The 115,343-nt window shown below is 43.2% G+C and carries 115 protein-coding genes, 4 tRNA genes and 1 pseudogene (1 of these 120 running past the window's edge); 69 read left to right on the top strand and 51 right to left on the bottom strand.

Going from position 1 to position 115,343, the window contains the following annotated elements; translation table 11 throughout:
- The 8 genes from nifA to modC form a co-directional block, all read left to right on the top strand.
- Positions 1-1,429 carry the 3' portion of a nif-specific transcriptional activator NifA gene (gene nifA, locus FFR00_RS09870; RefSeq protein WP_137673231.1) on the top strand. The gene continues 119 nt to the left of window position 1, outside the view, so only the last 1,429 of its 1,548 coding nucleotides appear in the window; its start codon lies off the left edge, out of view; it ends in the stop codon at positions 1,427-1,429.
- A 147-nt stretch (positions 1,430-1,576) separates the two neighbouring features.
- Complete coding sequence (nifB, locus tag FFR00_RS09865; protein WP_137673230.1) at positions 1,577-2,884, top strand: nitrogenase cofactor biosynthesis protein NifB; 1,308 nt, start codon at positions 1,577-1,579, stop codon at positions 2,882-2,884.
- Positions 2,884-3,150: a ferredoxin gene (locus FFR00_RS09860; RefSeq protein ID WP_137673229.1), complete on the top strand. Its 267-nt coding sequence runs from the start codon at positions 2,884-2,886 to the stop codon at positions 3,148-3,150. The genes nifB and FFR00_RS09860 overlap by 1 nt, the downstream gene beginning before the upstream one ends.
- A gap of 8 nt (positions 3,151-3,158) precedes the next feature.
- Positions 3,159-3,782, top strand: coding sequence for a nitrogen fixation protein NifQ (locus FFR00_RS09855; protein WP_137673228.1), 624 nt, complete (start codon positions 3,159-3,161; stop codon positions 3,780-3,782).
- A 482-nt stretch (positions 3,783-4,264) separates the two neighbouring features.
- Positions 4,265-5,098 carry a TOBE domain-containing protein gene (locus FFR00_RS09850; protein ID WP_137673227.1) on the top strand — a complete coding sequence of 278 codons (834 nt, stop codon included), beginning with the start codon at positions 4,265-4,267 and terminating at the stop codon, positions 5,096-5,098.
- Positions 5,099-5,116: 18 nt separating this feature from the next.
- Complete coding sequence (modA, locus tag FFR00_RS09845) at positions 5,117-5,884, top strand: molybdate ABC transporter substrate-binding protein (RefSeq protein WP_137673226.1); 768 nt, start codon at positions 5,117-5,119, stop codon at positions 5,882-5,884.
- A gap of 27 nt (positions 5,885-5,911) precedes the next feature.
- Positions 5,912-6,592, top strand: coding sequence for a molybdate ABC transporter permease subunit (gene modB / locus FFR00_RS09840; RefSeq protein WP_137673225.1), 681 nt, complete (start codon positions 5,912-5,914; stop codon positions 6,590-6,592).
- Positions 6,583-7,296, top strand: coding sequence for a molybdenum ABC transporter ATP-binding protein (gene modC / locus FFR00_RS09835; protein ID WP_137673224.1), 714 nt, complete (start codon positions 6,583-6,585; stop codon positions 7,294-7,296). Before modB ends, modC begins: the two co-directional genes overlap by 10 nt.
- Positions 7,297-7,338: 42 nt before the next feature.
- Here the strand turns inward: modC and FFR00_RS09830 are convergent, their stop codons facing one another.
- From FFR00_RS09830 to FFR00_RS09805, 6 genes are all read right to left on the bottom strand, one after another.
- Positions 7,339-10,443 carry an efflux RND transporter permease subunit gene (locus FFR00_RS09830; RefSeq protein WP_137673223.1) on the bottom strand — a complete coding sequence of 1,035 codons (3,105 nt, stop codon included), beginning with the start codon at positions 10,441-10,443 and terminating at the stop codon, positions 7,339-7,341.
- Positions 10,443-11,555 carry an efflux RND transporter periplasmic adaptor subunit gene (locus tag FFR00_RS09825; RefSeq protein WP_137673222.1) on the bottom strand — a complete coding sequence of 371 codons (1,113 nt, stop codon included), beginning with the start codon at positions 11,553-11,555 and terminating at the stop codon, positions 10,443-10,445. The genes FFR00_RS09830 and FFR00_RS09825 overlap by 1 nt, the downstream gene beginning before the upstream one ends.
- A gap of 383 nt (positions 11,556-11,938) precedes the next feature.
- Complete coding sequence (locus tag FFR00_RS09820; protein WP_137673221.1) at positions 11,939-13,390, bottom strand: catalase; 1,452 nt, start codon at positions 13,388-13,390, stop codon at positions 11,939-11,941.
- A 338-nt stretch (positions 13,391-13,728) separates the two neighbouring features.
- Positions 13,729-13,805 (bottom strand) — tRNA-Val (locus tag FFR00_RS09815).
- 232 nt (positions 13,806-14,037) lie between these two features.
- Positions 14,038-15,036, bottom strand: coding sequence for a DUF3080 family protein (locus FFR00_RS09810; RefSeq protein ID WP_137673220.1), 999 nt, complete (start codon positions 15,034-15,036; stop codon positions 14,038-14,040).
- Positions 15,033-16,430 carry an MATE family efflux transporter gene (locus tag FFR00_RS09805; protein ID WP_137673219.1) on the bottom strand — a complete coding sequence of 466 codons (1,398 nt, stop codon included), beginning with the start codon at positions 16,428-16,430 and terminating at the stop codon, positions 15,033-15,035. The genes FFR00_RS09810 and FFR00_RS09805 overlap by 4 nt, the downstream gene beginning before the upstream one ends.
- Here FFR00_RS09805 and FFR00_RS09800 point away from each other — a divergent pair.
- Positions 16,429-17,049 (top strand): riboflavin synthase subunit alpha, encoded by a 621-nt coding sequence (locus FFR00_RS09800; protein ID WP_137673218.1) that lies wholly within the window; start codon positions 16,429-16,431, stop codon positions 17,047-17,049. The two genes, FFR00_RS09805 and FFR00_RS09800, sit on opposite strands and share 2 nt — an antisense overlap.
- Here the strand turns inward: FFR00_RS09800 and FFR00_RS09795 are convergent.
- On the bottom strand, positions 17,046-17,249 hold the full coding sequence (locus FFR00_RS09795) for a CPXCG motif-containing cysteine-rich protein (RefSeq protein WP_137673217.1): 204 nt from the start codon (positions 17,247-17,249) through the stop codon (positions 17,046-17,048). The two genes, FFR00_RS09800 and FFR00_RS09795, sit on opposite strands and share 4 nt — an antisense overlap.
- Before the next feature lie 206 nt (positions 17,250-17,455).
- On the opposite strand from FFR00_RS09795, the gene thrS reads away from it, so the two are divergent.
- The 7 genes from thrS (at position 17,456) to ihfA (ending at position 24,452) form a co-directional block, all read left to right on the top strand.
- Entirely contained in the window at positions 17,456-19,381 is a 1,926-nt protein-coding gene (gene thrS / locus FFR00_RS09790; protein ID WP_137673216.1) for a threonine--tRNA ligase, read from the top strand.
- A 3-nt stretch (positions 19,382-19,384) separates the two neighbouring features.
- A complete protein-coding gene (gene infC, locus FFR00_RS09785; protein ID WP_137673215.1) occupies positions 19,385-19,927 on the top strand; it encodes a translation initiation factor IF-3 in 543 nt (180 codons plus the stop codon).
- A 100-nt stretch (positions 19,928-20,027) separates the two neighbouring features.
- Positions 20,028-20,225 carry a 50S ribosomal protein L35 gene (rpmI, locus tag FFR00_RS09780; RefSeq protein WP_137673214.1) on the top strand — a complete coding sequence of 66 codons (198 nt, stop codon included), beginning with the start codon at positions 20,028-20,030 and terminating at the stop codon, positions 20,223-20,225.
- Between the two features lie 18 nt (positions 20,226-20,243).
- Complete coding sequence (gene rplT, locus FFR00_RS09775) at positions 20,244-20,597, top strand: 50S ribosomal protein L20 (protein WP_137673213.1); 354 nt, start codon at positions 20,244-20,246, stop codon at positions 20,595-20,597.
- Positions 20,598-20,775: 178 nt separating this feature from the next.
- Positions 20,776-21,756, top strand: a complete 981-nt coding sequence (pheS, locus tag FFR00_RS09770) for a phenylalanine--tRNA ligase subunit alpha (protein WP_137673212.1) — start codon at positions 20,776-20,778, stop codon at positions 21,754-21,756.
- Between the two features lie 12 nt (positions 21,757-21,768).
- Entirely contained in the window at positions 21,769-24,156 is a 2,388-nt protein-coding gene (gene pheT / locus FFR00_RS09765; protein ID WP_137673211.1) for a phenylalanine--tRNA ligase subunit beta, read from the top strand.
- 2 nt (positions 24,157-24,158) lie between these two features.
- Positions 24,159-24,452 carry an integration host factor subunit alpha gene (ihfA, locus tag FFR00_RS09760; protein WP_016401503.1) on the top strand — a complete coding sequence of 98 codons (294 nt, stop codon included), beginning with the start codon at positions 24,159-24,161 and terminating at the stop codon, positions 24,450-24,452.
- Positions 24,453-24,510: 58 nt separating this feature from the next.
- Here ihfA and FFR00_RS09755 read toward each other — a convergent pair whose 3' ends face one another.
- The 4 genes from FFR00_RS09755 to FFR00_RS09740 form a co-directional block, all read right to left on the bottom strand.
- Positions 24,511-25,269 (bottom strand): amino acid ABC transporter ATP-binding protein, encoded by a 759-nt coding sequence (locus FFR00_RS09755; RefSeq protein ID WP_137673210.1) that lies wholly within the window; start codon positions 25,267-25,269, stop codon positions 24,511-24,513.
- A 14-nt stretch (positions 25,270-25,283) separates the two neighbouring features.
- Positions 25,284-26,375 (bottom strand): amino acid ABC transporter permease, encoded by a 1,092-nt coding sequence (locus FFR00_RS09750; protein ID WP_137673209.1) that lies wholly within the window; start codon positions 26,373-26,375, stop codon positions 25,284-25,286.
- A gap of 1 nt (position 26,376) precedes the next feature.
- Positions 26,377-27,573, bottom strand: a complete 1,197-nt coding sequence (locus tag FFR00_RS09745; protein WP_137673208.1) for an amino acid ABC transporter permease — start codon at positions 27,571-27,573, stop codon at positions 26,377-26,379.
- Between the two features lie 72 nt (positions 27,574-27,645).
- Positions 27,646-28,671 (bottom strand): amino acid ABC transporter substrate-binding protein, encoded by a 1,026-nt coding sequence (locus FFR00_RS09740; RefSeq protein ID WP_137673207.1) that lies wholly within the window; start codon positions 28,669-28,671, stop codon positions 27,646-27,648.
- A 511-nt stretch (positions 28,672-29,182) separates the two neighbouring features.
- Here FFR00_RS09740 and cobB point away from each other — a divergent pair.
- On the top strand, positions 29,183-29,908 hold the full coding sequence (cobB, locus tag FFR00_RS09735; RefSeq protein ID WP_306766884.1) for a Sir2 family NAD+-dependent deacetylase: 726 nt from the start codon (positions 29,183-29,185) through the stop codon (positions 29,906-29,908).
- Complete coding sequence (locus FFR00_RS09730; protein WP_201798725.1) at positions 29,905-30,666, top strand: glucosaminidase domain-containing protein; 762 nt, start codon at positions 29,905-29,907, stop codon at positions 30,664-30,666. Before cobB ends, FFR00_RS09730 begins: the two co-directional genes overlap by 4 nt.
- Positions 30,667-30,669: 3 nt before the next feature.
- On the opposite strand, the gene ttcA is transcribed toward FFR00_RS09730, so the two are convergent.
- From ttcA to ccoN, 11 genes are all read right to left on the bottom strand, one after another.
- The gene (gene ttcA / locus FFR00_RS09725) at positions 30,670-31,566 is read right to left on the bottom strand and encodes a tRNA 2-thiocytidine(32) synthetase TtcA (RefSeq protein WP_137673204.1); all 897 of its coding nucleotides are present in this window, start codon (positions 31,564-31,566) and stop codon (positions 30,670-30,672) included.
- A gap of 80 nt (positions 31,567-31,646) precedes the next feature.
- A complete protein-coding gene (gene uspE, locus FFR00_RS09720) occupies positions 31,647-32,579 on the bottom strand; it encodes a universal stress protein UspE (protein WP_137673203.1) in 933 nt (310 codons plus the stop codon).
- A 135-nt stretch (positions 32,580-32,714) separates the two neighbouring features.
- Positions 32,715-33,461, bottom strand: coding sequence for an FNR family transcription factor (locus FFR00_RS09715; protein ID WP_137673202.1), 747 nt, complete (start codon positions 33,459-33,461; stop codon positions 32,715-32,717).
- A gap of 68 nt (positions 33,462-33,529) precedes the next feature.
- Positions 33,530-34,195, bottom strand: a complete 666-nt coding sequence (locus FFR00_RS09710; RefSeq protein WP_137673201.1) for a sulfite exporter TauE/SafE family protein — start codon at positions 34,193-34,195, stop codon at positions 33,530-33,532.
- Complete coding sequence (ccoS, locus tag FFR00_RS09705; protein WP_137673200.1) at positions 34,179-34,358, bottom strand: cbb3-type cytochrome oxidase assembly protein CcoS; 180 nt, start codon at positions 34,356-34,358, stop codon at positions 34,179-34,181. Before ccoS ends, FFR00_RS09710 begins: the two co-directional genes overlap by 17 nt.
- Positions 34,355-36,742, bottom strand: a complete 2,388-nt coding sequence (locus tag FFR00_RS09700; protein ID WP_137673199.1) for a heavy metal translocating P-type ATPase — start codon at positions 36,740-36,742, stop codon at positions 34,355-34,357. Before FFR00_RS09700 ends, ccoS begins: the two co-directional genes overlap by 4 nt.
- A complete protein-coding gene (locus FFR00_RS09695; protein ID WP_137673198.1) occupies positions 36,732-37,214 on the bottom strand; it encodes a FixH family protein in 483 nt (160 codons plus the stop codon). The genes FFR00_RS09700 and FFR00_RS09695 overlap by 11 nt, the downstream gene beginning before the upstream one ends.
- 82 nt (positions 37,215-37,296) lie before the next feature.
- The gene (ccoP, locus tag FFR00_RS09690; protein WP_137673197.1) at positions 37,297-38,265 is read right to left on the bottom strand and encodes a cytochrome-c oxidase, cbb3-type subunit III; all 969 of its coding nucleotides are present in this window, start codon (positions 38,263-38,265) and stop codon (positions 37,297-37,299) included.
- Entirely contained in the window at positions 38,262-38,444 is a 183-nt protein-coding gene (locus FFR00_RS09685; RefSeq protein WP_137673196.1) for a cbb3-type cytochrome c oxidase subunit 3, read from the bottom strand. Before FFR00_RS09685 ends, ccoP begins: the two co-directional genes overlap by 4 nt.
- A gap of 10 nt (positions 38,445-38,454) precedes the next feature.
- Positions 38,455-39,057 (bottom strand): cytochrome-c oxidase, cbb3-type subunit II, encoded by a 603-nt coding sequence (gene ccoO, locus FFR00_RS09680; RefSeq protein WP_137673195.1) that lies wholly within the window; start codon positions 39,055-39,057, stop codon positions 38,455-38,457.
- A 1-nt stretch (position 39,058) separates the two neighbouring features.
- Positions 39,059-40,492 (bottom strand): cytochrome-c oxidase, cbb3-type subunit I, encoded by a 1,434-nt coding sequence (gene ccoN / locus FFR00_RS09675; RefSeq protein WP_137673194.1) that lies wholly within the window; start codon positions 40,490-40,492, stop codon positions 39,059-39,061.
- A 494-nt stretch (positions 40,493-40,986) separates the two neighbouring features.
- Here ccoN and FFR00_RS09670 point away from each other — a divergent pair, with 494 nt between their 5' ends.
- Genes FFR00_RS09670 through FFR00_RS09655 form a run of 4 tightly spaced genes read left to right on the top strand, consistent with a single transcriptional unit; the run spans position 40,987 to position 45,898 of the window.
- Positions 40,987-42,018 carry an HD-GYP domain-containing protein gene (locus tag FFR00_RS09670; RefSeq protein ID WP_137673193.1) on the top strand — a complete coding sequence of 344 codons (1,032 nt, stop codon included), beginning with the start codon at positions 40,987-40,989 and terminating at the stop codon, positions 42,016-42,018.
- A gap of 47 nt (positions 42,019-42,065) precedes the next feature.
- The gene (locus FFR00_RS09665; RefSeq protein WP_137673192.1) at positions 42,066-43,655 is read left to right on the top strand and encodes a response regulator; all 1,590 of its coding nucleotides are present in this window, start codon (positions 42,066-42,068) and stop codon (positions 43,653-43,655) included.
- A 27-nt stretch (positions 43,656-43,682) separates the two neighbouring features.
- Positions 43,683-44,234 carry a YSC84-related protein gene (locus FFR00_RS09660; protein ID WP_137673191.1) on the top strand — a complete coding sequence of 184 codons (552 nt, stop codon included), beginning with the start codon at positions 43,683-43,685 and terminating at the stop codon, positions 44,232-44,234.
- A gap of 59 nt (positions 44,235-44,293) precedes the next feature.
- Complete coding sequence (locus FFR00_RS09655) at positions 44,294-45,898, top strand: VCBS repeat-containing protein (RefSeq protein WP_137673190.1); 1,605 nt, start codon at positions 44,294-44,296, stop codon at positions 45,896-45,898.
- A 44-nt stretch (positions 45,899-45,942) separates the two neighbouring features.
- Here FFR00_RS09655 and FFR00_RS09650 read toward each other — a convergent pair whose 3' ends face one another.
- Positions 45,943-46,299 carry a YibL family ribosome-associated protein gene (locus tag FFR00_RS09650; protein ID WP_137673189.1) on the bottom strand — a complete coding sequence of 119 codons (357 nt, stop codon included), beginning with the start codon at positions 46,297-46,299 and terminating at the stop codon, positions 45,943-45,945.
- Between the two features lie 212 nt (positions 46,300-46,511).
- Here FFR00_RS09650 and FFR00_RS09645 point away from each other — a divergent pair.
- Positions 46,512-47,800: pseudogene (locus tag FFR00_RS09645) on the top strand (tyrosine-type recombinase/integrase).
- A 189-nt stretch (positions 47,801-47,989) separates the two neighbouring features.
- Here the strand turns inward: FFR00_RS09645 and FFR00_RS21645 are convergent.
- Positions 47,990-48,133: a hypothetical protein gene (locus tag FFR00_RS21645; protein WP_154675875.1), complete on the bottom strand. Its 144-nt coding sequence runs from the start codon at positions 48,131-48,133 to the stop codon at positions 47,990-47,992.
- Between the two features lie 155 nt (positions 48,134-48,288).
- The gene (locus tag FFR00_RS09640) at positions 48,289-48,546 is read right to left on the bottom strand and encodes a helix-turn-helix domain-containing protein (RefSeq protein ID WP_137673188.1); all 258 of its coding nucleotides are present in this window, start codon (positions 48,544-48,546) and stop codon (positions 48,289-48,291) included.
- Between the two features lie 197 nt (positions 48,547-48,743).
- On the opposite strand from FFR00_RS09640, the gene FFR00_RS09635 reads away from it, so the two are divergent.
- The 22 genes from FFR00_RS09635 to FFR00_RS09545 all read left to right on the top strand — a co-directional run bounded on the left by FFR00_RS09635 (position 48,744) and on the right by FFR00_RS09545 (position 59,514).
- Complete coding sequence (locus tag FFR00_RS09635; protein ID WP_137673187.1) at positions 48,744-48,977, top strand: hypothetical protein; 234 nt, start codon at positions 48,744-48,746, stop codon at positions 48,975-48,977.
- Entirely contained in the window at positions 48,977-49,168 is a 192-nt protein-coding gene (locus FFR00_RS09630; protein ID WP_137673186.1) for a hypothetical protein, read from the top strand. Before FFR00_RS09635 ends, FFR00_RS09630 begins: the two co-directional genes overlap by 1 nt.
- 66 nt (positions 49,169-49,234) lie before the next feature.
- Positions 49,235-49,564 (top strand): hypothetical protein, encoded by a 330-nt coding sequence (locus tag FFR00_RS09625; RefSeq protein ID WP_137673185.1) that lies wholly within the window; start codon positions 49,235-49,237, stop codon positions 49,562-49,564.
- A complete protein-coding gene (locus tag FFR00_RS09620) occupies positions 49,515-51,278 on the top strand; it encodes a hypothetical protein (protein ID WP_137673184.1) in 1,764 nt (587 codons plus the stop codon). Before FFR00_RS09625 ends, FFR00_RS09620 begins: the two co-directional genes overlap by 50 nt.
- Positions 51,275-51,565: a hypothetical protein gene (locus FFR00_RS09615; RefSeq protein WP_137673183.1), complete on the top strand. Its 291-nt coding sequence runs from the start codon at positions 51,275-51,277 to the stop codon at positions 51,563-51,565. The genes FFR00_RS09620 and FFR00_RS09615 overlap by 4 nt, the downstream gene beginning before the upstream one ends.
- An 8-nt stretch (positions 51,566-51,573) precedes the next feature.
- The gene (locus FFR00_RS09610; RefSeq protein ID WP_137673182.1) at positions 51,574-51,864 is read left to right on the top strand and encodes a hypothetical protein; all 291 of its coding nucleotides are present in this window, start codon (positions 51,574-51,576) and stop codon (positions 51,862-51,864) included.
- The gene (locus tag FFR00_RS09605; protein ID WP_137673181.1) at positions 51,861-52,379 is read left to right on the top strand and encodes a hypothetical protein; all 519 of its coding nucleotides are present in this window, start codon (positions 51,861-51,863) and stop codon (positions 52,377-52,379) included. The genes FFR00_RS09610 and FFR00_RS09605 overlap by 4 nt, the downstream gene beginning before the upstream one ends.
- A complete protein-coding gene (locus FFR00_RS09600; RefSeq protein ID WP_137673180.1) occupies positions 52,369-53,082 on the top strand; it encodes a hypothetical protein in 714 nt (237 codons plus the stop codon). The genes FFR00_RS09605 and FFR00_RS09600 overlap by 11 nt, the downstream gene beginning before the upstream one ends.
- Positions 53,083-53,432: 350 nt before the next feature.
- Complete coding sequence (locus FFR00_RS09595; protein ID WP_137673179.1) at positions 53,433-54,284, top strand: major capsid protein P2; 852 nt, start codon at positions 53,433-53,435, stop codon at positions 54,282-54,284.
- A gap of 16 nt (positions 54,285-54,300) precedes the next feature.
- Entirely contained in the window at positions 54,301-54,573 is a 273-nt protein-coding gene (locus tag FFR00_RS09590; protein ID WP_137673178.1) for a hypothetical protein, read from the top strand.
- Positions 54,574-54,753, top strand: a complete 180-nt coding sequence (locus FFR00_RS09585; RefSeq protein ID WP_137673177.1) for a hypothetical protein — start codon at positions 54,574-54,576, stop codon at positions 54,751-54,753.
- The gene (locus FFR00_RS09580; protein WP_137673176.1) at positions 54,738-54,947 is read left to right on the top strand and encodes a hypothetical protein; all 210 of its coding nucleotides are present in this window, start codon (positions 54,738-54,740) and stop codon (positions 54,945-54,947) included. Before FFR00_RS09585 ends, FFR00_RS09580 begins: the two co-directional genes overlap by 16 nt.
- Positions 54,948-54,949: 2 nt before the next feature.
- Entirely contained in the window at positions 54,950-55,147 is a 198-nt protein-coding gene (locus tag FFR00_RS09575; protein ID WP_137673175.1) for a hypothetical protein, read from the top strand.
- Complete coding sequence (locus FFR00_RS09570) at positions 55,129-55,506, top strand: hypothetical protein (protein ID WP_137673174.1); 378 nt, start codon at positions 55,129-55,131, stop codon at positions 55,504-55,506. Before FFR00_RS09575 ends, FFR00_RS09570 begins: the two co-directional genes overlap by 19 nt.
- Before the next feature lies 1 nt (position 55,507).
- The gene (locus FFR00_RS09565; RefSeq protein ID WP_137673173.1) at positions 55,508-56,257 is read left to right on the top strand and encodes a hypothetical protein; all 750 of its coding nucleotides are present in this window, start codon (positions 55,508-55,510) and stop codon (positions 56,255-56,257) included.
- Positions 56,254-57,177, top strand: a complete 924-nt coding sequence (locus tag FFR00_RS09560) for a hypothetical protein (protein WP_137673172.1) — start codon at positions 56,254-56,256, stop codon at positions 57,175-57,177. The genes FFR00_RS09565 and FFR00_RS09560 overlap by 4 nt, the downstream gene beginning before the upstream one ends.
- 2 nt (positions 57,178-57,179) lie before the next feature.
- Positions 57,180-58,322: a hypothetical protein gene (locus tag FFR00_RS09555; RefSeq protein WP_137673171.1), complete on the top strand. Its 1,143-nt coding sequence runs from the start codon at positions 57,180-57,182 to the stop codon at positions 58,320-58,322.
- Between the two features lie 35 nt (positions 58,323-58,357).
- Entirely contained in the window at positions 58,358-58,771 is a 414-nt protein-coding gene (locus FFR00_RS09550; RefSeq protein ID WP_137673170.1) for a hypothetical protein, read from the top strand.
- A 74-nt stretch (positions 58,772-58,845) separates the two neighbouring features.
- Positions 58,846-59,016 (top strand): hypothetical protein, encoded by a 171-nt coding sequence (locus FFR00_RS21640; RefSeq protein ID WP_154675874.1) that lies wholly within the window; start codon positions 58,846-58,848, stop codon positions 59,014-59,016.
- Between the two features lie 7 nt (positions 59,017-59,023).
- On the top strand, positions 59,024-59,164 hold the full coding sequence (locus FFR00_RS21635; protein WP_154675873.1) for a hypothetical protein: 141 nt from the start codon (positions 59,024-59,026) through the stop codon (positions 59,162-59,164).
- A 3-nt stretch (positions 59,165-59,167) separates the two neighbouring features.
- Entirely contained in the window at positions 59,168-59,317 is a 150-nt protein-coding gene (locus FFR00_RS21630; protein ID WP_154675872.1) for a hypothetical protein, read from the top strand.
- A gap of 5 nt (positions 59,318-59,322) precedes the next feature.
- Positions 59,323-59,514, top strand: a complete 192-nt coding sequence (locus FFR00_RS09545; RefSeq protein WP_137673169.1) for a hypothetical protein — start codon at positions 59,323-59,325, stop codon at positions 59,512-59,514.
- A gap of 28 nt (positions 59,515-59,542) precedes the next feature.
- Here FFR00_RS09545 and FFR00_RS09540 read toward each other — a convergent pair whose 3' ends face one another.
- The 5 genes from FFR00_RS09540 to FFR00_RS09520 all read right to left on the bottom strand — a co-directional run bounded on the left by FFR00_RS09540 (position 59,543) and on the right by FFR00_RS09520 (position 62,143).
- A complete protein-coding gene (locus FFR00_RS09540; RefSeq protein ID WP_137673168.1) occupies positions 59,543-59,884 on the bottom strand; it encodes a hypothetical protein in 342 nt (113 codons plus the stop codon).
- A gap of 12 nt (positions 59,885-59,896) precedes the next feature.
- The gene (locus FFR00_RS09535; RefSeq protein ID WP_137673167.1) at positions 59,897-60,184 is read right to left on the bottom strand and encodes a DUF3467 domain-containing protein; all 288 of its coding nucleotides are present in this window, start codon (positions 60,182-60,184) and stop codon (positions 59,897-59,899) included.
- Between the two features lie 171 nt (positions 60,185-60,355).
- Positions 60,356-60,838: a hypothetical protein gene (locus tag FFR00_RS09530; RefSeq protein ID WP_137673166.1), complete on the bottom strand. Its 483-nt coding sequence runs from the start codon at positions 60,836-60,838 to the stop codon at positions 60,356-60,358.
- A gap of 269 nt (positions 60,839-61,107) precedes the next feature.
- Complete coding sequence (locus FFR00_RS09525) at positions 61,108-61,584, bottom strand: GNAT family N-acetyltransferase (protein WP_137673165.1); 477 nt, start codon at positions 61,582-61,584, stop codon at positions 61,108-61,110.
- A 115-nt stretch (positions 61,585-61,699) separates the two neighbouring features.
- A complete protein-coding gene (locus FFR00_RS09520; protein WP_137673164.1) occupies positions 61,700-62,143 on the bottom strand; it encodes a MarR family winged helix-turn-helix transcriptional regulator in 444 nt (147 codons plus the stop codon).
- 256 nt (positions 62,144-62,399) lie between these two features.
- Between FFR00_RS09520 and FFR00_RS09515 the strand changes: the two genes are divergently transcribed.
- Together FFR00_RS09515 and FFR00_RS09510 are read left to right on the top strand one after the other, a co-directional pair.
- Positions 62,400-63,554, top strand: coding sequence for an efflux RND transporter periplasmic adaptor subunit (locus tag FFR00_RS09515; RefSeq protein ID WP_137673163.1), 1,155 nt, complete (start codon positions 62,400-62,402; stop codon positions 63,552-63,554).
- Positions 63,555-63,557: 3 nt separating this feature from the next.
- Positions 63,558-66,695, top strand: coding sequence for an efflux RND transporter permease subunit (locus FFR00_RS09510; RefSeq protein WP_137673162.1), 3,138 nt, complete (start codon positions 63,558-63,560; stop codon positions 66,693-66,695).
- A 77-nt stretch (positions 66,696-66,772) separates the two neighbouring features.
- On the opposite strand, the gene FFR00_RS09505 is transcribed toward FFR00_RS09510, so the two are convergent.
- The 6 genes from FFR00_RS09505 to FFR00_RS09480 form a co-directional block, all read right to left on the bottom strand.
- On the bottom strand, positions 66,773-67,570 hold the full coding sequence (locus FFR00_RS09505) for a PEP-CTERM sorting domain-containing protein (protein WP_137673161.1): 798 nt from the start codon (positions 67,568-67,570) through the stop codon (positions 66,773-66,775).
- 431 nt (positions 67,571-68,001) lie between these two features.
- Complete coding sequence (locus FFR00_RS09500) at positions 68,002-68,769, bottom strand: DUF2971 domain-containing protein (protein WP_161985138.1); 768 nt, start codon at positions 68,767-68,769, stop codon at positions 68,002-68,004.
- Between the two features lie 348 nt (positions 68,770-69,117).
- A complete protein-coding gene (locus tag FFR00_RS09495; RefSeq protein ID WP_137673159.1) occupies positions 69,118-70,293 on the bottom strand; it encodes an alpha-D-ribose 1-methylphosphonate 5-triphosphate diphosphatase in 1,176 nt (391 codons plus the stop codon).
- A 66-nt stretch (positions 70,294-70,359) separates the two neighbouring features.
- Positions 70,360-71,208: a phosphonate ABC transporter, permease protein PhnE gene (gene phnE, locus FFR00_RS09490; RefSeq protein ID WP_137673158.1), complete on the bottom strand. Its 849-nt coding sequence runs from the start codon at positions 71,206-71,208 to the stop codon at positions 70,360-70,362.
- Entirely contained in the window at positions 71,201-72,001 is an 801-nt protein-coding gene (locus FFR00_RS09485) for a phosphonate ABC transporter ATP-binding protein (protein WP_235836200.1), read from the bottom strand. Before FFR00_RS09485 ends, phnE begins: the two co-directional genes overlap by 8 nt.
- A 5-nt stretch (positions 72,002-72,006) precedes the next feature.
- Complete coding sequence (locus tag FFR00_RS09480; protein WP_137673157.1) at positions 72,007-72,894, bottom strand: PhnD/SsuA/transferrin family substrate-binding protein; 888 nt, start codon at positions 72,892-72,894, stop codon at positions 72,007-72,009.
- Positions 72,895-73,393: 499 nt separating this feature from the next.
- Here FFR00_RS09480 and FFR00_RS09475 point away from each other — a divergent pair, with 499 nt between their 5' ends.
- Positions 73,394-74,227, top strand: a complete 834-nt coding sequence (locus tag FFR00_RS09475) for a hypothetical protein (protein ID WP_137673156.1) — start codon at positions 73,394-73,396, stop codon at positions 74,225-74,227.
- A 67-nt stretch (positions 74,228-74,294) separates the two neighbouring features.
- Here FFR00_RS09475 and FFR00_RS09470 read toward each other — a convergent pair whose 3' ends face one another.
- Together FFR00_RS09470 and FFR00_RS09465 are read right to left on the bottom strand one after the other, a co-directional pair.
- Positions 74,295-76,991, bottom strand: coding sequence for a hypothetical protein (locus FFR00_RS09470; protein WP_137673155.1), 2,697 nt, complete (start codon positions 76,989-76,991; stop codon positions 74,295-74,297).
- Between the two features lie 203 nt (positions 76,992-77,194).
- Entirely contained in the window at positions 77,195-78,226 is a 1,032-nt protein-coding gene (locus FFR00_RS09465) for an AraC family transcriptional regulator (protein ID WP_137673154.1), read from the bottom strand.
- Positions 78,227-78,411: 185 nt separating this feature from the next.
- On the opposite strand from FFR00_RS09465, the gene FFR00_RS09460 reads away from it, so the two are divergent.
- Positions 78,412-78,747, top strand: a complete 336-nt coding sequence (locus FFR00_RS09460; RefSeq protein ID WP_137673153.1) for a DUF805 domain-containing protein — start codon at positions 78,412-78,414, stop codon at positions 78,745-78,747.
- The gene (locus tag FFR00_RS09455) at positions 78,747-79,229 is read left to right on the top strand and encodes a hypothetical protein (protein ID WP_201798724.1); all 483 of its coding nucleotides are present in this window, start codon (positions 78,747-78,749) and stop codon (positions 79,227-79,229) included. Before FFR00_RS09460 ends, FFR00_RS09455 begins: the two co-directional genes overlap by 1 nt.
- Before the next feature lie 323 nt (positions 79,230-79,552).
- On the opposite strand, the gene FFR00_RS09450 is transcribed toward FFR00_RS09455, so the two are convergent.
- A complete protein-coding gene (locus tag FFR00_RS09450) occupies positions 79,553-81,199 on the bottom strand; it encodes a methyl-accepting chemotaxis protein (protein WP_137673152.1) in 1,647 nt (548 codons plus the stop codon).
- Positions 81,200-81,448: 249 nt separating this feature from the next.
- On the opposite strand from FFR00_RS09450, the gene FFR00_RS09445 reads away from it, so the two are divergent.
- A complete protein-coding gene (locus FFR00_RS09445) occupies positions 81,449-81,784 on the top strand; it encodes a PBPRA1643 family SWIM/SEC-C metal-binding motif protein (RefSeq protein ID WP_201798728.1) in 336 nt (111 codons plus the stop codon).
- 31 nt (positions 81,785-81,815) lie between these two features.
- Here FFR00_RS09445 and FFR00_RS09440 read toward each other — a convergent pair whose 3' ends face one another.
- Both FFR00_RS09440 and FFR00_RS09435 read right to left on the bottom strand, forming a co-directional pair.
- On the bottom strand, positions 81,816-82,346 hold the full coding sequence (locus FFR00_RS09440) for a YaeQ family protein (protein WP_137673303.1): 531 nt from the start codon (positions 82,344-82,346) through the stop codon (positions 81,816-81,818).
- Positions 82,347-82,463: 117 nt separating this feature from the next.
- Complete coding sequence (locus FFR00_RS09435) at positions 82,464-84,002, bottom strand: DUF3369 domain-containing protein (RefSeq protein WP_137673150.1); 1,539 nt, start codon at positions 84,000-84,002, stop codon at positions 82,464-82,466.
- A 242-nt stretch (positions 84,003-84,244) separates the two neighbouring features.
- Here FFR00_RS09435 and FFR00_RS09430 point away from each other — a divergent pair, with 242 nt between their 5' ends.
- Positions 84,245-85,399, top strand: coding sequence for a GGDEF domain-containing protein (locus FFR00_RS09430; RefSeq protein WP_161985137.1), 1,155 nt, complete (start codon positions 84,245-84,247; stop codon positions 85,397-85,399).
- A 38-nt stretch (positions 85,400-85,437) separates the two neighbouring features.
- On the opposite strand, the gene FFR00_RS09425 is transcribed toward FFR00_RS09430, so the two are convergent.
- Positions 85,438-86,628 carry an amino acid aminotransferase gene (locus tag FFR00_RS09425; RefSeq protein ID WP_137673148.1) on the bottom strand — a complete coding sequence of 397 codons (1,191 nt, stop codon included), beginning with the start codon at positions 86,626-86,628 and terminating at the stop codon, positions 85,438-85,440.
- A gap of 215 nt (positions 86,629-86,843) precedes the next feature.
- On the opposite strand from FFR00_RS09425, the gene FFR00_RS09420 reads away from it, so the two are divergent.
- Together FFR00_RS09420 and tpiA are read left to right on the top strand one after the other, a co-directional pair.
- The gene (locus FFR00_RS09420) at positions 86,844-87,620 is read left to right on the top strand and encodes a YdcF family protein (protein ID WP_137673147.1); all 777 of its coding nucleotides are present in this window, start codon (positions 86,844-86,846) and stop codon (positions 87,618-87,620) included.
- 115 nt (positions 87,621-87,735) lie between these two features.
- Positions 87,736-88,488, top strand: coding sequence for a triose-phosphate isomerase (gene tpiA / locus FFR00_RS09415; RefSeq protein WP_137673146.1), 753 nt, complete (start codon positions 87,736-87,738; stop codon positions 88,486-88,488).
- A gap of 59 nt (positions 88,489-88,547) precedes the next feature.
- Here tpiA and uvrB read toward each other — a convergent pair whose 3' ends face one another.
- Positions 88,548-90,539, bottom strand: coding sequence for an excinuclease ABC subunit UvrB (gene uvrB, locus FFR00_RS09410; protein WP_137673145.1), 1,992 nt, complete (start codon positions 90,537-90,539; stop codon positions 88,548-88,550).
- A 657-nt stretch (positions 90,540-91,196) separates the two neighbouring features.
- Between uvrB and FFR00_RS09405 the strand changes: the two genes are divergently transcribed.
- A tRNA-Asn gene (locus tag FFR00_RS09405) sits at positions 91,197-91,272 on the top strand.
- 145 nt (positions 91,273-91,417) lie between these two features.
- Entirely contained in the window at positions 91,418-93,262 is a 1,845-nt protein-coding gene (locus FFR00_RS09400) for an EAL domain-containing protein (RefSeq protein ID WP_137673144.1), read from the top strand.
- Here the strand turns inward: FFR00_RS09400 and nrdG are convergent, their stop codons facing one another.
- Both nrdG and nrdD read right to left on the bottom strand, forming a co-directional pair.
- A complete protein-coding gene (gene nrdG, locus FFR00_RS09395; RefSeq protein ID WP_137673143.1) occupies positions 93,263-93,733 on the bottom strand; it encodes an anaerobic ribonucleoside-triphosphate reductase-activating protein in 471 nt (156 codons plus the stop codon).
- Positions 93,734-95,854 (bottom strand): anaerobic ribonucleoside-triphosphate reductase, encoded by a 2,121-nt coding sequence (gene nrdD / locus FFR00_RS09390; RefSeq protein ID WP_137673142.1) that lies wholly within the window; start codon positions 95,852-95,854, stop codon positions 93,734-93,736.
- 346 nt (positions 95,855-96,200) lie between these two features.
- Between nrdD and rsxA the strand changes: the two genes are divergently transcribed.
- Genes rsxA through nth form a run of 7 tightly spaced genes read left to right on the top strand, consistent with a single transcriptional unit; the run spans position 96,201 to position 102,708 of the window.
- Entirely contained in the window at positions 96,201-96,779 is a 579-nt protein-coding gene (gene rsxA, locus FFR00_RS09385; RefSeq protein ID WP_137673141.1) for an electron transport complex subunit RsxA, read from the top strand.
- Between the two features lie 9 nt (positions 96,780-96,788).
- Positions 96,789-97,349, top strand: coding sequence for an electron transport complex subunit RsxB (gene rsxB / locus FFR00_RS09380; protein WP_137673140.1), 561 nt, complete (start codon positions 96,789-96,791; stop codon positions 97,347-97,349).
- Positions 97,350-99,701 carry an electron transport complex subunit RsxC gene (gene rsxC, locus FFR00_RS09375; RefSeq protein WP_137673139.1) on the top strand — a complete coding sequence of 784 codons (2,352 nt, stop codon included), beginning with the start codon at positions 97,350-97,352 and terminating at the stop codon, positions 99,699-99,701.
- A complete protein-coding gene (gene rsxD, locus FFR00_RS09370; RefSeq protein ID WP_137673138.1) occupies positions 99,688-100,758 on the top strand; it encodes an electron transport complex subunit RsxD in 1,071 nt (356 codons plus the stop codon). Before rsxC ends, rsxD begins: the two co-directional genes overlap by 14 nt.
- Positions 100,748-101,380: an electron transport complex subunit RsxG gene (gene rsxG / locus FFR00_RS09365; protein ID WP_137673137.1), complete on the top strand. Its 633-nt coding sequence runs from the start codon at positions 100,748-100,750 to the stop codon at positions 101,378-101,380. Before rsxD ends, rsxG begins: the two co-directional genes overlap by 11 nt.
- 12 nt (positions 101,381-101,392) lie before the next feature.
- Positions 101,393-102,076, top strand: a complete 684-nt coding sequence (locus FFR00_RS09360; protein WP_137673136.1) for an electron transport complex subunit E — start codon at positions 101,393-101,395, stop codon at positions 102,074-102,076.
- Positions 102,073-102,708, top strand: a complete 636-nt coding sequence (gene nth, locus FFR00_RS09355; RefSeq protein WP_137673135.1) for an endonuclease III — start codon at positions 102,073-102,075, stop codon at positions 102,706-102,708. The genes FFR00_RS09360 and nth overlap by 4 nt, the downstream gene beginning before the upstream one ends.
- Before the next feature lie 35 nt (positions 102,709-102,743).
- Here the strand turns inward: nth and FFR00_RS09350 are convergent, their stop codons facing one another.
- Positions 102,744-103,613 (bottom strand): OmpA family protein, encoded by an 870-nt coding sequence (locus FFR00_RS09350; protein WP_137673134.1) that lies wholly within the window; start codon positions 103,611-103,613, stop codon positions 102,744-102,746.
- A 120-nt stretch (positions 103,614-103,733) separates the two neighbouring features.
- Here FFR00_RS09350 and rnt point away from each other — a divergent pair, with 120 nt between their 5' ends.
- The 4 genes from rnt to fabA all read left to right on the top strand — a co-directional run bounded on the left by rnt (position 103,734) and on the right by fabA (position 108,416).
- Positions 103,734-104,387 carry a ribonuclease T gene (rnt, locus tag FFR00_RS09345; RefSeq protein ID WP_137673133.1) on the top strand — a complete coding sequence of 218 codons (654 nt, stop codon included), beginning with the start codon at positions 103,734-103,736 and terminating at the stop codon, positions 104,385-104,387.
- A 13-nt stretch (positions 104,388-104,400) separates the two neighbouring features.
- A complete protein-coding gene (locus FFR00_RS09340) occupies positions 104,401-105,732 on the top strand; it encodes a Na+/H+ antiporter family protein (protein WP_137673132.1) in 1,332 nt (443 codons plus the stop codon).
- 71 nt (positions 105,733-105,803) lie between these two features.
- A complete protein-coding gene (locus tag FFR00_RS09335) occupies positions 105,804-107,801 on the top strand; it encodes an AAA family ATPase (RefSeq protein WP_137673131.1) in 1,998 nt (665 codons plus the stop codon).
- Between the two features lie 78 nt (positions 107,802-107,879).
- Complete coding sequence (gene fabA / locus FFR00_RS09330) at positions 107,880-108,416, top strand: bifunctional 3-hydroxydecanoyl-ACP dehydratase/trans-2-decenoyl-ACP isomerase (protein WP_137673130.1); 537 nt, start codon at positions 107,880-107,882, stop codon at positions 108,414-108,416.
- A 45-nt stretch (positions 108,417-108,461) separates the two neighbouring features.
- Here the strand turns inward: fabA and rmf are convergent, their stop codons facing one another.
- From rmf to rlmKL, 5 genes are all read right to left on the bottom strand, one after another.
- Positions 108,462-108,638: a ribosome modulation factor gene (gene rmf / locus FFR00_RS09325; protein ID WP_137673129.1), complete on the bottom strand. Its 177-nt coding sequence runs from the start codon at positions 108,636-108,638 to the stop codon at positions 108,462-108,464.
- A 146-nt stretch (positions 108,639-108,784) separates the two neighbouring features.
- Positions 108,785-110,584, bottom strand: a complete 1,800-nt coding sequence (locus tag FFR00_RS09320; protein ID WP_161985136.1) for a DUF3466 family protein — start codon at positions 110,582-110,584, stop codon at positions 108,785-108,787.
- Between the two features lie 23 nt (positions 110,585-110,607).
- Positions 110,608-112,503 carry an ABC transporter ATP-binding protein gene (locus FFR00_RS09315; RefSeq protein ID WP_137673127.1) on the bottom strand — a complete coding sequence of 632 codons (1,896 nt, stop codon included), beginning with the start codon at positions 112,501-112,503 and terminating at the stop codon, positions 110,608-110,610.
- The gene (locus FFR00_RS09310; protein WP_137673126.1) at positions 112,497-112,736 is read right to left on the bottom strand and encodes a glutaredoxin family protein; all 240 of its coding nucleotides are present in this window, start codon (positions 112,734-112,736) and stop codon (positions 112,497-112,499) included. The genes FFR00_RS09315 and FFR00_RS09310 overlap by 7 nt, the downstream gene beginning before the upstream one ends.
- A gap of 4 nt (positions 112,737-112,740) precedes the next feature.
- Complete coding sequence (gene rlmKL, locus FFR00_RS09305) at positions 112,741-114,837, bottom strand: bifunctional 23S rRNA (guanine(2069)-N(7))-methyltransferase RlmK/23S rRNA (guanine(2445)-N(2))-methyltransferase RlmL (RefSeq protein ID WP_137673125.1); 2,097 nt, start codon at positions 114,835-114,837, stop codon at positions 112,741-112,743.
- Between the two features lie 161 nt (positions 114,838-114,998).
- Here rlmKL and FFR00_RS09300 point away from each other — a divergent pair.
- Positions 114,999-115,075 (top strand) — tRNA-Met (locus FFR00_RS09300).
- Positions 115,076-115,161: 86 nt separating this feature from the next.
- Positions 115,162-115,238: transfer RNA gene (locus tag FFR00_RS09295), tRNA-Met, on the top strand.
- The last annotated feature ends 105 nt before the right edge of the window (positions 115,239-115,343 follow it).

The following is a 115,343-nucleotide window of genomic DNA, read 5'->3' as shown; positions in this document are numbered from 1 at the left end:
GCAAGTACTGCACGACAAAGCCATGTTACAGCATGCCATGTTAGCGTTGATTGCTGAAAACGAACAAATGCTCAACATAGACTCTGTACATACGCCAAACCACGCTGGCGATAATGTGGCCAAGAATGTTCGGTATCGCCCTGGCGAAGGCATCGTGGGAACGGTACTAACTCAAAAACAACCTATTGTATTAAGCAAAGTGTCGAACGATTTACGCTTTGCCGACAAACTGGATCTTTACGCGCTAGATTTACCTTTTATAGCGGTGCCGATTAAAAAAGCTAATGAGGTACTGGGTGTATTAGCGGCGCAACCGCAAATAGACGATCCGCAAAAGCTCTCTTCGTTTACCCGTTTTCTTGAAATGACCGCGAACTTAATTGCTAAAAGTGTGTTGCTGGCGAAAGACGTGGCAGTACAAACCAATCAGCTAGAAGCTGAACGGGATAGGTTACGCAGAAAAGTCCGTAGCAACTACAGCATGGACAATATTGTTGGCCACTCACGGGTGATGCGACGTGTATTTGAGCAGATCCGCTTGGTATCTAAATGGGACAGCACAGTATTAATCCGCGGTGAATCGGGCACTGGTAAAGAACTAATTGCTAACGCCATTCATTACAATTCCCCACGTGCAACAGGGCCATTTATAAAACTCAACTGCGCGGCGCTGCCCGACAATTTATTAGAGTCTGAGTTATTTGGTCACGAAAAAGGTGCGTTTACAGGGGCGGTAAAACAACGTAAAGGCCGTTTTGAAATGGCCGATAATGGCACTTTATTTTTAGATGAGATTGGAGAAATCTCAGCTGCCTTTCAAGCCAAATTGCTTCGAGTATTACAAGAAGGGGAATTTGAGCGAGTGGGTAGCACTCAAACCATTAACGTGAATGTACGGATATTGGCGGCAACTAACCGTAACTTGGAAGAAGAAGTGAGGCAGGAACGCTTTCGCGAAGACTTGTATTATCGCCTGAACGTGATGCCTATGTTCCCGCCACCGCTACGTGACCGTATCGAAGACTTACCCGATTTAGCGGAGTTTTTGATAGAAAAATTGGCTAAACAACAGCGGCGTGAGTTGTCGTTAACCGACAGCGCTATAAGAATGATGATGGCCTACGACTGGCCGGGCAATGTGCGACAACTGGAAAACTTGTTAGAACGGGCATCGGTAATGAGTGAGAGTGGGGTGATAGACCAAGACCTTATTGTACTTGATGGCTTAGATGGGCCTAAATTTAGCCCGCGAACCCCAGTAGATAAGCCCGCTATAGATAACTCTGAGATGGATGAACGGGAAAGGGTTATTGCAGCATTAGAACAAGCCGGTTGGGTGCAAGCAAAAGCCGCACGTTTACTCAATATGACCCCGAGGCAAATTGCTTATCGGATTCAAGTGATGAACATTAACGTTCGCCAAATGTAAGTTGATTGGCTGTCGTATTTACTACAAATACGACAGCCAATGCCTTTTACTAAAGTTTTATTACTCATAACTATTTGTATTTTATGCGTTTAATTATTGGAATAAGCTTTGCAAAGTAAACAATAAAGTATCTAACAAGGAAGCTTTATGACTTTACAACACTTAAGGCAGAGCCAAACCAAACAGCCTGTAAGCGCTGAAGCCCAAGCCGCTTTAGTAGCAAAGCATCCTTGCTTTTCTAAAGAGGGTCACCGTTATGCAAGAATGCACTTACCGGTAGCGCCAGCCTGTAATATTCAGTGTAATTACTGCAACAGAAAGTTTGATTGCAGCAACGAAACCCGTCCTGGCGTAGTGTCTAAGTTATTATCTCCCGCTATGGCGGCACGACGTTTTGAAAAAGTAAAACAACATGTTCCAGAGACTCAAGTTGTTGGAATAGCCGGGCCGGGAGACCCTTTGGCCAACCCAAAAGCAACCCTCGCCAGCTTGAAGGCTATCTCCAAAATAGACGAAGACGTCCATTTGTGCGTATCAACAAACGGTTTAGCGTTGGTTGATCAGCTTGATGCATTGCTTGCCGCTGGCGTAAAACATCTCACTATTACCATTAATTGTATCGACGCTGATATAGGGCAAAAAATCTATCCTTGGGTGTACTTTAATCAACAACGCTTACGCGGGCGCAAAGCTGCTCAAACCCTGATAGATAGGCAGTTGTTGGGTTTAGAGGCGGCGATAAAAGCGGGTATGTTGGTTAAAGTAAATACCGTGTTGATCCCAGGGATCAATGATTTCCATATTGATTCTTTAGCTAAAGAGTTAGGTCGATTTGGCGCGTTTATCCATAACATTATGCCGCTTATTTCCGACCCCGCCCACGGTACTTACTTTGGTTTAATGGGGCAGCGTGAACCGAGCAAACGGGAATTAGATTTAGCCCGCCAAAGTGCCGGTCAAAGTATGGCGCAAATGACTCACTGCCAACAATGCAGAGCCGATGCAGTAGGCAAACTGGGTCAAGACATCGACCTTGCCGCAATTGAACAAGATAACGCTGTAGCCGATTCAACACTTCGAGTAGCAGTGGCGACCAGTAGTAACCAACTAATTGACCAGCATTTTGGTCACGCAACTCAGTTTTTAAGCTACTTGGTAAGCGCAGAGAGTATTGAACAACAACGAAGCATTGATTGGCAGCAATACTGTTCCGGCAGTGATCAGTGTGCTGACGACAAGCAACAAGACTTAAACCAGCTTAGCCAATTTAATACCGTATTGTGCAGCCGAATTGGCCACACACCTTTGCAAGAGCTGTCTGACTTGGGCGTAGAGGTGAATACCAAATATGCCTTGCGAGAGATTAAAGAGGCTTTGTTAGAGATACAACAATCGCTTATTAATCAAGTAAAGCCTGCCAAGCGAACTGTATGTAACGCCGGGGAGTGTAGCTAATGTCAGTATCTATTACTAAAGACTGTATAGCATGTTTTGCGTGTAAAGAAGTGTGCCCTCAAAAGGCCATCTCAAGTGGCCAATCGGCCTTTTCTGTGATTGCCCATCGCTGTAACGAATGCAGCGATAATCCTAATGGACCGCAGTGTGCGCATATATGCCCAGTTGAAACGGCGATTGTCGACAACAAAGGCCAGGCGCTTAACCCTCTCGGTTCACTAACGGGTTTGCCCCAAGATCTTAACGTGATCGCCTTATCAAACTAGGAGCGCTTATGGAACAACAAGTGTTTGATTCAACAGATGGTTTAATAGGTAACGACTGGATGCAAGCCTTAACTAAAGTCTGTTATCCAATGTCTTTGCATAACCGCAATTGGTTTAAACAAATTATTAGCGCACAACTGAGTGGTGAAGCAGCCTTGCCCTACGGAGTAGGCTTAGACAACTCGTGCTATTTAGATTTAAAACGCGCCATCAATAATAGCGAGATCGAAAATCTAGAATTGCTATGGAAGCAACCGTTCAAGGAGAGCTTGCGAAAACGCGCTAACGTACTGAGTGAGGTATGTAGCCTGCGCGCCCAGGAACGCAATGAATTAATAGCAGTGTTGGTGGAGCACGCTAATCACAAAGCACCTTACGCCTTGCAAATGGCTATTATTGTGGCTACGGCGTGTTTGTCTCAATCTCACCTTTGGCGAAGTTTAGGCCTAAAGCATAGAGACGAACTAGGCGCTTTGTTGAAGTACAATTTTCCTGAGTTACACGCAATGAACACCAACAACATGCGGTGGAAACGCTTCTTTTATCGCTATTTGTGTCAGCAGGGCGGTGATTTTGTTTGTAGAGCGCCAAGCTGTGCGCAATGCCCCACCTATAGCGAATGCTTTGTGTAATTAAACGCCTCTATGCTGCCTATGAGGTTTGATATGTAGCATAGAGCGTTTGGATACTAAATAGTTTGCTCGCTAACTCTAAGTGTCTATCGCTCGGTTAATCTTTCAATCTTTTCTTACATTAAAGAGGGATTCTGGTCCTCCAACTACCCACATCTAACACCTTTTATGTTTAGCCTGTCATTACTGGTTAGCTAAACTCTGTACTTCCAATAAACAGTTCAAATTCAATCTAGTACAAAGATAAATACCCTTACCGGCAAACAGGATATTTAGTTCGTTGTATAGCTAACAATACAGCGCTTTTTGTTGTTTACACGACATAAGAACGCAAGATAGATAGTTCCTCATACCCCGTGTCTAAGGGCTTTCAGGCCGATTCTGGCTTTGGCGCTGGATTTGCAATCAACCTTATACAAGCTCCCTAAACTATTGCTTAAGGCATTTAGCCAAGCAGTAGTTAGCGTTATATAGGTAAGACTATGACGGTGAATCAATTAAAAAGCGCGGTGCCCTTAATGGGCAAAATAAAACTATGTAGTGAGTTAGGTCCCTTCCTCAGCGACAAACGAATAAAACTACTAGAAGCGGTGGTGGAACATGGCTCATTAAGCGCTGCGGCTAAATCTATTCCTATGTCTTACAAAGCGGCATGGGACGCCTTAGATGCCATAAATAATCTGTCTGAAAAGCCGCTGGTCGTTAAGCAAAGTGGTGGCAAACATGGCGGAGGCACCCAATTAACCGACTATGGATTAAGCCTACTTAGTTTATACAAAGCCCTAGAACTCGAATATCAACAGGCGTTTGAGCAGTTAAAACCTACCTTGCAACAACCTAGTGCCGAACAACTCAATGTGGCTGATTTTCGCTTATTAATGCGTCGAATGAGTTTACGTAGTAGCGCACGAAATCAATTACTTGGTCAGGTAGTGATGATAGATAAAAAAGCGGTGAACAGCTTTGTGAAGGTAGCAATTAGCCAGCACCTTACGGTAAATGCAGTGCTAAGTAACGAGTCTGTAGAACTTTTGAATTTGAGTTTTGGTAGTCAAGTCTTGTGCCTCATAAAAGCGTCACAAGTCAGTTTGCATCGAGGCGCCGAGGTCGCAAAAAATAACGTTAACCAGTTCGTTGGACGCGTTAGCAGAATTAACGAGGGAGAAGATAAGCTAGATATTACTGTGCAATTAGCAGAACAAAAATCTTTGTCGGCGATTGTATCTAGCGCGTCTGCCTCACAGCTAAACATCAACGAAGCCAGTCAGGTAGCGTTATCGTTTAATGCTTCGTCGGTAATTATTTGTAGTTATTAATCTAAAAGGACGTTCGTAATGAAAAAATCTATAACTAATTATTTCCCCCAAGCGGCGCTTGCGGTGATGTTTTTATTTAGTTCTGAGTTTGTTGAAGCCGCAGAAGTAAAAGTAGCGGTAGCAGCAAATTTTTATAAACCAGTGCTAGCCATTGCCGATCAATACCAACAAGAAACGGGGCATCAGGTTAGCGTATCAGCAGGCTCTACGGGCAAGCTATACGCCCAAATAAAAAATGGCGCGCCATTTGAAGTATTTTTAGCCGCAGACCAAAAACGCCCGAGTTTATTAGTTGAGCAAGGTTTGGCAAAAGCCAGCAGCCAATTTACTTACGCTAAAGGCACGTTAGTACTGTGGTCAAGTAAACCTGAGCTAGTGGATGCGAAGGGCGAAATATTAAACAGTGAAATAAAACACCTTGCTATTTGTAACCCTAAAACTGCGCCCTACGGAGCGGCGGCGGTAAGCGCTTTGCAGCATTTAGGTATCTACCAGCAGTTGCAAAGCAAATTTGTTGAAGGGCAATCGGTTGGGCAGACCTACCAGCAGATCAGTTCCGGCGCGGTGGATTTAGGCTTTGTCGCATTATCTCAGGTGCTTGTAGATAGTAAGTTAAGTCGCGGATCAATGTGGCTGGTACCAAGCAAGTTGTATGCTCCGATAAAACAAGACGCAGTATTACTTAATAAGGGCGATAGCAACCCGGCCGCTCAAGAGTTTATTGATTACTTACGTGAGAATCAAATCACCGCTTTAATTAAAGGTTTTGGTTACGAAGTCGAGTAACAAGCCGCTGAGGCAAAGGAGCTTTATATGCCTGATTTAGTCGTCGTTTATCTTACTCTTAAACTCGCGAGTGTGGTTACGCTAATTTTGTTAATCGTGGCTACTCCACTAGCGTGGTGGATGTCGCAAACTCAGTCTCCATATAAGTCGATAGTAGGCGCTATGTTTGCTTTGCCTTTAGTGCTTCCTCCAACGGTATTAGGTTTTTACTTATTGTTATTGCTTGGGCCAAATGGCGCATTGGGCGTATTGTCTGAGTTTGTTGGCATAGGAGCGTTGCCTTTTACTTTCACTGGAATAGTGATTGCCTGTGTGGTGCATACTTTGCCATTTGTGGTTCAACCTATGCAAAATGCTTTTGAAGCAATAGGGAAACGACCATTGGAAGTCGCAAAAACGCTTCGAGCCAGCCCAAGCCGGGTATTTTGGAAGGTGGCATTTCCATTAGCTCGACCAGGTTTTTTTGCCGCTGCTATTCTCGGTTTCTGCCATACCATCGGTGAATTTGGTGTGGTGTTGATGATTGGCGGAAATATCGCCGGCGAAACCCGTGTTATGTCGATTGATATTTATAACCACGTAGAAGCGCTTGAATACAGCCAAGCTCATTGGTTAGCGGGTGGCATGTTGGTGTTTTCTTTTGTTGCCTTACTGCTGATATATAGCCTAAATGATTTCGTCAAAAGGAGGCTTACTCAATGTGCTTAGAGTTATCTTTAGATTCGCAGCGAGGTGATTTTAGTTTAAACATAGATATTACCTTACCGCCTTCCGGGGTGTCGGTACTGTTTGGGCCCTCAGGTTCAGGAAAAACCTCTTGTTTAAGAGCAATGGCGGGCTTAGACCGTTTCGCAGGTGGTTATTTTTCGCTTAACGGAGAGGTGTGGCAAGATGATAAAAACAACATTTGGCTTGATTGTTATCAACGTGAAATTGGCTATGTGTTTCAAGAAGCGAGCTTGTTTCCTCATTTAAATGTAGAGAAAAACCTGCTATTTGGTTATCGCTTAGTGCAGCCGGATAAACGCCAAGTAAGCATTAGTGATACCTGTGAGTTACTTAGTATTTCTCACTTACTTAAACGCCGAGTTACTTCTTTATCTGGTGGAGAGAGGCAACGTGTTGCCATTGCAAGAGCGCTATTAAGCTCACCAAAATTGTTACTCATGGACGAGCCCTTATCAGCGCTAGACGCAAAACTTAAGCAAGAGATCATTCCTTATCTAGAGCAATTACATCGGCAATTATCGATACCAGTTGTTTACGTTAGTCATGACATAGAGGAAGTGAAACAACTGGCCGATTACATGATTTTGTTAGAAAAAGGCCAAGTGGTGAGTCAAGCTTATGTGAGCAATTTTCAGCTAAACATAGAACCTGCGGTTACTCAGCATTATCTAAAAGCCGTATAAAAAAGGCCAATGCCATCTGGCATTGGCCTAATTGCCTATTCACTATGGTTGGCTAGTCTGATAGTTTGCTATTTCTTGTTCTAATAGCTGAGTAACATGCCCTGGCGAATGGGTTGAGCGAGCCAGCAGTTGATACATCGCGGGTATAACCAACAAGCTAACTACCGAAGCGAAGGCCATACCAAATAACACCACTGTGCCTACTGAAATTCGACTTTCGGCCCCAGCACCAGTAGAGATAATTAGCGGTACCGCGCCAGCTACGGTAGTAAACGCAGTCATCATAATAGGGCGTAAGCGTCGCGATGCTGCTTCTACAATCGCTTGGTTAAACTCGATGCCGCGGTCGCGAAGTTGGTTGGCATACTCAACAATTAAAATGCCGTTTTTGGTCACCATGCCTATTAGCATAATCATCGCGATTTGACTGTAAATGTTCAGGCTTTCGCTCATGAAGTACATGCCTGCTAAGCCACCAAATACGCCCATGGGTACCGTTAGCATTACCACCATAGGGTTGATAAAGCTTTCAAATTGGGCGGCTAATACCAAATAGGCAACCAACAGCGCTAATGCAAATATGATTAGGGTACTGCTTTGGTTTTCTTTGTAGTCTTTTGATTCGCCGCTAAAATCGATAGAAATGTCGCTAGGCAGTTCATCTATTGCAAGTTGTTCTAAATAATCTAAGGCCTCACCTAGGGTATAACCTTGATTAACCGTACCTGAAATAGTCACCGCGCGTTGTTTGTTTAAACGACTAAGTCTACTGGCTGAAGCCACTTCTTCTAGTTGCGTTACGCTGTCTAAGGTAATTAAGCTGCCGTTAGCTGCACGTAAGTAAATTTTGCTGAGATCTGTCGCGCTGTTAAAGCCTTCTTCGCCGCCACGTAAGTAAACGTCGTATTCTTCGCCACGATCTACAAAGGTCGTTTCACTGCGACCGCCCAGCATTATTTCTAAGGTGTCTGATATTTCGCTTACACTTACGCCCAGTTCAGCGGCACGTTGGCGATCAATCTTCACAATAAGTTCTGGTGTTTTTTCTGAATAGTTAATGTCTATTGTGCTAATTATTGGATGAGACTCGGCGTGTTCTAAAATCACCTGTCCCCAATGATTTAATTCTTCAAAGCTAGAACCGGCCAATACAAACTGTATCGGATCGTCAGATTTACCTCTAAACCCTGGCTGCATAGGCCGTATCGAGATATCAGCAATGTTGGATAAGGTTTTACGCATTAGATTCACCACGTCACCTGCGTTTTGCTCTCGCTCAGCCCAGTCTTCTAACTGCACAATAATAAAAGCCGTGTTATCTCCCGCCCGTCCACCAAAAGCGGGGGTTTGCATATTAAAGGATTTAATCAAGCCTTGGCCGACCAAAGGCATGATTTGCTGCTCGACTTGGTCAATGTTTTTGGTCATGCGGTCGTAGCTGGTGCCTTCAGCACCTTTTACCATAATAAACACCACGCCTCGGTCTTCTACCGGTGCAAGTTGCGACGGAATTCCTTGCATAAAAGCGATACTACCTAGCACACACAACACAATGGCAGTGGGGCCAGCAGTGCGAGTGGCTATGATTTTTCGTAATAACCTTTGATAAGCTGGGATCAGTTTTGCAAAGGCTCTATCCATATAGGCACTGATGCGGCTTGGTTTAGCATTTAAGCTTAATAGTTTGCTACTGAGCACGGGCGTGAGAGTTAATGCGATTAGCGAAGAAAAAATAACCGCTACCGATAACAGCACCGAAAATTCGGTGAACATTTTACCTACCATTCCATCCATATAAGCGATAGGTAGAAAAACCATCACCAAAACAAGGGTTGTAGCAATTACGGCAAAACCTACCTCGCGTGTTCCTCGATAAGCTGCCAACAAGGGTGGGGTACCTTGCTCTATGTGGTGGTAGATGTTTTCCACCACCACAATGGCGTCATCCACTACCAAGCCAATCGCTAAAATGAGTGCCATTAAGGTAATGAGATTAATGGAAAAGCCAAAACTTTGTGCGGCAATAAACGCAGCAATTAACGACACCGGTACAGTAATTGCCGGGATAATGGTGATTTTTGCTTGGCCTAGGAATATATAAAGAACCAGCACCACAAGCGCACCTGTGATCATGAGGGTTTGGTAAACTTCGTCTATCGCCTGGTCAATAAACACCGTTGAATCGTAGTCTACCTTAAGCTCTGTTCCGTCTGGCACAAAGCGTTGTAGTCGTTCTACTTCTTCAGTGACTTTAGTGGCCACTTCTAAAGGGTTGGCATCTAATTGAGTAACGATGCCCAGGCTTAGGTTTAATATACCGTCACTTTTAAAGGTGGAGTTCTCATTCTCTGCACCGATAAAGACACTGGCTACGTCTTTCAGATAAACGTGTGTTCCGTCTTCGCTGGTGCGGATCCGTAAGTAATCAAAGTCCTCTGGTTCAGCGTATAAGCGTTCTGTTCGCACCGACATTACCGTGGTGTCGTTACGAATTTCGCCGCCGGGTAGCTCTAAGTTCTCACGATTAAGCGCCGCGACAATGTCACTTGGTGTGACTTGTCGACCAGCCATAAGGGTAGGGTCGAGTTTTACGTACATTACCTTATAAAGTGCGCCGGTTAAATCCACCGAACTCACACCGCTAATTAAGTTAAAGCGGTCAATCAATACCCGTTCTGCATAATCGGTTAGCTCGGTACGATCCATTATGCTGGAGTTTAAATTGATATATATCGAGGCTTCGCCCGAGCCGTTATCCTTAGATACTACAGGGTCGGTAATGTCGTCTGGCAAACTACGTTTGGCTCGTTCCACTGCGTCACGAACATCGCTCACGCCTTCGGTTAATGGCCAACCAAGCAAAAACGTTACGGTGACTCGCGACATTCCGTTTCGAGATACAGAGTCAATTTGGTCAATACCACTTATGCCAGACAGCTGGTCTTCAATAACCGAGGTAATTTGGCTATCGATAATGGTGGCAGATACGCCTTCATAGCCAGTAGAAATGGTAACAACCGGGTTTTCTACATCTGGCATTTCCCGAACTGCCAATTGGCTAAACGATACTAGACCGAATACACACAGTAAAAGGCTAAGTACAATTGCTACTACTGGGCGCTTAACCGAAACATCAGATAACCACATTAAATCGCTTCCTGTTCATCATGAGTTATCGATTCGCTAGACGGTTTAGCATTCTCATTCTTGGCGATTTGCTGCTCTACGTTTCTTACCTTTGCTCCATCTCTTATATTAACCAAGCCTTGTATAACAATGTTGTCGTGCAAGCTGACACCTTCGTCGATGAGTACAAAATTGTTAATACGTGCACCGAGTTGAACTTCAGTACGATGTGCAATGTGTTGCTCATCTACCACATAAACGTAGCGCTTAGTGCCTGAATACTCGATAGCTTGCACCGGGACCATCGCTTGGGTAGCAGGTGGTAAGGTAAGCGTTGCTCGCATCATCATGCCGGGCTTTAATTGGTCACTGGTGTTGTCAAATGCGACTCGAACCTTAAGATTCAGCGTATCGCTGTCTACCCTTGGGTCGATAACATCGATGCTGCCAGTAAAATTTTGCTGAGACCATGCAGGTGTAGAGGCTTGAATACTCATGCCCTTTTCTAATAGAGACAAGTACTGGTCTGGTACGTTTAAATCTAGCTGCAGGTCTTGTAGGTTATCTAAGTTTAATAGGCTTTGATTCGCACTCACTAAAGCGCCTTTGCTTATATCTACTAAGCCGATCACACCAGAGAAGGGAGCGGTTAAGTTGTGATCATCTAAGTCTGACTGTGCTGATGTTAACCGTGCTTTGGCGATGATCACGCTAGCGAGTTGGGCGTCAAAGCTAGTTTGCGAAACGGCTTTACGTTTTAGCAGTTGCTCAAATTCGTGTAGCTTACGCTGTTCATCGGCTAAGTAGGCTTTAGCTTCATCTAATAGTGCTTTAGCTTTAATACTATTTAGCTCTATGAGTACCTCGCCTTGTTTAACCCGTTGATTTGAACTTACGTTAATTTTTTCGATTTTGCCGGTTACCTCGGCAGCTATCGATACTGATTGTCGTGCACTTAAGGTTCCAATCAAGCTGAGTTCTTGAGACAAACTATGCTGTTGTACGTCTTCTGTTGTGACTAGCGTAGGTGCGGCTCGACGAGGTGCATTATTCGAATTAGATTGCTGGTTGATAAAAATTAACGCCAGCATGCTAACGATTAGAACTGGCGGTACCACAAAACGTAAATACATGAGAATCCATACAGCATAGAAAGGAACCCCATTTTACCGTTTTGTTGTTTCAGCTGGCGTAAAGCGAATGTAAAGAAATGCAAAGCTTTACCTTTACACTATTCCGCAGTTGTCTCTTAAACCTTGCATTTATGCTAAAGACATTGCCTGAATGGATGAGAAAGGCAACTAGTAGATTAATTTTTTAGATACAGTAAGCCAGCGTAGTAAACCAGAACAGGCAAAGGCGGGGTCAACAGCACTAAATGAGGATGTTGGAAGATGCAAATCAAGCCTATGACTAAAATGTTCTAACCATTGCTTGCGGTAAGCATTTAAACACTAAAAAGAATTAAGGCTAGGGTACTCATAGTAACCCCTCGGTTACTATGAGATTTTTAGGCTTATTGTTGGTATTCGCTCTCTGCTATCTCTAATAGTTCAGCAATTCCCTTGGCATACGCTGGGTCGGCTAAGTAACAGTGTTTTAAATGGCGCAATTGGATTTCTTTAGGCACGCCACCTAAGTTTCTTGCGGTGTTATCAAACAAAATAGCTTGTTTGTCAGCCGACATTAAGCGGAACAAATCCCCCGGCTGGCTAAAGTAGTCATCATCTTCTCGATGGTCCCAGTGTGCTGCTGCACCACCTAGGCGTAGCGGCGGCTCTGAAAAATCAGGCTGCTCTGCCCATTCGCCCTGATCATTGGGTTCATAACCCAGCGTACCGCCGTGATTGCCATCAACGCGCATGGCACCATCTCGATGGTAACTATGTACCGGACAACGAGGCGCGTTTACCGGAATGCTGTGATGATTAACCCCTAAACGGTAGCGCTGTGCATCACCGTAGGAAAACAATCGACCTTGTAACATCTTATCCGGAGAAAAGCTGATGCCAGGTACTACGCTTGCTGGATTAAATGCCGATTGTTCTACTTCTGCAAAGAAGTTCTCAGGGTTTCGGTTAAGCTCTAATTCGCCAACTTCAATCAGCGGATAGTCTTTGTGTGGCCAAATTTTTGTTAAGTCGAACGGATTGTAAGGTACCTTAGCCGCGTCATCTTCTGGCATCACTTGAATTTTTAAGGTCCACTTTGGAAAGGCTTTGTTATCGATACTTTCAAGTAAGTCTCTATGGTGACTTTCTCTATCTTTTCCTATTAAGGTTTCCGCTTCGGCGTCTGATAAGTTTTCAATGCCTTGTTGTGATTTAAAGTGGAACTTAACCCAGAAACGCTCATTGTTACTGTTGATTAAACTAAAGGTATGACTACCGAAACCATGCATGTGGCGGTAGGTAGCGGGGATGCCGCGATCACTCATTACGATGGTTATTTGGTGAAGCGCTTCAGGTAACGAGGTCCAAAAATCCCAGTTGTTTTTAGCACTACGCATATTGGTTCTTGGGTCGCGCTTAACTGCATGATTTAGATCTGGAAATTTTAGTGGGTCACGTAGAAAAAATACTGGCGTATTGTTACCCACTAAATCCCAGTTGCCTTCTTCGGTATAAAACTTAATGGCAAAGCCGCGAATATCTCGTTCGGCGTCGGCTGCACCGCGTTCACCCGCTACGGTTGTAAAGCGTGTAAACAGCTCAGTTTTTTTACCTACTTCGGAGAACAACTTAGCTTTTGTGTACTGAGTAATATCATGAGTCACTGTAAACGTGCCGTAAGCACCAGAACCCTTAGCGTGCATGCGTCGCTCTGGTATAACTTCACGATCAAAATGCGCCAGTTTTTCTAAAAACCAAACATCTTGAAGCAGTTGTGGCCCTCTCTTTCCAGCAGTTTCTACGTTCTGGTTATGAGCAACCGGACAGCCGGCGGCTGTAGTTAACTTTTTACTCATGTTGATACCTTCTATGGTGACAATGTAGTCCAGAAAAATTGAATCTAATTAAGTCCTAAAAGAGTATGGACTGTAGTTCTTTTTTAAGCGACTCAGGCAGGGCTCTACAATGTCATTTACATAGATTTACATATATTTGTGTGACAAATATATGTTCTTATATAACGTGTTTTACGGAGCGGGTTTTATTGATTTAAATCAAAGACGTTCAAGGTAAAAAAGTTTAAGAGATAAGTGAAGTGCCGCTGGATAGGGGCATTAACAATAGATCAAAGCGCAAACGAATAATCTGCTGGCTTAGGGAAGTTAAAGAGTAAGAAAATTGATGCTTGGAGAAGTGGTATTCGCGAGTGGATTTGAACCACCGACCCCTACCATGTCAAGGTAGTGCTCTAACCAACTGAGCTACGCGAATATCTTAGGTGTTGGCTGTAATTGAGAGTGATTTGAAAGCCGCTCTGCTTTACAGCGAGTGCAATACTAGGGGAGAGCGTATCGTCAGTCAATAGTTGTAGATTTCGTTTGCTCAATAAGTGGCCTTTACAGCGCACAATTTAACTAAATGAGGCGTAAAAGGCTGAATAAGCATAAGCAAATGGAACCCTTATCGCTTTAAAGCCTCGGCTTAGGCTTATGTGTAAGACTTGTTAAGCCTTACACATATCTAAAATCAATTGCCATTGTTTAACGTGCTGTCGATTACTCTCTTGAAAATCTAAATGGATTTTTTTTGTAGTCATTAACAAAAACGAACTTTTCTGTGAGTGGTAAAGGGCCGTTAAGGGCGGCAGTAATAGTCGAACGCTTTGATCAAGTTCAGCAAGGTAGCGTTGTACTTTTTCCATATAGACTTTGTGCAGAATATTTTTGAGAACGATGCCGTTTTTGCGGTCACTTTTACAGTTGAACTCGCGCTTTTCTAATGCTGTAGAAACCTCGTTGAGCCACAAGCTAGAACGTTGCATTTCTTGTAACAAGGCAAAAATACTAGGTCCCTTAGCAAACGACTCACTCAGTGCCAACAGTCCTTCATGGTCGAGGTTCTGATCTTTTATGAGTTGTTGATGTAACTTGTTTAAGTAACTCAAATTGTTGGCTAGGGATTGATAAGCAGAGTAGGGATGTTGGCGTAGCGCGTGATCGTTCTGCCACAAGTAACGTAAGCTTTGCTCGTTAACTAAATAGTTGCCCCAATATAGATCCAGCGATTGTATTTTTTTATTGAGAATGACTGTTAGCGTCTCTTCAAGCTTTGGTTCTAGTTGCTTGTCTTGAATACATGCTGCTAAGCCTTGAATGATTTTAGTGTGCCAAACTAGCTGGTAATCCGCCGCAGCATGTTTTCCTAAACTGGAGTTCCCATCAAAAATAACCTGGTCTAAGCCACATTGTTTTAAGCCGACACTGTCTAACAGAGAAAGTTGTAACGTTGGCTCTGGTTGTTGGTAATCACGCCAACTAAATGGAGTTAATGATCTGGTTGTTTGGGGGGCAGTAATATTGATGTTCAAGACGCGATTTAAACGAGCGCTATAATCCCCAAAGAGCTGATCACTACGTGGGGCTAACCAATTAAGCAGGGAATAAGCGCTGACAACTAGAGTGACACTAGCTGCCAGAAGGTAAAAGACACTAGCCTTAGTCATGATTCCTTATTGATTAAGTGCAGCTTGTGCGGATTGTTAGTGGCCCACACTAGCCTTGAGAACAAGCCAATCGCGCAGGCGGTTAACGCGAGTACTATTGCTATCCAAAAACCTATCACACCCATTGGCTCGCTTGTAAGGTAGTCGGTAAAAGTAAGTATAGAACCTACACCTAAGCCTATTGGCCAAAAGCTAATCAGCGTAACTATTAAGATGAAACGGGTATCTTGGTAACCCCGCAGCGCGCCAGCACAGCATACCTGTAATGAATCGGACAACTGATAAGTTGCCGCTAGCAAAAATAAAGGAGCAGCAATAGCAGCAACAGCGGTGTTATTGGTATACCAACTAATAATGTCATGACGAAATAACACCGTAGCTGTGGCAATAAACAACGTAGCGATAATAGACAAAATAACTCCGCTGTAGGCACTGATTTGTGCTTTATCTAACGACTTTTCGCCCATGTAATTACCCACTCGTATAGTTAAGGCAATGCCAATGCTTAAGGGCAACATAAACACCATAGAGGTAAAGTTTAGGGCGATTTGGTGTGCTGCAACAATGTCGGCACCAAGCGGAGATAGCAACAGAGCAATCATCGAAAACAAGGTCACCTCAAAGAATATAGCGCCACCAATTGGTAAGCCAAGTTTGAATATTCGCGAGATAATTGCCCAATCAATACCAGAACCCTGCTCAAACAATTTTAACGGCAGCAAAGTTGTACTTCGCTTGGCGTAAATAAGCATAGCAATGGCCATAAACCAATTCACCATTGCGGTTGCAACACCACAGCCAGCGCCACCTAGTTTTGGCATGCCAAGCAAACCATTAATAAACACATAATTAATGGGAATATTTAAGGCCAAGCCAGCAATACCGATGAGCATAATGGCTTTAATATTTGAACACGCCTCGTTGACACCGCGTAATACCTGATACAAGGCAAAAGCTGGCAAGCCAAAGCTAACAAAAAACAAATATTGTTTGGTTAAACCCACCAATTGCGGTTCTACATCCATCACATTGAAAACGTTTGGTGCAAACCACAAGATCACCCAAGCAGTAGCGGCGAGTATTAAAGAAATAAATAAGGCTTGGCGAAAAATGTTTCCGCCTTTAAACGCTTGTTTAGCGCCTATTTGATAAGCCACCAATGGTGTAACCGCCATCAATATGCCTTGTAATAACAAAATGATGGGGTTAAAAAAACTGGCAGCAACTGCAACAGCGGCTAAATCAGTAGGGCTTACCGAGCCAGCCATAATTGTGTCAACAAAACTCATTCCAGTTATGGTAAGTTGAGCCACGACAATAGGCCCTGCCAAACGTAAAATGGCAAAACACTCTTTTGAAAAACGTTGTTTAAAACCCAGGAAAAAATACTTCATGTTCACCGGAATAGTTCAAAGTAAAAGAAAAGTTGTCAAAGTCGAACGAGCGCCAGGCTTAATGAAGCTCTGGGTCGATTTAGTGGATATCGAAGGCTTAAACATAGGCGCTAGTGTTGCGATAAACGGGACCTGTTTAACCGCAGTCAGCATTAGCGAACAAGGCGTTCAATTCGACTTGATACAAGAAACGCTAAGTCTAACAAACTTAGACCTTATTAAAGAAGGGGATTTAGTAAATATTGAACGTGCTGCCAAGGTAGGTGACGAAATCGGTGGCCACCTAGTGTCGGGGCATATTCATACCACCGCCACCATATTAGACATGCAGTACTCAGAGAATAACTTAGCAATTCATCTTTCGTTAGCTAACGAATGGAAAGACTACGTGATTTATAAAGGGTTTATCTGCATAGATGGTGCAAGTTTAACGGTAGGCAAGTTAAGCGACCAAGGATTTTGGTTGCACATTATTCCAGAAACGCTGCGAGTCACTACTTTGGGTGATAAAGCGGTTAAAGATTTAGTGAACATAGAAATAGACAGTTCAACGCAAACTGCCATAGATACCATTAAACAACTCGCAAAAGCTGGAGATTTAAAACGCTGGCTTAGCTAAAAGAATTGCTCGTCATCTGCATCTACGTAAGCCAATAGCTTGTCGTTGCTCTCGTCTATATGTAGGCGACAATGAATGGGGTTACAACAAACACGGCAATCTTCGTAGAAGTCTTGGTCTCCATTACTCGCATCCATAATTAGCGGGGTATGGTGGCCACAGGTAGGGCAAGAAATCATTTTTTCGACATAGTTTTTCATAACAACTACTCCAATATGTCCACCGTTTAATTATGGTTCAAATTCCTTGGTTCGACGAGTCTTCTAATCAATAAAGCATAAGCTATTGAAGTTATTTGTTCAGACCTTTAATATTGCCGCTCTTTTAAGTGCCTTAGGTACTCAATTTTATCGACTAAATCATGTGATGTTGCGTAGGCATCACCACTGTATGTGCAAGGATAAATATGCCAGTTATTACTCTTCCTGACGGTAGCCAACGTCAATTCGAAAACCCAGTATCAACCATGGATATCGCCGCTGACATCGGCCCAGGTTTAGCTAAAGCCTGCATAGCCGGCCGTGTAAACGGCGAGCGAGTTGATGCATGTGAACTCATTACTGATGACGCTCAAGTAGCGATTATCACAGCAAAAGATGAAGATGGTTTAGAAATCATTCGTCACTCTTGTGCGCATTTATTAGGCCACGCTATTAAGCAAATGTGGCCTGAAACTAAAATGGCAATTGGCCCTACCATTGATAACGGCTTTTATTACGACATCGATTTAGAGCATTCACTAACTCAAGAAGACATCGACAATCTTGAGAAGAAAATGAAAGCACTGGCTAAGACCAATTACGATGTGATTAAAAAAACGGTGCCTTTAGCTGAAGCTAAAACGGTTTTTGAACAACGTGAAGAACCTTACAAGCTAGAAATTATTGAAGGCATTGACGCAAGTGCAACGCCAGGCTTGTACCACCACGAAGAATACATTGATATGTGTCGTGGTCCGCACGTACCTAACATGAAATTCTGTCACCACTTTAAGTTAATGAAAGTGGCTGGTGCATACTGGCGTGGTGATAGCAAAAACAAAATGCTACAACGTGTATACGGCACTGCGTGGGCAGACAAAAAGCAACTTGCGGCTTATTTAAAACGTTTAGAAGAAGCAGCAAAGCGTGATCACCGTAAAATTGGTAAACAATTAGATCTTTACCACATGCAAGAAGAAGCACCGGGAATGGTGTTCTGGCATGATTCTGGTTGGACTATTTTCCGCCAACTAGAAACCTACGTGCGCGAACAACTTACTAAGTACGAATACCAAGAAGTAAAAGCGCCGCAGATTATGGATCGCAGCTTATGGGAGAAATCTGGCCACTGGGACAAATATGCCGACGGCATGTTTACCACTCAATCAGAAAGCCGTGAGTATGCAGTTAAACCGATGAACTGTCCGGGTCACATCCAAATCTTTAATCAAGGTTTGAAATCGTACCGCGACTTACCGTTACGTATGGCCGAGTTTGGCTCTTGTCACCGTAACGAACCATCAGGCTCTTTACACGGTTTGATGCGAGTACGTGGCTTTACCCAAGATGATGCGCATATCTTCTGTACTGAAAATCAAATCCAAGACGAAGTCGCGTCGTGTATCGACATGGTATACGAAACATATAAGACTTTTGGTTTTGAAGAAATCGAAGTAAAACTGTCTACTCGCCCAGAACAGCGAGTAGGGGATGATGAAACGTGGGATAAATCTGAAAAAGCCTTAGCCGATGCGCTAACGTCTAAAGGTATTGAGTTTTCTTACTTACCTGGCGAAGGGGCTTTCTACGGACCTAAAATTGAATTCACTTTGCACGACTGCTTAGATAGAGCATGGCAATGTGGAACGGTTCAATTAGATTTCTCTATGCCTGGTCGTTTATCTGCCTCTTTCGTTGGCGAAGATAACGAACGCCACGTTCCGGTAATGATTCACCGCGCAATTTTGGGTTCATTAGAGCGATTCATCGGTATTTTGACTGAAGAATACTCAGGCTTTTTCCCAACTTGGTTAGCACCTCGCCAAGTGGTTGTGATGAATATTACCGATAAACAGGCCGATTTTGTCCATCAAGTAGTAAAAAAATTAAATAAACAGGGCATTAGAGCCATTGCGGACTTGAGAAATGAGAAGATAGGCTTTAAAATCCGCGAACATACTCTAAAGCGTATTCCTTACTTACTGGTTGTCGGCGATAAAGAAGTCGAAAGTAATGAGGTTGCGGTTAGAACTCGTAAGGGTGATGATCTAGGTAAATTTGCTGTTGATAAGTTTGTAGAGCAAATTAAACAAGAAATCGCCAATCGTGACAATAATTGTATTGAGGTATAAATTATAAAAACCGGAAGACGTGGTCAGCAACAAGCTGCAAGAGCACATAAGATAAATGAAGAAATTCAAGCTCAAGAATTACGCCTTACAGGCATAGACGGCGAAGCCCTAGGCATTGTTAGCTTGAATGAAGCGCTAGATATAGCCGGCGAGTCTGGTGTAGATCTAGTAGAAATTAGTCCTAATGCTGAACCACCTGTTTGTCGGGTCATGGACTACGGTAAGTTCATTTACGAAAAGAGTAAATCTGTAAAAGAACAGAAGAAGAAGCAAAAACAGATTCAGGTTAAGGAAATAAAATTCCGACCTGGAACTGACGAAGGCGACTATCAGGTAAAACTACGCAACCTGGTTCGTTTTCTAGAAGAGGGTAATAAAGCTAAAGTAACGCTACGTTTCCGTGGTCGTGAAATGGCACACCAAAGCTTAGGCTTTGATCTACTAAACCGCATTAAAGGCGATTTAGAAGAACTAGCAGTTGTGGAAGCTTTTCCAAAAATGGAAGGTCGCCAAGCTGTGATGGTGTTAGGCCCTAAAAAGAAGTAACTAAGGCATCCAAGTAACAAACAGCTTACTTTAACCAGTAAGCTGTTTTTGTTCGCCTTTAGTTATATGTTGTTAATCTCGCAATGCGGAGTGCATGTAAATGCCAAAAATGAAATCGAACAAAGGCGCTGCTAAGCGCTTTAGAAAAACTGCTTCTGGTGGTTTTAAATACAAACAAGCTGGTCTTCGTCACATCCTGACTAAGCGCCGTACTAAGGTAAAACGTCACCTTCGTCCGAAGGGTATGATTGCTGCGTCTGATATCGCATCAATTGTTCGCATGTTGCCGTACGCATAAGTTTAGAGGAAATTAAGAATGGCCAGAGTTAAACGCGGTGTACAAGCACGTGCACGTCATAAGAAAGTCTTAAAACAAGCCAAAGGTTACTACGGAGCACGTTCACGTGTTTATCGCGTAGCCTTCCAAGCGGTAATCAAAGCGGGTCAATACGCTTACCGTGACCGTCGTCAGCGTAAGCGTCAATTCCGTCAGTTATGGATTGCACGTATTAATGCTGCTTCACGTCAAAATGGTTTGTCTTACAGCCGTTTGATTGACGGACTTAAAAAAGCATCTATCGAAATCGATCGTAAGATCCTAGCTGATATTGCTGTTTTTGATAAAGCAGCATTTACAGTATTGGTAGAAAAAGCAAAAGCTGCTTTATAAGTTTTATCAAGTTTGTAAAAGGGGAGCTTAGGCTCCCTTTTTTTATTGCAAAAAAATACCCATACTACCTACCTTTTCCCGGAACAAGTCTAGCTATAAGCCGTTCATTAAAGTACTATTTCCGGTCTTATTTAAAACGAAAATCAGCCTTCCCCCATTGGCGGAATATGAGGAAATCATGCTAGATCTTGATGCGCTAATCAATCAGGCTAAGACTCACATTGAAGCGGCTTCGGCGATTAACGAACTCGATGCCGTTCGCGTGGAATACTTAGGTAAAAAAGGACTAATGACTAAACAGCTGCAAGGACTTGGCAAATTAACGCCAGAAGAACGTCCTCAAGCTGGTCAGCTTATTAATCAGGCCAAACAAGTTATCCAAGAAGCGTTAAATGCAAAACGTGAATTGCTAGTACAGCAAGAACTTAATGCAAAGCTATCGGCCGAAACCGTTGATATTACTTTGCCCGGTCGCAGTGACGAACTAGGTGGTCTACACCCAGTGACTCGCACTATTGAACGCATTCAAACGTTCTTCGGAGAGTTAGGCTTTCAAGTTAAATCTGGGCCAGAAATCGAAGATGGCTTTCATAACTTTGATGCATTAAATATTCCTGAGCATCATCCTGCACGCGCCGACCACGATACGTTCTATTTTAATCCTGATTTAGTATTGCGTACCCAAACTTCGGGTGTGCAAATTCGTACCATGGAAACTGAAAAGCCACCGATTAGAATTATTTCTCCTGGCCGCGTTTACCGAAACGATTACGATCAAACTCACACTCCAATGTTCCACCAGGTGGAAGGTTTGATGGTTGATAAAAACGTAAATTTCACAGAATTAAAGGGCGTGTTGTATGACTTCCTGCAAAACTTCTTTGAAGATGACTTACAAGTACGTTTTCGACCGTCTTATTTCCCGTTTACAGAAACCTCTGCAGAGGTGGATGTTCTAGGTAAAAACGGTTGGTTAGAAGTGCTTGGTTGCGGCATGGTACACCCAAATGTATTACGTGCAGTAAACATTGACCCTGAAGAATACACCGGCTTTGCTTTTGGTATGGGTGTAGAGCGTTTAACTATGTTACGTTACGGCGTTAACGATTTACGTTCATTCTTCGAAAACGACTTACGTTTCTTAAAACAATTTAATTAAGGGTTAGTTAACATGAAATTTAGTGAATCATGGCTAAGAGAATGGGTTAACCCTAGCATTTCACGCGATGAGTTGTCTGAGCAAATCACCATGGCTGGCCTAGAAGTTGACGGCATTGAAGCGGTAGCGTCTAGTTTTAACGGCGTTGTTATTGGTGAAGTGGTTGAGTGTGGTCAACATCCTGATGCTGACAAATTACGCGTAACCAAAATCAATGTTGGTGGCGACGAGCTATTAGACATTGTTTGTGGTGCCCCAAATTGCCGCCAAGGCTTAAAAGTAGCGGTAGCTCAAGTTGGCGCAGTATTACCCGGCGATTTCAAAATAAAAAAAGCGAAACTGCGAGGTCAACCTTCTCACGGTATGCTTTGTGCCTACAGTGAACTAGGCATCAGTGATGAGTCCGACGGTATTATGGAGCTTCCAAGTGACGCGCCAATTGGTACTGATTTGCGTGATTACCTACAGTTAGGTGACGTAACTATTGAAGTTGATTTAACACCCAACCGTGCCGATTGTTTAAGCCTTCGTGGTTTGGCTCGCGAAGTAGGTGTGCTAAATCAAATGGACGTTGCAGAGCCACAATGGCAAAACACTGTAGTAAGTATTGAAGATACGTTTACGGTGAACGTTGAAGCGACAGAGCAATGTCCACGTTACTTGGGACGCGTGATAAAAGGTGTCGATGTAAAAGCAACAACACCTCTTTGGATGCAAGAACGTTTGCGCCGCAGTGGGATTCGATCTATCGATCCAGTAGTAGATGTGACTAACTATGTACTGGTAGAGCAAGGTCAACCAATGCATGCTTTTGATCTTGCAAAGCTAAACGGTTCAGTTGATGTGCGTTTAGCAAATAACGGCGAAAAGCTGGTATTACTAGATGGTAACGAAGTTGAGTTAAAAGATAATACTCTTACTATTTGTGACCAGAGCGGTCCAATTGCAATGGCAGGTATCTTTGGTGGTGAGAAAACCGGTGTTACTGAAAGTAGCAGCGACATCTTTTTGGAGTGTGCGTTCTTTAGCAAACTAGCTATTACTGGTCGTGCCCGACAATATGGTTTACACACTGACTCATCTCACCGTTACGAACGTGGGGTCGATTTCCAATTGCAAACTCAAGCAATGGAACGCGCTACACAGTTATTGGTCGAGATTTGTGGTGGCGAGGTAGGCCCAATTGTTGAGTCTGGTGATGAAGCTAAGCTCCCACAAGCGGCAACCATTACTTTGCGCCATGCGCGTTTAGAAAAAGTGATTGGTTACTCGTTTGCCAAAGATCAAGTTAGCGAAATCCTTACTCGTTTAGGTATGACTGTTACCGAAACGGAACAAGGCTGGCAGGCAACTGCACCGAGTTACCGTTTTGATATGGCGATTGAAGAAGACCTAATTGAAGAGGTTGCGCGAATTTTCGGATATAACAACATTCCAAATGTTTCGCCTGTGGCATCTTTAAAAATGGGTCAACACAAAGAAGTTGAGTTACCAGCAAGCAAGTTGCGCCAGTTGTTGTGTGGTCGTGGTTATCAAGAAGCGGTTACTTACAGTTTTGTTGACCCTAAACGCCAGCAACTATTGCACCCACAACAAGATGCTATGATTTTACCGCACCCAATTTCTGTGGAAATGTCGGCAATGCGTTTAAGTTTGTGGACTGGCTTGTTAGATACCGTGTCTTACAACCAAAAACGCCAACAAGCTCGGGTTCGTGTATTTGAGTCGGGTTTACGGTTTTTTCCTGATACAAACGCTGAAAACAATGTAAGCCAAACAGCAATGTTGGCTGGCGTGATTAGTGGCACAGCGAATCAAGAAGCTTGGAATAGCACAGAGCGAGAATTAGATTTCTTTGATATCAAAGGTGATGTTGAAGCGTTAATTCAACAAACCACTGATGCTGATTCATTTAGCTTTGAAGCTGCAAATATTCCTGCATTACATCCTGGCCAATCTGCAAGCATATTGCGTCATGGTATACATGTTGGGTATGTAGGTGCATTGCATCCACAACATCTAAAAGCCTTTGGCTTAAGTGGTAAAGTATTTGTATTTGAGCTAGAACTTGCAGCGGTTACCCAACGTAACTTACCAGATGCTAAGCCTGTTTCTAAGTTCCCAGCTAACCGACGCGACCTTGCTTTATTAGTATCAGAACAAGTTAATGCAGGAGATTTATTAAATTGCATTAAGAAAGTTGGCGGAAATCAATTAGTTGGCGTAAACTTATTCGATGTATACAAAGGGAAAGGCATTGCAGACGATATGCAAAGTATTGCGATTAGCTTAACGCTGCAAGAACAAAGCCGAACCCTTGAAGAAAAAGAGATTGCCGCTACAGTTGATACCATTGTAGAGGCGTTACGTTCAGAGTTTGACGCATCCTTGAGGGACTAGTTATGGCATTAACTAAAGCTGACCTGGCAGAAAATTTATTTGAAAACTTAGGCTTTAGCAAAAGAGAGTCTAAAGAAGTTGTAGAAGCGTTTTTTGAAGAAATACGGGTGGCTTTGGAAAGTGGGGAGCAAGTCAAAATTTCAGGTTTTGGAAACTTTGATCTAAGGGAGAAAAATCAACGCCCTGGTCGTAACCCGAAAACTGGTGAAGATATCCCCATCTCTGCGCGTCGAGTAGTCACCTTTCGTCCTGGGCAAAAGCTCAAGAGTAGGGTAGAGAACGCCGAACCAAAATAATGTTCAGTTAATAAAAAAGGAAGCCAATTGGCTTCCTTTCTTTTTATCTGTTTACTAACTAGTGATTTAAGATCTGGCTTAAGAATAGTTTAGTACGATCAGATTTTGGGTTCTCAAAGAACTGAACCGGTTCGTTCTCTTCAATAATTTCCCCTCTGTCCATAAAGATAACCCGATCTGCAACCTGCTTAGCAAAGCCCATTTCGTGGGTTACACAAAGCATGGTCATCCCTTCATTCGCTAACTCCACCATTACATCTAACACTTCTCTTACCATTTCAGGATCAAGAGCAGAAGTTGGCTCATCAAACAACATGATAGATGGGTTCATACATAAACTGCGAGCAATCGCTACACGCTGCTGTTGACCACCAGAGAGTTGACCTGGGTACTTGTCAGCTTGTTCTGGAATTTTAACTCGCTCTAAGTATTTCATCGCAGTTGCTTCGGCCTCTGCTTTGGGGATTTTTTTAACCCAAATTGGCGCTAAACAACAGTTTTGCAATACCGTGAGATGTGGAAATAAGTTGAAGTGTTGAAAACACATACCTACGTCACTTCGCACTAATTCAATACTTTTTAAATCACTTTGTAATTCAGTACCGTTTACAATTATGTCGCCTTTTTGATGTTCTTCTAGGCGGTTAATACAACGAATCATTGTTGACTTGCCGGAGCCCGATGGGCCACAGATAACAATTTTTTCGCCTTTGGCTACCGTTAAGTCTAAGTCTTTAAGTACGTGGAACTCGCCGTACCATTTGTTCATTCCCTTAAGTTGAATTACCACCTCAGGGCTTGCTTGATTAGAAGTCATTTAAAATTTCCTTATTAATGTCCTGTGTGTAGTTTCTTCTCGAGATGGATCGAATAGCGAGACATGCTGAAACAGAACACCCAAAAAACAAAAGCGATAAATACATACATTTCGGTAGAAAAACCAAGCCAAGCCGGGTCAGCTAGAGCTGATTGACCGATAGCCAATAAATCGAATAACCCAATTACCAGTACCAAACTAGTATCCTTAAACAAGGCTATAAAGGTATTAACGATTGACGGAATAGTAATTTTTAACGCTTGTGGCAGAATAATTAAACCCATAGATTGCCAGTAACTCAAGCTAAGCGCTTCACCTGCCTCGTACTGACCTTTAGGAATTGCTTGTAAACCACCACGAATTACCTCTGCCATATAAGCTGACTGGAACATAATAATGCCAATCATCGCTCGAGCTAGTTTGTTGAAATCAACTTCTGCGCCAACAAACAGCGGTAACATAACCGATGCCATAAACAATACGGTAATAAGAGGCACAGCCCGCCAAAACTCAATGTAGATAGTACAAAAGCTTCGTACTATTGGCATATGAGAGCGTCGACCTAAAGCCAATAAAATACCGATTGGAAGAGCTGCAACAATACCCACGATAGCCAATACTAGCGTTAGCATTAAGCCACCCCATTGATGGGTTTCTACTTTAGGTAAACCGAAGGAGTCACCTAACAATAAGAAGAACACAATAATTGGGTATATAAACAAGCTGAATAATGCAATTTTAGGTTTGTGAGGTGTTTTCTCGTAAACCAAGGCTGCAATAAGAATCAAGAAGGTAACAAATACCAAATCAACTCTCCAGCGCTCAGCAGAAGGGTAGAATCCGTAGATTAACTGAGAAAATCGGTCTGCGACAAATACCCAACATGCGCCGTCACTGGTACAAGCTTCTCGACTATCCCCAATCCAATCGGCTTGCAAAAACGCCCACTGAATAGCCGAGGCTAAAGGTGGAATAATTAAGTACAAGATGAAAAGGGTAAATAGGCTATTAAGCCAAGAAGAAAACAGATTTTTCTTTAACCAGCCCACAAAGCCAACACTGAGGTTTGGTGGCGCTAGATCAGGTTTGAATTGATGTACTGACATATTAACGCTCCACCAAAGCCATTTTCTTGTTGTAGATATTCATCAAGATTGAAGTAGCAATACTAATGGTGAGATAAACCGCCATGGTTAGCGCAATAACTTCAATCGCTTGACCTGTTTGATTTAAGGTTGTTCCCATAAATACTGATACTAAATCCGGATAACCAATTGCTGTAGCTAACGATGAGTTTTTGGTTAAGTTTAGATATTGGCTGGTGAGCGGAGGAATAATCACCCGCATTGCCTGAGGAATAATCACCAGCTTTAAGGCTTGAGTTCTGGTTAAGCCTAAAGACTCAGCCGCCTCACTCTGACCTTTACTTACGGCCAAAATACCAGATCGAACAATCTCTGCTATAAAAGCTGCGGTGTAAAAAGTAAGAGCGACTAATAAAGCGGCTAACTCTGGAATAATTACCATACCACCACGGAAGTTAAAGCCCTTTAATGCTGGGTACTCTAAGCCAATTGGCGAGCCCATTAAAAAGAATACAACCGTAGGCACCAAGATAATCATTGCTGCAGAAACAGAAAAAATAGGGAAGGGTTGACCAGTAAGCATTTGACGCTTTTTAGCCCACTTGGCTAAAACAAAAGAGCCAATAATTGCCAAAATAAAACTAATGACAACGATATTAGCGCCCGACTCCATAATGGGCCCTGGCATGTAAAGGCCACGCACGTTCAAAAACACCGCTTCACCAATGCTAAGACTTTGCTTAGGACTAGGCAGTGCTCTAAGTACCGCAAAGTACCAAAAGAATATTTGTAAAAGTAAAGGAATGTTACGCAGAGTTTCAATGTAAACGGTGGCAACTTTAGAAACCAACCAGTTTTGCGACAGGCGTGCTATGCCCATAATGAAACCAAGAATAGTGGCAAATATAATACCCAGTACAGATATTAGAATTGTGTTTAACAAGCCAACTAAAAAAGTGCGCCCAAACGTGTGGCTTTCGTCATATTCGACCAATGACTGAATAATACCGAAACCTGCAGTTTGGTTCATAAAACCAAAACCGGTCGTAATACCACGTTGTTCTAAGTTAAAAAGAGCGTTACTGATGATGTAGAAAAAGAAACCAATAACACCAATAACAACGAGAATTTGGAAAACTAGCGCTCTTACGTTGGGATCAAACCAGATCTTACGAAGACTATTTGCTGAGTTATCCTTTGAGGAAGGATGGGCAGCCATATAATGTAACCTAGTAGTGTAGGATTAAAACGGAAGAGAGCAGGGCAAGCCCTGCTCTTTTAAGAGTAGAAATTAACGAATAGGTGGAGCGTATTGGAAACCACCGTCTTTCCATAGTGCGTTAACACCACGAGCGATACCAAGCGGAGAGCTAGTACCTACGTTTTTCTCGAAAGACTCGCCGTAGCTACCAACTTGCTTAACAATGTTGTAGCCCCATTTGTCGTCTAAGCCTAAACCTTTACCTTTAGGGCCTTCTAAACCTAAGATACGGCGTACGTTAGGGTTAGTCGATTTAAGCATGTCGTCTGCGTTTGCAGAGCTTAAGCCATATTCTTCTGCATTGATCATGGCGAATAAAGACCATTTAACAATGTTTAGCCATTGATCATCGCCTTGACGAACAACTGGACCTAAAGGCTCTTTAGAAATAATCTCAGGCAATACCATTGCGCTGTCTGGCTTAGCTAGTTTGATACGCAGTGCATAAAGTTGCGATTGGTCTGAGGTTAAAACATCACAACGGCCAGCTTCGAAACCTTTTACTGTTTGGTCTGAGGTATCAAATACTACAGGCGTGTATTTCATACCATGCTCACGGAAGTAATCCGCTAAGTTTAGTTCGGTAGTAGTACCAGATTGGATACATACTGCAGCGCCATCTAATTCTTTAGCTGAAGACACACCGAGCTCTTTGCTAACCATAAAGCCTTGGCCGTCATAATAGTTAACACCAGCAAAATTCAAACCTAGTGAACTGTCGCGGGTTAGCGTCCAAGTAGTGTTACGAGAAAGAATGTCGATTTCACCAGACTGCAGTGCAGTGAAACGCTCTTTTGCAGTAAGGGGAGTATATTTAACTTTAGAAGCATCGCCTAGAACGGCGGCGGCTACTGCGCGACAAACGTCTACATCTAGACCTTGCCAATTTCCGTCAGCATCTGGGTTTGAGAAACCAGGCAAGCCGGTACTAACGCCACATTGTAAGAAACCTTTACTTTTTACGTTGTCTAACGTGCCATCAGCAGCGCTAGCATTTGCTGCGAAAGCTAAGGCTACAGCAGCTACCGCAGCTTTAATATGCGTGTTTTTTAACATGTTTTCTTCCCTGTACAGTTTGTCTTTATATTGTGGGTTGAACGGCTCTATATTCAATCAAGAGCCAAAACCAGAGCCAATAACAACATAAACATTCAAATATTGGGTGTCAACATTATTGTAACACCGCAATCACAACAGAATGCCGAATAACTGACCACCGGCGCAAAACTATTCAATATAATTGAATATAGTATCAAGCAGCAGTATCCGTAGGCTTTTTATCGTTTTCTTGCGCTAGATCAAGATTAGCACAGCTACAGATAATTCCCTGATTTAGTTAGCTTAAAAGTAGCAAAAGCGAGATATGTCGCAAAAGTTTAATTTAGATTAACTATGCGGTCAGACAAACTAGATATTTGTGGCTCTGTCGAGAATCATTCTAGATAAAATGTTAACAGTTAGTAACTTTTAAGCCATGTTTGTCACATTACAACTTAAGTAGAATGGGGACTTATGCTGACTTAATATATATTTATAGAGCTTTCTATTCGATTTTGAACAAAAGAAGATGAATATGAAAAAAAATGTGATTGTTTTGACCGGAGCAGGGGTTTCTGCTGAATCAGGAATTCAAACTTTCCGTGATTCAGATGGTTTGTGGGAAAAGCATCGCGTAGAAGATGTCGCAACACCAGAGGCTTATCAACGAGCTCCAGATTTTGTCGATCAATTTTATAATCTGCGTCGCCAACAGCTTCAAAGTAGTAAGGTACAGCCCAATGCAGCCCACTTCGCGCTTGCCGAGCTAGAGCAACAAGATGATATAGAGCTACTAGTTATCACCCAAAACATTGATGACTTGCACGAACGTGCCGGCAGCAAGAATGTTTTGCATATGCATGGTGAGCTATTAAAGGCACGCTGCCCAATGTCTAATCAAACCACCAATTGGAAAGGCGACTTAGGTGCTGAGGTATTGTGTACATGTTGTCAGTTTCCTACTCGACTAAGACCGCACGTTGTGTGGTTTGGCGAAATGCCTATTGGCCTAGACAAGATTTACCATCGACTTAATCACTGTGATATATTTATTGCCATTGGTACCTCGGGACATGTGTTTCCGGCGGGCGGTTTCGTTCATGAAGCTGCAAGCCATGATGCCAGAACCATTGAACTCAATCTTGAGCCCTCTGAAATGCAAAGCGAATTTGCAGAACGTCATTACGGCCCAGCGAGTGAGTTAGTTCCTAACTTCTTGCAAGAATTAACCATAGAAATAAGAGCAACTACTTGAATAAATTTTTACTTATAGGCTTGTTATCAAGCCTAATCATCGCTTGCGATCACACACCAAAACAGACTTCACCCATCATTAGTTACGCACCGCTACCTGCTTTTGAAGAATTTACCGATGTTAATCAAAAAAAGCAGCAATTTACTCAATATATTTTGCCACTAATAAAAGCAAGTAATCAGCAAATACTTAAGCAACGTAATCAACTGGTTTCCTTCAATAGCAAGATAGCGAATAGCAAATTAAGTAAAAAACAACACAAGATTTTAGTTGGGTTAGCTGAAGATTATCGGGTTGATACCACCCTTGGTGATAAGCAAATCATTACTGAGCTACTAGCCAAAATAGACGTTGTGCCTCCTGCCTTAGTGCTAGCCCAAGCTGCTAACGAGTCTGCATGGGGAACGTCAAGGTTTGCCAAAGAAGGAAATAACTTGTTTGGTCAATGGTGTTACCAGAAAGGTTGTGGCTTAGTACCATTAAGCCGTGTTGACGGTGCTAACCATGAAGTACGTAAATTTGATAGTGTGTATCAGTCGGTAAATGCCTATATGAACAACCTTAACAGTCATCCAGCCTACCAAGCGTTACGAGAACATCGCCAAATCGCTAGAACACGCGGCGAGATAGACGCAATCGAGCTAGCAAGTTTTCTTACTAGCTATTCTGAACGGGGTGAAGCCTATGTGCACGAGCTCCAACAGATGATGAGAAGCAATAAATCTTTGTGGCCTTCTCACTTATCAGTGAGTTCTTAAGAACTAAAGCTCTACTATTTGAACTACCCCAGTCGTCTCTTTCATTGTCTGCTGGGGTTCTAACTGAGGTGCATCGAAACCAATATCACCGCCGTCAATTATGCCGCTATCTCGGTTAATAGATTTAAAGTCAAACTGTTGGTGATCGAGTAAATGAGATGGCACGACGTTTTGCACCGATCTAAACATTGATTCTACTCTTCCTGGAAAACGCTTTTCCCAGTCATTCAACATTTGTTTAATTGCCTGACGCTGCAGGTTTTCTTGAGAGCCGCAAAGGTTACACGGAATAATAGGGAATTCTTTTACCTCAGCGTATTTTTCCATATCGGCCTCTTTACAGTAGGCCATTGGACGAATCACGACATGTTTCCCATCGTCACTGACTAACTTAGGTGGCATGGTTTTTAGTTTACCGCCATGAAACATGTTTAAGAATAGGGTTTCTAATATATCGTCTCTATGGTGGCCTAGTGCAATTTTGGTGGCGCCTAGTTCGGTAGCGGTACGGTACAAAATACCGCGGCGTAAACGAGAACATAAAGAACAGGTCGTTTTACCTTCAGGGATTTTGTCTTTTACAATTGAGTAGGTATCTTCTTGCACAATTTGGTATTCAATACCTAAGTTATCTAGGTATTCAGGCAAAATATGCTCTGGGAAGCCAGGTTGTTTTTGGTCAAGGTTAACGGCAATAACGTTAAAGCTTATTGGTGCGTGGGCTTTTAGATGCAGCAAAATGTCTAACATTGCGTAACTGTCTTTACCGCCAGACAAACACACCATTACTTTATCGCCTTCTTCAATCATATTGTAGTCAGCTATCGCTTGGCCTACATGTCGACGAATTCGCTTATGAAGTTTGTTTTGGTTGTATTGTTGTTTAGCTGTAACTGACATTTTGAGTTCCCAATAAAAAAGCGGGGCTATTATATAACCCCGCCTTGCTTAAGCAATCTTTTCCCTTAGCTTAAACGGATCTATTTTTGGAAAGGACTAACAAAGTTTTGTGGTTTCAATGCCAGTAAATCGCAGTCTAATTGATCAATAACGTGCTCAGCGGTATTACCTATTAATGCTGCGCTAAAACCGCTTCGACCAGACGTACCCAAAATAACTATATCTGCACCAATCTCATTGGCCACTTCGGGAATTACATCATCGGGTAAGCCTTCTTCGAGGTGGCTAGTGACTTCTTGCCCAAACTGTTCAGCCACAAATTTATTCAGGGCTTCTTTATGGTATTCCATAACATTTTTGTTGTACTTGAGAGGGTCGAAATCAGGCAGCTCTATGGCAATATTTACCGGGGCTGCGGGATAGGCTGTAACAATATGGGGAGTGGCAGATAGTAACCGGCATAAATCCTTAGCTTCTTGAGCAATTCGCACATTGAGTTTGTGGTGCTCTTCGTCCTCTGCTCCTGCGTGAATCGCTGCAACAATCTTACCTGCTGTTGGCCAATCATGGTCTTTAACCATTAGCACTGGTGTTGGACACTTACGTAAAATGTGCCAATCGTTGGGGGTAAAGATTATTGATTGCAGTGTAGGGTGAGGGTGGGTGGCTTTAACCACAAGGTCGTGACCAAAATCGAGAACTTCTTCTATAACACTTTCATAGAGTCGGTTATTCCACACTACCTTGATTTCTATCTCTAGGCCTGCGGTATCTGTTGCCGCGATAACTTCGTTCAACCAGACTTTACGTTCGTCTATTACGCCAGAGCGCATGGCTTCTCGCTCTTCGCCAGATAACATTGACGTCATCTCGTAAGAGAAGTCATAAATGGTGAGTAGAGCTTTGATTTTTGCTTGGTCTTCTTTCTGTGCTAAAAACACAGCCCGAGACAAAGCCGCCTGAGTGTCGTGCAGGGGGTCAATGACCACTAAAATATTACGATACTTAATCATAAAGCAGCTCCTAGAATGTTCTGGAATAGCTACTTAACTTTAGCTCAATTTGGAAGGAATAAATCTGACTTAGTTAACACTGACCCAAGTTTTTTATCATAGCTTGATGTAAATCAGGTCAGTGTTATTAATCACTTAGGTAGCTTTGGCACCAGCTAATTGACGAAGGGATTCGCGGTCGGTAATTGAAATATATTTACCTTTAACCGCAATCATATCGGCTTTTTGGAAACGGCCTAACAAACGTGAAATAGTTTCTACTGTTAAACCTAAGTAATTACCGATATCACCACGAGTCATGGTAAGGCGAAACTCTCTCGGAGAGAAACCACGCTCAGAGAAGCGCTGCGATAAACCATAGATAAATGCGGCTAAACGCTCTTCAGCATTTTTCTTACTGAGTAACAAAATCATCTCTTGGTCAGCGACAATCTCGTTGCTCATTAAACGCATCATTTGGCGACGAAGTTTAGGCATACTTGCCGACAAGTCATCCATGGTATCAAAAGGGATTTCACATACCATCGACGTTTCAAGGGCTTGTGCAAAACTAGGGTGTACTTGGTTATTGATAGCATCGAAGCCAACTAAATCGCCAGCTAAATGAAAACCAGTGATTTGCTCATCACCTTGTTCGGTAATGGTGTACGACTTAATGGTGCCTGAACGTATCGCGTATAAGCTTTTAAGTTTATCGCCAGCAGCAAAAATTTCTTCGCCTTTTTGAATAGGCTTTTTACGCTCAATAATACTGTCTAAACGATCTAGCTCAGTTTCATTTAAAGAAAATGGAATACACAATTGTGCAATGCTGCAATCTTGACAATGGATTTCACATCCACCAGTTTGGATTCTTTGACTAGCTTTTGGGTTAATGCTCATACTCAAACTATGCTATAGGAGTTCGAGGCAATTCTACTCTTTATAGAGGTATTTTTCTAGCGCTATTGCTACAACAATGTAACAACCTGATAGATCCCTAGAGCAAAAACACTAAGTCCAGAAACAATCTGTAGCTTACGGTTGTTTAACAAGTGGCTAAGTTTTTGACCAAGCATCACCGAGAGCAACATAACGCTAAAAGTACCCAGCCCAAAGCTAAACATCACCGCGGCACCGCTTTGCCAGCTAGCTTGGCTAGCACTTAAGGTTAAAGTGGAGTACACCAACCCGCAGGGTAACCACCCCCATAACAAACCTAAAGGAACGCAAGCCAAGGGATGGTTTAAACTGAGAAATTTACTCGCGGTGGGTTGGATTTCGTTCCATAACACTTTACCAGCAGCCTCTAATGGGGTGAGTACAGACCACCACCGGGTGAGGTGAATACCTAACAAAATTAACATTAACGCAGCAAGCCACTGGAGGCTAACTAGCAAGTGTAGTGATTTGTGTATTTGCCCAATAGCCTGGATTGAACCAGACACTATCGCACCCGCAATTGCGTAACTCACTATTCGTCCAAGGTTGAAGCCAACGCTGACCAAAAACTTTGAGGACGAATTTTCAACTCTGCTACCAAGAACACAGGCAATACCACCACACATAGCAATGCAATGCGTGGCACCTAATAAACCGGTGATAAAAGCGGCCGCGTAATCAGTTTGGAGTATCATCTTTAACCGATTTAGTGTCTTGGCCTTTTTCGTCAAACAAAATGTTTACGCCTTGGCGATCTAGGTCTTCAAACTGTTCACTTTTGACCGCCCAGAAAAAAATACCAATTCCAATACACACAAAAACAAGGGCAATAGGAATTAACACAAAAATTATGCTCATCGCTTATTCAACCTTAGTGAGTTAGTTAACACCGCTAGCGAAGACAAAGACATGCCGATTGCTGCCATATAAGGTGTCACGATACCCGACACCGCTAAGGGCAATATCAGGGCATTATAACCTAAAGCCCATGCCAAGTTTTGAGCGATAATTTTTTGGGTTTTTTTAGCCAAATCTATAGCACTTAACAAAGTTCTTAGCTTACTGCCGAGAAGGACTGCATCGGCACTAGATTTAGCAATGTCGGTACCTAAACCCATAGCGATAGATAAAGGTGCAGACGCGAGCACAGGCCCGTCATTTACGCCGTCGCCAAGCATTAGCAAATGTGGCGTGCTGGTGACTTTATGTTTTACCACATCGAGTTTTTGCTGAGGTAACGCGCCCCTAGAGACATCGGTGATACTCAGTTGATTGGCAACAAATTCCACTTGTGCAGACTCATCACCAGTAAGCATCGACAAACTAATGTCTCTTTGTTTTAAGCCTTTAGCGAATTCTATCGCATCACTTTTAATTAAGTCTGACAGATAAATTCTGGCCACTAACTGTGTGTTTACCAGTAACACTAACTCAAGCATTCCTATGCGGGGTTGAGCAATTTGTTGGCAAAACTTAGCCTTTCCTAAAGTGAGCGAATGATTGTCTACCAAACCACTTAAGCCTAAACCGGTATGGTGCTCAATATTTGTTGCTTGTAACTTCTGAAAAGATTTAAACGCCAATGCGATAGGGTGAGAACTTTGACGCTCTAAGGCACCAACATATTCAAGAACTGTCTCCTTAGCGTAGCCCTTGTAACACTCTAGCCCTTGGATCTGCAATCGACCTTCGGTGAGCGTGCCGGTTTTGTCTGACACAACGGCTTGTAACTTAGCCAAGCTTTCTAGTACGTGGCCGCGTTTTACTAACAGGCCATTTTTAGACAAATTATGAGTAGCAGCTGTTAGTGCTGCTGGCGTAGCTAACGATAGTGCGCAAGGGCAAGTAGCAACCAACACCGCTAAGGTGATCCAAAAAGCGTCTTCCGGTGAATGAAAATGCCAATACGTGTAGGTGAGGGCGGCAATAACCAATAGGCCAAACACAAAATAGCGAGCCACACCGTCTGCTATAGTGGCTATCTTCGGCTTTTCACTCTGCGCTTGTTCTTGTAAGCGCATAATGTTGGCGATAAAGGTGTTTTGCGAAACGGCCTCAACGGCTATATGTACAGTCTGCTCGTGGTTAATGGTGCCAGCAAACACGCGTTCGCCTATCGACTTAACAATGGGTAAGCTTTCTCCCGTTAAAGAGGATTCATCAAATTCACTTTCACCAAAGCTAATCTGGCCATCAGCGGGCACGGTTTCCCCAGGTAAAATAACGATAAGGTCACCGAATTTAAGCTGGCTGGCCGCTACGCGCTGCTGTTTGCCGTCTTTATTTAGTTTTAAAGCTAGTTTGGGAATAAGCTTAAGCATGTTTGAACTGGTTTCACTGGCTTTTCGCCTAGCCCGTAACTCCAGCAATCGTCCTAGTAACAATAAGAAGGTAAACATTGAAACCGATTCGAAATAGACTTCACCCGTGCCTTTTACGGTTGCATACAACGACGCGCTATATGCCCCTAGTAGTGCAATAGATACGGGGACATCCATGTTTAGGGTTTTAGCTTTTATACTTCTATACGCACCAAAATAGAAAGGCTGCGCTGAAAAAAGTAGAACGGGCGTGGCCATAATTAGGCTCACCCAGCGAAAGTAATCTCGATAAATCACTTCCATTTCGTCAAACAGGTCACCATAGAGAGCAATCGCAAACATCATCACTTGCATGGTAGCTAAGCCAGCGACACCAAGCTTTAACAAGTGGCTTCGATACAGCTTACGATCTAACTCTTCTTGTTTGTCTGTTTGAAAAGGCGTGGCGTTGTAACCTAGGGTTTGAACGGTTTGCAGGAGCTGACTAAGTTTTACCTGTTTATCGTCCCACAACAAAGTGGCACGTTGAGTGGTAGAATTAACGTGAATTTTCTGAACACCTTTAACATGCGAAAGCTGCTTTTCAATCAGCCATGCACATGCAGCACAAGCAATGCCTTCTATAGACAGCAGTACTTCTTTATAGGCGTCTGACTGAGCGACAAAGTCTAATTGAACACTCTCATCGTCGTATTCCAACATTTTAGTTAATGCGTCAGGGACCAAACCTTGAGCGCTGGGAGCTGCGGCGGTGCGATGCTTGTAATAGTCTTCTAAGCCACTGTCTATAATGGTTTGGGCTACAGCGGCACAACCTTGGCAACACATGGGTTCCATTTTACCAAGGATAGGAACAGATAAGCTCTGACCTGCCGGAACAACTTCATTGCAATGAAAGCAAAGGTATTTGTTACTTCCCATCAATCTCTTCTATGTTGTACAGCGGCAGTTGTAGCTCTTCTTGTAAACGCCAACTGTCATCCATTGGACTGATGCGGATAAACCAGCGACCATTTTCATTTAAATCTTCGCCAAACCTATATCGACCGGTGGCATCAGCGGTAACTACGTAACTGCGGTCGTTTCTCGCTAAGGTTTTATGGGCCAGTTCAACTTTAAGAGGTTGGTTTTTCAGTTCGTCAGGTAACGTCATATCTAACAATAAGCCGCTGTCTGTAGGTGACAACGCAGCTTTAACACCTAACTGTTCTGCTTGCTGTATTAGTGACAAATCGGCATTAATCGCCTTGCCTTTCTTGTAATAAGACTCTACGACCATGTCATTGTCGGTGGTAGCGGCTATGTAAAATGTGGTTAAGCTAGCAACGACTGCAGCCATAGGTAACGCGATTAAAAACCACGGCCAAAATTGTTTGTACCAAGCTTGTTGCATGAGCTCTTACTTCCAAAAAGAGGGGGCTTAAATATAACAAAAAAAAGCGACGCATAGGCGTCGCTTTTTATAAATTTTTAGTCTATTCGCTCTTAGAAAGCTGATACACATAGGCGGAAATAAGCTGAATCTTATCTTCTCCTAGAATATCCTTCCAAGCAGGCATTACGCCATTACGACCGTAACGAAGGGTATCTTCTACCGCTCTACGCGAACCACCGTATAACCAAATGCCATTGGTTAAGTTGGGTGCACCTACTGCTTCGCTACCGGTACCGTCTGCGCCATGACAGGCTGCACATACAGCAAACTGACTTTTACCTGCAGCTGCATCAATGTCGTTAACCTTACGGCCTGAAAGACTCAGTACGTAAGCAGTAACTTCTTTGATTCCGTCGTCACCAAGTACCGCTTCCCATGCTGGCATTTGGCCTTGGCGACCATGCATTAAGCTTGCTTTAATCGCTTCGCCGCTGCCGCCGTATAACCAATCTCCGTCGGTTAGGTTAGGGAAGCCCTTACCACCACGAGCGGCTGAACCATGACATTGAGAACAGTTTTGTAGAAACAAACGTTGGCCGATTTTAATTGCATCAGGATCAACTGAGAGTTCTTCAACGCTGCGGTATTCTCCAGATTCGTTGTATGCAACTTTACGAAATACTTCTCCAAAACGTTGGTCGGCTTTTTCTACTTCACCTTGATATTGGTTAGCAACGGTACCGTCGTAAGCTGCCACACGCTCCTGGCCTTCTGCGATAGTCTTAATGCCCATCTCTGAGCTCTTCCAACCAAGGAAACCTTGCCAGTTGCCTAAACCTGGGTATGCGGCTAAGTAAATCAACGAGAAGATAATGGTGATAATGAACATATAAGACCACCACTTAGGAAGAGGGTTATTTAACTCCTCAATCCCGTCAAACTCGTGGCCCATCGATTCACCTTCTTTAACACCGGTGGTGTTTTTGTTACAAGCTCTCAGCAATAAGTAACAGCCTAAGATGCTTCCTAACGTTATTACGGTAACCCACACGCTCCAAAATGTGCTCATTTTTTCTGTGCTCCTTCAAATTCCTTTGTAGAGCTAGCTTTAGGCTCATCGGCAAAAACCAAATTCGCAGCTTCGCTAAAATCCTTTTTGCGTTTCTTGCTGTAGGCCCAGGCAAATATGCCAATAAAAATCGCCATTAAGAATGCAGTGTAGAGGCCGCTAAATGTACCAAAGTCCATAACTAACTCCTTATTTCAATGCTGTACCTAACACTTGTAAGTAGGCGATGAGTGCTTCCATTTCTGTTTTTCCTTCAACCGCTGCTGCTGCGCCTTCAACGTCAGCATCGGTATAAGGAACACCAAAGTGGTTTTTAAACAACGCCAATTTCTTACCAGTTAACGAGCCGTCTACCAAATTTTCCTCTAACCAAGGGAAACCAGGCATATTAGACTCAGGTACCACATCACGTGGATTAATCAGGTGAACACGATGCCACTCATCTGAATAACGTTGGCCTACACGAGCTAGATCAGGTCCAGTACGTTTAGAACCCCACAAGAAAGGATGTTCCCAAACGCTTTCACCGGCTACAGAGTAATGCCCGTAGCGCTCAGTTTCTGCGCGGAATGGACGAATCATTTGGCTATGACAGTTACTACAACCTTCGCGGATATAGATGTCTCGGCCTTCCATTTCTAATGCAGTGTAAGGAACTAAGCCGTCAACAGGTTCTGTTGTTTCAGGCTGGAAGATTAGCGGGGTGATTTGTGCTAAACCACCGAAGCTAATCGCGATAACAATTAAGATGGCAAGTAGGCCAACATTCTTTTCGATTAACTCGTGCTTCATGTTATGCCTCCTGAGCCTGTTCAATTGGTTCTAATGAGCCTTTCTCAGCAGTAATTGTTTTAAAGGCGTTATAGGCCATTACAAACATACCGGTTAAGAAGAACAAACCACCAACAAAACGAACGAAGTAGAATGGGTAAGAAGCCTGTAGTGACTCAACAAACGAGTAGGTTAAGGTACCGTCTTCGTTTACTGCGCGCCACATCAAACCTTGCATCACACCAGAAATCCACATTGCAACGATATATAGCACAACGCCAATAGTTGCTAACCAGAAGTGGGTGTTAATAAGCTTGGTGCTGTACATACGGCCTTGACCGAATAAAACAGGAATTAAGTGGTAAATACTACCAATAGACACCATTGCTACCCAACCAAGAGCACCAGAGTGAACGTGACCAACAGTCCAATCAGTGTAGTGTGATAAAGCATTTACGGTTTTAATTGCCATCATCGGGCCTTCAAAGGTAGACATACCGTAGAAAGACAATGAAACAATTAGGAATCGTAGAATAGGGTCATAGCGTAATTTATGCCACGCACCAGACAGGGTCATAATACCGTTAATCATGCCACCCCAAGAAGGTGCGAATAAAATTAACGACATCACCATACCTAGAGACTGCGCCCAATCAGGTAACGCGGTGTAGTGTAAATGGTGAGGACCAGCCCAAATGTAAATAGATACAAGGGCCCAAAAGTGAACAATCGACAAACGGTAACTATAAACCGGACGACCTGCTTGCTTAGGAACGAAGTAGTACATCATCCCCAAGAAACCAGCGGTTAATAAGAATCCTACCGCGTTATGCCCATACCACCACTGCACCATAGCGTCTACAGCGCCAGCATAAATCGAGTACGATTTAGTCATGGTAAGTGGAATAGCAGCATTGTTTACAATGTGTAAAACAGCAACGGTGATGATAAAAGCACCAAAGAACCAGTTCGCCACGTAAATATGAGACGTTTTTCGCTTCACAATGGTACCGAAAAAGGCAATACCATAGGCAACCCAAACAACCGCAATGGCAATGCCAATAGGCCACTCAAGTTCAGCGTATTCTTTTGAGGTGGTAAAACCCATAGGCAAAGTAATTGCCGCAGATACAATAATTAAGTTCCAGCCCCAAAACACAAAGGAAGCGAGGGGGCCGCCAAATAGTCTTGTTTGACAGGTACGTTGCACCACGTAAAAAGAACATGCCATTAATGCACTGGTACCAAATGCAAAAATAACGGCGTTAGTGTGAAGGGGACGTAACCGGCTATAGGTTAGCCAAGGAGTATCGAAGTTAAGTGCAGGCCAGATCAATTGCGCAGCAATTAATACCCCAACACCCATGCCAACAATACCCCAAACAATGGTCATTACAGTGAACTGGCGTACAACCGTATAGTTGTAATCAGTTTCTGTGCTAGCTGCTTGGTTCATAAATACATGCTTCCGTTGCTATTATTATTTGTTTAAGCGAGTTAAATGCAGGTGCATCAACAACATGAAACGAATTGTTAGTCTACGTTACGTTTAGCGCTGTGTGGGCGAGTATAGCTGTAGGCTAACGGCGCGATCATACTTGATCGATTAGGCAAATAACAGATTGAAAAACTAGTTATTTGCATATCTCCGCTATATTTTTAACAATTTGTTTCCAAACGGCAAACCGCATTGATCAAGATCAATTATGGGGCATTAATTTACATTCGTATAACTTATTTTGCGACCTCGATATTACGCATTTATCTAGCCAAAGCCTTAAGTCCGCTGCACTAAAGGTATTCTTTCAATATTTTCATTATATCCTCAGTAAATGTTGAGGTTCTGTAAATCACTTGATTTGCAATTTAGTGTTATTAAAGTGTTGATTTTATGTCTATAGTTACTTTTATCTAAGAGGAAAATTGGCAGATTCGTAAACAAGGATTTTTATGGAAAACAGAGCCACCGTTCTCATCGTTGACGATACCCCTGAGAACATTGACGTATTAGCTGGCATTCTGCGTGAAGACTATAAGATACAAGTCGCTCGAAATGGCGACATGGCACTAAAAATTGTATCTAAAGCTAACAAGCCTGATTTAATCTTGCTCGACATCATGATGCCAGGCATAGACGGTTTTGAAGTATGTCGCCGCTTAAAAGACGATTTAACAACTCGCCATATTCCGGTGGTATTTGTTACCGCTAAAATTAGCCCCGCAGATGAACTCCATGGCTTAGAGTTAGGTGCTGTAGATTACATCACTAAACCTGTTAGTCCTCCGGTTGTTAAAGTAAGGGTAAAAACTCACTTAGCCTTATTTAACCAAAATAGAGAGCTAGACCGAAAAGTAAAAGAACAAACCGATGTAATTAACACCACCCGATTGCAAATCATTCAGCGTTTAGGGCGAGCAGCTGAATATAAAGACAATGAAACCGGCCTACATGTGATTCGAATGAGTCATTACTCCAAAATTTTAGGTATTGCGGCTGGCATGAGCGAACCTGATGCAGAAGTACTAATGAACGCAGCGCCCATGCACGACATTGGTAAAATTGGTATTCCCGATAGCGTATTACAAAAACCCGGAAAATTAGATGCCGACGAATGGGATATCATGCAAAGTCACGCGGTTATTGGCGGTGAAATTCTTGGTGAAGGAGACAGCTCAGAGTTACTCGATTTAGCCAAAACAGTGGCGTTAACCCATCATGAAAAATGGGATGGTAGCGGGTATCCAAATGGTTTGGCTGGAGAAGACATTCCTATTGTAGGCCGAATTGTAGCTATCGCAGACGTGTTTGACGCACTGACTTCTCAGCGACCTTACAAACAAGCCTGGCCAGTAGAAAAAGCAGTTGACCTATTAAAAAGCGAAGCTGGTACACATTTTGACCCAACACTCGTTCCTTTATTTATTGCAGCCTTACCAGAGATTCTGGAAATAAAAGCTAAGTTTGAAGAAAACCAAGATTAAGTTGTGGGATTGGCGCTAAAAAAAGTAAAGGCAAGGAATGCATTCGAATGAATCTTAGTAAGCTTACCGTTCTTATTGTCGACGACATGGCGCCAATGAGAAAAATTACCCAAGAACAATTAAGACGCTTTGGTGTTGGTAACATTGTTCAAGCCGAAAATGGTGCGCAGGCACTTAGCGTACTAAAAAAACGCCATGTAGACATTATATTGTCTGATTGGAATATGCCGGTGATGAGCGGCATAGAGTTTTTGAAAGAGGTACGAAACTCAGAAACCTGGCGCCACATTCCTTTTATTATGATTACTGCAGAAGCAGAGCGTGACAGAGTTTCTGAGGCAATATCTGGCGGCGTTACCGATCTCATTATCAAGCCATTTACTACCTCTACTTTGCAGGGCAGAGTGAAACAAGCAGCACAGGGTGATGTAAGAAACCGGGCTCAATATTTCTCTACAGAAGAAATAGAAGAAATAATCAGTGACGAACTTGAGGATAAAGACGCTTATCAAGCTCCACCAGTAAAATCGCAACAACACTCGATTTTAGTGGTAGACGACACGCCAGAAAACTTAACCTTGCTTGGCGGACTATTACGTAGCGATTACCGTGTATTGCTTACCAAAGAAGGGCAAAAAGCACTCGACATATGCCATTCAGACACGCCTCCAGATTTAGTGCTTTTAGACGTAATGATGCCAGGAATGGATGGTTATGAAGTATTGCAAAAACTGCGAGAACACCCTAGTTCTCAGCACATTCCGGTCATATTTGTTACTGCGTTAACCGAAGTACGCGATCAAACCAAGGGTTTATCTATCGGTGCGGTAGATTACATCACTAAACCCATACAGCCTGATTTACTTAAACTTAGGGTTAGAAATTTATTGCGCTATGTTGATTTACACAAACATTTGCAATCCGATTTAGACAACCTACTAGAGAAAGAGATCTTAAAAAACAGCGTCGACCAGTTGCTAAGGCATGACTTAAAAGGCCCAATAGCAGGGATTGTGGCCTTAGCAGAGCAGATAAAAGAAGACAGAACCCTTTCTAGCTCTGCATCAGAGCACGCAAGTGTGATAGATGAGTTGTCGATGCAGTTACTTAACATGATTAACTTATCTACAGAGCTATACAAAATAGAGCAAGGGCGTTTCAAATTACAAGCTAAGGCTTTTTCAATTCATCTTATGCTCAAAAAAATGCTCTCTGTTGTAAAGAATACCTTCAACACTAAACAACTCACCATGTACTTAGAACCTGAAGAAGAAGATCCAGGTAATGAAGCATTGGTTTATGGCGATGAATCTTTAAGCTACTCGTTATTTTTTAACTTGCTAAAAAACGCCTGTGAAGCCGCACCAGATAGAACCCGAGTATCAGTTCGTATTAGCACTTCAGCAGATAAAATCGCAGTGACTACCGAAAATATCGGTGCCGTCCCACAGAGTATACGAGAGAATTTTTGGGAAAAGTATGTCACGTCTGGTAAGCAATCAGGCACCGGGCTCGGCACTTACTCAGTGAGTTTATTAACGCACGCCCAAAATGGTGAAGTAAATATGAAAGTCAGTGACGCAGAAAATACGACTACTATTACTGTATCACTGCCACTGGCCGAAACTAAAAACTAACCCTATTTACCGTTAAAGGATAACCGAATGAAAAATTTAGTTAGTTACCTATGCGCTTCTCTATTACTTGTGAGTAACTTTGTGTTAGCCGACGTTGCCGAAGACCGCGCTGAGTACGATAAATCAGCCAACGAAACCATCGCAAAATTTAAACAAGAAAAGCCCGACATCTCCTCAAAAATGTCTGCCGGGGTGGGTTATGCGGTATTTAGTAACGTTGGAGTAAATCTGTTTGTTATTTCAGCCGGCGGCGGCACTGGTATAGCTGTAGACAATGCATCAGGCAAAAAGACTTACATGAAAATGGGTGAAGCGGGGGTAGGGTTTGGCTTGGGAGTGAAAGACTTCCGCGCATTGATGATCTTTAAAACCAGAGAGTCATTCGACAAATTCGTAGAAAGTGGCTGGTTGTTCGGTGCTCAAGCAGATGCAGCAGCAACAGCGGGCGATAAAGGCGGCTCTGCAGAAGTAGAAGGAGCCATTGGTGACGTGCAAATTTATCAACTAACAGAAGCAGGCTTATCACTAGAAGCAACCATTAAGGGAACCAAGTTCTGGCAAGATGGTGATCTTAACTAGTTAGTTTTCACTTTATTAAAGCCAGCTAAAAGCTGGCTTTTTGTTTGTAAGGGCTCTTTATGCTACCGCTTAAATCACTTTCAAAAAGAAGTTTTACCTCAGCACTTTTATTTGCTTGCTGGCTCCCTCAAACCGGTTATTCCTTAACCTTTAAACAAGTAGCGACGAATGCAGACAGTATTATCTCTTCGTGGCATGACCAGGAGTTAAAGCGGCAAGGTGGAAAATTCGGCTCTCATGGATGGTGGCCCTGGGGAGTAGGTGGCTTTGATTATGATAACGACGGCGATATAGATATCTATTTGTCTCACCACGGCCAGCCCGGTGGGAAATTGTTAGTTAATCAACTTATCCCTAAAGGCACATTAGAATTTATAGCTCCAGATAATCAGTTACCCGGAGCAGATGACAGGCCTTGGTTTTTTGATTTTGATGGTGATGGTTGGTTAGACATTGCAGCATTTTCCGATGAAAAAAAGAATCCTTATGTCATAAATAAAGCAACCGAGTTAACGACCGGTTCTGAAAAACAAACATTCTCTCCAGTATCTTATGCAAAAACGGTAAGTGATTTAAATGGCGATGGTTATCTAGACCTCGATGCCGGCAGTAAAGGGGCTTTTTTCTATCACGCCGCCAAGCAACAGTTTATTCGCGACAAAACGTTTCGCTCTAACGCCAATCATTTACTGCCGGAAAAGTTCCAACACATAGAGGAAGAGTTTAGAGCGAACAATAAAGCCAATCGTTTTTTTCGCACTAAAGTGTCCCAACATTTTTTGAATAGGTCGCCGCAGCCTGCGCCCATGTTAGCGCCACTAGATTTAAACAATGATTCACTCGCCGACATTATTGTTGCTGGGCACGGCGGATATGGTGGCGAACACCTTGGTTGGTATTTTTTGGCCAATCAACAAAATGGTTTTCAGTTAGCTAACGACATTCTCAAGTTGCCCGTTAAAGCGACGCCCATTTTTGTCGGCGACTTAAATGGTGATCAACGCCAAGACATTATTACCACTGGTAAAGGCGAAGGTGATATTTACCTTGCCAGCAAGCACGGGTTTGCACGGCAAAAATCGGCACTGCGAGAAATGTTAAATGCAGGTGCACCTTATCTAGTGAGAATCTTTGCAGTCGATTTTGATAACGACCTTGATCTAGATTTAGTGGTGTCTAATCCACGTAAAAAATACGGTAAGGTGTTGGAAAATAATGGTAAAGGGCAATTTAAAGAAGTGTTGTCATTTAAGGGCTGGGATTCAAACCCCATATTTATCGCAGATATAAACAACGACTTACGCCAAGATTTAATAATAGGCGGTGCGAGTAACAAACAATTGCAGGTTTTTCTGAACACGGGTGAAGCACAGCAAAATACTGTGTATTTATACCCAAGATACAAAAGCCCAAACCCTTATGCGGTAGACGCTATATTAACGCTCTTTAATGGAGACGAGGTTATAGAGCAGCAGCGTGCCAGGTGGGATGGTTTACCAACTGTGTTTTCCCTCGGAGCGTTAACCAAAGCAAGCGTTGAAGTTAAATTTCCCGACGGGAGCATGCTGCGCTATCAAGATATAGTTGCTAATCAAAGTTACAGTTTAATGGTAGGTGGGGAGAAGTACTTAGGCTTTGTGCCTGCCCATTTAATCGCGGATTAATGCGGTAAAGAGTAGGGCAAAGCGGTGAGGCTTTGCCCTAATAACTAGAATTCTTTTGTAGCGTAACCTGTCACTTCTTTTATGCCCATCTCTCTGCCTAGCGCAGTCATAGGGTGTACAACGACTAAACCTTTAACTGATTTTTTTAGCTTACCCATGTCTGCTTGTTCTTGCTTAGTGAGAACGCGGCTAAAGGGGAGGGATTTCACATCACCGCCTTGCTGGCTTAACTGCTTAGTTTGCTGAGCTTTAACGCTTTTAAGCTTTTTAGTCAGTATCTCAACCGTTTTATTAAATTGGCTAATCATTGCTGTATCACCACGATCGTGGGCTGCATTTAGTTTTCTTTTGGCAGTTTCCAGCTTATTGTGAACCGTTTGAAGTTCGTTTTTCAAATTCATCAGTCGTCCTATTGCTCCAAGTGGAACAAGCGTAAATAAAGTGCCTAATTAGGCTAATCGGCGATTATACCAGTTATTATAGATGGGGATGACTTAAGTTTGCTTTATATTTCTATGCCTAATTTGTTGTCTAATTGCCGATAATGCTATTTATCGGCAATTGCTTTTTAAGCTATAATAATTCTACAAATCAACGTGTTATAGAACTTTGAATGTTTGAACTACCGCCAGCGATCCCTTTATTTGATTCCTTACAATACCTTGAAGATGGTAACAGTACAGTTAACCAACATTTAGCTAGCATTACCATCAACCAAGTAGCTGATGCTGGATATGTGTATGAGTTTGCTGTTGAATGGTTGTTAGAACAACGGTTTAGCGAAAATAACTACAAAACCTACAGAAGTGAGTTAACCACGTTTTTGCATTGGGCGTACTGCGTAGAACAAATATCCGTAGGCGATATTACTCGTCGTGTTCTAAACCGTTACCTCGATTACTGCGCCAATCCTCCAACACCTTTGATTGCCTACAGAAATGTCGCGCAATTTATTACCCATAAACAATTAGAAGAACGTATTCCTAATGTGCTTTGGCGGCCATTTTTGGGTAAAAAACGCGATGGTGTTGAGCAAGCTTATCAAATCAGTGACAAAGCACTTAAGACCAAGTTGGCTATCTTATCGTCCTTTTTTTTTACTTAATTAATGAAGAATACACTGAACGAAACCCGGCAATGATGTTAATGAAAAGTGGTCGCTTTAAAGTCGGCAGCCAGCACACCGTGAGCGGCGAAGATTACGAGGATATTAAAGCGTTTAGTGATCTGCAGTGGTCTTATGTCATGGCTGCAGCTCAACAACTAGCAAATGACGAACCGAGCGAAAATGAGCGCATTTTGTTTCTCGTTAGCCTTATGTATGGCTGTTATTTACGTATATCTGAAGTCGCTGCACGACCAGGTTTTTCCCCAATAATGGGACAGTTTAAACGAGATGCTAAAACCTCCGTTTGGGGTTTTCACATACCGCGCAGTAAAGGTGGAAAAAAACGGAGTGTGGCTGTTTCGAAAGAATTATTGTCAGCCTTACAACGTTACCGTACATATTTAGGTTTAAAGCCATTACCAGCGCCTAACGAAAACACGCCATTGTTTATTCGACACCGAGCAGCAGGCCGAGGCCGCGACACGGGCTTACTCAATGCCAACCTTGGTATAAGACAACTGAGGGAGCAAATCTACATTGTAATTGAACAAGCCGCTCAGCACGCCGAAGCAGACGGCTTTGACCAAGACGCAAACGAAATGCGCCAGCTAACACCGCACAGCATTAGACACACCGGAATTTCTCACGACATCAATTTAGTAGGCCGGCCATTATCTCATGTGCAAGCAGATGCAGGACACGACAGTATCGATACCACATCTCAATATTTGCATACCTCTAGAGTTGAGCGGCATCAGTCAGCCGAGAACAAGCCTTTAGACCACCTAAGTTAAGGTTTTATTTAAACCGGTAATTACAGGCAAACTTCTGTGGATTGCTAAAAACCCACTCATAAGGCGCATAATGTATATTAGTTATAATAATATAAATGTGCGCCTAGGCCTTACCACGTAAGGGGTAGGGAGTTCTCGAATTCTTTCGCATCACGCAAAAGAAAATTTATAAAGTGTAGTTCAAAAACATCACTTTTCTATCTTAGCAATAATCCGTTCTAAGCTAGCTTTTTCCAACTCATCTTTGGCCTTTTCTAACAGCAAACACACGTGTACAAAGTCAACATCCATATCTAAAAGCTCAGCAACCCTAAGTCCTGTCTTTGAAGACATAGATACTCCCTTATGCCAACTATTTACGGCCGTAGGTGTTATACCTAGATGTTTAGCAGCTTTATAGTTGCTTGGTAGGTTATAACGGGCTTTAAGACCATTCAAAAGGTCTAAGGTTGTAATCATTTAGTGCCATTTGGAGTTAGAATTTAAGCCTAAGCAACAAGCTTTTTCAAAATGCTTTTTGTTCGCTCGTTCTTTGCTTTTTCAAGCAATATAGACAGCACAACTAGCTCTGCATCCATTTCTAAATCATCAGCAATTTTAAAAGCCATTTCCTCAGACATAGAAGTGCCATTTCTAAGCTTAGATACTGCTTGCTGCGTTATACCTAGATATTTCGCTAGTTTATAGTCGCTAGATATATCACGGCGGGCTTTGAGCCCATCCAAAAGTTCAAGTGTAGTAATCATTTTTTACCCCCTGAGTACAGTGTAGTACTGTTTATTTGTACAAACAACGCACACTGGGTAGGTTGTGTAACACCACAAAGGTTGTGTAGTCTGTAGGGGTTGTTAGTCGCCCCGCATCCTGCACCCCCTAGTTCAAGCGGCGGGGCGGCGTCTGACTTAGTCAGAACAACCAGACAACCTAACGACCTGGAGTAATCATGATGAATACACCGCTACACGAAATAACAATCCCTTTAAGCTCAGTGCGTGTTGCTGAATCAATTATGCACAATGCAAAAATGGGCTTTAGTTCTCGCCTTAATAGTGCCAAATCTTACTACGACATTGGATTGAGAGCCGCAGCAGCCAGTTGTATAAACCAAGCTGGTGAATACCGCAGAATTTACGCAGCAGCAAAAAGCGCTCGCGAATTGTTACGCGGGGTAAGCTAATGGATCTCCAAGTTGAAAAACCTATCCCAGCCAATGACCCTAATTGGCAAGGCTTAACGCCTTACGAAGCTGCTAAACGTTTAACTCAAACTCAGCGTGAAAAAGGTACTCGATGTTGTTTCGCACTGCGCCAAATCTTAGCCGGTGAGCGTGAAGCACCTGACTACCACAAAACAGTGTTGGGGGCTTGAGAATGAAAGTTATTGATAAATCTAGTAACATTCACTCAGGTAATCAAAAATACTTTTGGGGTCAGGATGTTAACAAAACGACAGCAAAGCACTGCACTGAAGAAAATGCTTGCAGAAAGAAACTTGAAAATACTATTCAAAAGCTCGGGCTGGCCTCCCGAATTAGTCGTTTTTCAACGCCTCTTAGCAAAAGAGATCCCTCATGCTTCAATGGGGGTAGCACTAAATGATAGAGACAATATCATCTTCTTCGCTGCATTCTATCAATCTGGCGATAACCAATACGACTTCATGGAGTGCACCCCAGAAGAAACCAACCTACATGTTTATAGGTTAGGGGTGGATAATGAATTCAAATACATCAGCAGTAAAACCGGTGGTCCGCCAGCGTTTTGACCAAATACAATTCAATGATTCCATCATTGATGATGCAGTAAGCCGGTTATGTCCGGCTTTTTTTAGTTCTGAAATTCCTGTTAATCAAAATTTCACGCCCTTAAATCATTTTCCTGTATCTGATTTGGGCGAGCATGAGCGCAAGCTCAGAAAGGGCATTCAATTGACTAGCCCCGCAGGGCTGGCGAAGCCAGAAGCAATAGCCTTGTCCAGAGGTGCAAAAGTCGGACAACGCTCCGCGACTGCCTCTGATAGTGCTAAAGCTCGCTTTTATTTCGACTCTCACAAGCTGCGCGAGCTGCATAAGTTAGAAACCCATGCCGACAATCGCCAGCTACAGCAAACGGTGTTAGCCCCGTTTGCTGCGACCCACAATGAGATAAACCCAAGCCGCGTATGCCGTAAAACCGGTGAAGTGTACGCAACGCATAACCCAATCGCCCGAATTTATAAGCGCGATTGGGCAAATCAATACCGCGTAAGGGTTGAAGCAAGTGTTAGTAACAGCGAGCCGCCAAGTGCAAACCAAGGCGAGCGCATTACCAGTGAATTAAACAGTCGCGCCGCGAGCAAAATCATGGACAGTGGCGCGTATGTGCAAGTCGCCAAAGGCGGGTTTACTACGTTTTTAACTCTGACTTTTGATACTGCAGCACGAGCGCGCATTGTTTCTGGTGAAAGTACCATTGGCGCAGAGGTTAGCCGCTTCTTTTCAGCCGCTAAAAAAATGTATCAGCGTGGCTGGGTATGTGATGAAAAGATAGTGGAAACACGCAACGGCATTGATTGCATTGGCGCTAGTGCAGTACCCGAAGAAACCCAAGGCGAGGGCGAGTTTGATTATATTTGGTGCGCGGAAATGCCCGACAACCAAGACGGTGAGCCGAACCCGCATTGCCATGTGTTGTTGCGCTGGTCTGTGCCGCGTGTGTTCTTTGATGAATGGGCGAAGCGCTTAGAAAAATTGTGGGGCTTAGGCTTTGCCAAGCTTGAGCGCATACGCAATGCCAATGCAGCCAGCGGCTATCTACTTAAAGCGCTGGGTTATGTAGCCAAAGGCAGTAAGAGCGACCAAGGCGAAATACGCGGTAACCGCTACAACATCAGCAAAGGGGCTCGCGCACCGGCTTGGGAATGTATCGCCTCTTATGAAGCCGACAACATGACCGCGATTATCAACGAGCTTAAAGACCGTTGGAATTATGAGAACCGTTGGCGCTTTGCACAAATCAAAGCCAAGAAAGACGAAGCCAGCCAAGCGCAAAAAGCTTATGACAAAATCAAGTTTGCCAAAAAGCCCAAGCTACGCAGCCAAGCCGACAAACTACGCAGCAAAATAGACAAACTCAGCCGCGATATAAGCGGCGTTTATCAGACCATCAAAGCCAAAGGCGCAAGGGCTAGCGATTATCACATCACTATCACCGGCAAAGAAAGGCTCGACAAGTTTCTAAGCTGGGCGAGCGGTTCGCGTGGCTGGAATCCCCAAGAGCTAGATGCCATGGACAGCGGCGAGCTTGGTCATTACCGAAAGCCCCTCCAGGTTAATCAAAGTAAACGCATTTCTACCATCATTAGCACCCGTAAAGCTTGGCGCAATGCGGCCAAATGGTCGGGGCTTTTATGGTTTCTCGATACCCACGAAAAAGTAAAACAAGACGTAGCCAGCTTAAGTGATTGGCTTGAATACCAACAAATGGAGTTACCCGCATGATGAATACTGAGCGCTTAAACGCGTTAATAGCCAAGAAAGAAGTAGTAAAAAAGCAGCTTGAGTCCGAATTGGGCGAGCTAAAGCCGGTGCTAGCAAAAATTGCAGCCAATCCAATGAGCGCATTGAGCTTATTAAGTGGTGGCGCGGAAACCTTAGCGCCAGCGGCCAAGAATGCCATGGCAATGTTAGAAACCTTAGACGACATCACCCACGAAATGGGCGAGCTAATTGCTGACTTAGACGAGCGTGTAACTGTGCTTGAACAAAAATATGAAGTAGCCGCTTAAGGAATCCTATGGCCGAGCAAATCGCAACGGTGCCTTGTCCTGAAACGGGCGAAGATGCGCACCTTATGAAAGATAAGCGGGGTAAATATTACCTCAATACGCCGGTCGGTGTGCTGAAATACCAGAGCGCGCGCGGCCAAGCCATTCTCATTGAAAAGTATGCTCACCTCATTTCGGGCGAAGCCAGCAACAGCAGTGCTGCGCCCGAAACAACGAGCGACACAATACCCGACCATGAAACCGAAAAACCAACCAAAGCCAAAAAGGTCTTTTCCCTGTTTCGGAGTAAAACCCAATGAACCAAGTAGATGTAAGCAAAGAAACGATTGCGCAGGACTGGCGGCGCATCGAAATCGAACATGATTTAGTACCTAAACCAGCGGAGCCAGCAAAAGAAGCGCCTGCACCATCAAATTCAGCTAATGATGATAACTACAGCTCGGATTTGGGGCGCGCGCCTATTCCTCTAACGTATGAGCAGAAAGTTAACGGCGCTAAGACTGCGATTAAAGCCGGTTTGAGTTTGGCTATTTCGGGTGTGTTGCGCACCGAAATCGACCAAGAACATTACGAAAAAGTCAGTCAGTCTTACGCCGAACTTATTGTGGATTACTTCCCTGAGTTTGGACTGCTCGGGTTCATGGACAAATACAAGAAAGAGCTAGCTGCAGTATGGGCGACAGTCGGAATTGTTTCAGCGGTAGCGCAAGCTCGCTCGAACAAGAAGCTAAAAGAACTCGAAGCCAAAGCCGCCTTTAACAAAGGTGAAGCGGCCAACGATGATAATGCAGAGGTAAAACACCATGCGGCATGATGGAAAAATGATTCTATTTATCGGCGTTTCTCGCTCTGGTAAATCCGTACCGGTAAAGCGCATCGTTGAAAAACAAAAGCGGGTATTGGCCTTTGACCCCAAAGGCGAGTACGTGGCGCAAATGGGCTTTAAGGGCTTTACCGATAAGGGCGAATTTCTGAAAGCAGTTCGCAACTGCAGCGGCGCGGGTAAGTTTGCGTTAATTGCCAGTGACCCGAAAAGCTTTCAGTTTTTCTGTGATGTGGCGTTTAACTGGAATCGCCAAGCGCCCGCCGCGATTGTCTGTGAAGAGTTGGCCGCTGTGACTAACAGCAGCAAAGCCGCCGGTGCGTGGGGTAGATTGATTAACCAAGGTTTGGCTTATCAACCGTTGATTATTGGCACTGTACAGCGCGGCCAAGAAGTCGATAAAACCCTGATGAATAACGCCAGCTTCGTACATGTATGTCGCCACAATACCGATGATGATGCGGCCTACATTGCCAGCAAGTTAGGTATACCGGTCACCGAAATCCCGCGCGAACCGTTGCAGTTTTTCCAGTGGACTAGTGATAAGGGCATTGTTTGCCGTGGCGTGATTGATTTCAAAGGTGCCAGTGGCAAAAACTGGAAAGAGGGATCCCCTCGCTTCCGTGCCAAAGGCAAAGCTAAGTTACTCACCCTGACCGATAGCGGCGAGTTTCAAGGCGTTATTTACCGCTAGTTTCCGAAAAGTTGGAGGCGTTTTCCGAAAAGTGCTTGCGCCGGTTCCAAAAACGCTTGTTAGGGTGCAGGCCTCTTAAGCGTTTTTTTAACTTTAACTAGGAAACAAGCCGATGGATTTAATCAGCATGTTAATCGTGTTTGGTATCGCGTTAGCGGCGGCCTTTGCTGCTATCTACGCCAACAACCACATTGAATTTGTAAACGATTTACTTAAGGGCTAATGCCATGAGTAAAAAACATACCGAAATTTTAATCATTTCTCTAATTGTCGCGTTGATTGTGTCGGTCGCTGTTACTTATGCGTCTAACAACATTCGCTCAGTTAGACGCATCATAGGATAACTAGAAATGAGCCAAGTCTTAGCCGCCATGCGCGGAATTTTTAACCCAAAAAGCCGAGCCTTAGACCCGTTTAACGGTGTTCACTATGGCAGCAAGGCCAGTATGCAGTTAATCAATGGACCCACTTACCAAGAGATTGAAATCACTTGTTCTGCCGTTGATAAAATTCGCCGTGTGAGCATGACGCTTAACGGTGAAGAATTTATTGCCATTTCACCTGCGCAGCTAAAAGCACTCGACCAACAAAAGAAAATCTTTGTCGACCCGAGTAACAAGCGCGTGATTATCCGCTTTGCTGATTTCACGCTGCGTACTCGCGCCGGTGTTCGCTCTTGTGAGTTCGTGACCAAGCCGACCGATTTGATTTTCATCTACGTTGAATTTGATTCCTTCGTTGATGGTGATCCCGTATTGGAGCTAAGCGCTCGCGCGAAAGTGACTGCGCCCCAAGCGCAGCGTTACTTTTTACCGCGCCTTGTTACCGATACGTGGAATCACAACACCGGTGGCATGTTGCCGCACCAATACAAGCAGCGCAGCCCTTACCGGTTCTTGCGCCGTATGTTGCTCAGTAGCCCAACCAACGATATTCAAAAAATCGAAATTTGGCGCGACGATAAAATTGAGCATGAAGTAACAGCCGAAGATAACGCCTTTGATTTGGCGGTACATAACCGCGAAGCCGTAGCCGGGTATTTTGTGTTGGATTACTTGATGTATGGCTTTGGTGAAGATGGCAAGTTTCCAACGGCCGCCTCAAAGTCGCTTGAATTTAAAGTGACTAAAGCGACTGCCGAGCCAATTACCGTGTTGTATGACTTGGTTGATGTTGTCGCCATGCCACCAAAAGCGGCTTAAGCCCTAGGGGTTAATTATGTATCAAGCGTTAATTGACCCCGCCGCTGAGGACAGCGGCGAGGCGGGTTTTTGGGATGTACTCAACACAGCGGTCAATGTGGCCGGTGGTGTTTTGGGCGGTGCAGGTAATCTGCAAGACCACCGCCAAAGCGCAGCTCCCGCACAAGAAACCAACGGCACACCGTTACCGGCTAGCAATACGAATCCGTTTAACAATCAATATGTCATGTGGGGAGCGTTGGCCTTGTTCGCGCTCATTATCTTGATGGTATTGATTAAGGTGTTTTAGATGCCATTACCGCTCATTCCTTTAGTGGTTATTGCCGGTTCAAGTGCGGTCGGTTTACTGACCGGCTTGTTTGCCGGTGATGCCTTAGACAATGCGCGCAAAGCGATGGTAGATATCGCCGTTATTTTGGTGATTTGCTTAATCGTGTTCGTGATGCTGCGTAAGTGGGGTTACTTGTGATTGGTTTAGGCATGTTGGCTAACAGCGGCACCATGAGTTTTGCCGGTGGTAAAGCCAGTTCAACCAATGGTGACCAAACCAACGGCGGATTAAAAACCGGCGGTATCAACATGGGTGGTGGCGGCAGTTTTCCGTTTCACTTGGTATTGATTGCGGTGTTAGCCGTGGTCGTTGTTATCAAACTTAAGGGCTAACCATGATTGGAATAGACAGTTTAACTAACAGCGGTCAAATGGGCTTTCAAGGTGGCGGCTCGGATGCGACCAACGGTGACCAAACCAACGGCGGTTTATATACCGGCGGTATTGATATGGGAGCCGGTAAATCTGGCCTCTATCAAAACGCCTTACTTGTGGTGGTTGTTTTGGCGGTGTTATGGCTATTACTCGGCTAGTGCCTGCGGTGTGGGACGGCGGTTTTCATCAGGTCATAGAGCCTGCACTTGGCAGCGATTACGCCGCCATTCGTGAAAGCGTCATAAACAAGCAATCGCAATGTTGGTGGTATGGCGAAGTCGCCGTGATTACCCGCGTAGAAATACTGCCCGCCGGTAAGCAATTAGTCGTTGTTTCCTTAGCGGGCATTGATGCCGGCCAGTGTATGCAAGCGCTACACAATGCGGCCAAAGATACCGATTGTGAAAGTATTCGCGTACACAGCAAGCGCCTCGGCATGTTGCGGTTTTTACACAAAAGCGGTTTTGCTTTCAAAGAGCAAGAGCGCATTTACACATTAGATTTAAGGGGCGAATAGTATGGGCGGCGGAAGTTCCAAAAGTTCAAACAGTTCCAGCCAATCCACCGAAACCACAAACCTCGCGGTCAGTGGTGATAACAATGGCGTAATGCTTAGCGGTGACGGTAATTCCGTGACCATGACTGACCACGGCGCAATTGATAGAAGCTTAGATGCCGTGGAATATGCCATGGACGAAAGCTATGACTTTGCCGGTGACGTAGTAGACAGCAGTTTAGATGTTGCCAATAACGCCGTTGATGAAATGAGTTTTGTCTCCGGTGAAGCGCTCGACTTTGGCAAAGACTCGTTGAAAGTGGTCGAAACCATTGCCTCAGACTCGCTACAAAATAGCCGCGTTGCCATGGACAGCGTTCTCGATTCACAAGAAAACGCCCTTGGCTTTGGTGAATCAGCCTTAGATTTTGGTAAACAAGCCTTAATCGAAGCCACTGAAACCCAAGAAAACGCATTAGTTAACGCCTTTCATTTTGGTGATAGCGCCCTTGATGCAGTGGCCGACAGCCAAGAGCAAAGTTTAAAACAACTTAGTCAAAACCAAGATGATGCAATGCAATTTATGTCTGCGGTGCAAGGTAGCCATGCGGCCAGTACCGCCGAGCAACTTAGCGCAATCACCAAGCTAGCAACATCAGCACAAACCGGTGGCGCATCTGAGTTTCTTTCCAGCTCTAAAACCTTGCTATTGGCCTTTGCTGTATTCGTCTTAATTGGCTTAGGCATAATGGCGTGGAGTGTTAACCGATGATTATTAACCAGACCTTAAACAAAGGCCAAATAGCCCAACAATCCGGTGACGGTAAATACCTGTATTTACGTGAAGCCAATGCGCCGGTTGAATTGTTGGTTAACAACCGCATTCGCCAAGTATTGCGGTTGCGCGAAGTCTTAGAAATGCCGACCGGCCAACACATTGAAAGTGTTCGCGTGGAATCACTCGGCACTGAGCCAAATCCTATTGTTTTGGAAACCAGTGAAGCGCTCATTCATCAAGCCAATGACGGGCAACTGATGGAAGTGACCAACTTCCCCGCGTTCCCACAAGTGCAGAACGTAGCGCAACATGGTGATTGGTCGATGAAAATTGACCAGATGCCAAGCGTTGCCGTTAACAACTTTCCATCTATACAAAGTGTGGCTCAATCGGGCGCATGGGAAGTGGCCGTAATTAACCTGCCAGCAGTGCAAAGCGTTAAACAAAATGGCGCGTGGACAATGGAAGTGACCAACTTCCCCAGCGTTCAAAACGTTGCGCCAAGCGGTGAATGGCCGGTGACCATCAGCCAACTGTTAAATGTATCAGTTGACAACTTTCCAAGTGTGTACGCCAGTTCTCAAAGCGGCGCGTGGTCTGTCGAAGTCACCACATTACCAGCCGTCACCATTGATAATTTTCCTGCACTGCAGCAAGTCGAAATCACCAATTTACCGGCGGCCAACGATTCATTAAGCACCGGCGTGATTGAGATTACCGCGGGGGCAGGGAGCATTGCTGCTAATGCCTCGCGTGATGTGATTAAGCTAAAAGCAGCCACCACAAATACAGCGCCCATTTTGTTAGGCGATTGGCCGCTTGATGCGGGTGAAACACTCGAACTGGACACAGTAGCGGCGATTAATTTCACCGGTACCGACACAGATAAACTCTATTTTATTGAGGTGGCCTAGCCATGATTACCTTACCGGCGGGCGACCCGCGCAACAAAATTGAATACCTAGCCACACTCATTGGCAAGCTAGGCAGTATGCCAATTAACTTACTGAGTAATGCGCTGTTTCGCTTTATGCAGCGTGAACCGGACTCGCGCACCATGGTATTTCCGGTTTTTGGCAGCAATGGCAATAACTTGATTGCAACGCAAAGCCCAATGCCTGCCTCTATGACCACCTTTGACCGCTGGGAGTTCTTCGTGACCAGTCCGTCACAATCGGCTTTGGTGCGCCAAGTGGCGGAGGACGTGGCTCAAATTAAGATGTTGGTTGATGAATTTGATTCGGTGAAAGTCTGGCAGTTTTGCCAAAACGTGCCGGTCGAATTTACCCAAGTAAACCAGCTTATGAGCTTAGGCATTGATTTACGCAATGCGGCAGTTGGCGGCGCGCAATATCGACTTTATGTAGAAACCTTTGATAGCACCCGCAAAGCCTATCGCGTGTTTGAGCGTGATGAACAAGCTGGTGCTGATTGGAACGAAGCGCGCGCAACATTTGTGGTGGCTGACCCCGTTGATAACACTAAACCCTATAAAGGCATGTTGCGCTTTGGTATTGAATTGCTGCGCGAAACCCACGGCACCCATTCAACCGATGAACTAGATATTCGTTACCCGTTTTTGAGCATTGGCGATGTAGAAAATTCACCGGCTTACGATGCGGTGCAGGACTTTAGCAAGATTGCTGCTTACACGCGCTCGGTTCGTGGCGCGCGCATTAGTGGCGTTATTGGTGCTGGCGGTGAAATCGAAACCCAAACCATTGATTCGGGCTTGTTAGAGCCGCTAGGTATCACCGGTTCAAATTACTTTAGAACCACGCACCCCAACGTAATTGTTGAGTTTAAATACATCATTGGCAACGACATTAACTTATCAATCTCAGGTAATGAAGTGGCCGTTGTTGGCGGCGGTGGCAGCGTTAAAAAAACCGATGGTACCGACATTACCCGTATTTTTGTGGACGCTAATCGCAATGGCATTTGCTTTGAACTTACTGCGCCGTCATTGGCGAGCAAAGCCGGTCAAGCGGTGCTAATCGAAATGGATTATCACATCGATACGGAATTTAAATTCGCAGGGTACACGCTGGAGCAATAACCATGCGCCTCGTTCTCGTTACAGGAGTTTTACTGATGGTTGCAGCAACTGGCTACAGCAAATTACCACGCGGCGTTCGCAACAATAACCCGCTTAACATTCGCAAAGGCAATGATTGGCAGGGCGAAACGGTGAGTTTTGACGGAGCGTTTGAAAGCTTCATTAATCCTGTTTACGGCTTTCGAGCAGCGGCGGTGATTGTTAAAGGTGCCTACCGCATTCGCGGCATTACTACGTTAGCTGATGTGGTGACCGTTTGGGCGCCCGAAAGTGACAACAATCCAACAACGCATTACATCGACTATGTAGCAGATAAAACCGGCTTAAATGCCAGTTCAACGGTTACCGATGAAGTGTTAGCCCCAGTGCTTCACGCCATGAGTATTTTTGAGCTTGGCGGTGATTACTTTGGGCTAGCCATGGCGCAACAAGGAGTCAACTTAGCATGATTTTACAACTGATATTGGCGGTGTTTGGCGGCTTGCTAACCACCTTGGCAATCAAATTTTTAGGACTATAAGCAATGAATAAACGATTACAACAATGGTCAACCTTACGTGGCTTCGCAGTCATGGCCGCAGCAGTTTTTGGCCTTAATCCCGAACTTATTCAAGCCGGTACGCAAGCCATGGATACATTACCCGCAGTGGTTGTGGCTGGTGTTGGCCTGTATGACGTAGTGCGCAAAGGCTAGGGCGCTTATGTTAGGCACATCTAACGAAATTGCGTTCGCACAAGATGCCCCGCTTAAGGTGCAGATTGATGTAGGGCAGCAACTGATTATTTTAACCATCGTAATTGTCACTGCATTAATCGTGCTTGGCAAAGTGATAAAGGGCTAGGGCATGTTTCAGACACTTGGCGAGATAGGTTTTGCGCCGGTTGAAGTCCTAATGGCCGCGTCACTTATCTTAAATTGGCGTTTGTTATCCCGCATGGATAAACGTCTAAACAAACTTGAATGGCAGCAAGAGCTAGCCACTAAAAAGGACTAATTATCATGGCGAGTAAGAAAGAAGCTACGTACCAAAGCGGCGCAAAGAAAGGCAAACTTAAGCCAGGTTATAAATATGCAAAAGGCGGTGGCATTGTTAAAGCAAAAGCTAAGGCTAAAACCACCAAGAAGAAACGCTCAACCAAGCGGAAAACAAGCCGCAAGAAAGCGTTTAAGTTGTTTAAGTTGTTTAAGTAAAAAAGCCCGCATTAGCGGGCTTTTGAAGTCAGGATGAACTACGTCCTCGCTGTGTTGGGGCTTTGGTTCCCGAGCGAGTGGTTTCCACAACTTTAGGAGGCACGGTTCCCGAGGGAGGAACGGTTGCTCGTAATGTCTTGATTACTTGTTCTCGGTTCTCCTCAGTCATTCGGCCGCTAAAAGTGGTGCCAGTGTTATCAGCTTCAGTAAGCAGGTGCCCATGTTTTTTCTTTGGTTTGAATTTTTCCCAAGCCCAATTACCCAAGTAACCGGTAAAGGTACCCAACATCAACCCCCAAAGAAAACCAGGAGTATTTGTAAGTAAATGAAGCCAAGCGGTAGGGTTTTCAGGCCCAGCTTGTGAACTCATGTTCGCCTCCGTTTACTTAGCTATAGGATCAACAGAGTCCGGAACAGGGCCAAATGTATCTTCATATTCTTTTACTTTTTGGTTTAGCAGGGCAACCAACCGTTTAGTATGGGAAGGAGTCATGATAATTCTAGATACCACTGAATTAGACATGGAGCCCATATTAACGAAATCAATAGATATCTCTTCTGCCCCGATTTGTGAGTATGCCGAATTGCAAAATGCTGCTGCTCGCAGTTCGTCCGGTACAAAAATATTTACTTCACTAAGCTCTTCGCCTATTTGGTACTTCAGTTCCATCGATAAATCCTCGTTAATATGTAAGTGAACATTACAATCGTAACATGGGACAAAAGGGAACGCTGATATTTACCACACATAAAGTTGATGTATTCGTGGTTTGTGGCATTTAAATCTATAGTTAACCCTTAATGCCGATAATAGTATTTATCGGCATATGAGAAAAACGGTCTATTTAACGAGCTTAAGCCTGTTGGCGGTAGCTTCTTTTTCTAGGCGCTCTTGGTCAAGGGCTAGCTGCTCACGTTTGAATGCTCCTTTGTAAATCGAAATACATTGCACATCGTGCGGTAAGAACGGTTCGTTAAATCCGTTAATAGACAGCCCCCAGCTTTTTTGATTTCGCACTGTGCCAACTTGAATCAGCCGAACGCCTGACCATTGCGGTGTAGTTGGCAGCCAACCGCGAGACTCAATTAACATGAGGCGTAATGCCATAGCCGGCCAAGTACCATTTTTAAGCCAACGATAAACAGTCGCCAAATCCACATCAAAATACGCAGCAGCATCTTTAGGGTTATCAAAGCAGGTATCAAACAAATGACGACCAACCGTTTTAACATCATCGCTATGTGCGCAGGCAACCAGTTCGCGCCAAATATTAAACCGTTGTGCAGGACGGTAGCGATATTGCGGTGGTTTTCGATTCGACATCTTTAAAACTCCATTTTTATTTGTGAAGTAACTCACATTTATTAGAAGCTATGCCTAATAGTGGTTTTTAGGCGTTTTTACACCTGTAATCACTAACAGTTGTAAAAGAAACAAACTCTCCTCTGCTTAGGGCGCATAATGTATATTATGTTAAATTGAATATATAAAGGAACCCTTTTTAAATTTGTATTGGTAAACGTCATTCAAATTGAGATTGGCGGTTCTTGCGAGTTTTAGAGTTCAATGCTTACTGTTACTTCTTGGCTTAGTCACTCTGCACACCATCTATCTACCGATATAAAATATGTGGTAAAGCTTCGATCCAAAAGTTCTGTTCTCTGAACTTGAATGGACCTTCTTTTTAATGCCTTATACTCCGGTCGAGTTTCTAGTAAATGAAACACTACTTCTTTATGCCCAAGCTCTTTAGCCCAAGCCATCATTGAATTGAATATTGATATGCCAAATCCCCAATACTCTTTAGAAATCACTATCGCTATTTCATAACCGTTATCGTCTGGTTGAATCCCACACCAGCCAGCGACAACTCCTTCTATATTAACAACTCGAACACGGCAACCAGCTATCGAATCGGTTTGAGCTTTACCTATCATCCATTGTTTGATACTAGCTGAATCAAAATATTCATGATCTACCAGGTGTGTTCTCAAAGCTGGCTCATTAACTACAGGCAGAAGATCCGCTGGTTCTACCTGGTTAAAACTTACAAATTCAATTTTAGCCATTTCTATATACTCATATGGGTTTACTTTTTGATTGAGCCTGATGTGACGCGATTCTTTAACTCTGGCAACACTAGCCAACGCGCCTACATTAAAATCACACTGCTTTAACTCATCCTTAGCCTAAGTTGTAAGCACCAATGATGCGGATTAATCTCAAAAACTCTTCGTACTCTTCCTTGCTTAGGCACTCAAAAACTTCCTTCTCAATATCGGTGATTGTGGATTTCACCTTCTTAAGTTCGTCTTCACCTAGCTTAGTCAGGTTTAACATTTTTAGTTTTTTATTAGTCGCAGATTTAGACGTTGTTAAGTAGCCGCGCTCTTCTAAATTGTCCACCATGCGCTTCGTTGCGCTTCTTTCATTTTGAACAATGTCTGCTAGTTGTTGTTGGCTTAAAGGCTGATTCTCTTGAACGGCCACTAAGGCTCTAGACATCTCTAGCGTCATCAGCTTCTGCTTCGACAGTAATGTTGTCGCCCGGTTTCTAAACAGTCGGTGAACGGCTCCACAAATAAACATAGGTTGGTGTTCAATTTTTTCTTTAGGCAAAGTTGTCATAGGTGAGCGACTCATAATTGGTTAAAAATCAGCAGCGTATGGGCGTTTAAAAGCCAAAAAATAGCTTTAATACAGGAACCGCGCCATACCCTCCTCTTATTTATTGTTGTATCTGCAACTTATTTGATGATAGAGTCTCGAAATATAGTTGCAGGTGCAACAATGTTAATTCAGCTAAGGCTTCTTCGCAACGAAAATAACTAAACACCGTTTGCTATCCACTTACGGTCAAATAATTCCAGTTAAAGGTATCAATATGCATGTCACCAATACACTAAGGCTTACCTTGTGTTTTTTACTCTCTTTCACAATATTGGGTTGTGGAGAAAACATTCCAAATCAAAGGCCAGAAGCTGGTCCAGCACATGTTGATGTACTCAAACTAACCCCTACTACATTACGTTTAACTACCGAACTACCCGGTCGTATTACTGCTTTTAAACAGGCCGAAGTAAGGCCACAAGTAACAGGTATTCTTAAAAGCCGTTTATATGTTGAGGGTTCACAAGTAGAAACCGGTGATGTGCTTTATCAAATTGACCCAACGGTGTATCAGTCAAACGTTAACAGCGCACAAGCACAGTTAGCCAAAGCCCTAACCAGTGAAGAAACTGCCAGAAAAACAGCTATTCGCTATCAAGAATTACTAAAGAAGAAGCTTACTAGCCAACAGCTTTACGATGATGCAGACGCTGCCTATAAAGAAGCACAAGCAGAAGTCGCTATCCGACAAGCAGCGCTAGATTACGCAAACATTGAGTTGTCTTACACTCAAATTAAGGCGCCTATTTCTGGTCAAGTTGGTCTCTCTCAAGTATCAGAAGGCTCCTTGTTAACCGCCGAGCAATCTTCCTACTTAACTACCGTTATTCAAACCTCAAACGTATATGTAGATATGCAGCAATCTTCATTGTCGATTCATAAACTAAAACAAGATTTCTCAGATTTTAAAGACAAACGTGAAGAGATTCCCGTTTCTATAACGCTAGAAGATGGCAGCGCTTACGAGCAAATAGGACACCTAGAGTTTGCCGATACGCAAGTCTCTGGCTCAACTGGCACGGTAACTTTGCGCGCAATTATCCCAAATTCAAACAACACTTTATTGGCTGGCATGTACGTGCGTGCTCATATTTCTATGCCCGAAGCGCGTGACTACTTGGTGGTGCCTCAATCAGCGGTAGTAAGAAGCCAATCAGGTGAGCCTTCGGTATTTGTGGTGGGCCAAGACAATAAAACGGTTAAGAAGTCGGTAGAACTTGGCAACGAAGTGGGTAACGGTTGGGTGGTTAAACAAGGCTTGGCAAGTGGCGACTTAGTGGTAATTAACAACATACTTAACATGAGAAATAACATCGACGTTGTTGTTGATAGCACTTCGCTAAGCACTCACGTAGACGTACAGGGGTAAATCATGTCTTTATCCAATTTCTTTATTAATAGGCCAATTTTTGCTTGGGTGATCGCAATCGTTACTATGTTAGCCGGGCTTGCAGCTATCTTTACCCTGCCCGTCGCTCAGTACCCAACTATTGCGCCGCCTGCGGTAACAATTTCAGCGTCTTACCCAGGTGCATCAGCAAAAACAATTGAAGACAGTGTGACTCAGGTTATTGAACAAGGCATGACTGGCTTAGATAACCTACTCTACATGTCGTCTAAAAGTGATTCTTCGGGTAGCGCAAGTATTACGCTAACCTTTAGCGCTGAAACCGATCCAGATATTGCTCAAGTTCAGGTTCAAAATAGCCTGCAACAAGTGAGTAATCGCCTACCAAGTGCAGTACAAAACCAAGGCACCTCGGTAACAAAAAGTACCTCTGGTTTTATGTCGGTCACTAACCTTTACTCACCCGACGGCAGCATGAGCGCGGGTGATATTCAAGATTATGCAAATTCCAATATTAAGGACATTGTTAGCCGGGTTAATGGGGTTGGTAGCGTAACGGTTTTTGGACCATCTTATGCGATGCGTATTTGGTTAGATCCTGCCAAACTTAATAGCTATAGCCTAACCCCAGTTGATGTATCTAATGCTGTATCCGTGCAAAACAGCCAAGTAACTGTTGGGCAACTGGGTGGCACACCAGCTCTAGTCTCTCAGTTGATCAATGCCAGTATCACTGCGCAAAGCTTGTTAACTAGCGTGGACCAGTTTGAAAATATCTTAATTAAGGTTGATAGCGACGGTTCGCAGATCAAACTTAAAGATATTGCGCGCGTAGAGTTAGCCAGCGAAAACTCTTCAACTATTCCTGCTTACATGGGGCAAGAGGCATCGGGCATTGCAATTACCCTAGCAACGGGTGCTAATTCGCTTGATACGCAAACCGCGGTAGACGAGAAACTTCAGCAACTTTCTAAGGGCTTTCCAGAAGGTTTAGCGCTAGTTAAATCAACAGATAACAACCTATTTATTCGTATTTCCATTAGCGAAGTTGTAAAAACACTATTCGAAGCAGTAGCCCTCGTGTTCTTTGTTATGTTGCTGTTTTTACAAAACTTTAGAGCAACCTTAATTCCTACCATTGCGGTACCCGTAGTATTGCTAGGTACCTTTGCTGTGATGTCGTTATTAGGTTTCTCTATTAACACACTCACCATGTTTGGCATGGTGCTGGCAATTGGTTTGCTGGTAGATGACGCTATCGTAGTCGTAGAAAACGTAGAACGCCTAATGCACGACGAGAAGTTGTCGCCGCTAGAGGCTACCAAAAAATCTATGGGGCAAATAACCAGTGCGTTAATCGGCATCACCATGGTCTTGTCGGTGGTGTTTGTTCCAATGGCCTTTATGTCGGGCTCAACCGGAGTTATTTACCAGCAGTTCTCGTTAACCATTGTATCGGCTATGGTGTTATCGGTAGTTGTAGCCTTGGTGCTCACGCCTGTGCTTTGTGCAACCTTACTTAAGCCGGTTGATAAAACCGAGAGCAATAGGTTTTTCGCGCTATTTAACCAAGGCTTCAACAAAGTATCTTCGGCATACCGAGGATCGGTTAAACACACATTGCAGCGCCCTCTTCGCTTTGTATTCATTTATCTGCTGCTATTTGCCGGTACTGCGTATCTATATCATTCGCTGCCAAGTTCGTTTTTGCCGAGCGAAGACCAAGGCGACTTTATGGTAATGGTAACCACGCCCACCGGAACAACCTTACAAAAAACCCAAGAAGCGATGCTGGATGTAAAAGACTATTTTGAACAAAATGAATCGGATACGGTTAATCACATATTCACAGTGTCCGGTTTCAACTTTTCTGGTTCTGGTCAAAACGCGGGTATGGCATTTATTGGTTTGAAAGATTGGTCTGAGCGAACAGCACCCGGCACCGATGTAGATGCCATTATTGGGCGAGCTATGAGCCATTTTTCTACTTACAAAAACGCGCAAATATTTGCCTTTAGTAGCCCGCCAATCAGAGAGTTAGGCACAGCTACCGGTTTTAACTTTTACTTAGAAGACGTAGGCGCGTTAGGCCACGACAAACTTATCGAGGTGCGCAATCAATTACTAGGCGCAATTGCACAAAGCCCGGTGCTGCAAAACACACGACCAAATGGCCTAGAAGATAACGCACAGCTGTTCCTAGACGTAGACTACGAAAAAGCCAAAGTACTAGGCCTAGAAATTAACGATATTAACCAGTCTTTATCTATTGCTTGGGCTTCCTCTTACGTTAACGATTTTATCGACCGAGGACGCTCCAAAAAGGTATATATTCAAGCAGACGCACAATACCGTATGACGCCCGAAGATCTCGATTTATGGTTTATTCGTAATAACCAAAACGAAATGGTGCCCATCTCTGCATTTAGTACATCACACTGGGGCAAAGGTTCACCGCAGCTGCAACGTTATAATGGTAATCCAGCGGTAGAAATTGTTGGCGAAGCGGCTGAAGGCTACAGCACCGGCGAAGCAATGGACGAAGTTAATCGTTTAGCAGCAGAAATATCTAACGACGTACAAGTCAGTTGGACCGGTATGTCATATCAAGAAATTGAAGCGGGTGACCAAGCCCCTATTCTGTACGCCATCTCAATTTTAATGGTATTCCTTTGTTTGGCAGCGTTATACGAAAGCTGGAGCATTCCAATTGCTATTATTCTGGTAGTGCCGCTTGGCTTACTGGGGGCTTTGGCAGCTATTATGCTGCGCGGCTTAGAGAACGACGTTTACTTCCAAGTAGGCGTGTTAACCACCATTGGCCTCACCGCTAAAAATGCCATTTTAATTGTAGAGTTTGCTAAAGAACTCTACGACAAAGGCGTGAACTTGTTAGATGCCACCGTGCAAGCCTGTGAAATGCGTTTGCGCCCTATCATCATGACCTCACTCGCATTTGGTTTAGGTGTATTGCCCTTAGTAATAAGTACTGGCGCTGGAGCAAATGCGCGTAATGCTATTGGTACCTCGGTAATGGGGGGCATTATGGCGGCAACACTGTTGGTTATCTACTTCGCGCCCTTGTTCTTTGTGCTCATTTGTAAACTGTTTAAGGCCAACAAAAAGCCAGTAGTTTTAAATACAACAGAGAAAACGATTTAGCCTTTGTTAAAACACTAGCCGCTCTCACTGAGCGGCTAGTTAAAACACAGCAATAATCAATTGACTAAAACTGGCTGTTAGCTAATTGCCTTAGCTGAATGGCCAGGGCGTTTTAACCAAACCCCGAATAAAACGAAAGCCAACAATACCAATGTTGTTGGCTCTGGTACTTGGGCTATTGCGGGTTGCCTTACCAGTAACGAACCAAGCATAGAACTGCTGTTGCTTTTAGAGCGAACCCGGTTGTTACTATTTAAGCCTGCATCTACCCCGGAGAGGTCATCAAAATAACCTAAGGGAGTCCAAGCTTGCATGTAAACGCCATATCCTGTGTGAATATTGCGGGTTACCATAGAATCATAAAAACCATCTGCAATGCCTACTTCTCCAATGCAGCTTAATCGAAGTTCATCCGAACACTCTAGATCTTCACCAAACAAAAACTGTGAAACGTCATAGTTAAGCCAAACGTCGTTAGTTAATTTAAGATCTACTCGATTATGGCCAAGTGTAGTATCTATGCCTAGGCCGCCTAGTTGGTCAATAAACCAGGTTGCACCCGCAAAATTGTCGTTAGAAAAACCAAGGTAATTACCACCCCACAACGAGTTAAGTAAGGTGGCCGTTTCGGCACGAGTGGCGTAGCGCCAATCATTTTGTTGCCATTGATTGCCAAAGCGATCAACCCATCCGCCATCGGCCTCAACGTATAAACGAGAATAACTTTGCGAGTAAGTAAGCGGCATCCATTCTAGCCCTTGTAGTGCTACTTGCTTACCATTGTTCAGGGTGTAATCTCCACTAATAAAGGTGGCGTTTGCAGTAAACGAGCTTGCTATTAAAACCAATGCAGACAGCATTTTAATAGATTTCATGCGATTCCCTTTTTATACAAAAATTGACTGGCACATGCCAGTTGACACAATTGTCAATTTGAAGCGGGATGCAATACCACGACCAATAGTTAAGGCTATGAAAACACGCCAGTTTAAAAAACGCCTTAAGCAGGGTTGTAAGGTAAGCTGACACAACTCACAAGCAAGTGCCCTTTTCTACTGGGCTGGCTGAGGAAATTAGAGGTTTTCTAAAAGGACTATTACAACTACGGCCAACATTTAAAACTAGAGCTACTACAAGCAATATGAACCGCTTTTGATTTATCGCAGCATGAGTAAGCTCAGAAGTGGCTAAATAATCGTAGAGCAGCAAAAGTCCCCGACTGGATTGTCGAGGAGCAATCTAATTCAAAGGTTGTTTCATTTAAGTAGAGGAAATCTACTAATGCCGGTAAATACTGTTATCGGCATTACGTCAACTTAAACCCTAAGGTCATAGGTAAATCTTTTACAACCAAGTTGTAAGCTGAGGCATCGAAGCCTACTTCAAAAACTTTTACATGAGAATAAACTCGCGCTAAAACACTTAACAGTAATTCTCTATGTTGCTTTGGCATCTTAGACCCAATGTATACCTCTTTTAAGGCCAGTGAATCGAACTTATGGAGACCGTGTTTGTTTGATAAAAACCGAACTTCTCTTTCATACTCCCAATGTTCACTTTTATTGAGAGCTTTGTGCACAAATGATTCTAAAAGACTTTTAGGTGATTGATATTTGCTAATCTCACTTAAAGAAGATGTGTACTTGACTGGACTTAGCCCAACATTGCAATTCAAATTTAGCTGTTTAATTGAATCTAGTAGTAAAGCTGTGTCAAATTTCAAACAATATCCTTTTAGGCCATCACCATAATGTGACCACATCAAAATGTTATAGACGCTAGATATCAAGGGAGAATTTTTTAAATCCCAACTTGCTGAGTAAACTGAAAGAGACTGCTGGAATTCTTTAGCACCTTCATAGCCTTTCGAGACTTCCTCTTCTACAAATTCAATAAACCTAGGGGGATCTGAATGATATTTATCTTGAGCTTCTTTTATTGCTTCAGAAGAGCTATATCCTTTTAAATCCACCAAAACTTGAGCATACCAGCCTATAGAATTAGAAAAGGCTCTATCAGCATCGACTTCTTCAATTTTTGATAACCCCTCAAATGGATCGTTCAGTTCGTTCATAGATGAAAACCAAACATCAGAAGCCCCTATGGCCGCCAGATTAAGTATATTTAACGACTGAAACTTATACGAATAAGTATGATGATGATTTAGTCTTTCTACTATGATTGACATTAAGAAGATAATCTAATTGCATATTTCCAACATAATAAAATAGTTAACCTATTTGATTCCAGTTATATAGCACCAAATTTGATAGAAATTTGAATAGCTGCGAAGTGCATAAAAAGCCTGCTGATGCGGGCTATTTTATTTAATCAACTTAAACGCTTTTAGCGGCTAGTTTCTCGCTTGGTACTGCGTTTCCTCTTGGCGGTTCTAGTCTTAGCTTTTGCCTTAACTAGTTTCCTAACAAACGCCCATTAGATTGTTGGCTTTAGCAAACACTCGCGCGCCTTTAACCCAAGTGGAGGAAATAGATAACGGTGAGCCATCTAATTCGCTAAGCAGAATAAAGTCGGCGTCGTAGCCTGGTTCTATCTTACCTTTAGTATCCCCTAGCCCTGCGGCTTTGGCTGGGTTTTCGCTGACTAACTTCCAAGACTTGTACAAGGACAAGTTATTGGTGTTTACTGCAGTAAAAGGCGCACTAAATAAGCTTGGATAGTGGTAGTCGCTACACAGTATATCTACCACGCCATGCTTGATTGCTTCTTTGACGCTAATCGCTCCAACGTGAGAACCGCCGCGTACTAGATTGGGAGAGCCCATTAGCACTGCCGCTCCCCCTTTTTGACACTCTCTAGCGGCTAGTTCCGACATTGGGAACTCGGCAATAGAGACGCCTAAAGAAATCGACTTAGCCACTTCTTCTAAAGTTTCGTCATCGTGGGAGGCAAGCGAAATGCCTTGCTTGGCGGCTATCTCGGCTAAGGCTTGCGCCTGTTGCTCGCCCAATTCTCGATGTTGCTGAAGGTTTAACAAAAACTGATTAATGTCTTCTACCGACATAGAGACACGCCTGCGCATACCCGCAAGGTAACGCTGAATTTTGCGCTCGTTGTTTAGTGGTGGTAAATGGTCATTTAGCGACAAAAGATGAATACGGCCACTTAAGATCCAATCAACTAACTCTTCGTGCTTTTTTACGTTTACTTTCTCGTGGCGAATGTGGATGCGCGCTTGGCAGCTAAAGCGAGGCATTAAAGTCTCGAGCGTTTGCAGTAACTCGCGCACCGTATCGCGACTGCGTGGGCCTGGCTCAAAACCATCGGTAATGCTGTAATAAAAGGTGGTTATTCCACTTGCCACCAAGCTTGCATCGTTAGCGGCTAAAGCTAGCTCTAAGGGGAAATGGGTTCCTGCTCTAGGCGCAATGTGGCGTTCAAAGGCATCACCGTGTAAATCGATAATGCCGGGTAACATGTATTGGCCATGCGCATCGATATGGGTGGTGTGAGTATTTGCGGCCACTTGCCCTATTGCGCTTATCTTTCCGTTTTGAATAGATACACAGCTAGGGTCGCTCCAACCTTGTTCGCTTAACAACATGACGTTTTCGATAACTACGTTTTTATCATCCATTACTTTTTGCTATCTCAATTTCGTTTACTTGGGGTCGCCAAGGCTTAGTTGCTTGGCGCTATGTATTTATTTACTTTGGCGTAATAGTCGATTGCGGGTTGAGGAGGAAAACTGCTCTACTGCAAACACCAATACAAAAATCATTAACACGATCATTGCTGCTTGGTCGTAGCGAAACATCTCCATGGAAACCGCTAACTCAGCGCCTATTCCACCCGCGCCAACTAAGCCTAAAACCACCGACGAGCGCACCGCCTTTTCCAAAGAAAACAGACTAATGTTTATGAAGCTAGGCATTGCACCCGGTATTAAAACAACGGCGATTCGGTCGATAGGATTTGCACCAATTGACGCTAATGCTTCTGATGGACCAGGGTCTACTTCTTCCATCGACTCGGCAAAAAAACGGGCGCAAAAACCAATGGTGTCGACAATAATGGTTAAGGTGCCAGCGAATGGGCCTAAGCCTACGGAAGCAACAAAAAACAGTGCCCATGCTAAATCTGGAACGGTTCGAAAAAAGCTGACTACCGAGCGAGTAACATGGCGCACAATAGGATGCGGCGAAGCATTACGTGCCGCCAAAATGGCAATAGGAATACTAAGCGCGATACCAATTACCGTACCTACAAGGGCCATTTGAAAGGTAACTAAAATGGCATTTGCCATTGGCCATGCGCGATCGGTAGCTGGGGGGATCATTTCACCACCAATTGTGGCCATGTTAGGTAAGCCCGACAATAACTCGCTTATCGACAAGCCCGCATTGGAGGTAGACCATAGAAAGAACAGCACAAATAAGGCAAATAACACTTGGGTTAATATGCTGGGCCGCTCAAACCGCATCGGCGTGTCTAAGGTAGCTTGGCCATTAATTGCGTTATTCATTAAGCTATTTTCTTTTTGCTTATCCATAAAATGCTCGCAAACTTTGTAGACTTTGCGTGTGGGTTGCACTGTCTAATGACAACTTTCGCTCTTGCAAACCAAGAACTCGGTCGGCGTATTTAAGCGCGTGTTCGATATTGTGGGAGACAAAAAACAAGGTTAGGCCTTGGTTTTTCACCAAGCCGTTAAACAGCTCCATGATCTCTTGCGCCGATTGTGGATCTAAGCTGGCGGTGGGTTCGTCGGCAAACAAAATAGAGGGTTGCTGCATTAGCGCCCGTGCAACCGCTACGCGTTGAGATTGTCCGCCAGACAGTTGATCGCAGCGTTTATTTGCAAGGTGAGCTAAACCAACTTGCTTAAGGCAATCCATCGCACGCTCTCGCGCTTCTTGTTTTGCCAGACCTTGTAACCAGTTTCTGGGGCCTTGGCTATAGGCTAAGTTGCCATGCAGCACATTGCTCAAAGCAGACAAGCGAGGAACCAAGCAGTGTTTTTGAAACACAAAACCCACTTTGTTTCTGGCTTTACTTAGGTGGCGGCCTGATTTTTTGTCTATGGTTTCGCCATCAAGAACAATTGAACCAGCATCGGGTTCGATTAATCTTAAACAACAGCGCAATAAGGTACTTTTGCCTGCCCCGTTGGAGCCAATAAGCGCAACCGACTGTGAAGCAAAAATGGAAAAGCTAACATCGGAAAAAATCGGAGTGCTACTGTTATCAAAGCTTTTGGTAAGCCCGCTCACTTGGAGCAGGCGCGAAGTTGCCGATACACTAGCATCGGCTAGTGTAGTCGGCTCAGCGGCGTAGTTGCTCATATAGACTAATCGCCAATAAAGTCTGAGTATTCTGGGTAACCGGCAGTGGCGTACATTGCTCGTACGTAGTTGTAATCACTGTCTTTAATGCCGGTTAAAAAGCGCATGCCTGCGTACTTTTGGTTGTCTTCACCGGTTAATATGGCAGCTACTAGTTCCTCAGAGTGTTCAACAAATGCCTTTTTCATGGTTTCTAACATTTTGTCTTCTACATGACTGCCGGCCATTAATACGTCGTTTGGTAAATCTGGCCCACGTGCAACAACGCGAAACTCTCCAGGTTGTAAGCCACCTTTTTCAATCTCTTTGTTACGTAGCGAGATAAACTTTAAGTGGTTAATTCCAATAGCTGCTACGTCACCCTTCTTCAATGACTCCCACAAAACTGGAACCTTGGTATTAATCACATCAACGTCGTTTGCTGGGTTAAGGCCGGCATCTGCAAGTGCTTGAATAGGACCAAGGTGTTTAGAGGTTGAACCCACCGAACCTAAACCAATTTTGGTTCCTTTTAGAGACTCTGCGTTAGTGTATGGGCTGTCGGCCATGGTGATGATTACTGCAAAGTAATCTGAGCGGGAGAAACCGGCTACAATTTTAGCCTTTGAGCGTTTTTGCATAACCACGTATTCGGCTGGGCCGGTAAGTACAAAGTCGACTTTATTGAAACGTAGCGCCTCTACCGCTGCCGTACGGTTAGTAACAGGTAAAAACTCGATGTCGTAACCTGTGGCTTTAGACAGGGTTTCTTTAAAAGCGCCAAACTCACGCTGAAGCTCTTCAAGACCTACTAAATCTGTTACTGCTAGCTTTACTGTCTCTGCATTTGCTTGTGAGGCACACGCAAGAACTAAAGCGGCTGCCATGCCTGTTTTCTTAATCCAATTAAACATTTTGATTCACCGAAACTTTCGTTTGTTGTTGAGGAAGTGAATTCAATAGTTACGAGGAAGTATTATGATTTGGTGATGGAAAAGTGATGGATTTATGACCAGCTTATTGAGTGTCTAGACAAGTAATTAACTAAGCAATTGTTAAGGTAGACTAATACCTTAGCTATTTAGCGAATGGTCAGCATAGATCTTTGAATAAAAAAAATACTCTACATTAAGCAAACTTAAGTAATCGCTCTTTTATCATTGTAATTGGCTACTTATCAAAAGCTTTTCTCCTCAAGTTTCAACAGTATGTTGTTACCTCAACCTTAAATAGCGCTGCCGCAAACACCAATCAAACATAATTAAATACCCATCTTATTGATGTAAAACATAGTCGCCGTAGGTACAAATTTGAACGGTGTGAGATGGGCTAAAATTATATTAGGCCTAGTTTTACTGAATACCCTGTTCAGCAGCCTCTTACATTTTATCAATTCTTCTAGAGGATATTGTTATGAAAGAGCTCATTGTTTTAGCCGTACACGGAATGGGACAACGAAAACCTAACTTTGCAGATGGATTGGAAGACAAACTCACCGAGTACCTTGGCTCAGAAGTAATGAACAAGGTGTCTTTTCAGCGAGTGAAATACTACTCAGCCTTACAAGCTCCGCAAGACCAACTGATTAGTGACATTTGGGGTAAATACCACAATCGATTTAGTACCATTTCAAACCATGGTAGGCGCTTTTTTATGAACTCGTTTTCTGACGCGACCAGTTTAGAAGTAGCCGGTCGTAGGCAAACCAACGATTACATGAAAATTATAAAGGCTGTTCAGGGCGCAATGTTTACCGGCATGGATGAGTGTGGTTTTAACTTAAACGTGCCAGTGGTAATTATTTGCCACAGCTTAGGGGCTCAGGTCATTTCCAATTACTTTTGGGACGCGCTAAATAGAAGTAATGCCCAAGTATGGGATAAAAACCACAACGACTTTATTAGCAACATTGATGATGGAAAACTCGCCTACCTAAAAGGCAACCGTGTAAAATTGATGTTTACCACGGGCTGTAATATTCCCTTATTTTTAGGTGGCTTGGCTCAACGCGAGTGTTTTATCAGACCCAGTACCCAATTTAGTTGGCTTAATTATTTTGATGCCGACGACCTTCTCGGCTGGCCGCTAAATGAATTAGGACCAAGCTACCAATTTGTAGTGGATAAATGTGTAAAGGTGGGTGGACTGATTAGCGGTAATACGCCGTGGAGCCACACCCAGTATTGGACAGACAAAGATGTTTACCAAGCATTTGGCGACCACATTCGCGGTTATTTGGGTATGTAATAAAGAGTTTGCGGGAACGAAGTTATTAAGCCGTGCAACTGTGCAAAGTGATTGCACGGCAATAGGACTATAACACTTCTGTTTTGCCGCTGCGGTCGTATGAAATTACCGGTGTTAGCAGCGGCTCGTCTCTGCCTAGGTACTTGGCAAGAATAATCAACAATACCATTGTTGTTTTAGGAAGGGCTTCGGTAAACAAGCCACTAAACCAACCTCTTACCCTTATAAACGATTGCATGGTGTCTATTAGCTCTTCATTCGCTCGGTTAACGATATTTATGTAGGCTGTAGGATCGTTAGAGTTTACCGATTCGATTTGCTTAGTTAGCTTGCCATAAATAGCTACAAACTGAGACAAACATTGAGCATTCTTTAATATACTTCTTACTTTATTTTGTAGCAGTTTGAATGAGGTTTCGGCCCCTGAAGGTGCAGAACTGGTGATATCTACTTCCAAGAACGCTTCAAGCTGCCGTTTACCAATCACTGCATTTTTGCTGGTAAATGCTATTTGTTTTTTTTCTGCTGAAGAAAGCGTCATGTTGTAGAGTAAGTCTATGGCACTGGCTTCTATTTCGCCTGCGTCTGCGTTGGCTAACGCACCTATATCTTTAGGACTTAAGCTTAAATGGCATTCGATGATTGAGCGTGATAATTGCTTACTTTCGCAAAGTACTTTGAAACGGTCTAAGGCTAAAAGGTAGCTTTTATTGTCAATTAAGGGCAATGGTTCTTGAGTTAAGGGAGCTAAAAATTGTTGCATTTCTGCTGGGGTCATTACGCCTTTGTCTTCAAAGCTTAATCCAATACCTATATTGGGGCTGCCGCCAAACTTAAGTGCTGCTAATACATCGAAAGCACTAACAAATTCTGCGCTTCTGCTTTCTTTAAGTGTTTTAGATGTGTGCCTAACAACGCTTTTTGCATTAAGCGCTAACAGTTGACCAGTGTGATCAACCTTAGCCTGAGCGATGTTTTCTATGAAACTGTGCTCTGAGAAACTAAAGCTATCGCCTAGGTTAAGCTTAAGCCCAATCTTTTTAGACACTTTGCTGCTTTTAACCAGCCAACCAGATAATTGGCTTAAGTTGCCTTTATTTTGCATAGCATGTAGTGCATCTAGATTAAGTTGTTTGCCTAATAGCACATCTTGATACAAGCTTTGCGACACAGCACTACTCGTGTTTAGCAAATTAAAACTGAGCATGGCTTGATTGTTAGTTTGTTGACTATGGGAGCCAAACACCGACAAACCAAGCTGCAGATCGGCGGCTTTTTTGATTGCTTTGCTAAATGTTGTTCGCGCTTGGTTATATTGCGCTAACCAAGCAGTAACACAACCGGTTAGCACCTCTACCAATTGCTGATTATTCAGCTGACCTTTTAGTTTGGTTTTAGCGTCTTTAAGCTGCTTTAGGGGAGTGAGCAAAGGCTTTACTTGATCTTGCGCGAGTTCAGCGATGGATGAGATTTCGTCCAATACTCTCTCTTTAGCCTTGTTACAGCTTTTCCCCACAAAATCTTTTAGTTTTAGACGAGCTAACATGGCTGGGGTTAAAAAGGTGTTTTCTTCCAAGTATTGGGTTATTTGTTCGGATACGTCACCTGGATGACTCATCCAATCTAGGTGTTTTACACTTAACGCTAAAGACAACTTCTGTTTAACGGCTGCTCCTACTTCAGCAGATAAGCCATCACTATTACCATCCGCCACCAACAATGCGATATCTTGCCAGTTTTCACTGGTGATCTCTTGCGCTAAGTGATCGTCAAACTGCGCTAATAGCCATGTACCCGGCTCTTTATAAGTTTCTAACAAGTCTTGAAGCTTTTTAGCGGCTCCATCTAATGGCTCCAACGGTGTTGCTAAATAGGCCTCTGCAACTTTATCTAAGCCCTCTAGGTTTACCATCGCGTCCAGGCTTATGCCTTTGTCGCGTATATGGTTGCTTAGTTGGTGAACGTCAATTTGGAGCCCCACATCCGCCGGTTTTACCACTATTTTGAAGTCACCAGTGAAGGCATAGCTGGCTTTTAACGCTACGCCAGCACTTGTATTCACTTTTATGTCTAGTACTTTATTGCCGCTTGATACACTCCAAACATGGCCCAATATTGCGGTAGTAGAACTTGAAATAGCTCTAGTTTGATGAATGATGACACCCTGCATAGCGTGTTTCGGATACTGAGCGTTTATAACATTGGCTAGTTTTTCTATTGAGAGCAGCGGCATTTTTTGCTTAACCAATTGCCCTAAAAAGCTGATTAGCTTTTGGTCATGCGCTACAGCGCAAACCACTTTTGCCCGCCATTTAAGGTTAGCCTCACTAGTATTTTCCAAATTGAGCAGTTTAATCGGAAGGTTAACACTTACGCCGTTTGCTAGTTGTAGCTCTTGGTCTATGGCTACTAAGGCCATGTTGGCTTGCTGAAACTCAGAGTATTGTTCACTGTCTGTCGGTAATACAAGATCAATGATTAAGTGACCACCAATGCGCCCAGTAACCGATAATCCAGTGCCTAGCGGCACCTTCCATTCTTCTGTGGCGAGCTTAAGAGAGGGGTCCGCAGTAACTTGATCAACAAACGAAAATAAACTTCGAAGCTCGGCCGCATCAATACCCACTTTGCTAAGAAGTTTTTTAGCACCATTATCTAATGCATCCCATGCTTTAGCAGTACCCTGCTCTATTACTATGCCTTCAATCTGATCAACTTTCTTAACCAGTTTACTTAACGCTTGATTAAGGTCTAAAAGTGCCATTGTTGAATCCCTTCGATAACGTGGCTAAGTGGAAAAACCGTAATAATTAGAAACAATAATAATCATAGCCCAGTTAAAGACTAGAGATTTTGAATTTATGAAAATTCATTAGTAACCAAGGCTTTGACCTATCAAACCACGAAAGGTGTTAGAGGGTCTTGGTTTGTAGGCAACATATTTGCTTTTGACATTACTGGCGAAGGCTATGTGTTGTTTTGCTTTCTATACTCGCTGGGAGTGCAACCGGATATTCGAGAAAACTCTCGGTTAAAATTAGATTTTGTCTGAAAACCAGAGCTCATAAATACCTGAGTCACGGTATGGTCGGTACTTAACAAGTTTCGTTGCGCGTGCTTAATACGGTATTCGTTAACTAACTTAGAGATATTTTTCTTATGAATCAGGTTTACCGCAATTGAGATCTTTTTAGCAGGGATAATGAGTTTTCTTGATAACTTAGACAAGGTTAAATCTGGGTCCAAGTATATTTTTTTTCCATCCAACAACAGCTCTAATTGATTAACTATATCTTGTGCTTGTTCCGCGAACATTTCCTGATTGGAGTTCTCTTCACTAACCTCTGATGTACTGCTCCCTGAGTGTTTTTCTTGGCTTGGCGTGCTTACGCCAATAACGACCACCGCAAAAGACAATACCGGTAGTAAGAAAAGGTGCCCAATAGTCACAATGAGCAAAGAAAAACTGCCATGATTAAACATGAAATCTAAAGATACTATCGAGTCTATAGCTGCTGATGCTAAGAGCATCCAACCCGCTAGGTGTTCTGCTTTTTTTACCCCTTCCCAACGGCTTAAGGATATATTGATTAACAAAGTGTTTTGGCTAGCATGGCGTAACAGTGCTATGCCATAAACTACATATATAGAGGTTATAAGGGCATCTAAAGGCGGAGTCCACAAAGTTTGGCTTAATACCGCTAATAACACTAACGCTGGGCCTAGTATGTGGCGCAGCGTTAAGAACCGCGTTGTTCTGCTGCTCTTTGTAAAACAATACCAAGCTATAACAGGTATTAAGGACGCTAAAACTGGCTGTGTATATTGCAACAAGGGCCAATTTACCGTCCAACGTAGCCCAACTATTGCTGTGGTTATTGCACACACAGCCAAAAACAAGCAGCTAGTTTTAGCTTGGTCTGGTGAACGCACATACAAAATTATCGCCATTAAACTAAGCAATAACGACACGACAAAAGGCACCGGGATAGCCAGCATAGTTAATTAAAAACCTGTACTAAATTTGTAAACGGTTGCTCATAACAATATCTGCTAGCGCGCTGATTACCTAGCCCTTAACCAACAAAAACAGGTTTTAGCACGTACTAAAACCCGTTTGAGGACGTTTTTGATGAAGACATGGCCACACTAAGGCTTACTCATTTAGCAATAGGAATAAGTGTATGAATTTTTATATTTCAGCTTGGCAGCGTTACTTTGATTTTTCGGGATACTCAACCAAACAAGAGTTTTGGATGTTTATGTTGATTCACTGTCTTATCTGTTTGGCGCTTATTGTATTGGCTATTACCGTGCCAAATGCAGAATGGCTAGACACCGCCTACAACCTTGTTAGTTTTATTCCGATGCTAGCAGCCATCGTTCGCCGCTTACATGACGCAGGTAAACCTGGCTGGTGGAGCTGGATATTTGTACTGCCCGTTGCGGGGCCTTTTCTACTCGTTTATTTGCTGTGTTTGTCTAGCGTCATTCCACCACAAACTATGAGGTACGTATAATGAGAAACATACTTTTCACATTAGTACTAATAGCTGCTGCGTTTACTGGGCAAGCAGCCACTATTGATTTAAATCCTCTTAAAGTGTTGGGTGTTTTAAAGGTAAAACATACAACTGAAGGCAATTTGCTTTGGTTACAGGGGCGCGTAGGCGAAGGGCAATACTCGATTGTTAATGAAGCCGGGGAACAATGTTCAATTGATATGCCTATTGCCATTGGAGACTTAACCAAAACACATATTGGTATTGTTAAACAAACAGGATTAGAGATCGCAATCACAAATCCGCAGTTAAATCATCAGCTACTTATCGGTAAACCTGTAACAAGTGACAATTGGGTATTTAGACGCGCTGACGAATCTTTGCCAGCAGACGGATACTTAGTGAGTGGGATAAACACTGAAGAAAGTTTTGTTTTAAACTCCCGCAGGCGATGGATATCTTGGCTGTTGAATGACCAACCCAGCTTGGTTTGCCAATAAATCCGTTCTAAACAGCTTGCTAGTTGATTGGATAAACTTTGTCAAACTGTTAAATGTAACAGTAACCAAATCAGCCAGTAAGTGCTTTAATTTACTTAACTAATCAGTACTCGCGTTCTGTTAAGTTGCTAGGGACTAAGTAGTTTATCTACTTGCCCCCCTAACCTACATGCTAGTTGAACAATTTTGCCTTTTGTTGCCACTAATTGATTTAGTGGCTTTTTTTGGCTTGTGAAAAGATGTGCAACTTTACACCTTCTGTTGGTCAGTCCTGCTTGTAGCACGGCTAACCAACATATGGTGAGTAAAAATCTCTCCTATAGCTACAATTTGAACGAGCCAACTAACTGATCAAGCTGATTAGACAGGCGCTGTAAGTGGCTGCTGGTGTCGTTTAGTTGCTCGGCTACGTCGGCAGTTTCTACTGTAAGCTGATTAATATCTTCAACATTACGATTGATTTCGCCCACCACGCTCGATTGCTCTTCTGTTGCAGTAGCCACTTGAATGTTTTGATCATTAATGTGCTCTATATGCTCGCTGATCTGAACCAAGGAGTTGTTGGCATTTTCAGCTTGTTCTACCACTAGTAAACTCTGTTCGCGCCCTTGAGACATTGCATTTACAGCCCGAGATGATTCGCCTTGTAGTCGATTAATCATGTTCTGGATTTCTTCGGTAGAGCCCGCAGAGCGGCTTGCTAGGTTTCTTACTTCGTCTGCAACAACCGCAAAACCTCGGCCTTGTTCGCCAGCTCGTGCAGCTTCAATGGCCGCATTGAGCGCGAGTAAGTTAGTTTGATCAGAAATACTGCGAATGGTGTCCAAAATAGAGCTGATTTCACCTACTTGGTTAGCTAACGATTCTACTACTTCAGTAGCCTGGCCTAACTCATCGGTGAGCACCGAAATCTGCTCTCGCACATTGGCTACAGTTTCACCGCCATGCTTAGATTGGTGGGTTGCTTCTTTGGCCACTTCAGCAGCCTGTGAGGCGTTTCCAGCAATTTCACCTACCGTTGCCCCTAATTCATGAATAGCGGTGGCTACCTGTACGGTTCTATCTCGAGAAGTCGTACAGTTTGTTTGCGTTGATTGAGCTCGGTGCTGAACTTCTATTGCTGTATTAGCAAGTTCATTAGAACTGGAGGCGACTTCTTTTATTGCGTGATGGATTTTAGAAATAAAGCTATTGAAACTAGTGCCAATGGCATTAATTTCATCATTTCCAGATAGCTCTATGCGAGTGTCTAGTGCCATGTTATCGGCAGCCGAAGCAATGGTGGTTTGTAAATAGCCCACTCGGCGTTTCAAACTAAGAACAATATAGGAAGATACAACAAACGAAATGATTAAGCCTAAGCCAATGATGATACTCATTAAAAACTGACCGCTAGCGTAGCTACTTAAGCTTTGCTCGTGTTGCTCTTTAGCTTGCTCAAGCAAAGAGTCCATAATTGCCGATGTCTCTTTGCGCATTGTGCCGTAGGTTTTAGCATATCTGTTCTGATATATGTCTTTCGCCGTGTTCAAGTCCTTTTTTTCAAATGCGACTAACATGGGCTCTAGCTCATTTTTGACCATATTCTCGAATTGACGGAGCAGTTGCTCTACTTCTTTACGGCGTTGCCGATTAACTTGAGCGTCTACCGCATTTTGAAATGCCTCTCGCATTTCTATAATGTCTTCTTGGCGGGTTTCTCTTACCCTTGTTGTTACACCTTTTTTATCTCGTAAAGAGGTTTCCTGTAACAACATCATATCTATACCCACACGCATTCTCGGTATTCTTGACGCCACCTCTCCCATCGACCGCATCGGCGCAGAGGTATTGAGATACAACTGTTCCGCCTTTTGTTGAATCTTGGACATACTGTTTAAACTTGTCATCCCCACAACTAGTAGTGCTATACAAGGTAACAGCACGGCAAATATGAGCCGGGTTTGTAATGTAAAACGATTGGCAAACATATATCTTCCTTCTTCAAAAATGCTCAAGCAACAAAACGAAGCGTTAAAACCATGATAAAGCTAATGTTATTAAGCATAGTAGGAAGACAATTATTGGTCACTTTTTAACAAGAGTTTGAACGCAAATCTGCAAGCGTTTTACTGATGTACATCAGGCTTTAGCGACTAAATCCTTATGTGCAATTATTTACCGTTTATTTGCCAATGCATATGCTGTATAAGCCTGCTGCTAATTACTTTTTTGGGGAAATTATGTCTAAGTTTTTTTATAAGGGCCGAATCGAGAAAAAGCCGAAGTATGAAAGTTTTGGTTTTACGACCAAGCGAGCTGCAAAGTTGGGCACAAGTGAAAACCCATTGAATTTGACTGTTCAAACCGAAGAGAGAAAAGTGGCTGTTGTGGCACTCGCAGACGAACACCAACTTGCGGTTGAGGTTATCGTTGATGCGTCATCGGAAGAAAATACTCAAGCCTTAGACGTTTTGCTCAACAAGCCAACCACTACTACTTTTGCTACGACGCCTAAACGTAATGATCCTTGTCACTGCGGCAGTGGTAAAAAGTACAAGAAATGTTGTGGATAAAAAAAGGAAGCCGAAGCTTCCTTGTTTAAACTTATTTTAAACTGCGCCAGTGAATTTCTATCTCATTGTCGTCTGAGGTTACGTAAGCTGATTCTTCGGTAATGGTTACCGATAGATCCATGGTACGTTTAACAAAAGAGGCTAAAGTGCTTATTTCTTGCCAGTCAAATTGCCAAACCTGAACCGCTAATTGATTAACTTTATTTTCTGTTTGCTGCCACCAAGTATCTGACTTAGCGTTAAAGGTATATACCTTAGCTAACTCAGCTGAACGAGAAGCCTTTTTCATGCGCTCTGGTGTCGGTTCGCCTACATCTACCCATACTTTGGTGTCGTTTTCTAAAGACTTTAACCAAATATCTGGTTCTTCTATTTCACTAAGCCCTTTAGTAAATTCTAAACCTTGTTCTGCGCTATGACAAAAAGCCATGGTGCGCGCCATCATTCGTTCTAAGGTTTCGGAGGGGTGTTGGGCAATGGTTAAGTTAAGTGTGTCGTAATAATTTCGATTCAAATCTGACAGTGAAATTCGTAACTTATAGATAGTTGGTTTTAGCGCCACAATTGTGCCCATAGTCATAAAAAAGCTTAGCCAGATTGGCTAAGCAAGTAATCTATGGAGCATGCGCTAAATTAAGCAAAAACTCAATCAGAAAGGTTAACTAGAACTAACTTAGCGCTAATCTGGGTAAGTATTTCTTATTTCGAGAAATTCATCGAAATCTTCGACCAAAATATCAACCAGTTTTGGATCGAAATGTTTACCTTTTTGCTCAGTAATAAAGGTTTTAATCTCTTCATTACTCCACGGTTCTTTGTAAGAACGTTTAGACCCTAGCGCATCAAATACGTCGGTTATCGCCATAATACGGCCAACTAATGGTATATCTTCACCGGCCAACTGACGAGGGTATCCTGTTCCATCCCATTTCTCGTGGTGACATAGAGAGATTTCAGCGCCTAATCGAGCAATAATTTTATTTGAGTCGGCCAAAAGGTCATAACCTATTTGGGCATGGGTTTGCATGATTTTCCATTCTTCGGCATCTAACTTACCGGGTTTATGCAATATAGACTCAGGTATGGCAATTTTTCCTAGGTCGTGCAATGGGGCCGCGTGTTTAAACACTTCAACAAACTCTGCATCAAAATCTAACTTTTGCGCCATCAACTCACAGATTAACGATACGCGTTTTACGTGTGACCCAGTTTCTTTACTACGTTGCTCAATGGCGTCGCCAATAATAAAGATAAGCTCTTTTTGGGTATCTTGAATTTCCTCTTTAATGGTAAGATTTTCAAAGGTTAACGCAATATTAGTAGCAAATACTTCCAACAAACCTTTTTCAATGTCGTCTAAAGGTTTCTCGTGTTGAACATATAACAAGCTCACACTGCGACTATCGGTTGGATAAAAACCTACGTAGCAGTCTTCGGTTACTAAGGTTTTCTTCTCATCGAGCGCACGCTTAAGCAAGCTTTTTACGTTGTCTGGAATTTTGCTCTGGTCAAAGTCGTATTCATTGTGTTCGTTGGTAACAAAGTCACCGGTAGCAGCTAACACGTTAAAAGACTGATGCCGCAATACGTCTTCGGTAAGAGTAGTAATGTACATTGCGGAGCTTTCTAGCTGGAAAAGCTCAACCAGTTGTTTGAGTACAGCTGAACCAAAGTGGTATAGCGTTTTACTTTTCAATACCAAAGAAGTTGATTCGATAACCTGTAATAAACCGGTGCGATGACGTTCAATAAACAGTATGTCTCGATAAGAACGGATCGCTGAGTAGGTGATGGTTTTTAATTTAGTTGCCGTGAGTTCGGTTTTACTTTTGTAATCATTGATATCGTAATCTTTAATTACCGATTCTTCTGGCGCTTGGCCTGGTTGACCTGTTCGCAAAATCAAACGAGTAGCATGGTTTTGATGGGTTTCGCGGATCCAACGCACTAACTCTAAGCCAGCATGGTCAGTTTCCATCACCACATCTACTAAGGCGATGGCTATGTCGTCATTTTCTTGGAAGATTTTTTGCGCTTCTTCCGCACTATAGGCAGAAAGAAACTCCAATTTGTAACCATCTATTTCAACGTCAGATAAAACTAAGCGAGTAACGGAGTGAATTTCGGCTTCGTCGTCAATGACAAGTAATTTCCAGGTTGCTTTGGTAACTTCTTCAGCTGGTTCGTCGATATCATCGATGAAAAGAAAGTCACTCATGCGTCGCTCCATATTCTTTAGATACAGTAAAATTAGAACAGCAACTGCATAATATCAAAGAGTATTAGGGTGTTGCTGGCAAAAACTTAGAGGCTAAGCGTATTATCCATACGTTATTGATTCAAAATCTATTAATAGTTCGATAAAATCCACTCAAACTCAATTACTTGAAAACTATGGAAAGCCGCCTAACTAGCTACAACGTGTTTCCTTCTCTAGTCATACTATCTGTGGCTGCTGGTATGTTGATTTGGCACTCAGCTTTGTCTAGCAATACAAGAGACATCATTTACTGGATGCCTTACGGCTTAGCAGCTATTACCGCTATGTTGGCTTTACAGTTTAATCGTCGGCAGCTTATTACCGTTGTCATGGTTAACTCGTTTAGTTACTGGATTATTTCCAATTATCTTCAGCAACCTTTAGACGTGCCCGAGGCGAAAACAGCCTTTACGCTAATCTGTCTATTCATCCCATTAAACTTAGTGTTAAACCAGTTTATTAGAGAAAACGGCAGTAAAACGCGCAGAGCTTGGTTAAGTTACGGCTTTATTTTGATACAAGTAGCTGCTATCTCGCTCAGCATTAATTACTTCAGTACTGATTTGCTTGGGATTATCGATGAGTGGTTTCCCCCTCGCCCTTTAGATGGCTTAGTGATCAGCTTGCACGCTCTTGGCTTAGCCACATTGTGTTTGGTATTGGCCTTTATTCGCTTTTTAAATCAGCCCACCAGTTTATCTATTGGTTTGTTTTTTAGTTTTGTCGCCAGTGTCTTTCCTTTGGCGTTTCTCGACAGAGAAGCGATTTCTTCAGTGTTCTTCGCGGCGTCAATGCTAATTATGTTGTATAGCGGGTTTAGCGCTTCACACGAGTTAGCCTACCGAGACGAGCTAACCGGTTTACTTGGCAGACGCATGTTGTTTGAGAAACTGGCTGGTATGTCTAAAAATTATAGTTTAGCGATGGTAGATATTGATCACTTCAAAAAGTTTAACGATACCTACGGCCATGATGTTGGCGACGACGTGCTGGCAATGGTGGCGTCTAAACTCGACCAAATAGAAGGCGGCGGCCAAGTGTTTCGTTATGGCGGTGAAGAGTTCACAGTATTATTCAAAGGTAAAAAGCTCGATCACGCACTTGCCTTTTTAGATGATATTAGAGAAATAATCTCGGAAACGCCCTTTGCCATTCGTGATAAAACCAATCGCGATAAAGGTGACAAAGCCGCTCGGGACGAAGAAGCAAAACCCAAAAATACTGTACAGATTACCGTGAGCATAGGTGTGGCAGAAAAAGCTAGCCATCACGCCAACGCTGAAGAAGTGATTAAAGAGGCTGATAACGCTTTATACAAAGCCAAGAACAAAGGCAGAAATATAGTGGTGGGGTGAAAGTTTGGTTAAGCGCCTTAGCGCTTAACCAAAAAGCTTTAAACTACTGCAGCAATTGCCGCACAAAGCGCTTCCATATTGTTTTTAGTCATACCGGCTACGCTGATACGACCAGAACCTACGATGTAAACACCGTGCTCTTCTTTTAAGATTTGGACTTGTTCTTTACTTAAACCAGAGAACGAGAACATACCGTTTTGACGTTGGATGAAGCTATAGTCCCCCGTTGCGCCTTTGGCAGCTAAAGTTGCCACAAACAAATCACGCATCTCTTTAATTCGCTCACGCATGTCAGCGACTTCAGCATTCCATTGCGCTTTAAGTTCTGGGTTTTGCAAAATTGTCGTAACTACTGCCGCGCCATGTGATGGCGGGTTTGAGTAGTTCGCTCGAATCCCAGCTTTAACTTGGCTAAATGCTACTGCGCCTTGCTCTTTGTCGCTAGCGACTAAGGTAAAGGCTCCAACACGTTCGTTGTATAAACCAAAGTTTTTAGAAAATGAACTTGCTACTAGCAGTTCTTTTATCTCTTTGGCAAAAATACGCAGGCCAGCAGCGTCTTCTTCAACACCCTTAGCAAAACCTTGGTATGCAAAGTCGAACAAAGGTAGCATTTTTTTGCTGGCGGCTAAGCTAGCAAGTTGTTGCCACTGTTCGGTTGTTGGGTCAATCCCGGTAGGGTTGTGACAACAGCCGTGGAACAACACTAAGTCACCTTCGGCAACTTGTTCTAGCGAGCTTAGCATTGCGTCAAAGTCTAAATCTTTAGTGTCAGCATTGTAGTAATCGTATGCTTTAACTTCTAAGCCTAAGGCTTTAAAGATATTGCCGTGGTTTGCCCAAGTTGGATTACTCACCCATACAGTACGAACACCCAAATGGTTGTAGGCAAACTCAGCTGCATTGTGCAGCGCGCCGGTTCCACCTGGTGATTGAGCGGTAAATCCACGCTGACTGGTTACAATTTCGCTGTTTTCGCCAAACAATAACTTTTGAACTTCGCTGCCATAAGCTGGATTACCTTCAATACTGAGGTAAGACTTTGTGGCTTCGTTTTCTAAAAGTTGTTTTTCTGCAATCTTAACGGTGGCCAAAACTGGGGTTTGACCCGCTTCGTTTTTGTAGATACCAACACCAAGATTGATCTTGTTGGGACGTGGATCAGCTTTAAAAGCTTCGGTTAATCCTAGAATAGGATCTGCCGGGGCGGCGGTTACGCGCTCAAACATATTTTCCTCACTGCTAATTACATACCTGTATTGAGCGAAGATTACCCTAACTAGCCAAACCTGTCTTTAGCGACAGAAAAAAATATCGGGATAATTTTGATTTAACGCACTTTTTTGGTTTAAGCATCTATTTTTGTCAATTTTAAGTAATCGTATTTCCACCATTAGCCACAATCAATTAAGATGCCTACAACGCATTTGAGAGAAACCACTATATGGACTTAAGTTTAGGTTTTATCGTTAAAAAATGGCTGGGATCGCTGTTGATGCCACTCAACATTTCGTTGTTTTTTTTGTTACTTTCTTTTTACTTTGGTTTAACCAAACGGCCTTATCGTGCAGCAGCGACGTTGCTTCCTGCTTTGCTTATATTAATAGTGACCAGTAACCCGTGGTGGGTTAATGAACAATTGTTAGAAAAAGAACGTGCGGTGCTCCCCCCTAGTCAATTAGTAGATAGCTTTGATTTTGTTGTGGTACTAGGCGGAGGACATATAAGTGACCCGCTGCTATCGCCCACTGAACAGCTCAGCCGTTCTTCATTTGCTCGCATTATCAAAGGCATTGAGCTGAGTTTAGTTAATCCTCAAAGTCGCTTAATTGTGTCAGGTTATGGCGGCAGCGATCCTAACAGTAACGCTGAGCTAATGGAGAAAGTTGCGCAGCAAGCCAACATTCCTCCGGCAAACATCATCACTATTCCTAAAGCGAGAGATACTGAACAAGAAGCCGCGGTTATTGCGACTTATATAGGGCAACGACCCACTGCTTTGGTGACTAGCGCTACCCACATGCAACGAGCGCTAAAACACTTTAATAAGTATTCGAGCAATATTAGCCCGGTTCCAACAGACTATTTGGGTAAAGAAATTCAAGGAGAACAACAACTTTATGAATTTTTGCCTGACGCACGATTTATCCATCGCTACGATGCCTTATGGCATGAAAAACTTGGTATTTGGTGGCAACAAATTCGTGCTTATTTTTCGTAATCGTTTGTTTTAGATCAGCTATTTTCAGAATTAGGCAGATAATTTCGCGTAAACACTACGTTTTTGTAATTTATTCACTATAATCGAGCCAATTTATTTAAAGGAGAGAAGCACAATGAGAACACCTCTAGTAATGGGTAACTGGAAACTAAACGGTACTAAAGATTCTGTTACCGCATTAGTAAATGGCTTAATCGCACCTGCTAAAGCAGCAACAAATGTACAAGCTGCAATTTGCCCACCTGTTGTTTTCTTAGGTCAAGTTGAAGCGTTAGTAGGCGATGCTCCAATCGCTTACGGTGCACAAGATGCAAGCGTAAACACTTCTGGTGCATTTACTGGCGAAAACTCTCCAGTTATGTTGAAAGAGTTTGGCTGTACTTACAGCTTAGTAGGCCACAGTGAGCGTCGTCAGTACCACAACGAAACAGACGCTGTAGTTGCCGCTAAATTTAAAGCTATTCAAGAAAACCAGTTAGTACCTGTACTATGTATCGGCGAAACTCTTGAAGAGAACGAAGCAGGCAAAACTCAAGCGGTAGTTGAAACTCAACTTAAAGCTGTTATCGACCTTTGTGGTGTTGAGTCCCTAGAAAACGCCGTTATCGCATACGAACCTGTATGGGCAATTGGTACTGGTAAATCTGCTACTTCTGAGCAAGCTCAAGCTATTCACGCTCACATCCGTAGCTGGTTAGCAGCCCAAAGCGCTACAGTGGCTGAGAAAGTTCAAATCCTTTACGGCGGTAGCGTTAAAGCGGCTACAGCTAAAGAACTTTTCTCTCAAGCTGACATTGATGGCGCGCTAGTTGGCGGTGCTTCTCTAATGGCTGAAGAGTTTGGTGCAATTATTACTGCAGCAAACTAAGATAGTTTTTAGCTAAAAAAGCCGCTGTTATCAGCGGCTTTTTTTTGTCTTAGTTTTAGTTAACTCATTTTTACTAATTGTTCCTGCATTTCGGTTATCTCATCACGCACCGCCGCAGCTTGCTCAAATTCCAGCTCTTTAGCATGGTGGATCATTTGCTTCTCTAATTGAGCAATATTTTTAAGCATAACCTCAGGAGTAAGTGCCGCGTATTTAGCTTTAGGCTCAGCAGCTTGTAAGACCTTACTCTTACCAAAGTTACTAATATCCACTACTTTTTTGTTTAGCTTTTTCGGTACAATGCCGTTGTCTACGTTATATTGATGCTGAATTTCGCGACGGCGTTTGGTTTCGCTGATTGCTTTCCCCATGGAGCCAGTGACTTTATCACCGTAAAGAATCGCTTTACCTTGTGGATGACGTGCAGCACGGCCTATCGTTTGAATCAGTGAACGTTCAGAGCGTAAGAACCCTTCTTTATCAGCATCTAGAATGGCAACCAAAGAGACTTCTGGCATGTCCAAACCTTCTCGCAATAAGTTAATACCGACCAACACGTCAAACACACCCATTCGTAAATCACGAATGATCTCCACTCGCTCTACAGTATCGATATCAGAATGCAGATAACGTACCTTTACTTGGTGCTCGGTTAGGTATTCACTTAAATCTTCCGCCATGCGTTTGGTTAACGTTGTCACCAGTACTCGTTCGTCTATCGCAGTTCTAATACGAATTTCAGACAACAAATCATCAACTTGGGTATTAACAGGTCTTACTTCTATCTCAGGATCAAGCAATCCAGTCGGCCTAACCACTTGCTCCACAAATTCTTGATTGGTTTTCTCTAACTCATAGTTGCTCGGTGTCGCCGATACAAAAATAGTCTGTGGGGCTATTTGTTCAAACTCTTCAAACTTTAGGGGCCTATTATCCAAGGCAGAAGGCAAACGGAAACCATAGTTCACTAGGTTCTCTTTACGAGATCGGTCCCCTTTGTACATAGCGCCAATTTGCGGAACAGTAACGTGAGACTCATCGATTATTAACATGCCATCAGCCGGCAAGTAATCAAGTAAGGTTGGTGGTGGCTCGCCAGGCGCGCGCGACGATAGATATCGAGAGTAGTTTTCGATACCTGAGCAATAACCCAGCTCGTTCATCATTTCAATATCAAACAATGTACGTTGCGAGATCCGTTGCTCTTCTATAAGTTTATTGGCATCAAGTAGCTGCTTCTTGCGCTCATTTAGCTCTTCTTTAATAAACGAAATGGCATTTAGAATGGTTTCTCTAGGGGTAACGTAGTGAGTTTTAGGAAATATAGTCACCCGCACCATCACTTCTTCTTCGGCGCCGGTTAGCGGGTCAAAGCTGCTTAAGCGCTCTACTTCGCCGTCGAATAATTCTATGCGTACAGCGTTTTTATCGGATTCTGCTGGAAAGACATCAATCACATCTCCCCTAACCCGAAAAGTAGAACGCTGAAAAGCCGCATCATTTCTAGAATATTGTAATTCAGCCAAGCGCCGCAAAATGGCTCGTTGATCGATCATGTCGCCAACGCTTAAATGAAGCATCATCTGCAAATACGACTGTGGGTCACCTAAGCCGTATATTGCTGACACAGACGCCACTAAGACTACGTCGCGTCTCTCTAGTAGTGCTTTGGTGGCAGATAAGCGCATTTGCTCAATATGTGAGTTTACCGACGCATCTTTTTCAATAAATGTATCGGTAGTAGGTACGTACGCTTCTGGTTGGTAATAGTCGTAATAAGAAACGAAAAACTCAACTGCATTATTAGGAAAGAACTCTTTCATCTCGCCGTATAGCTGTGCAGCCAAGGTTTTATTGGGCGCCAATATAATCGTGGGGCGGTTTTGGGTAGCAATCACATTTGCCACAGTAAAGGTTTTACCCGAGCCCGTAACCCCTAATAATGTTTGGTGAGCGAGGCCATCTTCTAGGCCTTCATTTAAACTACTGATTGCCTTAGGCTGATCCCCTGCGGGTGTGTAATCAGACACTAAGTCGAAAGGTTTTTTCATTATGTAACTACCGATGAACTGTTCTGAGGCTAAGTTTGTCTATTCTACGCAAAACTGCTTTGATTTTACTAACCGTATTACCTTTTCAGCCAATTTAAGCTAACTCCAGCAGAGAATATTGCATTATGCTTTTACTCAGTATATTCAGCTAAATTGTGCACAGTAAGATGACTGTAATGAAAAGTAATGCACATCAAATATTTTGTAAAAGCAACAACTTTATATTGCGGTTAAATTTTGAGCTTTTGTGCCAATAAATCACTAAGGCATTGATATTTATATCGAATAAGTAAAAACAGATATAGATCAAATTTGCTTCAACTCACCGTAACTGCTGGGCTAGCGCTGATAGTAACTATTTCATGCACACAGTTATCCACAAAATCAGTGGATAACTATCTGTAGATAGCACTAACAAAGGCTTTTCGGCTTTGTGTATAAAATCTGTTCAACATCGCCTGGCTATAAGGAAATGGTTTTTTATGAGATTTAATTATCTGCGCATTATTTATACCAGCTGAGCAACTTTCGATCTGTTGTTTGCAACAACTGGATGTAAGTTGAGCAAACAAACAGAAAATGTCATTTTTGACGTAGAATTAGTTGACACTTATAGGGGCAATTATTACTATGCGCCCCGCACTTAAGCAAAGCGATTCCCCAATAGCTCAGTTGGTAGAGCGGTGGACTGTTAATCCATGTGTCGTTGGTTCAAGCCCAACTTGGGGAGCCACATTTCTAATTATTTTCCCTCCTACTTCACGCTAACGTTTTTACACACTTTAAAATTATATTACCTAATGCTAAGCATCTGATAGATAAGTCTAATGTTTGCATGTATCATTATTGTGATCGCTGAATAATTATACAGGTAGGATATGAAAGGCCTTAGAACATTCTTTGTTGTAAATGCTTTTTTGTTTATTGCGTTATGGATTTCCTTAGTGGGTGTACACGTACAACTTTTCAAGTTGGATCTTGCGCGTGAAAACCAACAGATAAATACCCTACTCGCCTTGCAACTAACAAAAGTAAGCCAGCTCAACCAGGACTATCTATCTGGGTTACGCGAACAGCATAACCTCAGCTTTATTTCTACTCAGTTAGCCGTAGACAACACCTTGGCAACAGTGGGCTCTGCTCAGCACTGGCTGGTAGATTTAGCCGAACCAAGTAAAACGGCTATGCAGACTTTAGCGGTAGACAAATTTAGCGTGAATTTTAAGCCTTCTTTTGAATTTGTTAGCGATGGTTACTTAAAACTGTACCTTACTATTGCAGCGCTATGTTTTATGGGCTATTTCCTCACGAGTTTATTGTATCTGCGCGCAATATCTCGAGTTAAGAGCAAACTTAAGAAACTGGTTAACGCTGACCGCCTCGTGGATGAAAAGCCCGTATTAGGCTCGGTGGGCGAATTAATTAAGGATCAGAAGCAACAGTTCACTCAGCAAATTCGCCAACAAAAGCACGCGATTAAACAACTTGAAAAACAAGTCGCTTTAGACCCGTTAACGGGCATGTTTAATCGCCATTCTTTCCGCCAAAAAATGCAGGAGATGCTGCAGTCAGAGTCTAAAAACACCGTGTTGTTTTTAGTGAGAGCCTCACAGCTGGAAGAAATCAATAAGTCTCGAGGACATCAGGCCGGCGACGACTACATTAAAGAAATAGCGCGTATTATTGATTTAAACCGCAAAGATTATTCAAGCAGCCTACTCTATCGGTTGTTGGGCGCTGAATTTGCCCTTATCATCCCTAACTTTGCCGCCAGCCGAGTAAGCCAAATAGCGCTAGCGCTGAAATCTTCGTTAAGCGATTACAGTAGCAACAAACAAATGCAAAGCGCCGCTTACACCGGAGTTACCGAACTAAAACAAGGTGATACCATAGAACGCATTATAGCCCGTACCGACGCTGCATTAGCTATTGCTCAAAGCCTTTCACCCAACGGCTGGGAAATCGTTTTAGAAGACAATGAAACATTGGAAAGTAGCGAACTTCAATGGCACACCACCATTAGTAGGCTCATCAATCACGCTAACTTCCGCTTAGCCTCTCAGGCTATTCAATCGCTTCACAGAACCATGCCTGCTTATCATGAAGTATTTATACGTTTCTTGTCTGAAAAACAGCAACAGCTGCCAACAGAAACTACCTTGGTAATGGCACAACGTTTAGGAGTGATTGTTGAGTTAGAAAAAGTCACTTTACGCTATATTTTGAAAACGATTTCTAGCCAGAATGCCGAGTATCGCTGGGGAATTAACCTAAGTAAGCTAATTTTAACCGACCCAGAGTTTTGTGGTTGGCTAACTCAGGAGCTACTCACCTACCCTAACCTGAAGTCTCGTGTGGTGTTTGAAATAGAAGAAGAATTGCTAGACATGCACTTAACCAATGCTAAGAAGTTATTTGAGGTATTACGACGCAATAGCTGCCACACAGCGATTGCAGATTTTGGTAATGGTATTGGCTCATTTAAGCTGTTTAAAGAGCTTAAACCTAATTATGTGAAAATTAGCAGCGATTTGGTTCAGCAACTTGAAACCGATAAGGCTAACCAGCAGTTTGTTACTATGTTAGTAGAAGTATCACATCGGCTAGGATGCCAAGTAATTGCTCAAGGTGTTGAAACACTTGAGCAAAAACAATTGCTAGAATCTATGTATGTAGACAGCTTGCAGGGTTACTTAATTGCTCGTCCTGAGCTAATAAGTTAATTAACGCAGTGGTTGTTGGTAGATAATTTGGTTACTACTACCGCGCCATTGCAACTTTGGCTCGGCAAGTGTCTGTTCAAACTTGCCATCAATTAGGGTATCGACTAACTTAACTACCGCTTGCTGCTGTTCATCAAGATCGCTTAATAAATACCCTGTCCACAGCCATATATCTTTATCACTGCATTCCTGTTTAACACGTTGAACTAAACGATGAACGGCTTCGACGTTTTTCGGGTGAAGGGGATCTCCACCGCTAAGGCTTAGGCCTTTTCGTTTAATCCGCGTGTCGTTTAGGTCATCGATAATTTGTTGTTCTAATTCGGAAGTGAACTGATGGCCTGAATCACAACTCCATGACTTTTGATTGTAACAACCGCGGCACTGGTGCTCGCAGCCGGCAACAAACAAGGTACAACGAGTACCTTGTCCATTAACTACATCAATAGGATGATAGCTTAAGTAGTTCATTTATAGATGTTTTACTCGTCGTTTAACTTCTTCTTGCTTACCGTAGTTAAACGGGCGCGCATCTGGGCTACCTAAATAACCACATACTCGTCGAGTCACCGATACCTTGCTAGCTTCAGTGTTGCCGCACGAAGGACATTCGAAACCTTTGCTTGTGCAGTTAAACTCGCCAGTAAAGTCACACTCGTAACATTCATCTATTGGTGTATTGGTGCCGTAATAAGGTACTCGACTGTAGCTGTAATCCCATACGTCTTCCAAAGCTTCAGTGTTGTGTTGCATGTTTGGGTATTCGCCATAACAAATAAAACCACCACTAGTGACCGACGGGTAAGGTAATTCGAAATCAATCTTGTCGAACGGATTAACCTTTTTCTCTACATCTAGATGGAAGCTGTTGGTGTAATAGCCTTTATCAGTAACGTCTGCAATCACACCAAACTTTCTAGCGTCTAAGCGACAGAAGCGATCACACAAGTTTTCACTTGGGGTGCTGTACAAACTAAATGCATAGCCGCTTTCTTTTTCCCAGCGAAGAGTAGCTTGCTTAAGCGCAGTAACAATACCAAGGGCTTTTTGTTGAAGTTGCTTATTGTCGTACACGTGGTCTTTGTTGTCATAGAGCGCGTTTACTGTTTCGTGTAAACCAATGTAACCCAAAGAAATTGACGCACGACCGTTTTCAAAGATCTTAGATACATCATCTTCGGCGTTCAGCCGAACACCACAAGCGCCTTCCATGTACAAGATTGGAGCAACCTTGGCTTTTACGCCTTTTAAACGGTCTATACGAGTATCTAGGCCCATTTTTGCCACGCTTAAACGTTGCTCCAATAATTCAAAGAAGCGTTGCTCATCACCTTTAGCTTCAATAGCGATACGCGGTAAGTTTAAGCTAACCACCCCTAAGTTATTGCGGCCATCATGGATGTCTTTACCATCTTCTTGGTAGTGACCTAAAAAGCTACGACAACCCATTGGGGTTTTAAATGAACCAGTGACCTCTACTACTTTTTCATAGTTAAGAATATCTGGGTACATGCGTTTCGACGCACACTCTAAAGCTAACTGCTTAATGTCGTAACTTGGGTCAGACTTCTTATGATTTAGGCCATCTTTAATTGCAAACACTAGTTTAGGGAACACTGCTGTTTTGGCATTTTTGCCCAAACCTGCAATGCGGTTCTCTAAAATTGAGCGCTGAATAAGGCGAGAGGCCCAACAAGAACCCAAACCAAATCCAAAAGTAACAAACGGAGTTTGACCATTTGCGGTATGCAAGGTGTTTACTTCGTACTCAAGTGACTGAAAAGCGTCGTGACACTCTTTCTCAGTTTGTGCTTTAGCGTAAGCTTCGGCGTCTGCTATTTGCCACTGTTGAGCGGTAGCTAAATGTTTCTCATGGCTTTTAAGCACATAGGGCGATAAAATTTCATCGATCCGGTTAATCGTGGTTCCGCCGTAAATATGGCTAGCCACTTGGGCAATAATTTGTGCCGTAACTGCAGTCGCCGTAGAAATCGACTTAGGCGTTTCTATCTCGGCATTACCCATTTTAAAACCACCGGTTAACATCCCTTCAAGGTCAATCAACATACAGTTAAACATTGGGAAGAACGGTGCGTAATCTAAATCGTGAAAATGGATTTCGCCAGCTTCATGGGCTTTAACAACATCACGTGGAAGTAAATGCGTTTTTGCGTAATGCTTAGCAACAATACCTGCTAACAAGTCACGCTGAGTAGGAATAACTTTACTGTCTTTATTGGCGTTTTCGTTTAACAGTGCCGCATTGCTTTGCTCAACCAGACCTCTGATTTCGCTATTTAGCACGCTACGCTTATCGCGAGCAACGTCTCTATCATGGCGATATTCAATATAAGCACGAGCCAGTGTTTTGTTGTCGCTTTCCATCAAGAAGTTTTCTACCGACGATTGGATATCGTTAATATCAACTTCTGATTGATTCAAAAACTGCTCAGTGACCTGCTGAGTAATTTGTAGTGCTACGAGGTTATCCTTTACACCTAAAGCTTCAGCAGCTTTCAGTACGGCATCTACAATTCGCTTCGCGTCGTAAGGTACACGGCTTCCGTCTCGTTTTATCACGACTGTTTTCACGATTTACGCTCCAATTTAGCTCACTCATTCTATAAAATTGTTTGGAAGCCACGTTGTTAAAGGCTTTGCAGAGAGTTCTGCGTACAAAAAGCGTTAAACAGGATGGTTTTCCATATCTAGTGGTGAAGGATTTTAGTACCCACTAGATATAGTAGTCGAGTAATTTTATTCATAAAGCAAATACCAATGATCAAGATCAATTGAAGCTAAGAAAGACAATTTGTTTGCACAAAAATGACCCACTAATCACAGCAATATTTTGTGCCCTTTCCCACAGTGAACTCACGGTTGTTATACGGCACGCAAACAAGGATAATAGCGGCTCGTTTCGCTGCATCTTACTTAAATGACTGAATATTTGTTGTTATTGATTAGCACCGTGCTGGTTAATAATTTTGTACTCGTTAAATTTTTGGGCTTATGCCCATTTATGGGTGTATCCAGTAAAGTGGAAACTGCAATAGGCATGGCCTTAGCAACCACTTTTGTACTCACCTTGGCCTCTATGTGTTCTTATTTAGTGGAGCAATATATTCTTGCACCACTAGATATAGTGTATTTGCGCACCATGAGTTTTATTTTGGTAATTGCTGTTGTAGTGCAATTTACCGAGATGTTCGTTCAAAAAGCCAGTCCCGCTCTGCACCGCGTATTGGGTATCTACTTACCATTGATTACGTCTAACTGCGCAGTATTAGGGGTAGCACTGTTAAATATTAACGAACAACACGATTTGTTTGAGTCAATTATTTACGGGTTTGGCGCTGCTGCAGGTTTCTCATTAGTTCTCATATTGTTTTCAGCGATGCGAGAGCGCCTAGTGGTTGCCGATATTCCAGTGCCATTTAAAGGTGCTGCAATCGCCATGATCACCGCAGGTTTAATGTCGTTAGCTTTTGTTGGATTCACCGGATTAATTAAGTAGTAAATCAGAATGTTAGAAGCACTCATCGCCATTACATTATTAGCTCTCGTGTTTGGAGCAATACTGGGTTATGCCGCAATAAAATATAAAGTGGAAGGCAACCCAATTGCCGACCAAGTAGAAGCCTTGCTCCCGCAAACTCAGTGTGGACAATGCGGCCATCCAGGCTGTCGCCCCTATGCAGAAGCCATTGCCAACGGTGAAGCAATCAATAAGTGCCCGCCGGGTGGTGATGAAACAGTAGTAAAGATTGCCGATTTGCTTGGTGTTGAAGCGATCCCTTTAGATGAAGCCGCCGTTAAAGAAGATGACCGCAAAAAAGTCGCTTTTATCGTAGAAGATGCTTGTATTGGTTGTACTAAGTGCATTCAAGCGTGCCCAGTTGACGCAATTATGGGCGCGAATAAACACATGCATACCGTTATTAGCAAAGAATGCACTGGTTGCGAGCTTTGTGTAGCACCCTGCCCAACCGATTGTATTGAAATGCGCCCTGTACCCACTACCACCAAAAACTGGGATTGGAAATTGAATCAGATTGACGTAGCAATCATCGAGGAAAGTAAATAGATGGTTGCTTGGCTAGAAAAAATTAAACAAGGTTTCACCTGGAACTATAAAGGTGGCGTGCATCCCAGCACCAATAAACAAAATATTAACTGCGATAAGCCGGAAACTATCGATAACCCCGAGGTCATTAGTATCCCCGTTCAACAGCATATTGGCAGCGCTGGAAAATTGTTAGTTAAGGTGGGTGATAAGGTACTGCGAGCTCAAGCGCTAACAGAGTCACAATTTTTCCAAGCACCACCGGTGCACGCCTCTTGTTCTGGTGAAGTGATTGCCATAGAACCGCGTATAACTGCACATGCCTCAGCAATACCTGAGTTAAGCGTGGTCATTAAGGTAGACAAAACCCAACAAGACGTAGTGTTACCTGCCGCCTTAGAAGGTGAGCAATTGACCACTGAGAATATCTGCCAGCGAGTGCATCAAAGCGGTATATCAGGCATGGGAGGAGCGGGCTTTCCTACTGCATTAAAAATCACTCCACATAAAGCCTTAGATGTACTGATTATCAACGGCGCCGAATGTGAGCCCTATATATCTGCAGATGATTGCCTAATGCGCAACTACGCAGCTGAAATAATTGAAGGTGTTGCCCTACTACAAAAAGTATTACAGCCAGCAATTACCATTGTTGCAGTAGAAGACGATAAACCCGAGGCGATTAATGCACTTAAAGAGAATACTAACGACTCCATTAGCATACGTAGTATTCCGACGAAATACCCTTCAGGCGGTGAAAAGCAGTTAATTCAGGTATTAACCGGTAAAGAAGTTGGCGCTAAACAACTGCCTATAGATTTGGGTATGTTGGTACAAAATGTAGGTACTGCTTATGCTATACACAGAGCGGTAACCCATGGTGAACCACTTATCTCTCGTATCGTAACCCTGGCAGGAGATTTAGTTGCGACCCCTAGCAACTACTGGGTGCCGGTTGGTACACGAGTGGAAGATGTAATTGCGAATAAACTGCAAGCAGCTAGTGAAACCCCTACGATAATGGGTGGCTCTATGATGGGCTTTATGTTGCCGAGTAATCAAGCCCCCATTGTAAAAACAACCAACTGTTTAATCGTTAATCACCCGCAAGCGGCCCAGAAAGAGTCGCCTTGTATTCGTTGTGGCGAATGCGCACAAGCTTGCCCAATGGGACTATTGCCACAACAACTTTATTGGTTTGCCCAAGGTGATGAGTTAAATAAAGCCCGCGATTTTAATATTATGGATTGTATTGAATGCGGGGCTTGCGCGTTTGTATGTCCGAGCGAAATTTCACTGGTGCAACACTACCGCACAGCGAAAGCAAAGATAAAAGCTGAAGACATTGCTCAAAAAGAAGCTGATGTTGCAAAGCTTCGCTTTGACGCCAGACAAGCACGTTTGGAAAACGATAAACTCGAACGTAAAGCCAAACATCAGCAAGCTGCACTGCGCAGGCAAGCACAGACTCAAACTCAAGCTGATGACAAGCCTGATCCTGTAGCTGCAGCGTTAGCAAGAGTGAAAAAAGCCAAATCGGAGGCGCCAACGGCGAAACAAACCGACACCGGCGAATGGGTACCCGATAACCAAGCCGCAATAGCGCAGCGCGAAGCACGCAAAGCGCAAAAACGCAAGCAACAAGAGAGCTCATCAGCCAAAGCCACAAGCAATCCAGCGGTTGCTGCAGCCATTGCGAGAGCAAAAGCAAAAGCAAAAAAAGAATCGACTACGTCCGATGAACTAGATTCAACAACTCACTCAGATACTAAGACAAGTGCTAATCCGGCTGTCGCTGCCGCGATTGCAAGAGCGAAGGCTAAAAAGCTTGCGAGTGAACAACAAGTAACAACTGAAGAAGCAAACAATGCTGAACCTGAAGAGCCTGTAAAATCATCGGCTAATCCAGCGGTTGCCGCTGCTATCGCTCGCGCCAAAGCCAAAAAGCTAGCTAGTGAGCAACAAGTATCTACCGAGGAAGCAAACAAAGCTAAACCTGAAGAGCCAGTAAAATCTTCGGCAAACCCAGCGGTTGCTGCAGCTATCGCTCGTGCAAAAGCGAAGAAACTTGCAAGTGAACAACAAGTAACAACTGAAGAAGCAACCAATGCTGAACCTGAAGAGCCTGTAAAATCATCGGCTAATCCAGCGGTTGCCGCTGCTATCGCTCGCGCGAAGGCCAAGAAGGCCGCTGCGGCTAGCAGTGAAAGCCCTGACGATACAGAAATCAGTAAAGACGAGAATCCGCAAGTCAGAGCTGATAAACCTAAAAAGGTTAATCCTGCAGTGGCTGCCGCTGTGGCGAGGGCTAAAGCAAAAAAAATAGCTGAACAGAAACAACGCGAAGAGAATGAATCTAATGACAACAACTAAACTGCAAAGCTCTCCGTTTGTTAGAAAGCCACTGAAGACCAAGACTTTAATGTTTTGGGTAATGCTGTGTTTACTGCCCGGTTTATTCGTTCAAAGCTTACATTTTGGTATGGGTACACTGGTACAAGTATTACTTGCTAGTACTGTTGCCCTTGTCAGTGAATCCTTAGTGATGGTGCTGCGCAAGCGTTCTGTTTTTTCAACCCTCAGTGATAATAGCGCTTTAGTAACGGGAATATTAATCGGCCTTGCTCTTCCAGCTTATGCACCTTGGTGGATTACCGTTATTGGCGCTAGTTTTGCTATATTAGTGGTTAAACACTTGTACGGTGGCTTAGGCCACAACATATTTAACCCTGCAATGGCTGCATATGTTTTGCTGCTGGTCTCTTTCCCTGTCACGATGACAAGCTGGATGCCACCGCAAAGTTTATTACATGAAACCTTAACGATGGCAGACGGGCTATCCCTCATCTTCAATGGATATACTGTAGATGGATTTAGCATCAAACAAATAGCCAGTATTGATGGCCACACCATTGCTACCCCCTTAGATGAGATGAAAACGCAACTAACGCTAGGGTTTACCTCTACTGAGATCGCTAATAATGAAGTATTTGGACAATTCGCCGGTATCGGTTGGCAATGGATAAACGCGGCATACTTAGTCGGTGGCATCGCCTTAGTTTATTTGAAGGTGATCCGTTGGCACATTCCCCTAGCCTTTTTGGGCACCTTACTCGCGCTTAGCTTACTGTCTAGCTCTATTAACCCAGACCACTCTATCCCCACTTTATTGCAGTTGTTTTCTGGCGCAACCATGATAGGTGCGTTCTTTATTCTCACCGATCCCGTGAGTGCCGCGACCAGCAACAAGGGCCGGATTATATACGGTAGCTTGGTTGCCTTACTTGTATTTGTCATTCGTAATTACGGTGGTTACCCAGACGCGGTGGCGTTTGCAGTACTATTGAGTAACATGGCAGTGCCAATGATCGATCATTTTACTAAACCGAGAGTGTATGGTTACGGTGAAGGAAGCAACAATGAGCAGTAAGCGCTATTCGATGACTAAAAACGCCGGCATGTTAGCCTTGTTCGCATTCGGTTGCACCTTACTGGTAGTCATTGTTAATTACTTCACTGCCCCACGCATTGAAGTACAAGTTGCCAAGCAACTGCTTAGGTCAACAAACGAAGTATTATCTCCAGAGTTAGCCGGTAATGATTATCAACAACGTTGTTACCAGGAAACTAACCAACAGTTTTTAGGCAGCGACAAAGCACAAACTATTCGTTTAATTAGTGTTGATGGCCAAGTTCAAGCATTTGTTTATCAAACGACTGCGCCAGACGGTTACAGTGGCGCAATTCGTCTATTGGTAGGAGTCAATGAGGATGGTTCGGTAAGTGGTGTACGCGTAGTACAACACAACGAAACACCGGGCTTAGGCGATAAAGTTGAAACTCGAAAATCCGATTGGATTTATCAATTTGACCAACAGAAATTGTTAGAAGAAAAAGACCCTCGCTGGGCAGTTAAAAAAGATGGTGGACAATTTGATGCTTTTACAGGCGCAACCATTACTCCTCGCGCGGTAGTGAAAGCGGTTAAAAACGTACTGATTTATCACAGTAATAATCAACAAATACTGCACCAGTCTGCTGTTGACTGCTAATTAGGATTTGAGATGAGTGAATATAAGAAACTAGCGTGGCAAGGACTCTGGAAGAATAACCCAGGTTTAGTGCAGTTACTTGGCTTATGCCCACTGTTGGCAGTGACCTCGACCTTAACTAACGCGATAGGTTTAGGTGTAGCCACCATGCTAGTGCTTATTGCTTCTAACACTACGGTTTCGCTAATTCGTAAATGGGTTGCTAAGGAAATACGTATTCCAGTGTTTGTAATGGTGATTGCGTCTTTTGTTACCTGTATCCAACTATTAATGAATGCCTATACCTATGGTTTGTATCAAAACCTCGGGATCTTCATTCCCTTGATCGTGACAAACTGTATCATCATTGGTCGCGCGGAAGCCTTTGCGGCACGTAATGAAGTAAAACCGGCTGCGTTTGATGGCTTAATGATGGGCCTAGGTTTTGGCTTGGTATTAGCATTAGTTGGCGCAATTAGAGAGTTATTAGGTAACGGCAGTTTATTCTATGGCGTCGAATTGTTGTTGGGTGATTGGTCGTCATTTTTGTATGTTCAGCTAGTCAATTTCGACGAACACTTTTTAGTTGCCATACTGCCGCCTGGCGCATTTTTGGTAATGGGGTTTATCATTGCTTTAAAAAACATTATCGACAGTAAAGTTAACACTAAGCAGCCTGACGAAGCCTCAAACATGGAAAGTACGCCTCAATCATGAACAAAGATAAACGTTTAGAAATATTAACTCGGCTCAGAGACAATAACCCAAAGCCTGAAACAGAATTAAACTTTGCATCTCCATTTGAATTACTCGTCGCTGTAACATTGTCAGCCCAAGCGACTGATGTTAGCGTCAACAAGGCCACTGATAAGTTATTTCCTGTGGCCAATACTGCTCAGCAAATATTTGATTTAGGTGTCGATGGCTTAAAAACCTATATTAAAACCATTGGCCTGTATAACAACAAGGCCATTAACGTCATTAAAGCCTGTGAGATGTTAATTAACCTTCATGGTGGCGAAGTACCAGAAAACCGTGAAGCACTTGAAGCACTTCCCGGCGTTGGTCGTAAAACCGCTAATGTTGTGTTGAACACTGCTTTTGGTTGGCCAACTATCGCAGTTGATACTCATATTTTCAGGATGGCGAACCGAACCAAATTTGCAATGGGCAAGAATGTCGATCAAGTTGAAGAAAAAATGCTAAAGGTGACACCAGCTGAATTTAAAGTAGATGTTCATCATTGGTTTATCTTACATGGCAGATATACTTGTATCGCGCGCAAACCTCGTTGCGGTTCGTGCATTATCGAAGATTTGTGCGAGTACTCCCCACCAAAGAAAAAGTAGAGCTTTAAGCTCTACTCCATCTTAAGTTCTAGTGCTTAAAGTAAATCTTTACCTAAGGAGATCACCACTCGGCGATTTCGCTCTCTTCCCATAGTATTATCGTTACGTGCTACATGGCGACGCTCACCATGACCTGACACTTCAATAACACTTTCATCTAAGCCACTAGATTTAAAGTAATCTCTAACTTTTGTTGCTCTTTTTTCTGATAGTTCTTGGTTAATCCATTTACCACCATAGCTATCGGTATAAGCATCTACTAATACCACATCAATCTCAGGGTCGTGTTTTACGTAATCACCGATTAGCTGCAAACGTTTTTTAGAGCGAGGAGTTAATTCATTACTGTTGGATTGATAGGTTAAAACCGTAAACGCAATGTCATCAAAAGAATAAGGTAACAAGCGCCCTACACACTTCAAAAAATCGTTATATTGGGTTTTGAAATTAATCGAGGAAATACCTACTGCGGTGGTGTTGTTATTAGCGTACCAATCATCGAAATAGAAGGTAGGCACATTACCATCTTCTAACTCGCTCAACATTCTCCAAGCGGGTTGCGCGTTTACATATCCATCAAACTGCTGGTAAAACGACAGTTCGCTGATTTTTTTTGAACTTGCACCTGGCTTCCACAGTGGAGGAACACTGCGTAAAGAAACTTGGTGAGTTTCAGCCGAAATTTTGTACATGTCGAGGTAGAAATCGAGATTTACGCTTTTAGATGCGCGACTAACAAAACTGGCAACGCCAAAAGCAGGAATGAAGTGATCCATTCTGCATTCAATTGGGGTTTTGTTTGAAATCACCCATGTCGAGTCATCAAGTGACGCGGTATAGTTTCGTACATTGGCTTGAGCCGACAATGCGCACAGCGCCAAAGGCAACAATAAATAACGTTTCATTAGCAGAAATCCTCTTTTCTCTACAAATTATCGGCATCTGGCCAATAATCTTTAAAGCAAATTCGCGATTCTTTGCCGCTTTTGTAATAATGCGCGCTTCCGTATTTAGTTACCCACATTATGACCATAACAGAACTCACTACCCAGCTAATGTCTAGCCGCTTTAGAGGCTATTACCCTGTTGTTATAGACATCGAAACAGCAGGCTTTAATGCAAAAACTGATGCCCTGCTTGAAATTGCAGCTTGTTTACTTAGCTTCGATGAAAACGGCCAATTGTTTGTACTTGAGAGTATTCAGTACAACGTCGCGCCCTTTGAAGGCGCAAACCTAGAAAAAGCGGCATTGGAGTTTACTGGTATAGATCCAGAAAACCCATTGCGTGGCGCCGTAAGCGAAGACTTTGCGCTAAAAGACATGTTTAAACCGATTCGCAAAGCGCTCAAGTCACACGGCTGTAATCGAGCGGTCATGGTTGCGCATAACGCGGCGTTTGATATGGGCTTTTTTAACGCAGCGGTTGAGCGTTGCAATATAAAACGAAACCCCTTCCATCCTTTTGTTAGCTTTGACACAACCAGTATCAGCGCTTTAGCCCTAGGGCAAACGGTGTTGGCCAAAGCGTGTAAAGAAGCGGGTCTAGCTTTCAATAACGAAGAAGCACACTCTGCCCTTTATGACGCACAAAAAACTGCAGAGCTATTTTGTTTAATTGTGAACAAATGGCAACACCTTGGCGGCTGGCCGCTTCCTCAGCAAGACGAACAAGACTAAATTGGAATTATAAATGTTAAACCCTGTGGTTATCTCGGTCTGCTTGATGCTGTTATTGAGCTTGTTAAGAGTGAATGTAGTACTTGCTTTGTCGGTAAGTGCTATGGTGGGTGGTTTGCTTTCTCATATGAGCTTAGCGGATACCATTGCCAGCTTTGAAGCTGGCCTAGGAGATGGTGCGCAAATTGCGCTCAGCTACGCATTGTTAGGTGCATTTGCAGTCGCAATATCACGTAGTGGTTTAACCGACCTTATTGCAAACAAAATTGTCTCTACAGTGGACAAAAACAGAGATAAACACCTATCTCGATTAAAATGGCTAATGCTAGTGGCTATTATCTTAATGGCTGTCAGTTCGCAAAACTTAGTACCCGTGCATATTGCTTTCATCCCTATTTTAATTCCGCCACTACTCGCGGCTTTTAATCAACTGAATATTGACCGGCGGATCATTGCCTGCTGTATTACCTTTGGCCTAGTGACCACCTATATGTGGCTGCCCTATGGATTTGGTAGTATCTTTTTGAATCAGCTTTTACATTCCAATATTGAAAGTGCTGGTTTAGTAATTGAACGCAGCCAACTGCCTAAAGCAATGACAATCCCAGCTATAGGAATGATAGTGGGTTTACTCACTGCAATTTTTGTCTCATACAGAAAACCTCGTCAATACAAGACTGTTGAGCTAATTCCAACTGAATCGGAAACACAAACATCAACACCCGTGAGCAAGGGCCGCTTGGTAATGAATGTTGTCATTATCTTATTGGCGCTTGCGATTAACGTTTATACCGAATCCATCATTATTGGTGCGCTTTGTGGCTTTTTAATGCTTACTACCGCCGCAGGATTACGCCCTCAAAGCAGCCAAGATTTATTCGTAGAAGGCGTTAAATTGATGGCCTTAATCGGGTTCATCATGATTGCCGCTAATGGTTTTGCCGGCGTGATGAAAGCAACCGGTGGCGTGCCTGAATTGGTAGCCAATGCGGGCCAAATATTAGGCTCGAACAAAATGTTTGCCGCAGCAGTACTTCTTATAATGGGACTGCTCATCACCATGGGAATTGGTTCGTCTTTCTCAACAATTCCGATTATTGCAGCCATATATGTACCACTTGCCTTGTCATTAGGTTTTTCTGAACTTGCAACGGTCGCTCTAGTTGGCACTGCAGCAGCGTTAGGTGATGCAGGGTCACCCGCTTCAGATTCTACACTAGGGCCTACAGCGGGTCTAAATAGCGACGGTCAGCACGACCACATATGGGATACTGTAGTGCCCACATTTTTACACTTCAACCTACCCTTGTTGGTTTTTGGTTGGATTGCAGCTATTGTCTTATAAGACGCTGTAACAAACTGTTTTAGCTAATAATTACTACACACAAAAATATGTATGTTTAACGGAAAGCCAATTTGACTGATTTAGCCCTATCGATTAAAAAGTTACGCCCTAGTTTTGATTTAAGCAACATTGAGCCTTGTGCTGAGTTGCAGTGGTCAAACCTAATGCCCGTGGCTAAAGCCAGTTTTGATTATTTTCTCGCAACAAATTTTGATAAATCACTCATGATTTGTCAGTCGCCGAGTTTTTTAGAAGAACAAGCTATCATCAAAAGCTTACTCAATAATGGTGATGCTAGGCGAGCAGCAAAAGCTTACGTTATGTTGGCTAACCCGGAGCAACTTAATCGACCTTTAAGTTTTGAAATTAGCGCTCAACAACTAACTGCTTTCAATCAAGCGATTGATGCCTTTGAAGAGTTATTAAACCAAGACTTTAGTGCTGAGTTGCTAGCGACAGAATTCGCTGAAGATATGCAATTTTTAGAAGAAAACAATAAACAGTCGCTAAGTTCAATTTTGCAAAAACTTGTGGATGAATCTTTTGAAACAGCTTTTGTTCAGATTCTAGAAAGGCTGTTTCGCTTCTTGCAGGAAAATCCTGAAAACGTTAACTGCAATGCTTATTACAAAGCGTGGGAAACCAATCACGCTGCGGTATTTTGCACGGATTTTAACCGGGTAAGTTTGTTTGGCCAATTACTTGCTCCTCATCCTAACTATCCATATGATTTAAATAACATCAATTTTGGGCACCTCCACACAAGCAACAATAGTGTATTAGTTTTAAATGCTGAAGATGTGTTAGCCGACCCTAAACTTTGGTTTGAACTAAAAGCTAGCTTTAAAGAGCAAACCCTTGCTTGGTCAAAAGTAGACGCAGATAAAACTTATTTGCAAGCTAGTGATTTACCTTTGCATATTAAATTGATTATTTCGGGTAATGCGATTGCCGTATCGGATTTGTATGAGCTGGACCCAGAGTTAAGCAAATTAAGCATTGCAGAAACAGAGTTATTGAGTGAAGTAAGCGTAAATGCTGACTCTGTTAATTGGTACCTAAGCCAATTAAATTATGAGTTAAAGCAATTAGATCTACCGCAATTGTCCCACGAGTTATACCAGCCGGTATTGTCTTTTGCAGCAAAACTCTGTGAGCACAACGCCTTACTGAGTTTGGGTTTAAACCAGATACTCAAACCTTTAAAGCGCCTTAATCACTTAGGCTTAGCACATAATGAGACTGGTTTTGAGCAAGCTTTATTAACCTTAGGCAACAATATTAACAGCCAGCAACGTTTTAGTGACCTGTCTTATCGAGACGGTCAAACCCACATTAGTTTAAGTGGTACACAAGTAGGTCAGATAAACGGCCTGTCGGTTATTGATTTTAATGGCTTAGGCCTCTCATTTGGAGAACCGATTAGGATCACGGCGAACGTTTTTCAAGGCGACGGGGACTTTACTGATGTAGAACGAAAATCTGAATTAGCGGGTAACATTCACGCTAAGTCAATGATGATAATTCAAGGGTTTCTGACTCAATTATTTGCTAAAGAACATCATTTCCCGTATTCCGGCAATGTAGTATTTGAGCAGTCTTATCATGAAATAGATGGCGATAGTGCCTCTCTAGCTGGAGCATTGGTTTTACTCAGTGCCCTATCTGAACTGCCAATTTTTCAACATATAGCCGTTACCGGCTCCTTAGACCAGCAAGGTAATGTACTCGCGGTTGGCGGGATAAACGAAAAACTAGAAGGCTTTTATCGAGTAGCTAAAACTAAGGGAGTGGATACTCCAGTAGCGGCTATCATTCCTAGCGCCAACTTAGGTCAACTAAATCTTAGTAAAGACTTATTAGACGCGTGTACAGATGGCCTGTTTAGCGTTTTTACAGTAGAGACTATTGAGCAAGCGGCTAAACTAGTATTTGGTGTGCCTGCAGGCGATCTTTATGAACCGGATTCGGTTTATGGAAAAATATTCAAACGAGTAAATATAGATGATGGAGAACCTAGCCTCCTAGCTTGTTTAATAAAGAGAATTACTCGTTTATTCAAACTCTGATAAATTAATTGGACATCGGACTTGTTTAGCGCACACGTGTTCGCTAAAGTATCGGCAAATTTTTTAAAGGTATTATCCATGACTCAGGTTTCGCAAAAAGAACTAGGCAAAACTAGTTACGAACGCCAAGAATTACTCGATTGTAGCCAAGGCCTTTTGTTTGGAGAAGGCAATAGTAAATTACCTGCACCCAACATGTTAATGATGGATAGAATCCTCAAGATTACGCATGAAGGCGGCGAGTTTGGCAATGGTGAGATTATAGCCGAGTTAGATATTACCCCAGATCTTTGGTTTTTTGATTGCCACTTCCCTGGTGACCCAGTAATGCCTGGTTGTTTAGGCTTAGACGCTATGTGGCAGTTAGTTGGATTTTTCTTAGGCTGGAGCGGTGGGCCAGGTAAAGGTCGTGCTCTAGGTGTAGGTGAAGTGAAGTTTACTGGTCAGGTACTACCTACTGCGAAGAAAGTCACTTACCGCATCAAAATGAAACGCGTAATTATGCGTAAGCTAGTGATGGGAATTGCTGACGGTGTTGTTGAAGTAGATGGCCGAGAAATCTATTCGGCGAATGATTTAAAAGTTGGTTTGTTCACTGATACTTCAAGCTTCTAAATAACTCTTTTAACCTAAAAAAGCCCTTTAAAAAGGGCTTTTTTTTTAGTTATTATCTAATCCTGAAACGCGTTCTTCAAGAGCTTCTCGCCAACCCCCATACCAATGACCCCTTGCGTCGGCCCCGCCGTAAGGACAAGTCTCTTTAGACCTTCCTGATAACCCTGCTTGATAACCTTTGGCATGCGCTCTTTCTAAACGATCGCGTTTTTGTCTTTTCATAGACTTCTTCCTCATCAAGATCAGAAAACAAAACAGGAGCCCTAGGGCTCCTGATCTACTATCGCTTAACAATTTACAAAGATCAAAAACAAATTTTTTGATTATTCGCTAACTATTTGATCTTTTTGTGGCACTAAAAAGACAAATTAGTGTTTTATGAAACGTCTCACAAAAACAACAGGTAAGAGCAGCAACGCCAACCAAAGGCTACTTGCACCTTTTCGCTCATACTTAACCTCTTCAATTTGTGGACACACCGCTAAATTATCAATATCGGTTACAGCAGGGTTTCTAACCAGTTTAAGTAATACCGCTCGTGGATTAACACCATTTACAAAGTCTTCTGCAGTCTCGTAGTGGTAACCGTTTGCAAAAATTTCACCCTCGTCGTTAATATGAGTAGCATACTCAAACCGATATAAAGGAATTTGTGGTTCACCATTTTGTTCGTAACACGTAAGCTGATTTAAGGTCCATGTGTAAGAAGAGTTTCCTTCTAGAAAGCGATTGTAATCTAAAATCATACCAGTTTGGCGACGGGTAGTGCCATTGTAAGAAGGCTGTTCTTCTCCGTCACCATCACGCCAACCAACGATTATTCCACTATCGTTAATATCGCTAAATTCACTATTGGCGCCCGAAAACGGTTTGTTTCTTAGCGGCCATCTAACTTCTTGATAGTTTTCAGAATTTTCCTCGTTGTCATAAACAAAACCTTCAACAGGACGGTTACGTGACTTAACTTCAACATAGCGCAAGTTACCAACCACTAGAGACTGGTTGTTAATTGCGTTTGCCCAAGTATGGGTAACAGAATCTTCAAACTGATCATTATCTCCATCAATCGCAATATTAGGGATCTTGGTAAGTTTGTAGGTTCCATCTCCATTATCGGTGTAAAATGTCGCGCGGCCTCGCGAACCATTTGTACTGTCAAAGACGTCGTCCGAAGAAATGCCAACAAACACTTCTCCATTATAATCTTTAATCAAATTGAAATTCGGTGCATTACCGTATCTAGAGCGCACGTAACCATCTACGAAGAGCTCTCCTGTAACTTGATCACCATCTAGGGCATCTGTAATGTCCCATGCCCAGGCTTGAGTATGAAAACCAGAACAGCGGTAATAGTTTTCTCTGTTACCAGTCTGACACTCGCCAAAACTATCAGAATTTGAATAACTGACACTAGCTAATCCAATGACCAGTGTTCGACCATCTTTCTCAATGATTTGTAAACCTGAAGACAAGCCACCTTTGTCGTCTGCTAAATCTCCACTGCTATTAAAAGCAGTAGGTAACAATGTAATTTTAGCCTGAGTAGACAAATTGTAAGCGAAACCGCGCTGAATAAAGTCTCGTGCATAGCTGGAGCCAGTATCGCTTGTGAAGGGCGAAGAATCGTACCCCACGGCCCAACCTAACTCCCCATTAATACTATTTACTCGAGTATCCGTAGTATAAGTATCGTTACTTATATCATCGAAAACATAGAGTTTTTCATTAACGGTATCCCACGTCGGTAACGGTGGTATGTTTTTTCCATCTGTATGAGCCCCAGAAATATTCCTTTCGCTTATAAAAGCTAATACATTCGATTTATACAGTTTACTACTTTGGTCTCTTAGTCTGTCGCGATACAACTCGTAAAAGCTACCTGTCCCGTAATAAAACAAATTACACACTTCGCTCGCATATTGGCAGCCATAATCATAGGTAGTGCGGTCTGAAAAATCATAAAAGCGAAATGGACTTCTAAAGGTTAACGCATTACCCGCTACATAGTTACCGTCTTCACTTGCTGCGGTTACGTTGATGTTGCCATCACCTTCTGCAAGCCCGTTAGCCGCTTCTAAGGGAATTTCTTCAATTAAGTAATAAGATTCGGTTTGCGCAGCATGACTAAACCCTGCTGACAACAATAAAGGCGCGAATGCTAAGCTCAATGAGCAATTTAAAATAGACTTCTTCATGAATTTTTTAGTTCTTCCAATTCTTCCCAACGCGAATAGAGGTTTTCTAAAGCCTCTTCTGCACTGGCTAAACTATTTAGTGTCTGTTGAACCAGATCCTGTTCTAGGTTAAAAAACTCTGGTTCGTTAACATCGAGCTGTAGTTTTTCAACTAAGTTTTCCGCAGCTTCCAATTTTTCAGGTAACTGGTCAAGTTCGAGTTTTAATTTATATGACAGCTTCTTAGTTTGTTTACCTACACGGTTTACAACATCAGATTTTTCTGTCGACTTTATTGGGGCTAGTTTATTTTGGCTTTCTATGTAGCGCTCTACTTCCGAATAACCACCCACATAAGTACTCACGTTACCTTTGCCGTCAAAATGCCAAACATGGCTAGCGGTATTGTCAATAAAGCTACGATCGTGGCTTACTAACAACACAGTACCAGGGTACTGACTGACCAATTCTTCTAGTAACTCCAGCGTTTCGACATCCAAATCATTGGTTGGTTCATCTAAAACCAGCAAGTTAGCGGGCTTTAAAAATAGTTTTGCTAACATCAAACGATTTTTTTCCCCCCCAGACAGCGCTTTAACCGGGGTAAATGCACGTTTAGGGTGAAACAAAAAGTCTTGCAAGTAGCCCATAACATGGCGCTTTCCGCCATTAATTTCGACTTCTTGCTTTCCGCCAGCCAAATTGTCTAAAAGTGTTTTATCGGGGTCTAGCTCTTGGCGATATTGGTCGAAATAAGCAACGCTTAACTTTGTGCCTACTTTTACACTCCCCCCACTAGCAGTTAGCTGTTCAAGTAAGATTTTAATTAAGGTAGATTTACCACACCCGTTTGCGCCAACTAAAGCAATTTTATCGCCTCGCATAACCAATAAGTCTATTGGCGAGATAATGGGATAATCGTCATTCGGGTACGAAAAGGTAAGCCCTTCTGCTTCAAATACGATTTTACCTGACCGCAAACCATCGTCGATTTGCATTTTAGTATTACCTTGGCGATTAACCCGCTCACTACGTTCGTTGCGCATTGCTTTCAAGGCACGCACTCGGCCTTCATTGCGAGTTCTTCGCGCTTTAATGCCTTGGCGGATCCAAGACTCTTCTTCGGCTAGGCGTTTGTCAAAAAGGGCATTTTGCTCTTCTTCTACTCGCAACCATTCAGCTTTACCTTCTAAATAAGTGTCGTAATTGCCTGGCCATGAGGTTAAAACACCTCGGTCAATATCAACAATTCTAGTGGCAATTTTGCGAATAAATTCCCTGTCGTGACTGATAAATACGATGGTGGCTTTGAAGTTAAGTAAAAATTCTTCTAACCACTTAATTGTTGTGATGTCTAAATGGTTGGTAGGCTCATCTAACAACAATATATCGGGTTCACCAGCCAGCGCTTTAGCAAGAGCCACTTTACGTAACCAACCGCCAGAAAGACCTTGCAGTGGTGCATCACCATCCAACTTCATTGTAGTGAGAACACGTTGTATTTCACTGTCAAACTTCCAACCATCTACAACATCAATTTCATGTTGTACTTGCTGCATCCGGTTGAGCTGTTGATCGGTCGCGTTTTCATCGATATTCGACGTTAAATGATGAAACTCGCTAAGTAGCTTACCAATATGTGGTTTGCCTTCTGCGACGTAATCAAAGATGCGTTGCTCGCTGGCTTCAGGTGGATCTTGCTGCAAGCGCGTAATAACAACGTCATTGACTAATTGACGTACGCCAGAATCAAGTAAGACCGCACCTTCGATAACTTGCAATAAAGTACTTTTACCAGCGCCATTGCGCCCTACTAAACACACTCGTTCAGCTTTGTTTATCTGTAAATTAGCTTTGTTTAGCAAGGGAGTATCCCCATATGCTAACAACGCATCTTGTAGGTTTACTAACACGTACAGCTCTCTATAAATTGTTCTAACTGGCTGGCATCGAATGGCCAATTAATTGTTTGCTGACTAGGTTCGTGACAAAGCACCGGAATACTGTAGCGAAACTGCTCTACCAAAGACTCATCGTCAATAATGTCTTGTTCAGTTAATGCATGAATATTGGGGTTCGCTAGAATCAATGCTCTAGCGTCCTCACACAAATGGCATCCGTCGGTACTATATAAAACCCAAGTCATACAACTAATCCTTGTGAATCATCCAACAATTGTGGATTTGTTTATTTCGTTCGAAGTCAGGCGAAAGCGACTGACTTGAGATATTTTCGGCAGATAAGCCTAACTTAGCCAGTCCGTCTTTATCCATTTTAAACTGGCGTTTGTTGTTTGAAAAAATCAGTTTGCCGCCAGGATTTAACAAGCGAGAAACCGAGGCCAATAAATCAATGTGATCTTTTTGTATATCAAACACTTCTTCCATTTTCTTGGAATTAGAAAAAGTAGGAGGATCAAGGAATATTAAATCCCAGCGCTGTGATATTTGGGTCTTCAGCCAAGCCATACAATCAGCTCGAATAAACTCATGTTTATTAATGGGTAACTGATTTAACCGGAAGTTGTCTTTGGCCCAGTTAAGGTAGGTATTCGACATATCTACTGTGGTGACTTTAGATGCTCCGCCAATAGCAGCATGCACACTTGCTGACCCAGTATAGGCAAACAGGTTTAGTACCGATTTGCTTTTACTGTTTTGCTGAATATAGTGGCGCATGTTGCGGTGGTCGAGAAACAAGCCAGTATCTAAGTAATCGGTTAAGTTAACGTAAAACTGCGCGCCATACTCCTGAACAACAAAGCGCTCTTTTTCATCGCTGTTACGTTCATACTGCTGGCGACCTTTCTGTTGCGAACGCTGTTTGATAACTAACTTGTCGTTGGCTACTAAATCACTTTGTAATAAGCCAGTAAGCAAATCCATTAAACGGCGGCGAGCTTTAGCTGGCTCAATAGTTTTTGGCGCTCTATATTCTTGAACAATGACATAATCATCGTAGCAATCTACTGCTACGTTATATTCAGGCAGATCTGCATCGTATAAACGGTAACAAGTGATGTCGTCTCGCTTAATCCACTTTTGCAGTTTCTTTTTATTTTTTAGTAATCTGTTAACAAAGTCTTCGGCGTATTTACGTTGCGAGCCTTGCCCGCCCTCGCCTATTTGATAGATTTTCAGTACACAGTTGAGTGCCCCGTTAAGAAACTTATATTGCTTGTCACTGCGTAAACGTAAGTAATCCAGTAATTCAGGTGCTGCGGTAAACAAAGATAAGCGCCAGCCAGGGTAATTCTCTCTTACGCTGGCGCCAAAGGATAAAAACAAGCCGATAAGTTTGGTTAACTCGCCCAGGCGCTCACCATAAGGAGGGTTAGATAGAATCAAACCCGGTTCATTAGGTGCTGCCGGCAAATGTGCTGCATCATGAACGTGAACGGAGATAATATCGCTTAAACCTGCGCGCTCAATGTTAGCTTTAGCTACGGCTACCATACGTCTGTCAATGTCGTAACCAATCAAACGTTGCTTACAGTTGGCCAAGCCCGTTTCTGCACGAGCATTTGCATCTGCTTGAATATCGCTCCATGCAAATTTGGCAAAATTGCTTAAACGTTCAAAACCAAAACTACGATTAAGGCCTGGCGCAATGTCTGCTGCTTGCATCGCAGCTTCTATAAGAATGGTACCTGAGCCACACATTGGGTCGATAAGATACTTCTCTTGCCAATTACTTCTGGTGACCAATGCAGACGCTAAGTTTTCTCGAACTGGCGCTTCACCCTGCTCGGTACGGTAACCACGGCGGTGTAACGATGCACCAGATAAATCAATAGAAATAGCCAAGTACTTGCTTGCCAAGCGCACCACTATTCGTGCGTCTTCATCGGTTTTAGCTACGTTAGGACGAGATCCCACTGTTTTATTAAACTGATCAACAATGGCGTCTTTAACTTTTAGTGCGCCAAACTGGCTATTGTCTATATAGTGGTTGGTTCCACTGCAATGCACTGAAAATGTTTGATCGACGTTGAAATACTTATTCCAAGGTATCGAATATGCGGCTTGGTAGAGTTCATCTACGTTGTCGGCTTGGGTTTCAACCAAACGTAACAGGATACGCGACGCAACACGTGACCACATACAAATTTTATAAGCCGTTGGCCAATCACAGGTAAAACTCACACCGGCAACCGTTTGTTTGCACTCTTGTGCGCCTAACGCCTTTAATTCATCTAAACATAAGCTTTCTAAACCTTTAGCGGTCGAAGCGAAAAAATCAGCCATTTTTATACTCTATTTATTTAACCCGAGGATTATACCTGTTTTAGTACGGATCAGTAGTAAAAGCCTCATACGGATAAATAATCGGCAATCAACAACATTTAGCAAATAATCTCTTGTAATATCGAAGCTCTCTGCGTACTATCCGCCCCGCATTAAACGGACGCGGGATGGAGCAGTCTGGTAGCTCGTCGGGCTCATAACCCGAAGGTCGTTGGTTCAAATCCAGCTCCCGCAACCAATTCTTGGTGTACTAAGAATTGCCTAGTTCGAATAGCTAGGTCCAACAATTATTCAAATCACTTAACTATTTTAGTTAAGACCGGACGCGGGATGGAGCAGTCTGGTAGCTCGTCGGGCTCATAACCCGAAGGTCGTTGGTTCAAATCCAGCTCCCGCAACCAATTCTTATTTCGATAAGTATTGCTAGTTTGAATAGCTAGGCCAACAATTATTCACAATCACTTAGCTTTTTTAGTTAAGACCGGACGCGGGATGGAGCAGTCTGG

Origin of the sequence: Agarivorans sp. Toyoura001, assembly GCF_005405585.1 — a bacterium.
Lineage (GTDB): Bacteria > Pseudomonadota > Gammaproteobacteria > Enterobacterales > Celerinatantimonadaceae > Agarivorans.
This window is presented reverse-complemented; position numbering and strand designations above follow the sequence as displayed.

Excerpts from the sequence above, each read along its gene's own strand:
- FFR00_RS09620 (WP_137673184.1), top strand. The coding sequence starts at position 49,515 with ATGAATTCAAATACATCAGCAGTAAAACCGGTGGTCCGCCAGCGTTTT.
- FFR00_RS09830 (WP_137673223.1), bottom strand. The coding sequence starts at position 10,443 with ATGTGGTTATCTGATGTTTCGGTTAAGCGCCCAGTAGTAGCAATTGTA.
- FFR00_RS09495 (WP_137673159.1), bottom strand. The coding sequence starts at position 70,293 with ATGGATGATAAAAACGTAGTTATCGAAAACGTCATGTTGTTAAGCGAA.
- rsxD (WP_137673138.1), top strand. The coding sequence starts at position 99,688 with ATGACAACAACTAAACTGCAAAGCTCTCCGTTTGTTAGAAAGCCACTG.
- modC (WP_137673224.1), top strand. The coding sequence starts at position 6,583 with ATGTGCTTAGAGTTATCTTTAGATTCGCAGCGAGGTGATTTTAGTTTA.
- pheT (WP_137673211.1), top strand. The coding sequence starts at position 21,769 with ATGAAATTTAGTGAATCATGGCTAAGAGAATGGGTTAACCCTAGCATT.
- FFR00_RS09550 (WP_137673170.1), top strand. The coding sequence starts at position 58,358 with ATGGTTGCAGCAACTGGCTACAGCAAATTACCACGCGGCGTTCGCAAC.
- FFR00_RS09685 (WP_137673196.1), bottom strand. The coding sequence starts at position 38,444 with ATGGACTTTGGTACATTTAGCGGCCTCTACACTGCATTCTTAATGGCG.
- FFR00_RS09640 (WP_137673188.1), bottom strand. The coding sequence starts at position 48,546 with ATGATTACTACACTTGAACTTTTGGATGGGCTCAAAGCCCGCCGTGAT.
- FFR00_RS09610 (WP_137673182.1), top strand. The coding sequence starts at position 51,574 with ATGGCCGAGCAAATCGCAACGGTGCCTTGTCCTGAAACGGGCGAAGAT.
- rsxB (WP_137673140.1), top strand. The coding sequence starts at position 96,789 with ATGTTAGAAGCACTCATCGCCATTACATTATTAGCTCTCGTGTTTGGA.
- cobB (WP_306766884.1), top strand. The coding sequence starts at position 29,183 with ATGAATATGAAAAAAAATGTGATTGTTTTGACCGGAGCAGGGGTTTCT.
- FFR00_RS09525 (WP_137673165.1), bottom strand. The coding sequence starts at position 61,584 with ATGGCTAAAATTGAATTTGTAAGTTTTAACCAGGTAGAACCAGCGGAT.
- FFR00_RS09350 (WP_137673134.1), bottom strand. The coding sequence starts at position 103,613 with ATGAAACGTTATTTATTGTTGCCTTTGGCGCTGTGCGCATTGTCGGCT.
- FFR00_RS09450 (WP_137673152.1), bottom strand. The coding sequence starts at position 81,199 with ATGTTTGCCAATCGTTTTACATTACAAACCCGGCTCATATTTGCCGTG.
- tpiA (WP_137673146.1), top strand. The coding sequence starts at position 87,736 with ATGAGAACACCTCTAGTAATGGGTAACTGGAAACTAAACGGTACTAAA.
- FFR00_RS09485 (WP_235836200.1), bottom strand. The coding sequence starts at position 72,001 with ATGAGCAACTACGCCGCTGAGCCGACTACACTAGCCGATGCTAGTGTA.
- FFR00_RS09745 (WP_137673208.1), bottom strand. The coding sequence starts at position 27,573 with ATGGCTGCCCATCCTTCCTCAAAGGATAACTCAGCAAATAGTCTTCGT.
- FFR00_RS21645 (WP_154675875.1), bottom strand. The coding sequence starts at position 48,133 with ATGTCTTCAAAGACAGGACTTAGGGTTGCTGAGCTTTTAGATATGGAT.
- FFR00_RS09460 (WP_137673153.1), top strand. The coding sequence starts at position 78,412 with ATGAATTTTTATATTTCAGCTTGGCAGCGTTACTTTGATTTTTCGGGA.
- FFR00_RS09555 (WP_137673171.1), top strand. The coding sequence starts at position 57,180 with ATGATTACCTTACCGGCGGGCGACCCGCGCAACAAAATTGAATACCTA.
- uspE (WP_137673203.1), bottom strand. The coding sequence starts at position 32,579 with ATGATTAAGTATCGTAATATTTTAGTGGTCATTGACCCCCTGCACGAC.
- ihfA (WP_016401503.1), top strand. The coding sequence starts at position 24,159 with ATGGCATTAACTAAAGCTGACCTGGCAGAAAATTTATTTGAAAACTTA.
- rlmKL (WP_137673125.1), bottom strand. The coding sequence starts at position 114,837 with ATGGCTGATTTTTTCGCTTCGACCGCTAAAGGTTTAGAAAGCTTATGT.
- FFR00_RS09800 (WP_137673218.1), top strand. The coding sequence starts at position 16,429 with ATGTTCACCGGAATAGTTCAAAGTAAAAGAAAAGTTGTCAAAGTCGAA.
- FFR00_RS09820 (WP_137673221.1), bottom strand. The coding sequence starts at position 13,390 with ATGAGTAAAAAGTTAACTACAGCCGCCGGCTGTCCGGTTGCTCATAAC.
- FFR00_RS09590 (WP_137673178.1), top strand. The coding sequence starts at position 54,301 with ATGTATCAAGCGTTAATTGACCCCGCCGCTGAGGACAGCGGCGAGGCG.
- nth (WP_137673135.1), top strand. The coding sequence starts at position 102,073 with ATGAACAAAGATAAACGTTTAGAAATATTAACTCGGCTCAGAGACAAT.
- rplT (WP_137673213.1), top strand. The coding sequence starts at position 20,244 with ATGGCCAGAGTTAAACGCGGTGTACAAGCACGTGCACGTCATAAGAAA.
- FFR00_RS21635 (WP_154675873.1), top strand. The coding sequence starts at position 59,024 with ATGTTAGGCACATCTAACGAAATTGCGTTCGCACAAGATGCCCCGCTT.
- FFR00_RS09500 (WP_161985138.1), bottom strand. The coding sequence starts at position 68,769 with ATGAACGAACTGAACGATCCATTTGAGGGGTTATCAAAAATTGAAGAA.
- phnE (WP_137673158.1), bottom strand. The coding sequence starts at position 71,208 with ATGGATAAGCAAAAAGAAAATAGCTTAATGAATAACGCAATTAATGGC.
- rpmI (WP_137673214.1), top strand. The coding sequence starts at position 20,028 with ATGCCAAAAATGAAATCGAACAAAGGCGCTGCTAAGCGCTTTAGAAAA.
- FFR00_RS09630 (WP_137673186.1), top strand. The coding sequence starts at position 48,977 with ATGGATCTCCAAGTTGAAAAACCTATCCCAGCCAATGACCCTAATTGG.
- FFR00_RS09560 (WP_137673172.1), top strand. The coding sequence starts at position 56,254 with ATGATTATTAACCAGACCTTAAACAAAGGCCAAATAGCCCAACAATCC.
- pheS (WP_137673212.1), top strand. The coding sequence starts at position 20,776 with ATGCTAGATCTTGATGCGCTAATCAATCAGGCTAAGACTCACATTGAA.
- modB (WP_137673225.1), top strand. The coding sequence starts at position 5,912 with ATGCCTGATTTAGTCGTCGTTTATCTTACTCTTAAACTCGCGAGTGTG.
- FFR00_RS09625 (WP_137673185.1), top strand. The coding sequence starts at position 49,235 with ATGTTAACAAAACGACAGCAAAGCACTGCACTGAAGAAAATGCTTGCA.
- FFR00_RS21640 (WP_154675874.1), top strand. The coding sequence starts at position 58,846 with ATGAATAAACGATTACAACAATGGTCAACCTTACGTGGCTTCGCAGTC.
- FFR00_RS09600 (WP_137673180.1), top strand. The coding sequence starts at position 52,369 with ATGCGGCATGATGGAAAAATGATTCTATTTATCGGCGTTTCTCGCTCT.
- FFR00_RS09530 (WP_137673166.1), bottom strand. The coding sequence starts at position 60,838 with ATGTCGAATCGAAAACCACCGCAATATCGCTACCGTCCTGCACAACGG.
- ccoO (WP_137673195.1), bottom strand. The coding sequence starts at position 39,057 with ATGAAGCACGAGTTAATCGAAAAGAATGTTGGCCTACTTGCCATCTTA.
- FFR00_RS09425 (WP_137673148.1), bottom strand. The coding sequence starts at position 86,628 with ATGTTTGAGCGCGTAACCGCCGCCCCGGCAGATCCTATTCTAGGATTA.
- ccoS (WP_137673200.1), bottom strand. The coding sequence starts at position 34,358 with ATGAGCATAATTTTTGTGTTAATTCCTATTGCCCTTGTTTTTGTGTGT.
- FFR00_RS09670 (WP_137673193.1), top strand. The coding sequence starts at position 40,987 with ATGGAAAACAGAGCCACCGTTCTCATCGTTGACGATACCCCTGAGAAC.
- FFR00_RS09575 (WP_137673175.1), top strand. The coding sequence starts at position 54,950 with ATGATTGGAATAGACAGTTTAACTAACAGCGGTCAAATGGGCTTTCAA.
- FFR00_RS21630 (WP_154675872.1), top strand. The coding sequence starts at position 59,168 with ATGTTTCAGACACTTGGCGAGATAGGTTTTGCGCCGGTTGAAGTCCTA.
- ttcA (WP_137673204.1), bottom strand. The coding sequence starts at position 31,566 with ATGTCAGTTACAGCTAAACAACAATACAACCAAAACAAACTTCATAAG.
- fabA (WP_137673130.1), top strand. The coding sequence starts at position 107,880 with ATGACTCAGGTTTCGCAAAAAGAACTAGGCAAAACTAGTTACGAACGC.
- FFR00_RS09545 (WP_137673169.1), top strand. The coding sequence starts at position 59,323 with ATGGCGAGTAAGAAAGAAGCTACGTACCAAAGCGGCGCAAAGAAAGGC.
- ccoP (WP_137673197.1), bottom strand. The coding sequence starts at position 38,265 with ATGAGCACATTTTGGAGCGTGTGGGTTACCGTAATAACGTTAGGAAGC.
- rsxC (WP_137673139.1), top strand. The coding sequence starts at position 97,350 with ATGGTTGCTTGGCTAGAAAAAATTAAACAAGGTTTCACCTGGAACTAT.
- FFR00_RS09310 (WP_137673126.1), bottom strand. The coding sequence starts at position 112,736 with ATGACTTGGGTTTTATATAGTACCGACGGATGCCATTTGTGTGAGGAC.
- FFR00_RS09520 (WP_137673164.1), bottom strand. The coding sequence starts at position 62,143 with ATGACAACTTTGCCTAAAGAAAAAATTGAACACCAACCTATGTTTATT.
- FFR00_RS09480 (WP_137673157.1), bottom strand. The coding sequence starts at position 72,894 with ATGTTTAATTGGATTAAGAAAACAGGCATGGCAGCCGCTTTAGTTCTT.
- FFR00_RS09750 (WP_137673209.1), bottom strand. The coding sequence starts at position 26,375 with ATGTCAGTACATCAATTCAAACCTGATCTAGCGCCACCAAACCTCAGT.
- FFR00_RS09455 (WP_201798724.1), top strand. The coding sequence starts at position 78,747 with ATGAGAAACATACTTTTCACATTAGTACTAATAGCTGCTGCGTTTACT.
- nrdG (WP_137673143.1), bottom strand. The coding sequence starts at position 93,733 with ATGAACTACTTAAGCTATCATCCTATTGATGTAGTTAATGGACAAGGT.
- FFR00_RS09635 (WP_137673187.1), top strand. The coding sequence starts at position 48,744 with ATGATGAATACACCGCTACACGAAATAACAATCCCTTTAAGCTCAGTG.
- FFR00_RS09540 (WP_137673168.1), bottom strand. The coding sequence starts at position 59,884 with ATGAGTTCACAAGCTGGGCCTGAAAACCCTACCGCTTGGCTTCATTTA.
- FFR00_RS09655 (WP_137673190.1), top strand. The coding sequence starts at position 44,294 with ATGCTACCGCTTAAATCACTTTCAAAAAGAAGTTTTACCTCAGCACTT.
- nifB (WP_137673230.1), top strand. The coding sequence starts at position 1,577 with ATGACTTTACAACACTTAAGGCAGAGCCAAACCAAACAGCCTGTAAGC.
- thrS (WP_137673216.1), top strand. The coding sequence starts at position 17,456 with ATGCCAGTTATTACTCTTCCTGACGGTAGCCAACGTCAATTCGAAAAC.
- FFR00_RS09595 (WP_137673179.1), top strand. The coding sequence starts at position 53,433 with ATGAGCCAAGTCTTAGCCGCCATGCGCGGAATTTTTAACCCAAAAAGC.
- FFR00_RS09650 (WP_137673189.1), bottom strand. The coding sequence starts at position 46,299 with ATGAATTTGAAAAACGAACTTCAAACGGTTCACAATAAGCTGGAAACT.
- FFR00_RS09825 (WP_137673222.1), bottom strand. The coding sequence starts at position 11,555 with ATGTATTTACGTTTTGTGGTACCGCCAGTTCTAATCGTTAGCATGCTG.
- FFR00_RS09695 (WP_137673198.1), bottom strand. The coding sequence starts at position 37,214 with ATGCAACAAGCTTGGTACAAACAATTTTGGCCGTGGTTTTTAATCGCG.
- FFR00_RS09340 (WP_137673132.1), top strand. The coding sequence starts at position 104,401 with ATGTTAAACCCTGTGGTTATCTCGGTCTGCTTGATGCTGTTATTGAGC.
- rsxG (WP_137673137.1), top strand. The coding sequence starts at position 100,748 with ATGAGCAGTAAGCGCTATTCGATGACTAAAAACGCCGGCATGTTAGCC.
- FFR00_RS09535 (WP_137673167.1), bottom strand. The coding sequence starts at position 60,184 with ATGGAACTGAAGTACCAAATAGGCGAAGAGCTTAGTGAAGTAAATATT.
- FFR00_RS09795 (WP_137673217.1), bottom strand. The coding sequence starts at position 17,249 with ATGAAAAACTATGTCGAAAAAATGATTTCTTGCCCTACCTGTGGCCAC.
- FFR00_RS09435 (WP_137673150.1), bottom strand. The coding sequence starts at position 84,002 with ATGAGTGACTTTCTTTTCATCGATGATATCGACGAACCAGCTGAAGAA.
- FFR00_RS09360 (WP_137673136.1), top strand. The coding sequence starts at position 101,393 with ATGAGTGAATATAAGAAACTAGCGTGGCAAGGACTCTGGAAGAATAAC.
- FFR00_RS09615 (WP_137673183.1), top strand. The coding sequence starts at position 51,275 with ATGATGAATACTGAGCGCTTAAACGCGTTAATAGCCAAGAAAGAAGTA.
- FFR00_RS09505 (WP_137673161.1), bottom strand. The coding sequence starts at position 67,570 with ATGAAATCTATTAAAATGCTGTCTGCATTGGTTTTAATAGCAAGCTCG.
- FFR00_RS09805 (WP_137673219.1), bottom strand. The coding sequence starts at position 16,430 with ATGAAGTATTTTTTCCTGGGTTTTAAACAACGTTTTTCAAAAGAGTGT.
- FFR00_RS09860 (WP_137673229.1), top strand. The coding sequence starts at position 2,884 with ATGTCAGTATCTATTACTAAAGACTGTATAGCATGTTTTGCGTGTAAA.
- FFR00_RS09470 (WP_137673155.1), bottom strand. The coding sequence starts at position 76,991 with ATGGCACTTTTAGACCTTAATCAAGCGTTAAGTAAACTGGTTAAGAAA.
- FFR00_RS09710 (WP_137673201.1), bottom strand. The coding sequence starts at position 34,195 with ATGATACTCCAAACTGATTACGCGGCCGCTTTTATCACCGGTTTATTA.
- FFR00_RS09400 (WP_137673144.1), top strand. The coding sequence starts at position 91,418 with ATGAAAGGCCTTAGAACATTCTTTGTTGTAAATGCTTTTTTGTTTATT.
- FFR00_RS09855 (WP_137673228.1), top strand. The coding sequence starts at position 3,159 with ATGGAACAACAAGTGTTTGATTCAACAGATGGTTTAATAGGTAACGAC.
- FFR00_RS09755 (WP_137673210.1), bottom strand. The coding sequence starts at position 25,269 with ATGACTTCTAATCAAGCAAGCCCTGAGGTGGTAATTCAACTTAAGGGA.
- FFR00_RS09715 (WP_137673202.1), bottom strand. The coding sequence starts at position 33,461 with ATGAGCATTAACCCAAAAGCTAGTCAAAGAATCCAAACTGGTGGATGT.
- ccoN (WP_137673194.1), bottom strand. The coding sequence starts at position 40,492 with ATGAACCAAGCAGCTAGCACAGAAACTGATTACAACTATACGGTTGTA.
- FFR00_RS09605 (WP_137673181.1), top strand. The coding sequence starts at position 51,861 with ATGAACCAAGTAGATGTAAGCAAAGAAACGATTGCGCAGGACTGGCGG.
- rsxA (WP_137673141.1), top strand. The coding sequence starts at position 96,201 with ATGACTGAATATTTGTTGTTATTGATTAGCACCGTGCTGGTTAATAAT.
- FFR00_RS09740 (WP_137673207.1), bottom strand. The coding sequence starts at position 28,671 with ATGTTAAAAAACACGCATATTAAAGCTGCGGTAGCTGCTGTAGCCTTA.
- FFR00_RS09430 (WP_161985137.1), top strand. The coding sequence starts at position 84,245 with ATGTTGATTTGGCACTCAGCTTTGTCTAGCAATACAAGAGACATCATT.
- FFR00_RS09570 (WP_137673174.1), top strand. The coding sequence starts at position 55,129 with ATGGCTATTACTCGGCTAGTGCCTGCGGTGTGGGACGGCGGTTTTCAT.
- FFR00_RS09585 (WP_137673177.1), top strand. The coding sequence starts at position 54,574 with ATGCCATTACCGCTCATTCCTTTAGTGGTTATTGCCGGTTCAAGTGCG.
- uvrB (WP_137673145.1), bottom strand. The coding sequence starts at position 90,539 with ATGAAAAAACCTTTCGACTTAGTGTCTGATTACACACCCGCAGGGGAT.
- FFR00_RS09515 (WP_137673163.1), top strand. The coding sequence starts at position 62,400 with ATGCATGTCACCAATACACTAAGGCTTACCTTGTGTTTTTTACTCTCT.
- FFR00_RS09665 (WP_137673192.1), top strand. The coding sequence starts at position 42,066 with ATGAATCTTAGTAAGCTTACCGTTCTTATTGTCGACGACATGGCGCCA.
- FFR00_RS09700 (WP_137673199.1), bottom strand. The coding sequence starts at position 36,742 with ATGGGAAGTAACAAATACCTTTGCTTTCATTGCAATGAAGTTGTTCCG.
- FFR00_RS09810 (WP_137673220.1), bottom strand. The coding sequence starts at position 15,036 with ATGACTAAGGCTAGTGTCTTTTACCTTCTGGCAGCTAGTGTCACTCTA.
- FFR00_RS09565 (WP_137673173.1), top strand. The coding sequence starts at position 55,508 with ATGGGCGGCGGAAGTTCCAAAAGTTCAAACAGTTCCAGCCAATCCACC.
- rnt (WP_137673133.1), top strand. The coding sequence starts at position 103,734 with ATGACCATAACAGAACTCACTACCCAGCTAATGTCTAGCCGCTTTAGA.
- rmf (WP_137673129.1), bottom strand. The coding sequence starts at position 108,638 with ATGAAAAGACAAAAACGCGATCGTTTAGAAAGAGCGCATGCCAAAGGT.
- FFR00_RS09420 (WP_137673147.1), top strand. The coding sequence starts at position 86,844 with ATGGACTTAAGTTTAGGTTTTATCGTTAAAAAATGGCTGGGATCGCTG.
- FFR00_RS09850 (WP_137673227.1), top strand. The coding sequence starts at position 4,265 with ATGACGGTGAATCAATTAAAAAGCGCGGTGCCCTTAATGGGCAAAATA.
- modA (WP_137673226.1), top strand. The coding sequence starts at position 5,117 with ATGAAAAAATCTATAACTAATTATTTCCCCCAAGCGGCGCTTGCGGTG.
- FFR00_RS09660 (WP_137673191.1), top strand. The coding sequence starts at position 43,683 with ATGAAAAATTTAGTTAGTTACCTATGCGCTTCTCTATTACTTGTGAGT.
- FFR00_RS09475 (WP_137673156.1), top strand. The coding sequence starts at position 73,394 with ATGAAAGAGCTCATTGTTTTAGCCGTACACGGAATGGGACAACGAAAA.
- FFR00_RS09510 (WP_137673162.1), top strand. The coding sequence starts at position 63,558 with ATGTCTTTATCCAATTTCTTTATTAATAGGCCAATTTTTGCTTGGGTG.
- FFR00_RS09465 (WP_137673154.1), bottom strand. The coding sequence starts at position 78,226 with ATGCTGGCTATCCCGGTGCCTTTTGTCGTGTCGTTATTGCTTAGTTTA.